The sequence below is a fragment of the Citrobacter sp. C348 genome, from assembly GCF_047467975.1.
GTDB classification, from domain to species: Bacteria; Pseudomonadota; Gammaproteobacteria; order Enterobacterales; family Enterobacteriaceae; genus Citrobacter; species Citrobacter gillenii.
The window spans coordinates 1-114731 of the sequence record NZ_JASJUJ010000013.1 but is presented as its reverse complement, the minus strand read 5'-3'; the positions used below and the strand labels follow the sequence as shown (position 1 = coordinate 114731).

General features: G+C 52.9%; 116 protein-coding genes and 13 pseudogenes (1 of these 129 running past the window's edge). 96 read left to right on the top strand and 33 right to left on the bottom strand.

The genetic code is table 11. From position 1 onward, the window contains the following. The 7 genes and pseudogenes from pcoD to QNN86_RS21020 all read left to right on the top strand — a co-directional run. Positions 1-150, top strand: partial view of a copper resistance inner membrane protein PcoD gene (gene pcoD, locus QNN86_RS21050; RefSeq protein WP_229692861.1) — the 3' portion only. The gene continues 729 nt to the left of window position 1, outside the view; only the last 150 of its 879 coding nucleotides appear in the window; the start codon falls outside the window, past its left edge; it ends in the stop codon at positions 148-150. Between the two features lie 54 nt (positions 151-204). Then, a complete protein-coding gene (pcoR, locus tag QNN86_RS21045) occupies positions 205-885 on the top strand; it encodes a copper response regulator transcription factor PcoR (RefSeq protein ID WP_001188930.1) in 681 nt (226 codons plus the stop codon). After that, the gene (gene pcoS, locus QNN86_RS21040; protein WP_049042647.1) at positions 882-2282 is read left to right on the top strand and encodes a copper resistance membrane spanning protein PcoS; all 1401 of its coding nucleotides are present in this window, start codon (positions 882-884) and stop codon (positions 2280-2282) included. The genes pcoR and pcoS overlap by 4 nt, the downstream gene beginning before the upstream one ends. Positions 2283-2497: 215 nt before the next feature. After that, positions 2498-2932 carry a copper resistance system metallochaperone PcoE gene (gene pcoE / locus QNN86_RS21035; protein ID WP_004388336.1) on the top strand — a complete coding sequence of 145 codons (435 nt, stop codon included), beginning with the start codon at positions 2498-2500 and terminating at the stop codon, positions 2930-2932. 229 nt (positions 2933-3161) lie between these two features. Next, a complete protein-coding gene (tnpA, locus tag QNN86_RS21030) occupies positions 3162-3566 on the top strand; it encodes an IS66-like element accessory protein TnpA (protein ID WP_003031976.1) in 405 nt (134 codons plus the stop codon). After that, positions 3563-3910: an IS66 family insertion sequence element accessory protein TnpB gene (tnpB, locus tag QNN86_RS21025; protein WP_021563201.1), complete on the top strand. Its 348-nt coding sequence runs from the start codon at positions 3563-3565 to the stop codon at positions 3908-3910. Before tnpA ends, tnpB begins: the two co-directional genes overlap by 4 nt. A 48-nt stretch (positions 3911-3958) precedes the next feature. After that, positions 3959-5496: pseudogene (locus QNN86_RS21020) on the top strand (IS66-like element ISKpn24 family transposase). Positions 5497-5655: 159 nt separating this feature from the next. Here the strand turns inward: QNN86_RS21020 and arsC are convergent. From arsC to QNN86_RS20985, 7 genes are all read right to left on the bottom strand, one after another. Beyond that, positions 5656-6081 carry a glutaredoxin-dependent arsenate reductase gene (arsC, locus tag QNN86_RS21015; RefSeq protein ID WP_031591991.1) on the bottom strand — a complete coding sequence of 142 codons (426 nt, stop codon included), beginning with the start codon at positions 6079-6081 and terminating at the stop codon, positions 5656-5658. 12 nt (positions 6082-6093) lie between these two features. Then, positions 6094-7383, bottom strand: coding sequence for an arsenic transporter (locus QNN86_RS21010; protein WP_031591992.1), 1290 nt, complete (start codon positions 7381-7383; stop codon positions 6094-6096). 46 nt (positions 7384-7429) lie between these two features. Beyond that, positions 7430-9181, bottom strand: a complete 1752-nt coding sequence (gene arsA, locus QNN86_RS21005) for an arsenical pump-driving ATPase (protein ID WP_031591994.1) — start codon at positions 9179-9181, stop codon at positions 7430-7432. Positions 9182-9197: 16 nt separating this feature from the next. After that, positions 9198-9560, bottom strand: a complete 363-nt coding sequence (gene arsD, locus QNN86_RS21000; RefSeq protein WP_049015829.1) for an arsenite efflux transporter metallochaperone ArsD — start codon at positions 9558-9560, stop codon at positions 9198-9200. A 47-nt stretch (positions 9561-9607) separates the two neighbouring features. Further along, a complete protein-coding gene (gene arsR, locus QNN86_RS20995) occupies positions 9608-9961 on the bottom strand; it encodes an As(III)-sensing metalloregulatory transcriptional repressor ArsR (protein ID WP_025376942.1) in 354 nt (117 codons plus the stop codon). Positions 9962-10317: 356 nt separating this feature from the next. After that, complete coding sequence (locus QNN86_RS20990) at positions 10318-11868, bottom strand: methyl-accepting chemotaxis protein (protein ID WP_049041500.1); 1551 nt, start codon at positions 11866-11868, stop codon at positions 10318-10320. A 224-nt stretch (positions 11869-12092) separates the two neighbouring features. After that, the gene (locus tag QNN86_RS20985) at positions 12093-13073 is read right to left on the bottom strand and encodes an IS5-like element ISKpn26 family transposase (protein ID WP_000019445.1); all 981 of its coding nucleotides are present in this window, start codon (positions 13071-13073) and stop codon (positions 12093-12095) included. Positions 13074-13874: 801 nt separating this feature from the next. Between QNN86_RS20985 and QNN86_RS20980 the strand changes: the two genes are divergently transcribed. Further along, positions 13875-14615 (top strand): tyrosine-type recombinase/integrase, encoded by a 741-nt coding sequence (locus QNN86_RS20980; protein WP_045282345.1) that lies wholly within the window; start codon positions 13875-13877, stop codon positions 14613-14615. Between the two features lie 322 nt (positions 14616-14937). Here the strand turns inward: QNN86_RS20980 and QNN86_RS20975 are convergent, their stop codons facing one another. Both QNN86_RS20975 and iadA read right to left on the bottom strand, forming a co-directional pair. After that, positions 14938-15927 (bottom strand): RepB family plasmid replication initiator protein, encoded by a 990-nt coding sequence (locus QNN86_RS20975; RefSeq protein ID WP_131619246.1) that lies wholly within the window; start codon positions 15925-15927, stop codon positions 14938-14940. A gap of 592 nt (positions 15928-16519) precedes the next feature. Beyond that, a pseudogene (iadA, locus tag QNN86_RS20970) lies at positions 16520-17517 on the bottom strand (beta-aspartyl-peptidase); the annotation flags it as partial. 500 nt (positions 17518-18017) lie between these two features. On the opposite strand from iadA, the gene QNN86_RS20965 reads away from it, so the two are divergent. After that, complete coding sequence (locus QNN86_RS20965; RefSeq protein ID WP_045282347.1) at positions 18018-18266, top strand: hypothetical protein; 249 nt, start codon at positions 18018-18020, stop codon at positions 18264-18266. Positions 18267-18431: 165 nt separating this feature from the next. After that, positions 18432-18620 (top strand): hypothetical protein, encoded by a 189-nt coding sequence (locus QNN86_RS20960; RefSeq protein WP_045282348.1) that lies wholly within the window; start codon positions 18432-18434, stop codon positions 18618-18620. A 50-nt stretch (positions 18621-18670) separates the two neighbouring features. On the opposite strand, the gene QNN86_RS20955 is transcribed toward QNN86_RS20960, so the two are convergent. Continuing rightward, entirely contained in the window at positions 18671-19606 is a 936-nt protein-coding gene (locus QNN86_RS20955) for a hypothetical protein (protein WP_045282349.1), read from the bottom strand. 633 nt (positions 19607-20239) lie between these two features. Between QNN86_RS20955 and QNN86_RS20950 the strand changes: the two genes are divergently transcribed. The 5 genes from QNN86_RS20950 (at position 20240) to QNN86_RS20930 (ending at position 24460) form a co-directional block, all read left to right on the top strand. After that, positions 20240-20365, top strand: coding sequence for a hypothetical protein (locus QNN86_RS20950; RefSeq protein WP_265183251.1), 126 nt, complete (start codon positions 20240-20242; stop codon positions 20363-20365). A 224-nt stretch (positions 20366-20589) separates the two neighbouring features. Then, positions 20590-21171 (top strand): hypothetical protein, encoded by a 582-nt coding sequence (locus tag QNN86_RS20945; RefSeq protein ID WP_131619247.1) that lies wholly within the window; start codon positions 20590-20592, stop codon positions 21169-21171. Then, entirely contained in the window at positions 21171-21959 is a 789-nt protein-coding gene (locus tag QNN86_RS20940) for a site-specific integrase (RefSeq protein WP_045282350.1), read from the top strand. The genes QNN86_RS20945 and QNN86_RS20940 overlap by 1 nt, the downstream gene beginning before the upstream one ends. Before the next feature lie 321 nt (positions 21960-22280). Next, positions 22281-23486, top strand: a complete 1206-nt coding sequence (locus QNN86_RS20935; RefSeq protein ID WP_049040399.1) for an AAA family ATPase — start codon at positions 22281-22283, stop codon at positions 23484-23486. Beyond that, on the top strand, positions 23486-24460 hold the full coding sequence (locus QNN86_RS20930) for a ParB family protein (protein ID WP_172452830.1): 975 nt from the start codon (positions 23486-23488) through the stop codon (positions 24458-24460). Before QNN86_RS20935 ends, QNN86_RS20930 begins: the two co-directional genes overlap by 1 nt. 81 nt (positions 24461-24541) lie before the next feature. Here QNN86_RS20930 and QNN86_RS20925 read toward each other — a convergent pair. Continuing rightward, a pseudogene (locus tag QNN86_RS20925) lies at positions 24542-24733 on the bottom strand (DUF4113 domain-containing protein); the annotation flags it as partial. On the opposite strand from QNN86_RS20925, the pseudogene QNN86_RS20920 reads away from it, so the two are divergent. Then, positions 24728-24835, top strand: a pseudogene (locus QNN86_RS20920) (ParB family protein); the annotation flags it as partial. The pseudogenes QNN86_RS20925 and QNN86_RS20920 sit on opposite strands and share 6 nt — an antisense overlap. An 81-nt stretch (positions 24836-24916) precedes the next feature. On the opposite strand, the pseudogene QNN86_RS20915 reads toward QNN86_RS20920, so the two are convergent. After that, positions 24917-25570 (bottom strand): annotated as a pseudogene (locus QNN86_RS20915) (DUF4113 domain-containing protein); the annotation flags it as partial. On the opposite strand from QNN86_RS20915, the pseudogene QNN86_RS20910 reads away from it, so the two are divergent. From QNN86_RS20910 to QNN86_RS20860, 11 genes and pseudogenes are all read left to right on the top strand, one after another. After that, positions 25564-25665 (top strand): annotated as a pseudogene (locus tag QNN86_RS20910) (hypothetical protein); the annotation flags it as partial. The pseudogenes QNN86_RS20915 and QNN86_RS20910 overlap by 7 nt on opposite strands. 376 nt (positions 25666-26041) lie before the next feature. Next, positions 26042-26722, top strand: a complete 681-nt coding sequence (locus QNN86_RS20905) for a DNA methylase (RefSeq protein ID WP_049040205.1) — start codon at positions 26042-26044, stop codon at positions 26720-26722. Next, a complete protein-coding gene (locus tag QNN86_RS20900; RefSeq protein WP_049040206.1) occupies positions 26722-26943 on the top strand; it encodes a hypothetical protein in 222 nt (73 codons plus the stop codon). Before QNN86_RS20905 ends, QNN86_RS20900 begins: the two co-directional genes overlap by 1 nt. A gap of 10 nt (positions 26944-26953) precedes the next feature. After that, positions 26954-27373 carry a DUF1380 family protein gene (locus QNN86_RS20895; protein ID WP_049040207.1) on the top strand — a complete coding sequence of 140 codons (420 nt, stop codon included), beginning with the start codon at positions 26954-26956 and terminating at the stop codon, positions 27371-27373. A 55-nt stretch (positions 27374-27428) separates the two neighbouring features. Beyond that, positions 27429-27833, top strand: a complete 405-nt coding sequence (locus QNN86_RS20890) for a DUF1380 family protein (protein ID WP_104652236.1) — start codon at positions 27429-27431, stop codon at positions 27831-27833. Between the two features lie 67 nt (positions 27834-27900). Continuing rightward, entirely contained in the window at positions 27901-28668 is a 768-nt protein-coding gene (locus QNN86_RS20885) for a hypothetical protein (protein WP_196093990.1), read from the top strand. A 415-nt stretch (positions 28669-29083) separates the two neighbouring features. Next, a complete protein-coding gene (locus tag QNN86_RS20880) occupies positions 29084-29512 on the top strand; it encodes an antirestriction protein (RefSeq protein ID WP_196093991.1) in 429 nt (142 codons plus the stop codon). 66 nt (positions 29513-29578) lie between these two features. After that, positions 29579-30001, top strand: a complete 423-nt coding sequence (locus tag QNN86_RS20875) for a DUF1380 family protein (RefSeq protein ID WP_146086848.1) — start codon at positions 29579-29581, stop codon at positions 29999-30001. Between the two features lie 44 nt (positions 30002-30045). Next, positions 30046-30456, top strand: a complete 411-nt coding sequence (locus QNN86_RS20870; RefSeq protein ID WP_104652235.1) for a DUF1380 domain-containing protein — start codon at positions 30046-30048, stop codon at positions 30454-30456. Between the two features lie 19 nt (positions 30457-30475). After that, positions 30476-30661, top strand: coding sequence for a hypothetical protein (locus tag QNN86_RS20865; RefSeq protein ID WP_370552268.1), 186 nt, complete (start codon positions 30476-30478; stop codon positions 30659-30661). Positions 30662-30829: 168 nt separating this feature from the next. Then, positions 30830-31084, top strand: a complete 255-nt coding sequence (locus QNN86_RS20860) for a DNA polymerase III subunit theta (protein ID WP_049040212.1) — start codon at positions 30830-30832, stop codon at positions 31082-31084. 171 nt (positions 31085-31255) lie between these two features. Here QNN86_RS20860 and QNN86_RS20855 read toward each other — a convergent pair whose 3' ends face one another. Continuing rightward, positions 31256-31579, bottom strand: a complete 324-nt coding sequence (locus QNN86_RS20855; protein WP_191219963.1) for a hypothetical protein — start codon at positions 31577-31579, stop codon at positions 31256-31258. A 286-nt stretch (positions 31580-31865) separates the two neighbouring features. On the opposite strand from QNN86_RS20855, the gene QNN86_RS20850 reads away from it, so the two are divergent. The 13 genes from QNN86_RS20850 to QNN86_RS20790 all read left to right on the top strand — a co-directional run bounded on the left by QNN86_RS20850 (position 31866) and on the right by QNN86_RS20790 (position 43501). Next, the gene (locus QNN86_RS20850; RefSeq protein WP_008322854.1) at positions 31866-32093 is read left to right on the top strand and encodes a hypothetical protein; all 228 of its coding nucleotides are present in this window, start codon (positions 31866-31868) and stop codon (positions 32091-32093) included. A gap of 93 nt (positions 32094-32186) precedes the next feature. Continuing rightward, positions 32187-32417, top strand: a complete 231-nt coding sequence (locus tag QNN86_RS20845) for a hypothetical protein (RefSeq protein ID WP_059593821.1) — start codon at positions 32187-32189, stop codon at positions 32415-32417. A gap of 51 nt (positions 32418-32468) precedes the next feature. Beyond that, complete coding sequence (locus QNN86_RS20840) at positions 32469-33851, top strand: DUF3560 domain-containing protein (RefSeq protein ID WP_049040215.1); 1383 nt, start codon at positions 32469-32471, stop codon at positions 33849-33851. A gap of 46 nt (positions 33852-33897) precedes the next feature. Then, on the top strand, positions 33898-34461 hold the full coding sequence (locus tag QNN86_RS20835; RefSeq protein ID WP_049040216.1) for a class I SAM-dependent methyltransferase: 564 nt from the start codon (positions 33898-33900) through the stop codon (positions 34459-34461). 776 nt (positions 34462-35237) lie between these two features. Beyond that, positions 35238-35510, top strand: a complete 273-nt coding sequence (locus QNN86_RS20830; RefSeq protein ID WP_059593826.1) for a hypothetical protein — start codon at positions 35238-35240, stop codon at positions 35508-35510. A 43-nt stretch (positions 35511-35553) separates the two neighbouring features. Then, positions 35554-35919, top strand: coding sequence for a hypothetical protein (locus QNN86_RS20825; protein ID WP_059593828.1), 366 nt, complete (start codon positions 35554-35556; stop codon positions 35917-35919). A gap of 66 nt (positions 35920-35985) precedes the next feature. Continuing rightward, entirely contained in the window at positions 35986-38004 is a 2019-nt protein-coding gene (locus QNN86_RS20820; protein WP_059593830.1) for a ParB/RepB/Spo0J family partition protein, read from the top strand. Between the two features lie 35 nt (positions 38005-38039). Next, on the top strand, positions 38040-38474 hold the full coding sequence (gene psiB / locus QNN86_RS20815; protein ID WP_059593852.1) for a conjugation system SOS inhibitor PsiB: 435 nt from the start codon (positions 38040-38042) through the stop codon (positions 38472-38474). Then, positions 38471-39199, top strand: coding sequence for a plasmid SOS inhibition protein A (locus QNN86_RS20810; RefSeq protein WP_059593832.1), 729 nt, complete (start codon positions 38471-38473; stop codon positions 39197-39199). The genes psiB and QNN86_RS20810 overlap by 4 nt, the downstream gene beginning before the upstream one ends. Further along, on the top strand, positions 39196-39522 hold the full coding sequence (locus QNN86_RS20805; protein ID WP_059593834.1) for a hypothetical protein: 327 nt from the start codon (positions 39196-39198) through the stop codon (positions 39520-39522). The genes QNN86_RS20810 and QNN86_RS20805 overlap by 4 nt, the downstream gene beginning before the upstream one ends. Positions 39523-39822: 300 nt before the next feature. Continuing rightward, positions 39823-41163, top strand: a complete 1341-nt coding sequence (locus QNN86_RS20800) for an ISNCY family transposase (RefSeq protein ID WP_000589001.1) — start codon at positions 39823-39825, stop codon at positions 41161-41163. Between the two features lie 642 nt (positions 41164-41805). Continuing rightward, positions 41806-42378, top strand: a complete 573-nt coding sequence (locus QNN86_RS20795; protein WP_001515348.1) for a cytochrome b/b6 domain-containing protein — start codon at positions 41806-41808, stop codon at positions 42376-42378. A gap of 199 nt (positions 42379-42577) precedes the next feature. Beyond that, positions 42578-43501 carry a cation diffusion facilitator family transporter gene (locus QNN86_RS20790; RefSeq protein WP_000167917.1) on the top strand — a complete coding sequence of 308 codons (924 nt, stop codon included), beginning with the start codon at positions 42578-42580 and terminating at the stop codon, positions 43499-43501. A 121-nt stretch (positions 43502-43622) separates the two neighbouring features. Here the strand turns inward: QNN86_RS20790 and QNN86_RS20785 are convergent. Then, positions 43623-43739, bottom strand: a pseudogene (locus tag QNN86_RS20785) (hypothetical protein); the annotation flags it as partial. Positions 43740-43763: 24 nt separating this feature from the next. Here QNN86_RS20785 and relB point away from each other — a divergent pair. From relB to QNN86_RS20770, 3 genes are all read left to right on the top strand, one after another. Then, entirely contained in the window at positions 43764-44003 is a 240-nt protein-coding gene (relB, locus tag QNN86_RS20780) for a type II toxin-antitoxin system antitoxin RelB (RefSeq protein ID WP_000534858.1), read from the top strand. Next, positions 44003-44290 (top strand): type II toxin-antitoxin system mRNA interferase RelE, encoded by a 288-nt coding sequence (gene relE / locus QNN86_RS20775; RefSeq protein ID WP_000323025.1) that lies wholly within the window; start codon positions 44003-44005, stop codon positions 44288-44290. The genes relB and relE overlap by 1 nt, the downstream gene beginning before the upstream one ends. 71 nt (positions 44291-44361) lie before the next feature. Further along, positions 44362-44520 carry a type I toxin-antitoxin system Hok family toxin gene (locus QNN86_RS20770; protein ID WP_008325141.1) on the top strand — a complete coding sequence of 53 codons (159 nt, stop codon included), beginning with the start codon at positions 44362-44364 and terminating at the stop codon, positions 44518-44520. Between the two features lie 274 nt (positions 44521-44794). Here QNN86_RS20770 and QNN86_RS20765 read toward each other — a convergent pair whose 3' ends face one another. Continuing rightward, positions 44795-45280: a hypothetical protein gene (locus QNN86_RS20765; RefSeq protein WP_008325142.1), complete on the bottom strand. Its 486-nt coding sequence runs from the start codon at positions 45278-45280 to the stop codon at positions 44795-44797. A gap of 647 nt (positions 45281-45927) precedes the next feature. On the opposite strand from QNN86_RS20765, the gene QNN86_RS20760 reads away from it, so the two are divergent. The 3 genes from QNN86_RS20760 (at position 45928) to QNN86_RS20750 (ending at position 47480) form a co-directional block, all read left to right on the top strand. Beyond that, entirely contained in the window at positions 45928-46290 is a 363-nt protein-coding gene (locus QNN86_RS20760; protein WP_104652231.1) for a hypothetical protein, read from the top strand. A gap of 85 nt (positions 46291-46375) precedes the next feature. After that, a complete protein-coding gene (locus QNN86_RS20755) occupies positions 46376-46642 on the top strand; it encodes a hypothetical protein (protein WP_008324972.1) in 267 nt (88 codons plus the stop codon). A 16-nt stretch (positions 46643-46658) separates the two neighbouring features. Continuing rightward, positions 46659-47480 (top strand): DUF932 domain-containing protein, encoded by an 822-nt coding sequence (locus QNN86_RS20750; protein WP_008324970.1) that lies wholly within the window; start codon positions 46659-46661, stop codon positions 47478-47480. A gap of 35 nt (positions 47481-47515) precedes the next feature. Here QNN86_RS20750 and QNN86_RS20745 read toward each other — a convergent pair whose 3' ends face one another. Further along, positions 47516-48046: a lytic transglycosylase domain-containing protein gene (locus QNN86_RS20745; protein ID WP_104652230.1), complete on the bottom strand. Its 531-nt coding sequence runs from the start codon at positions 48044-48046 to the stop codon at positions 47516-47518. Between the two features lie 665 nt (positions 48047-48711). On the opposite strand from QNN86_RS20745, the gene QNN86_RS20740 reads away from it, so the two are divergent. Further along, positions 48712-49104, top strand: a complete 393-nt coding sequence (locus QNN86_RS20740; RefSeq protein WP_008324961.1) for a relaxosome protein TraM — start codon at positions 48712-48714, stop codon at positions 49102-49104. 32 nt (positions 49105-49136) lie between these two features. Here the strand turns inward: QNN86_RS20740 and QNN86_RS20735 are convergent, their stop codons facing one another. Continuing rightward, positions 49137-49778 (bottom strand): Arc family DNA-binding protein, encoded by a 642-nt coding sequence (locus QNN86_RS20735; RefSeq protein WP_286480275.1) that lies wholly within the window; start codon positions 49776-49778, stop codon positions 49137-49139. 196 nt (positions 49779-49974) lie between these two features. Between QNN86_RS20735 and QNN86_RS20730 the strand changes: the two genes are divergently transcribed. The 27 genes from QNN86_RS20730 (at position 49975) to QNN86_RS20600 (ending at position 72445) form a co-directional block, all read left to right on the top strand. After that, positions 49975-50328: a type IV conjugative transfer system pilin TraA gene (locus tag QNN86_RS20730; RefSeq protein WP_104652443.1), complete on the top strand. Its 354-nt coding sequence runs from the start codon at positions 49975-49977 to the stop codon at positions 50326-50328. Between the two features lie 2 nt (positions 50329-50330). Beyond that, entirely contained in the window at positions 50331-50633 is a 303-nt protein-coding gene (traL, locus tag QNN86_RS20725) for a type IV conjugative transfer system protein TraL (RefSeq protein ID WP_008324958.1), read from the top strand. Positions 50634-50638: 5 nt separating this feature from the next. Further along, positions 50639-51223, top strand: coding sequence for a TraE/TraK family type IV conjugative transfer system protein (locus QNN86_RS20720; RefSeq protein WP_008324957.1), 585 nt, complete (start codon positions 50639-50641; stop codon positions 51221-51223). Between the two features lie 11 nt (positions 51224-51234). Continuing rightward, complete coding sequence (traK, locus tag QNN86_RS20715) at positions 51235-51975, top strand: type-F conjugative transfer system secretin TraK (protein ID WP_286480274.1); 741 nt, start codon at positions 51235-51237, stop codon at positions 51973-51975. Beyond that, entirely contained in the window at positions 51972-53369 is a 1398-nt protein-coding gene (gene traB / locus QNN86_RS20710) for an F-type conjugal transfer pilus assembly protein TraB (RefSeq protein WP_159137309.1), read from the top strand. Before traK ends, traB begins: the two co-directional genes overlap by 4 nt. Positions 53370-53377: 8 nt before the next feature. Next, positions 53378-53860, top strand: a complete 483-nt coding sequence (locus tag QNN86_RS20705; protein WP_137366884.1) for a hypothetical protein — start codon at positions 53378-53380, stop codon at positions 53858-53860. Continuing rightward, on the top strand, positions 53857-54261 hold the full coding sequence (locus QNN86_RS20700) for a hypothetical protein (RefSeq protein WP_159137308.1): 405 nt from the start codon (positions 53857-53859) through the stop codon (positions 54259-54261). Before QNN86_RS20705 ends, QNN86_RS20700 begins: the two co-directional genes overlap by 4 nt. Before the next feature lie 60 nt (positions 54262-54321). Further along, the gene (traV, locus tag QNN86_RS20695) at positions 54322-54879 is read left to right on the top strand and encodes a type IV conjugative transfer system lipoprotein TraV (RefSeq protein ID WP_008325086.1); all 558 of its coding nucleotides are present in this window, start codon (positions 54322-54324) and stop codon (positions 54877-54879) included. Further along, positions 54876-57479, top strand: a complete 2604-nt coding sequence (gene traC, locus QNN86_RS20690) for a type IV secretion system protein TraC (protein ID WP_104652358.1) — start codon at positions 54876-54878, stop codon at positions 57477-57479. The genes traV and traC overlap by 4 nt, the downstream gene beginning before the upstream one ends. Then, positions 57476-57892 (top strand): type-F conjugative transfer system protein TrbI, encoded by a 417-nt coding sequence (gene trbI / locus QNN86_RS20685; RefSeq protein WP_008325088.1) that lies wholly within the window; start codon positions 57476-57478, stop codon positions 57890-57892. Before traC ends, trbI begins: the two co-directional genes overlap by 4 nt. Then, positions 57889-58524: a type-F conjugative transfer system protein TraW gene (traW, locus tag QNN86_RS20680; protein ID WP_104652357.1), complete on the top strand. Its 636-nt coding sequence runs from the start codon at positions 57889-57891 to the stop codon at positions 58522-58524. Before trbI ends, traW begins: the two co-directional genes overlap by 4 nt. Next, the gene (locus tag QNN86_RS20675; RefSeq protein ID WP_008325090.1) at positions 58521-58841 is read left to right on the top strand and encodes a hypothetical protein; all 321 of its coding nucleotides are present in this window, start codon (positions 58521-58523) and stop codon (positions 58839-58841) included. Before traW ends, QNN86_RS20675 begins: the two co-directional genes overlap by 4 nt. Next, positions 58832-59461, top strand: a complete 630-nt coding sequence (locus tag QNN86_RS20670) for a hypothetical protein (RefSeq protein WP_159137306.1) — start codon at positions 58832-58834, stop codon at positions 59459-59461. Before QNN86_RS20675 ends, QNN86_RS20670 begins: the two co-directional genes overlap by 10 nt. Positions 59462-59568: 107 nt before the next feature. Next, positions 59569-59790: a hypothetical protein gene (locus tag QNN86_RS20665; protein WP_104652355.1), complete on the top strand. Its 222-nt coding sequence runs from the start codon at positions 59569-59571 to the stop codon at positions 59788-59790. A 55-nt stretch (positions 59791-59845) separates the two neighbouring features. Next, a complete protein-coding gene (locus QNN86_RS20660; RefSeq protein ID WP_008325099.1) occupies positions 59846-60169 on the top strand; it encodes a hypothetical protein in 324 nt (107 codons plus the stop codon). After that, positions 60166-61164: a conjugal transfer pilus assembly protein TraU gene (gene traU, locus QNN86_RS20655; RefSeq protein ID WP_008325100.1), complete on the top strand. Its 999-nt coding sequence runs from the start codon at positions 60166-60168 to the stop codon at positions 61162-61164. The genes QNN86_RS20660 and traU overlap by 4 nt, the downstream gene beginning before the upstream one ends. A gap of 10 nt (positions 61165-61174) precedes the next feature. Beyond that, positions 61175-61795: a type-F conjugative transfer system pilin assembly protein TrbC gene (gene trbC, locus QNN86_RS20650; protein ID WP_286480272.1), complete on the top strand. Its 621-nt coding sequence runs from the start codon at positions 61175-61177 to the stop codon at positions 61793-61795. Next, positions 61792-63648 carry a type-F conjugative transfer system mating-pair stabilization protein TraN gene (traN, locus tag QNN86_RS20645; protein ID WP_286480271.1) on the top strand — a complete coding sequence of 619 codons (1857 nt, stop codon included), beginning with the start codon at positions 61792-61794 and terminating at the stop codon, positions 63646-63648. The genes trbC and traN overlap by 4 nt, the downstream gene beginning before the upstream one ends. Beyond that, positions 63645-64427: a type-F conjugative transfer system pilin assembly protein TraF gene (gene traF, locus QNN86_RS20640; protein ID WP_286480269.1), complete on the top strand. Its 783-nt coding sequence runs from the start codon at positions 63645-63647 to the stop codon at positions 64425-64427. Before traN ends, traF begins: the two co-directional genes overlap by 4 nt. Before the next feature lie 10 nt (positions 64428-64437). After that, entirely contained in the window at positions 64438-64887 is a 450-nt protein-coding gene (locus QNN86_RS20635) for a hypothetical protein (protein ID WP_286480268.1), read from the top strand. After that, positions 64884-65111 (top strand): hypothetical protein, encoded by a 228-nt coding sequence (locus QNN86_RS20630; protein ID WP_008324899.1) that lies wholly within the window; start codon positions 64884-64886, stop codon positions 65109-65111. Before QNN86_RS20635 ends, QNN86_RS20630 begins: the two co-directional genes overlap by 4 nt. Beyond that, positions 65101-65700 (top strand): F-type conjugal transfer protein TrbB, encoded by a 600-nt coding sequence (trbB, locus tag QNN86_RS20625; protein ID WP_286480267.1) that lies wholly within the window; start codon positions 65101-65103, stop codon positions 65698-65700. Before QNN86_RS20630 ends, trbB begins: the two co-directional genes overlap by 11 nt. A 186-nt stretch (positions 65701-65886) precedes the next feature. Continuing rightward, the gene (gene traH, locus QNN86_RS20620) at positions 65887-67251 is read left to right on the top strand and encodes a conjugal transfer pilus assembly protein TraH (RefSeq protein ID WP_286480266.1); all 1365 of its coding nucleotides are present in this window, start codon (positions 65887-65889) and stop codon (positions 67249-67251) included. Beyond that, entirely contained in the window at positions 67251-70493 is a 3243-nt protein-coding gene (gene traG, locus QNN86_RS20615; protein ID WP_414212295.1) for a conjugal transfer mating-pair stabilization protein TraG, read from the top strand. Before traH ends, traG begins: the two co-directional genes overlap by 1 nt. A 1-nt stretch (position 70494) precedes the next feature. Then, a complete protein-coding gene (locus tag QNN86_RS20610; protein ID WP_286480264.1) occupies positions 70495-71184 on the top strand; it encodes a hypothetical protein in 690 nt (229 codons plus the stop codon). 146 nt (positions 71185-71330) lie between these two features. Next, on the top strand, positions 71331-72062 hold the full coding sequence (gene traT / locus QNN86_RS20605) for a conjugal transfer complement resistance protein TraT (protein ID WP_191219937.1): 732 nt from the start codon (positions 71331-71333) through the stop codon (positions 72060-72062). 50 nt (positions 72063-72112) lie between these two features. Then, the gene (locus QNN86_RS20600) at positions 72113-72445 is read left to right on the top strand and encodes a hypothetical protein (RefSeq protein WP_286480263.1); all 333 of its coding nucleotides are present in this window, start codon (positions 72113-72115) and stop codon (positions 72443-72445) included. Between the two features lie 194 nt (positions 72446-72639). Here QNN86_RS20600 and QNN86_RS20595 read toward each other — a convergent pair whose 3' ends face one another. Together QNN86_RS20595 and QNN86_RS20590 are read right to left on the bottom strand one after the other, a co-directional pair. Beyond that, the gene (locus QNN86_RS20595; RefSeq protein ID WP_286480262.1) at positions 72640-72951 is read right to left on the bottom strand and encodes a CcdB family protein; all 312 of its coding nucleotides are present in this window, start codon (positions 72949-72951) and stop codon (positions 72640-72642) included. Continuing rightward, positions 72948-73196 carry a type II toxin-antitoxin system CcdA family antitoxin gene (locus QNN86_RS20590; protein WP_191219935.1) on the bottom strand — a complete coding sequence of 83 codons (249 nt, stop codon included), beginning with the start codon at positions 73194-73196 and terminating at the stop codon, positions 72948-72950. The genes QNN86_RS20595 and QNN86_RS20590 overlap by 4 nt, the downstream gene beginning before the upstream one ends. Positions 73197-73724: 528 nt before the next feature. Between QNN86_RS20590 and QNN86_RS20585 the strand changes: the two genes are divergently transcribed. The 8 genes from QNN86_RS20585 (at position 73725) to QNN86_RS20550 (ending at position 86598) form a co-directional block, all read left to right on the top strand. Then, positions 73725-74033 carry a hypothetical protein gene (locus tag QNN86_RS20585; protein ID WP_286480260.1) on the top strand — a complete coding sequence of 103 codons (309 nt, stop codon included), beginning with the start codon at positions 73725-73727 and terminating at the stop codon, positions 74031-74033. Between the two features lie 118 nt (positions 74034-74151). Continuing rightward, entirely contained in the window at positions 74152-76677 is a 2526-nt protein-coding gene (gene traD, locus QNN86_RS20580) for a type IV conjugative transfer system coupling protein TraD (protein WP_286480286.1), read from the top strand. Beyond that, on the top strand, positions 76674-82169 hold the full coding sequence (gene traI, locus QNN86_RS20575; RefSeq protein ID WP_414212294.1) for a conjugative transfer relaxase/helicase TraI: 5496 nt from the start codon (positions 76674-76676) through the stop codon (positions 82167-82169). Before traD ends, traI begins: the two co-directional genes overlap by 4 nt. A gap of 36 nt (positions 82170-82205) precedes the next feature. Continuing rightward, the gene (locus tag QNN86_RS20570) at positions 82206-83009 is read left to right on the top strand and encodes a DsbA family protein (RefSeq protein ID WP_191219957.1); all 804 of its coding nucleotides are present in this window, start codon (positions 82206-82208) and stop codon (positions 83007-83009) included. Between the two features lie 88 nt (positions 83010-83097). Beyond that, a complete protein-coding gene (locus tag QNN86_RS20565) occupies positions 83098-83421 on the top strand; it encodes a hypothetical protein (protein ID WP_008324877.1) in 324 nt (107 codons plus the stop codon). 32 nt (positions 83422-83453) lie between these two features. Beyond that, complete coding sequence (locus QNN86_RS20560; protein WP_191219959.1) at positions 83454-84002, top strand: DUF2726 domain-containing protein; 549 nt, start codon at positions 83454-83456, stop codon at positions 84000-84002. 625 nt (positions 84003-84627) lie between these two features. Further along, complete coding sequence (gene repA / locus QNN86_RS20555) at positions 84628-85536, top strand: plasmid replication initiator RepA (RefSeq protein WP_286480257.1); 909 nt, start codon at positions 84628-84630, stop codon at positions 85534-85536. An 831-nt stretch (positions 85537-86367) separates the two neighbouring features. Next, positions 86368-86598 carry a DUF2767 family protein gene (locus QNN86_RS20550; RefSeq protein WP_104652438.1) on the top strand — a complete coding sequence of 77 codons (231 nt, stop codon included), beginning with the start codon at positions 86368-86370 and terminating at the stop codon, positions 86596-86598. Positions 86599-86620: 22 nt separating this feature from the next. On the opposite strand, the gene QNN86_RS20545 is transcribed toward QNN86_RS20550, so the two are convergent. Further along, on the bottom strand, positions 86621-87388 hold the full coding sequence (locus QNN86_RS20545; RefSeq protein WP_104652437.1) for a TraX family protein: 768 nt from the start codon (positions 87386-87388) through the stop codon (positions 86621-86623). A 556-nt stretch (positions 87389-87944) separates the two neighbouring features. On the opposite strand from QNN86_RS20545, the pseudogene QNN86_RS20540 reads away from it, so the two are divergent. Beyond that, positions 87945-88386, top strand: a pseudogene (locus tag QNN86_RS20540) (Tn3 family transposase); the annotation flags it as partial. 174 nt (positions 88387-88560) lie between these two features. Here QNN86_RS20540 and QNN86_RS20535 read toward each other — a convergent pair. Together QNN86_RS20535 and QNN86_RS20530 are read right to left on the bottom strand one after the other, a co-directional pair. Next, positions 88561-88881 carry a FlxA-like family protein gene (locus QNN86_RS20535; RefSeq protein ID WP_049040620.1) on the bottom strand — a complete coding sequence of 107 codons (321 nt, stop codon included), beginning with the start codon at positions 88879-88881 and terminating at the stop codon, positions 88561-88563. Between the two features lie 1016 nt (positions 88882-89897). Continuing rightward, positions 89898-90782: pseudogene (locus tag QNN86_RS20530) on the bottom strand (DUF4158 domain-containing protein); the annotation flags it as partial. A gap of 159 nt (positions 90783-90941) precedes the next feature. Here QNN86_RS20530 and QNN86_RS20525 point away from each other — a divergent pair. From QNN86_RS20525 to QNN86_RS20510, 4 genes are all read left to right on the top strand, one after another. Continuing rightward, a complete protein-coding gene (locus tag QNN86_RS20525) occupies positions 90942-91526 on the top strand; it encodes a recombinase family protein (RefSeq protein ID WP_012695450.1) in 585 nt (194 codons plus the stop codon). A 185-nt stretch (positions 91527-91711) separates the two neighbouring features. Then, entirely contained in the window at positions 91712-92269 is a 558-nt protein-coding gene (locus QNN86_RS20520) for an OsmC family protein (protein ID WP_000108589.1), read from the top strand. Positions 92270-92410: 141 nt separating this feature from the next. Further along, positions 92411-92992, top strand: a complete 582-nt coding sequence (locus QNN86_RS20515; RefSeq protein ID WP_000210409.1) for a TetR/AcrR family transcriptional regulator — start codon at positions 92411-92413, stop codon at positions 92990-92992. 4 nt (positions 92993-92996) lie between these two features. Continuing rightward, a complete protein-coding gene (locus QNN86_RS20510) occupies positions 92997-93335 on the top strand; it encodes a carboxymuconolactone decarboxylase family protein (protein WP_000888080.1) in 339 nt (112 codons plus the stop codon). 29 nt (positions 93336-93364) lie between these two features. Here the strand turns inward: QNN86_RS20510 and QNN86_RS20505 are convergent, their stop codons facing one another. Next, positions 93365-93694: a thioredoxin family protein gene (locus QNN86_RS20505; RefSeq protein WP_021242987.1), complete on the bottom strand. Its 330-nt coding sequence runs from the start codon at positions 93692-93694 to the stop codon at positions 93365-93367. A gap of 213 nt (positions 93695-93907) precedes the next feature. Between QNN86_RS20505 and QNN86_RS20500 the strand changes: the two genes are divergently transcribed. The 3 genes from QNN86_RS20500 to QNN86_RS20490 all read left to right on the top strand — a co-directional run bounded on the left by QNN86_RS20500 (position 93908) and on the right by QNN86_RS20490 (position 96620). Beyond that, a complete protein-coding gene (locus QNN86_RS20500; RefSeq protein WP_006687059.1) occupies positions 93908-95014 on the top strand; it encodes an alkene reductase in 1107 nt (368 codons plus the stop codon). 65 nt (positions 95015-95079) lie between these two features. Beyond that, positions 95080-95781: a DsbA family oxidoreductase gene (locus tag QNN86_RS20495; protein WP_001194072.1), complete on the top strand. Its 702-nt coding sequence runs from the start codon at positions 95080-95082 to the stop codon at positions 95779-95781. A 65-nt stretch (positions 95782-95846) separates the two neighbouring features. Then, positions 95847-96620 carry an SDR family NAD(P)-dependent oxidoreductase gene (locus QNN86_RS20490; RefSeq protein ID WP_004729618.1) on the top strand — a complete coding sequence of 258 codons (774 nt, stop codon included), beginning with the start codon at positions 95847-95849 and terminating at the stop codon, positions 96618-96620. Positions 96621-96830: 210 nt separating this feature from the next. Here the strand turns inward: QNN86_RS20490 and QNN86_RS20485 are convergent. Then, a pseudogene (locus QNN86_RS20485) lies at positions 96831-97178 on the bottom strand (EamA family transporter); the annotation flags it as partial. A 240-nt stretch (positions 97179-97418) separates the two neighbouring features. Here QNN86_RS20485 and QNN86_RS20480 point away from each other — a divergent pair. Further along, positions 97419-98171: an alpha/beta hydrolase family protein gene (locus QNN86_RS20480; RefSeq protein ID WP_004729622.1), complete on the top strand. Its 753-nt coding sequence runs from the start codon at positions 97419-97421 to the stop codon at positions 98169-98171. 26 nt (positions 98172-98197) lie between these two features. Continuing rightward, positions 98198-98511: pseudogene (locus tag QNN86_RS20475) on the top strand (Tn3 family transposase); the annotation flags it as partial. A 199-nt stretch (positions 98512-98710) separates the two neighbouring features. Here QNN86_RS20475 and torD read toward each other — a convergent pair. Genes torD through torC form a run of 3 tightly spaced genes read right to left on the bottom strand, consistent with a single transcriptional unit; the run spans position 98711 to position 103030 of the window. Beyond that, positions 98711-99325 carry a molecular chaperone TorD gene (torD, locus tag QNN86_RS20470; protein WP_019076213.1) on the bottom strand — a complete coding sequence of 205 codons (615 nt, stop codon included), beginning with the start codon at positions 99323-99325 and terminating at the stop codon, positions 98711-98713. Then, the gene (torA, locus tag QNN86_RS20465) at positions 99322-101862 is read right to left on the bottom strand and encodes a trimethylamine-N-oxide reductase TorA (RefSeq protein WP_115259204.1); all 2541 of its coding nucleotides are present in this window, start codon (positions 101860-101862) and stop codon (positions 99322-99324) included. Before torA ends, torD begins: the two co-directional genes overlap by 4 nt. Further along, entirely contained in the window at positions 101852-103030 is a 1179-nt protein-coding gene (gene torC / locus QNN86_RS20460) for a pentaheme c-type cytochrome TorC (RefSeq protein WP_016152138.1), read from the bottom strand. Before torC ends, torA begins: the two co-directional genes overlap by 11 nt. Positions 103031-103161: 131 nt before the next feature. Between torC and torR the strand changes: the two genes are divergently transcribed. Further along, a complete protein-coding gene (gene torR, locus QNN86_RS20455) occupies positions 103162-103854 on the top strand; it encodes a two-component system response regulator TorR (RefSeq protein ID WP_016152137.1) in 693 nt (230 codons plus the stop codon). On the opposite strand, the gene torT is transcribed toward torR, so the two are convergent. After that, the gene (gene torT, locus QNN86_RS20450; RefSeq protein WP_115259205.1) at positions 103827-104858 is read right to left on the bottom strand and encodes a TMAO reductase system periplasmic protein TorT; all 1032 of its coding nucleotides are present in this window, start codon (positions 104856-104858) and stop codon (positions 103827-103829) included. The genes torR and torT overlap by 28 nt on opposite strands. A gap of 82 nt (positions 104859-104940) precedes the next feature. Here torT and torS point away from each other — a divergent pair, with 82 nt between their 5' ends. Next, positions 104941-107727 carry a TMAO reductase system sensor histidine kinase/response regulator TorS gene (torS, locus tag QNN86_RS20445; RefSeq protein WP_137399282.1) on the top strand — a complete coding sequence of 929 codons (2787 nt, stop codon included), beginning with the start codon at positions 104941-104943 and terminating at the stop codon, positions 107725-107727. Positions 107728-107968: 241 nt separating this feature from the next. On the opposite strand, the gene QNN86_RS20440 is transcribed toward torS, so the two are convergent. From QNN86_RS20440 to QNN86_RS20430, 3 genes and pseudogenes are all read right to left on the bottom strand, one after another. Continuing rightward, positions 107969-108337: a hypothetical protein gene (locus tag QNN86_RS20440; protein ID WP_032242306.1), complete on the bottom strand. Its 369-nt coding sequence runs from the start codon at positions 108335-108337 to the stop codon at positions 107969-107971. 144 nt (positions 108338-108481) lie between these two features. After that, positions 108482-109684 (bottom strand): annotated as a pseudogene (locus tag QNN86_RS20435) (DUF2254 domain-containing protein); the annotation flags it as partial. 63 nt (positions 109685-109747) lie between these two features. Then, positions 109748-111745: a BCCT family transporter gene (locus tag QNN86_RS20430; RefSeq protein ID WP_008502232.1), complete on the bottom strand. Its 1998-nt coding sequence runs from the start codon at positions 111743-111745 to the stop codon at positions 109748-109750. Positions 111746-112173: 428 nt separating this feature from the next. On the opposite strand from QNN86_RS20430, the gene QNN86_RS20425 reads away from it, so the two are divergent. Continuing rightward, a protein-coding gene (locus tag QNN86_RS20425; protein ID WP_313900446.1) for an IS1-like element IS1B family transposase occupies positions 112174-112886 on the top strand; the annotation gives its coding sequence in 2 pieces (ribosomal slippage) (positions 112174-112423 and positions 112423-112886; 714 coding nt in all). On the opposite strand, the pseudogene QNN86_RS20420 reads toward QNN86_RS20425, so the two are convergent. Continuing rightward, positions 112883-113407: pseudogene (locus QNN86_RS20420) on the bottom strand (Tn3 family transposase); the annotation flags it as partial. The gene QNN86_RS20425 and the pseudogene QNN86_RS20420 sit on opposite strands and share 4 nt — an antisense overlap. Positions 113408-114090: 683 nt before the next feature. On the opposite strand from QNN86_RS20420, the gene QNN86_RS20415 reads away from it, so the two are divergent. Beyond that, positions 114091-114261 (top strand): hypothetical protein, encoded by a 171-nt coding sequence (locus QNN86_RS20415; RefSeq protein WP_158706784.1) that lies wholly within the window; start codon positions 114091-114093, stop codon positions 114259-114261. Here the strand turns inward: QNN86_RS20415 and QNN86_RS20410 are convergent. Then, positions 114255-114731, bottom strand: a 477-nt coding sequence (locus QNN86_RS20410; RefSeq protein WP_414212293.1) for a hypothetical protein, incomplete at its 5' end; no start/stop codon positions are given. The two genes, QNN86_RS20415 and QNN86_RS20410, sit on opposite strands and share 7 nt — an antisense overlap.

Here is a 114731-nt window from a genome sequence, read left to right as displayed (position 1 = left end):
CCCCGGCTTGAAGTTATGGTCAGGGAAGGGAATTATGATCGCAGCGTTGCCCTGATGCGAAACAGCATCCTGACAGAATTCGTTGTTGCGATTATCATTCTGGGCGCCGTAGCGTGGCTCGGAATGCTTGCTCCGTCTCAGGTCAGCTAGGGGACAGCCAAAGCTCATGCGTGAGATTTTTACTTTCATATCAGCGAGTTGACCATGCAGCGTATTTTAATCGTTGAAGACGAACAAAAAACAGGTCGTTACCTGCAGCAGGGACTGGTTGAGGAAGGCTATCAGGCCGATCTCTTTAATAATGGCCGCGATGGTCTCGGGGCCGCGTCGAAGGGACAGTATGATTTGATAATACTGGACGTGATGCTGCCTTTCCTCGACGGGTGGCAAATCATCAGCGCACTGAGGGAGTCCGGGCACGAAGAACCGGTCCTGTTTTTAACCGCAAAGGACAACGTGCGGGACAAAGTGAAAGGACTGGAGCTTGGCGCAGATGACTACCTGATTAAGCCCTTTGATTTTACGGAGCTGGTTGCACGTGTAAGAACCCTACTGCGCCGGGCACGCTCGCAGGCCGCAACAGTCTGCACCATCGCCGATATGACCGTTGATATGGTGCGCCGGACCGTGATCCGTTCGGGGAAGAAGATCCATCTCACCGGTAAAGAATACGTTCTGCTTGAGTTGCTGCTGCAACGCACCGGAGAAGTGTTACCCAGGAGTCTTATCTCGTCCCTGGTCTGGAACATGAATTTTGACAGTGATACGAATGTGATTGATGTCGCCGTGAGACGTCTGAGAAGTAAAATTGATGATGACTTTGAGCCAAAACTGATCCATACCGTTCGCGGTGCCGGATATGTCCTGGAGATCAGAGAAGAGTGAGGTTCAAAATTTCCCTGACCACACGCCTGAGCCTGATTTTTTCTGCGGTGATGCTTACGGTATGGTGGTTATCAAGTTTTATCCTGATTAGCACCCTTAATGGCTATTTCGATAATCAGGACCGCGATTTTCTGACAGGTAAACTTCAGCTCACCGAAGAGTTTCTTAAAACAGAGACGTTCCGGAACAAAACGGATATTAAGTCATTATCAGAAAAAATAAACGATGCGATGGTAGGGCACAATGGTTTATTCATTTCTATAAAAAACATGGAAAATGAAAAAATTGTTGAACTCTATGCCAAAAATTCTGTTGTTCCAGCGGTCCTGCTTAATAAGTCGGGTGATATTCTCGACTATATGATCCAGACGGAAGAAAATAACACCGTGTACCGCAGTATCTCGCGGCGGGTTGCCGTGACGCCGGAACAGGGTAAAAGCAAACATGTCATCATTACGGTTGCCACGGATACTGGGTATCACACCCTGTTGATGGACAAACTCAGTACCTGGCTGTTCTGGTTCAATATCGGTCTGGTCTTTATTTCTGTTTTTCTGGGCTGGCTGACCACACGTATTGGTCTGAAACCGTTACGGGAAATGACCAGTCTGGCTTCCTCCATGACTGTACACAGCCTGGATCAGCGTCTAAATCCCGATCTGGCTCCGCCGGAAATCTCTGAGACCATGCAGGAGTTCAATAATATGTTTGATCGCCTGGAGGGGGCATTCCGGAAACTGTCAGATTTCTCGTCTGACATCGCGCATGAGCTGCGCACACCAGTCAGTAATCTGATGATGCAGACGCAGTTTGCACTGGCTAAGGAAAGGGATGTTTCGCATTACCGCGAAATTTTATTCGCTAACCTGGAAGAACTGAAAAGGTTGTCACGAATGACCAGTGACATGCTTTTTCTGGCACGTTCAGAGCATGGTCTGCTGCGGCTGGATAAACATGATGTGGATCTGGCAGCCGAACTGAATGAATTACGTGAGTTGTTCGAGCCCCTGGCAGACGAAACAGGAAAGACAATCACGGTTGAAGGAGAGGGCGTTGTTGCCGGAGACAGCGATATGCTCCGACGTGCTTTCAGTAACCTGCTTTCCAATGCAATCAAGTATTCTCCCGATAACACCTGTACAGCGATACACCTTGAGCGTGACAGTGACTGTGTGAACGTGATGATTACGAATACGATGTCCGGCCAGGTTCCCGCTAATCTGGAACGTTTGTTTGACCGGTTCTATCGCGCAGACTCATCAAGGTTCTACAACACGGAAGGCGCGGGGCTGGGATTATCAATTACAAGGTCGATCATTCATGCTCACGGCGGCGAGCTGTCAGCAGAACAGCAGGGGCGGGAAATTGTGTTCAGTGTGCGTCTGTTAATGGATTAATACCGTTATTCAGGAGAAACCCGGAAGGTGACAAAAATGTCATCGTTCAGTCACGCGATAAACAGAGGCGGTTTTTTATAATCAGCCATAAATCAGGACAGCGTGATAATTCAATCGCCCGGTTCCTGGCGTGATGATCAACCAGCCCTGAGATCAAATGCTTTCTCTGTTATAAGCATTGATTGTTCGGGTATGAAAACACCGGAGACCCAACCATGAAAAAGATCCTTGTATCCTTTATTGCCATGATGGCTGTCGCTTCATCTGCCTGGGCTGCAGAGACAATGAACATGCATGACCAGGTAAATAATGCCCAGGCGCCTGCCCATCAGATGCAATCATCCGCTGAAAAAAGTGCAGTTCAGGGGGAGAGCATGAAAATGATGGATATGAGCGGTCACGATCAGGCCGCAATGTCCCATGAAATGATGCAAAACGGCAATTCTGCTGCCCATCAGGACATGGCTGAAATGCATAAAAAAATGATGAAATCCAAGCCAGCAGCTTCTAACGAAACAGCAAAATCATTTTCCGAAATGAACGAGCATGAGAAAGCCGCTGTTGTGCATGAGAAGGCGAATAATGGTCAATCTTCCGTTATTCATCAGCAGCAGGCTGAAAAGCATCGCAGCCAGATCACCCAGAATTAACCCGCAGCTCCACTTGTTAGACCCTCATTTGACGCCGAAGTCACTGGCTTACGCTCCCGTCCGGGAGCGTTTTTTTCCCATATATCAAACTTTAACTCTGAAGAGGTGGAAGTATCTGACCAACACTGTCACGTAACGCCAGATAACTGTAAGCGTCGTCTCAGCACCGTCTGGCAGATCCTGAAATTCCTGAGAGGATAATGGACACCAAATATGGTGGACGCTATCCATGAAATCATTAACCGCAGTGCGTAAAAAAAGCCCTAATTATCCCGTTGAGTTCAAAATCAAAATGGTTGAACTCTCGCATCGACCAGAGATCTCCGTAGCGCAACTCGCTCGTGAGCATGGGATCAACGATAATTTGCTGTTCAAGTGGCGCCAGTATTGGCGCGAAGGAAAACTACGTCCTCCTTCAACAACAGAAAACAACGTGCCTGAGCTGCTCCCGATAACACTTGATGCCGAAGATGTTGTCCCTGCAACCTCCCCCCGGTCACAACCTGTAGCTGCTGCGGCACCTGAATCACTCAATATCAGCTGTGAAGTGACGTTCCGGCACGGATCACTCCGTCTGAATGGTGCCATCAGCGAAAATATCCTGAACCTGCTGATACGGGAGCTCAAACGTTGATCCCATTACCATCAGGGACAAAGATCTGGCTGGTCGCTGGCATCACCGATATGAGAAACGGCTTCAACGGCCTGGCGGCAAAGGTGCAGACGATGCTGAAAGACGATCCGATGTCAGGTCACGTTTTTATCTTCCGTGGGCGTAATGGCAGTCAGGTAAAGCTCCTCTGGTCTACCGGCGATGGACTGTGTCTGCTGACCAAACGGCTGGAGCGCGGCCGCTTCGCCTGGCCGTCAGCCCGGGATGGCAAAGTGTTCCTCACACCGGCACAGCTGGCGATGCTCCTTGAAGGTATCGACTGGCGGCAGCCTAAAAGACTGCTTACGTCACTGACTATGTTGTAGGCCTCTTTATCCTGGTCGACGCTGAATGAGCCTGGTAATATACCCGGTATGAACAGCTTACTTCCTGACGATATCGATGAACTGAAACGTCTCCTTGCCGAACAGGAGGCGCTGAACCGTGCCCTTCTGGAAAAGCTGAACGAGCGTGAACGCGAAATAGATCACCTGCAGGCGCAACTGGATAAGCTGCGCCGGATGAACTTCGGCAGCCGCTCCGAAAAAGTCTCCCGCCGTATCGCGAAGATGGAAGCCGACCTTAAGCAGTTGCAGAAAGAAAGCGATACCCTTACCGGCCGGGTGGATGACCCGGCCGTGCAGCGCCCGCTGCGGCAGACCCGTACCCGCAAACCGTTCCCTGAATCACTTCCCCGTGACGAAAAACGGCTGCTGCCGGCAGCGTCATGCTGCCCGGAATGTGGTGGTGCGCTGAGTTACCTGGGTGAAGATGCCGCCGAACAGCTGGAGCTGATGCGCAGCGCCTTCCGGGTTATCCGGACAGTACGTGAAAAGCATGCCTGTACTCAGTGCGATGCCATCGTGCAGGCCCCCGCGCCTTCACGGCCCATCGAGCGGGGTATCGCAGGACCGGGGCTGCTGGCCCGCGTGCTGAGTTCAAAGTATGCAGAGCACACCCCGCTGTACCGCCAGTCTGAAATATACGGCCGCCAGGGTGTGGAGCTGAGCCGCTCACTGCTGTCGGGCTGGGTGGATGCGTGTTGCCGGCTACTGTCACCGCTGGAAGGGGCGCTTCAGGACTATGTGCTGACTGACGGTAAGCTCCATGCTGATGACACGCCTGTCCCGGTGCTGTTGCCAGGTAATAAGAAAACGAAGACCGGGCGGTTGTGGACGTACGTTCGTGACGACCGTAACGCCGGGTCAGAGCTGGCGCCGGCAGTGTGGTTCGCTTACAGCCCGGACAGAAAAGGTATCCACCCGCAGAGCCATCTCGCTGGCTTCAGCGGTGTTCTGCAGGCGGATGCGTACGCCGGGTTCAACGAACTGTACCGCAATGGACAGATAACGGAAGCTGCCTGCTGGGCTCATGCCCGCCGCAAGATCCACGATGTGCACGTTCGCACCCCGTCAGCGCTGACGGAGGAAGCCCTGAAACGGATCGGTGAGTTATATGCCATCGAGGCGGAAATAAGGGGGATGCCGGCGAAGCGACGCCTTGCAGAACGTCAGCAAAAAGCTAAACCGCGGCTGAAATCCCTGGAAAGCTGGCTGCGTGAAAAGGTGAAAACGCTGTCGCGACACTCAGAACTGGCGAAAGCGTTCACGTACGTACTGAACCAGTGGCCGGCGCTGGCTTACTATACTGACGACGGCTGGGCCGAGGCAGATAACAACATAGCTGAGAATGCGCTACGGATGGTCAGCCTGGGCCGCAAAAACTACCTGTTCTTCGGTTCGGATCATGGAGGGAGCGGGGAGCGCTGCTGTACAGCCTGATCGGGACATGCAAACTGAACGGAGTGGAGCCAGAAAGCTACCTTCGCCATGTGCTTGATGTTATAGCTGACTGGCCGATAAACCGGGTCAGCGAACTACTCCCCTGGCGCGTAGCACTGCCAACTGAATAACACATCCCCGTCAATACGGTTCTCGCTGCACGCTTACCCTGTGCAGGCATCATTCCTTTTTGCACGTGACTCATAAAAAGCAGAATAATGTCGCTATGGAAAGCATCATCAAGGGTGGCTGGCAAAGTAAAATATAAAGGGGCAAATGCCCCTTAGGATTTATTTCAGTCGTTTACCTGCATCATCAACGACTTTTTCACCATCTTCTTTGGTGAACGCGTGTTTTTGTGCATCCGGAAGAATATCCAGCACCACTTCTGAAGGACGACACAGCCGGGTCCCCAGTGGCGTCACCACAATCGGGCGGTTAATCAGAATAGGATGCTGTAACATAAAGTCGATTAACTGATCGTCAGTAAAGCGATCTTCCGCCAGCCCTAATGCTTCAAAAGGCTCGACATTCTTACGCAGCAGCGCTCGTACTGTGATCCCCATATCCGCAATAAGTTTAACCAGTTCATCGCGTGATGGTGGTGTCTCAAGATAATGAATAACGGTCGGCTCTGTACCGCTGTTACGGATCATCTCAAGCGTGTTGCGAGAGGTGCCGCAGGCTGGGTTGTGATAAATGGTAATGTTGCTCATATCAGTATCTCATTACAAAGTGAAAGAGAGACGTAGCGCCAGCGCGGCCAGCGTTACAAACAGCACAGGCAGAGTCATGATAATCCCGGTGCGGAAATAGTATCCCCAGGTGATTGTCATGTTCTTCTGTGAAAGTACATGCAGCCAGAGTAGCGTTGCCAGGCTACCAATAGGCGTAATTTTAGGTCCCAGATCGCAACCGATGACATTGGCATAAATCATTGCTTCTTTGATGACACCCGATGCGGTGCTGCCATCGATCGACAATGCGCCAATCAATACAGTAGGCATGTTGTTCATGATGGATGACAGGAATGCTGTCAGGAATCCCGTGCCAAATGTGGCAGCCCAAAGTCCTTTGTCTGCAAATAAATTCAATACGCCAGAGAGGTATTCTGTCAGCCCGGCATTACGCAACCCATAAACAACCAGATACATTCCCAGTGAGAAAATCACAATCTGCCACGGTGCACCACGCAGGACTTTACCGGTGTTAATGGCATGACCTTTTTTAGCCACGAAAAAGAGGATAGCAGCACCCACAGCCGCAATAGCGCTGACAGGAATACCCAGCGGCTCAAGCACAAAAAAACCTACCAGCAGAAGGATTAATACAATCCAGCCAGTTCTGAACGTCGCCGGGTCTTTGATAGCAAGAGCCGGTTCTTTCAGTCGGTTCAGATCATAGGTCGGTGGGATATCTTTGCGGAAAAACAGATGCAGCATCACCAGCGTGGCAATAATGGCGGCAATATCCACAGGCACCATCACGGAGGCATATTCCGTGAATCCCAGATGGAAGAAGTCAGCAGAAACAATATTGACCAGGTTCGACACAATCAGCGGCAGGCTGGCGGTATCGGCAATAAACCCTGCAGCCATTACAAATGCCAGCGTAGCGCTTTTACTGAATCCCAGAGCCAGCAACATGGCAATAACGATCGGCGTCAGGATGAGAGCTGCACCATCATTGGCAAATAGCGCTGCTACCGCAGCACCGAGCAGAACGATATAAGTAAACAGCAGGCGACCCCGGCCATTTCCCCAGCGGGAAACATGCAATGCTGCCCATTCAAAAAAGCCAGACTCATCCAGCAGCAAACTGATGATAATCACGGCAATAAAGGTTGCTGTGGCGTTCCAGACGATATTCCATACCACCAGAATGTCGGTAATGTGTACTACACCAGATATGAGTGCCAGTATTGCGCCAAATATGGCGCTCCAGCCAATCCCTAACCCCTTCGGCTGCCAGATAACCAACACGATGGTCAGGATGAAAATTGCTCCTGCCAGTAACATAAAACCTCCTGACAGGGCAGCATGACTGCCCTGTATATAGTAAAAATTAACCTGCGAGCTGTTTGAGTTTGTCTATACCGGTTGGCTCTGCCGCAAGAACAGGAACCAGTGCAACACGGGTAGCATGCTGGTTCTTTACAGCCTCGATTTGAGGCAGTTCCTGCTGCGAGCGCTGACGAAGCAGCGGTGAACGGGTTTCAGCGATGGAAAGACTGTTATTGATAATCCAGCCCCATGGATGAATCCCGGCACGTTCAAGATCGGCTTGTAAATTTGCAGCCTCAAGAACGGGGGTCGTTTCCGGCAGAGTGACCAGTAATACTTTTGTTCTTTCCGGATCCTGAAGCTGCATCATTGGCGTAGAGAAATGGCCTTTATCTCCCATTTTCTTTGCTATCTCCCGGTGGTATGCCCCGGTAGCATCAAGCAGCAACAATGTATGTCCTGTCGGTGCCGTATCCATGACGACAAACCGTTTACCCGCTTCACGGATCACCCGTGAGAAGGCCTGGAACACAGCAATCTCTTCGGTACACGGAGAGCGTAAATCCTCTTCCAGCAGATGTTTCCCTGCTTCATCCAGGTCACGTCCTTTCGTTTCAAGGACATGCTGGCGATAACGTTCTGTTTCATCATGAGGGTCGATTCTGCTGACCTGCAGGTTATTGAGGCTTCCATTGAGGGTTGTGCTCAGGTGTGCAGCAGGATCTGACGTCGTGAGATGCACATCAAATCCCATTTCGGCCAGTCTGACTGCAATGGCCGCAGCCATGGTTGTTTTACCCACGCCACCTTTACCCATCAGCATAATCAGGCCGTGTTCATTAAGGGCAATCTCATCAACCAGAGCAGACAACGACGATATCGCTGGTTTTTGCAGGGCGGACACTTCAGCAAATGAAGCCGTCTCAGGTTGGGAGGTGAGAAGTCCCCTTAAAGCAGACACACCGACCATATTCACTGGTTGAAGGAATAATGTGTCAGTAGGGAGAGCGTCCAGACCAGCGGGAAGACTTGCCAGCGCCTCCTGCTCCCGGCCCCATATTGCAGCCGCCAGAGTATCGTTGACTGCTTCTGTCTCAGGTAACACGCCGTTGATGACCAGATACTGATTTTTGAGACCTATCGCCGCAAGCTCATCATGAGTACGGGCGACTTCCTGAAGCGTTGATTTTTGCAGTCGAGCCACTAAAACCAGCCTCGTACGATCCGGATCAGACAATGCCTGGACGGCGTGTGAATACTGCTCACGCTGTTTCTCCAGCCCTGCCATCGGGCCAAGACAGGAAGCACCATCAGGATTGCTCTCAATGAAGCTACTCCACGCACCGGGCAACTGGAGAAGACGAATAGTGTGACCGGTTGGCGCGGTATCAAAGATAATATGGTCAAAGCGGGTCAATAATGATGCGTCAGTCAACAGACCGGTAAATTCATCAAAAGCTGCAATTTCGGTGGTACATGCACCAGAGAGCTGTTCGTTAATACTGTTAACGACATCATCCGGCAGAATGCCTTTGATAGGATCAACGATTCTGGCCCGATATTCCTGGGCGGCGGCCTGAGGATCAATTTCCAGCGCTGAAAGACCCGGTACAGAGGCCACCGGCAGAATGGTATTGCCAATAGTCTGGCTGAACACCTGGCCTACGTTTGAAGCCGGATCGGTGCTGACAAGCAAAACCCGCTTGCCTTGTTCCGCCAGGCTGATAGCGGTGGCACAGGAAATAGAGGTTTTACCGACGCCCCCTTTACCGGTAAAAAACAGGTAAGGTGGGATATTCTGTAAGAATTTCATATGTCCTCCTGACATTTCAGCAACAAGAAGTATTACCACCGCAGCAGCTTTTAGATGCTAATCCTACTTTATCCAGCGGTATTCCGAACCAGCGGGCCAGCTCTGCACGTTTCGGATAACGCCCCGCCATCACCATTTCGCCGTCCAGCAACAACAATGGAAGCCCTTCAGCCCCGGATGCCTCAAGGAATGCTTTGGCTTTTTCGTTCTGTACAAAGCTCATGGGTTGCTGTGCCAGGTTATAACGATCAACCTGAATTTCACGCTGTTTTAGCCACTGTACATCCGCAGAAAAATCAACCAGAACCTGATCAATATCTGTACCGCAGACGCCGGTACTGCAACACATAGCCGGGTCAAACACCGTTAACGTTTTCATCATGAACACCTCACATTTGAAAAATCATATATGTTCAGGCAAATTTTTTAGATGCAGACAGCCTTGCCGCTACCAGAGCAGTTAGCTGATGCCAGCTTATGGGCGATAGCCTGTACGTCGTCCTGTTGGCTTAACCAGGCCTGCTCAATAACCTGAGCAGCCCATGAAGGAATATGCGGAGATAAGCGGTAGTGAACCCATTTCCCATTCTTGCGATCCAGCAACAATCCGCTTTCACGTAGCATTGCCAGATGACGGGAGATCTTAGGCTGCGACTGTTCCAGCGCCGTGCAGAGATCGCATACGCATAGTTCACCCATCTCTTTGAGGAGAAGGACGATACCCAGACGGGTTTCATCGGACAGGCTTTTAAAGAGTTGTAGGGGTGAAATTGATGACATCGTGACCTCCTGCGTTGAATGAATAGTGTCGCGCTTCTAAACCAGGAAGTCAAAAACATATATGTTATATCGAATTCGTTTAGTGTTAATTCTTCATTGGTAGATAACAGGAACAACGGAGTCGGAGCAATACGGGCAAAATTTCATCTTTGTTGTGAAAAGAAAAAGTTTAACGATAGGGTACTGATAAGTAAGGCAGCACCATACAATGAACAATAAATCACCTTAGCGTGGGATTTTTTCCGTTTTCCAAGCGGACCCCTATTACCGGGTAGCGGCTACGCCTTACCCGGCCTACAGAAACGTAGGCCCGTGCAAGCGCAGCGCCGCCGGGCATTAAGGGCTACAGGGAGGAATTATGCCGGTTCCGGCAGTCTGAAGCTGGCGATGCTCTGGGTCAGGTGTTTCGCCTGCTCTTCCAGCGAGGCGGCCGCGGCCGCGGACTCCTGCACCAGGGCGGCGTTTTGCTGGGTGACGCCGTCCATCTCGGTTACCGCCTGGCCGACCTGGCCGATGCCACGGCTCTGCTCTTCCGACGCCACCGAGATCTGCTCCATCAGCGCGTTCACCTTATTGACCGAATTGATAATGGCATGGATCACCTCCCCCGAGCGATTCACCAGCTGAGAACCGTTTTTCACGCTGGAGACCGACTGGGCGATCAGGTTTTCGATATCCTTCGCCGCCACGGCGCTCTTCTGCGCCAGGGTACGGACTTCCGTTGCCACCACCGCAAATCCCCGTCCCTGGGTGCCGGCGCGGGCGGCTTCAACCGCGGCGTTCAACGCCAGAATATTGGTCTGGAAGGCGATGCTGTTAATCACGCTGGTAATATCTTCGATACGCTGGGAGTTAGCGGCGATGGTGTTCATGGTCTCGATCACCTCGCGGGTCACGGCCTCCCCCGTGCGGGCGTTATTCACCGCATCCTGCACCAGCTTCCCGGCCTGATACACATTGTCGGTATTATTGGCGACGGTAGCGCTCAGCTGCTCCATGCTGGCGGCGGTTTCCGTCAGGGCTGACGCCTGCTGCTCGGTACGCGAGGCCAGATCGATGTTGCCGGAGGCAATTTCCTGCGAAGCGTAATTGACGGTACGGCAGGCTTCACGCACCTGAGAGATAGTCTCCAGCAGGGCCAGACGCATCTGCTCCATCGAGCCCATAAGCAGATCGATTTCGTTGTTCGAGCCCGCTTTTTGCGGCACCGCTTCCGTCAGCTGACCGGCAGCGATCTGGCTGCAGTGCGCCCGCGCCAGGTTAATCGGGGCAAAGACAAACCGCTTCATCAGTACGCTCACGCCGATAATCACCACCACAAACAGCGCAGCAAAGGCGGCAATAATGGTTAAGCCAGAGGCAAAGTGGGATCGCGCATCGTCATTCAGCTGTTTCGCGTATTTCTGGTGCACGGAGAGCACCTGGTCGAGGACGATTTCGTACTGGCGGTCGAGACGGGAGATCTGCGGGATCAGGGCATCAAATTTTGCCGCGTCATGCGCCGAGGCCGCATCAATCAGCGGTGCCAGTCCCTGATTACGGTAGGCAAGCCAGGCGTCGTCGTAATTTTTCACTAACGGAGCTTCATCCGCCAGACGCGGCGCGGCATTAAAGGCGGCAAACGCGCCATCGGCCTTGGTCAGCGCCAGCTTTACCGAGTCCAGCTTCTCCGCAAGACCGGCGGTATCTCCGCTCTCCGCCTGCTTCATGTACTCCATGACCCGCACGCGCAGGGTACGGCTGTGGTTAATGGGATCGATAATGGATAACACCACCTGGATCTCTTTATTCACGTTATCCAGTGAATCATTGCTTTTAATGGCCAGCCAGACATTGGTTGCGGCACTGGCAACAAAGAAAAACAGCAAAGCGAGCAGAATGGCAAGGGACGACTTTTTCAACGACATAACTACCTCAGATATAAAACGGTCTAAAGTGTTATCGGCATCCGCCCCTTAATATTGAATTAAAGTTATTTATTTAGGGAAGGTGCGAATAAGCAGGTCATTTCTTCCCAAGCTGACTCGCTGATTAAAATTTCGCGGATCTGGGCCGATTTTTTTCCCGCAAACACATCGAATCAGCCTATTTAGGCTATTTTTTCCACCATTTCTGGCGTTATTTCCGGTTTTTACTGAGATCTCTCCCACTGACGTATCATTTGGTCCACCCGAAACAGGTTGGCCAGGGTGAATAACATCGCCAGTTGGTTATCGTTTTTCAGCAGCCCTTTGTATCTGGCTTTCACGAAGCCGAACTGCCGCTTGATGATGCGAAACGGGTGCTCCACCCTGGCACGGATGCTGGCTTTCATGTATTCGATGTTGATGGCCGTTTTGTTCTTGCGCGGATGCTGCTTCAAGGTTTTTACCTTGCCGGGACGCTCGGCGATCAGCCAGTCCACATCCACCTCGGCCAGCTCCTCGCGCTGTGGCGCTCCTTGGTAGCCGGCATCGGCTGAGACAAATTGCTCCTCTCCATGAAGCAGATTACCCAGCTGATTGAGGTCATGCTCGTTGGCCGCGGTGGTGACTAGGCTGTGGGTCAGGCCACTCTTGGCATCGACACCAATGTGGGCCTTCATGCCAAAGTGCCACTGATTGCCTTTCTTGGTCTGATGCATCTCCGGATCGCGTTGCTGCTCTTTGTTCTTGGTAGAGCTGGGGGCCTCAATGATGGTGGCATCCACCAAAGTGCCTTGGGTCATCATGACGCCTGCTTCGGCCAGCCAGCGATTGATGGTCTTGAACAATTGACGTGCCAGTTGATGCTGCTCGAGCAGGTGGCGGAAATTCATGATGGTGGTGCGATCCGGCAGGGCGCTATCCAGGGATAATCGGGCAAACAGGCGCATGGAGGCGATTTCGTACAGGGCATCTTCCATGGCACCGTCGCTCAGGTTGTACCAATGCTGCATGCAGTGAATACGCAGCATGGTCTCCAGCGGATAGGGCCGTCGGCCATTGCCCGCCTTGGGATAAAACGGCTCGATGACAGCGGTCATATTCTGCCATGGCAGAATCTGCTCCATGCGGGAGAGGAAAATCTCTTTTCGGGTCTGACGGCGCTTAGTGCTGAATTCACTATCGGCGAAGGTGAGTTGATGGCTCATGATGTCCCTCTGGGATGCGCTCCGGATGAATATGATGATCTCATATCAGGAACTTGTTCGCACCTTCCCTAGAGCACTACCACTGGAGGGTGCTATTGACTTAATTAATCTGGAAAAAGAAAAATAAATATTTTAGCCTGTAATAGTTGCAATTACCTTTGGTTATTAGTTCGGGAATTAGCGCACATTTCATAGAAATGTGCCATGCTAAAGCAAAAAAAATATAATAACTCTGGATAAAGGTGTAAACAACTCTCAGATTCTTTTTTTCAGATGGTTGTGATGCAATTTTATATCTACCAACTGAATGCACGAAAAATTAAAATATATTTTTTCTTACCTGTTGTACGGCATCTGATTTATTTACTGCAGACTGATACTGAAATTATTATTATCCGTATACAGGATGCCGGCCGTCATCTCAACTGTCAGTAGTCAGCAACTACATTGCGCTGCGTGAAAACTGACAGGGTTACAGGAGAGTTGTAACAGGTCAGAATTCACGTAGCGCATCCTCTTCTTCTCTGCTCCATTCTCATTATGGTCCGATCATGTCTGTCCTGGCATTACCCCATTTCTCCCAAAAAACGTAAAACGGCCATCAGCCCGCGTCATGACTGGCTTCAGCGTGGATCGACGCTGAAAAATGATCCTTTACGCATTTGGTTTTACCCGCAATAATGCGGGATAAGACAATAAAAGGATCCGCGCGCTGCGATTTATTGTCATGGCAGGATCGGCCGGTCAGGTGCAAAATACCTGTATCCATAAACAGTGCGTGCGCTACGTGAAAAATAACTGATGAACAACGTCATTCCCCTGCAGAATTCACCAGAACGCGTTTCGTTGTTGCCGATCGCCCCCGGCGTTGATTTTGCGACCGCCGTGGCATTACGACGCATGGCCACCTCCACCGGCGCCACCCCGACCTACCTGCTGGCGCCGGAAGTCAGTGCCCTCCTCTGGTATATGCCCGACCAGCGGCATCACATGCTGTTCGCCACCATGTGGAACACCGGCATCCGTATCGGAGAAGCCCGGACGCTGACCCCGGAGTCATTTGATCTCGACGGGCTGCGGCCGTTTGTGCGGGTACTGTCTGAAAAAGTACGGGCACGACGCGGACGCCCGCCAAAGGATGAGGTCCGCCTGGTCCCGCTGACCGATATAAGCTATGTCAGGCAGATGGCGAGCTGGATGGTCACCACCCGCCCCCGCCGGCGCGAACCTTTGTGGGCCGTCACCGATGAAACCATGCGTAACTGGCTGAAGCAGGCCGTGAAGCGGGCCGAAGCTGACGGGGTGCATTTTTCAATTCCGGTGACCCCCCATACTTTCCGGCACAGCTACATCATGCACATGCTCTATCATCGCCAGCCCCGGAAAGTGATTCAGGCACTGGCCGGTCACAAGGATCCGCGCTCCATGGAGGTGTATACCCGGGTATTCGCGCTGGATATGGCCGCCACACTGGCCGTGCCGTTCACCGGTGACGGGCATGATGCCGCGCAGATCCTCCGGACACTCCCCCCTCTTACGTGACAACGTCACTCACCACAGTTTATATAAGCTGTGGTGAGTAAACCTTCCCGGAGATAAGCTGTAGTGAGTGAAATAAACTGTAGCAGGCAACATAAGCTATAGTGAGCAGATGCCGGTTTATGGTGGGCACGACGGTTTCGCAGGGCTCCGGCAGTAACAGGAATGCCGTTCTGAAGGGCTTGTGGATCAGGAAGGCAGTGCTTCCGGTATGGGCAGCTCTCATCACTGCTTATATAAGCTGCAGTGAGCAGAACACTCACCAGAGGCAGTAATATAAGCTGTAGTAAGTAAACAGAGATGGATTACTCACTACAGCTTATGTTCAGCGGGATTTGAAGAGTTTTTCCAGGTCATCAAGCGTGATGCCCAGTTTCTCGAGAAGTTTCAGTTTTTCAGCCATCTCCGGACTGACATCACCCGGTGTGGCAGGCAGCTGCGGGTTCTCCGCACTCTCATCATGAGGTGGCTTTAATTTGGGACGGCGGTAGTGAATGCAGAAGAGTTTTGTGCGTCCCCGCTGGATCTCAGTGTAGTCCAGATAGCCAATCTCCCGGAGCTGCTCCATGGCACGCCTCACCGTCTGGTTCTGTGAGAATACAGGGGATTTCAGGTTCAGACGGGCCCGCAGACGCGCCAGTGATATCGGTGCCGGATCCCGCGGCAGACTCTCTATAAAGGTATAAAGAGCCTGAGCTGACTCCCTACGCTTCAGGGCATTGATGGCCTTGAGCTGCAGCAGGACTTTACGGTCAAACTGGTAGAGTTCAAACAGACGTGGATCGGCCTGCAGCTGAACGATATCTTTTTCCGTATCATAGTAAGCCGACTGCACCAGATGCGTGATGTACTCTTTGGTGTGTTTCTCCGTTGTGCGGGAAAACGAGATCACTGTACCCGCAATACGCTTGAGTGAAGGGCTGATACGCTCCCGGAGCTTACGTGATGACTGACTGGAGGGGATCCCGCAGAGTTTGGCGAACTCGACAAACGGCAGCTCAACTTTATCGCCGATAACCTTATGCCGGGCAAAGGAATGGATCACCCCTACCCAGGTCTTGAAGTCATTATCCATGTCCAGGCGGGGGCCGGTGATCTCCACCTTATCAAACCCTTCGGCTCTGGCGAGAGAAAGGCGCGTCAGTTCTTCCGTCGCATCAGTACGGGAAAGCGTATTTTTTTTACTGTTTTTCAGTGATTTGAGCGTGGGAACAAACACCCCAAGCCGCATCAGTGCCACAGGCTGCACTGTATTAGCTGCATTAGGTGTGAGATTTACGACTTCACCGGAGGATTTATCCACCTCTTCAAACAGCTTTTTTATGTCCAGATTGTCCTTGTCCAGAGCGCCTCCGATCGGTGGATAGTTACAGAATAAAATCAGCCACTGTTCTCATGTTATGGCCTGTAAAGAGCCAGACAACTGGCTTCAGTTTATGCACAGCCCTGATGAATTTTCAGGGGATATACTCACTGTAGTTTATATCACTGCCTCATTACAGCATATCCGATACATGATACAGCTTATTCCATACCAGTTACAGCTTATGATTAACCTGCTACAGCTTATGTGATCATGCTCCTGGCTCAATGCTGACGCGGCCTTCAGCGTTGTCGGGATCTTCTTTGGATCTTACAGGGATCGCTTTAAGGATCTTATTACTGGATCGAGTGACTGTATATGTGGATAACATGCTGAGCAGTAAAGCAATTCAGATGATTCATCAGTGATCACTTGCCGTAACTCCAGCGCGTAACTGCTCCCTTCCGCTTCTGTGTTATTGCGCTTCCTCGCCGGTTCGCGGGCTTACACCCGGTCACCGGACTGCGGCGAGCACTGATGTATTCATTATAGAAGTCATAAGCGTTAAGTGAGCGCCGTATTGACGGCTGATAACCGATTACCCTTACTCGAAGGTACCCTTCACGCAGGCTTTACCGTCAACCACCATCTGTTTGCCGTGAGTATAAACCTGCTCAATACATAATTCTGGTGTCATAACCAGCAGATCGGCATCCTTACCGGGAGCAATTTCACCTTTAGTGGTAAGGTTAAGAAAGGCAGCCACACTGGTCGTCAGCGGACGCAGTGCGTCGGTCAGGGTAAAATCGTAATCGTTGATTAGCGATTGCACGGTTTCAAGCAAGCTCTCAAAGCCCCCACGCCAATGCCAGTGAGTTTTCCGGTATCATCAAACAACGGCTGGCTACCAATACCATCAGAACTGACCGTTATCCGGGCAAGCGGTATACCTGCTTTGACTGCGCGGACCATGCCCTCAGCCGGTGCAACCGGATTGGGAATACTGCTGGTGATGTCGATGGTACCGCCTTTGAGAGCAAAGGCCAGAGCTTCTTCGAACAGCGCCTCATTGCGGTTTACGTGGGTGGGAAGCAGTTTACTCATCGGCACATCACTATTTTCGAGAATGTCGTAAAGTGGTTTGAGCCCCTTTTTACTGTCGCCCATATGGAATACGCTGACCCCCTGTTTGCCGCCCAGCAGGCCACCCACACGGGATTCAGTTGCCATGTTTGCCAGTTGATAATCGCCAGGAGCGGTAGAGCGGGGGTCAGATACGGCACATTTTACGCCAATGACGCAATCGATCAGCGCCACATCTTTTTCTACAGAACCGGTGATCGTCGGTGAAGGAACATGTTAAGCGCCGGTTAACATCCAAGCGGTGATCCCTTCTTCATTTAGCGCCCGGGTTTTCGCCAGCAGTGATTCCGGATGACGGGTTACGGAGTCGGTGCCGAGCAAACCAATGACGGTCGTGACCCCGGCTTCGGTCAGTCTGCTTAGTCTGACTTCTGGCGTGCGGGTCGTGGGGCCCGCTTCGCTACCGCCGCCAATCAGGTGAACATGCTGATTGATAAAGCCAGGACACAGGATCCGTCCATGGTTAGGAATCTCAATCACATGTTGATCGCTTCCTGACCATGAACATCGCGCCCGGGTGAGAACCATTCTGTCATCCGCGCTGACCGGATGGGCTGTTTTCATTTGTTTTGTTTCTTTTTCATTCAAAATCCTCGTTTTCGGGCGCACTTACTCTACCGCCTGTCCCAGAAGCCATCGTTTACGGTCAATGTTATGCAGTCTTTCTGCCACTAATTCCGACGCGTGCCTGCCAGCCTGAGCGCCGGCAAATCGCAATCGGTTACCATCTCAGGGTGCTGCATCCTTGTATTGTCTGGTTCAGTGCTGATATTGAACATGAATCCGGGACGCTGGAGGCAGCACTGCGATACGCCTATACGTCAGTAAGAGCGCTTGAGCCTGATTTCGGCGCTATGATGAGTATCGACTGCAACGGAGAATCTGTGTCCGCGAAGGCCATTGTTAAAGTCGAGTTCCTGCTCAGTACGGTAAGCAATTCCATCACATGGAGATAAACAATGAACCATCCTGAAATTCACGTCAAAGGCTGGATTGATGTGGGCAATCGTGAGTGTGTGGTGCAACGGCTTCTTCCCCCGGGGTCTCCCGCCGGCGTCTGTATTGTTGTTCTGAATAAAACCAAACCGACCACCAGGATCGCAGGCTGGGACGGCGAAAAATGGTACTTCATGCCCAGCCATGACTATGGTGGCTATGCAGATGATTATGATCCCTGTGTACGTGAACTTAAACGGGGCCGCAGCTGACTCAGGAGGTGATTTCGTGCAACTGCGTTGTGGCCAGACTGCACGTCATCCCGGGATCAACATTCAGCCAGAGCGGGTTAAGGGGTTTTACACGAAAGGGTATGGTGCGAAAACGGCGTCGTGACGGCAGGATCTGGAGGTCATTAACTCCGTTAGGATAACGCAATGAAGAAAACACGTCAGGACGTCGGGGCCCGCTGGCTGGCCAGTCGGGTACCGGAGCAGCGCACCGTTGAAGAAGCGCTGAAATTCTCGGATGAATGCTGGGCAGAGGGACTGCGGCTTGCCGCCAGCCGGGCAAATCACTATCAGCATATTATGGATGTGGTTCGCTGGTCACTGACTGACAGGTAAAAAAAGCTCCCGGAAGAGAGCTTTGTGGCAGGGCGGTCAGCAGCGGAGGGTTACAGGTGGCTCTCGATGCTGCTGATCAGTTCTGAAACCACCTTTTTGAGCGGAACCGGGTTTTCATCTTCCGGGATGCCATTGGAGTACAGGTGCAGCTCGCAGACCCCCTCCCGGAACACGAATCCCATATCCCATTCACCACTGTCGGAGATCATCACCTTCCGGTAAGGCTGATCCGGGATGAACAGACGCTTTTCCAGGGCAGGAAAGGCGAACCCGGACTTCGGTGAGCGGACACCGTCCCTGAGGCGGAGATGAACTTTCCAGGCTTCAGCCGCGTAGTCCTGCGGACTGTAGACGGTCACGATGACTTTTTCGCCAGACTCGCTGATCGCGGTGTCCGGTAACACCGGCGGACGTTTCATTTCGGCGCGGATCTGGTTGATGTGCCGGTAGAAACGTTCGCTGGTCTCCTCAAGTTTGAAGGGGTTGAATATCGTATCGTGTGCTTCAAGGATGGTCGCACCGTCACGGCGGGCAAGTTCAGCAAACATCGTGAACGTCAGGGACAATCCACGGGGAATTCTCACCATTCCGGCGCAGACCTGGTCAGCGCGCATCCGCAAGTAAGGCGCATTGTTGAGCAGGAGTGTGCGCAGCTGCTCCTCGCTGTCGATCCCCAGGAGCTTCAGAAACACGTGGTTGGTGCGGGTGATGTGAAAGTTGCTGTAACGATCATCGAGGATGTCAGCCTTGATGTAATCAGCAATTTCGGCATCGAAGGTACTCACCAGCGGGCTGTGCAGCTCAAAGTTACGGACATGGTCGCTGAAATATTTCTCAATGAACTCGCGTATCAGTGTGGCCTTCGGCTTTCCGTAGTAGGTTGCCAAGTCGGTGATCGTCTCATCCAGAGACTTCCTGATGCCCCTGATCGTGTAAACTGTGGTTTCTTCGTCTTCCTGTGGCATATCTGCCAGTACATTATTCATATGATATTCCTAGAGGGTTTGAGTTGCCAGTTATGCACTACGCTACATGGTGCAGAAAAACGATATCACTCAGCACATGAAGTATCAATGTAAAGTAATCGTCTTCAAATAAAAATATTGCATTCAGTCTGATGACGGTAAGTCTGCTGGTTATCACTGTGACCCGGTTTCTGTGAGTTCCGGATCCTCCGGAAACGCACCGCCGCGCAACGGCCCACCAACACAGCATGTAGTGTCATTCTCAGCTGATGATGGGGTATATGTTGTATTCCGCACCCTGATCGTGACCTGCTGCCCAGCGGCAGATATTGCCGCTTTGCTTATTCACTGACCGTGGTACACTTCCGGAAAGTTGTTATACGACAGAAAGTCGGATCTTCCGGAAACGGCTCTCCGGTAATTTAACAGCGTGGCTATATGCTTGATTATTATCAGACTGCAAATGATAACAGCAGGGAAAAATCATCCGCGTGACAGACTCAGGGTTGTACTTAGACGATTATGCTGCACGTCATAATTACGTTGTGTGACTATTAGATAGTGCTTTAAAAAAATTGCTGCAAAACAAATTCGACAAATGACTTTCCCTAAAATTTCGGCATTAACCTCTAATGACATGGCCAGGAGGGCCAGATGCCGAAAGAAGTGCTACAAGCTGTGTTACTGAAAGTCATTCTGCAATTATTGGAAGTCGTTCTGCAGTTTATAAAAGCATCTGCAAGGACTCAGGTGCTGAAAACGTTAATGGCACATGGATAGTAAGAAAACCATCTTCTGGAGAGATGGTTTTACACCGTAAATCTGGTTCTGCAGGGCGAAAGGATCACTGCAGACAGCGGTCTCAATAAAGGAAAAAACATGGCGGACTGGTTTATAGCAACAGAGGGAGTGAAGGTGGTCAAGGACAGTGCCAGTCTGTGGCCGCAGATCATCACGGGGTTTTCATCTGCAGGTGCTGCATTCGGTGGTGTGTGGTACGGCCAGTGGAGAATAACTCAACGAGAGAAGGAAGCCGCAGCAGCAAAAAGCTAGCCAGTGAACGTCTCTTTATCGCCACAGAGCTGGTCTTTATTCTGGAGAGGTTTGCGCAGCGGTGTGCTGGCTCCGCTGAAGAGTCTGATTGCTCAGAAAAATATGATCAAGATGGTTATGTCAGGATTGAACACCCTATACCAGAAATTGATTACAGCTCTGTGACCGGGGACTGGCGGGCTCTTCCTTCGGACCTGATGTACCGGCTCAGCGAGCTGCCTGTTGTCAGACAAGAGGCTGTCAGCTCTATCGATGCAGCCTTCTATGAAAACACACCTTTTGATGGTACATCAGGGTTTTCTGCGCTCAATCAGCAGGCTTCCCGTCTGGGATTAAAAGCCATTCGTCTGTCCCGTAGCCTGCGTAATCTGTGTGAGATGCCCGAAGATCGGCTCTCAGATAAACCATGGTCTGCTTGGCGTATCCTCTGGCGTGTTCGGGGGAGTTGTATTCAGAAACAGATGCGTAATCACCGGAGGAGTATGAAATTATATGCTTCACTTCAGCTACTGACTGCTGAGAGAGATAACTGATGGATAAGCATCAACTTCCGGCCCTTTCAGGATCTCACTATGCGGTGCCAGCCTCACTCCCCATGGCGATTGACTACCCTGCAGCGCTGGCCCTTCGGCAGATGGCACTGGTACAGGATGAATTACCGAAATACCTGCTGGCGCCAGAAGTGAGCGCCCTGCTCCACTATGTGCCCGATCTGCACCGCAAGATGCTGCTGGCAACGCTCTGGAACACCGGCGCACGGATTAACGAAGCGCTGGCCCTGACAAGGGGAGATTTTTCTCTCGTGTCCCCTTATCCGTTTGTGCAGCTGGCCACGCTCAAGCAACGTGCGGAGAAAGCGGCGAGAACGGCCGGGAGAGCCCCCGCCGGCAGTCAGGCTCATCGTCTGGTGCCGCTGTCAGATAAACAGTACGTCAGCCAGCTGGAGATGATGGTGGCCACCCTGAAAATCCCGCTCGAGCGTCGCAATAAACGTACCGGCAGAATGGAGAAAGCACGTATCTGGGAAATTACCGACCGCACAGTGCGGACCTGGCTGAATGAAGCGGTAGATGCCGCGGCAGCCGATGGCGTGAAGTTTTCTGTACCGGTGACGCCACATACTTTCCGGCATTCCTATGCCATGCATATGCTGTACAACGGTATTCCGCTGAAGGTGCTGCAGAGTCTGATGGGACACAAGAGCATCAGCTCGACGGAGGTGTATACGAAAGTGTTCGCGCTCGATGTGGCCGCACGCCACAGGGTTCAGTTCCAGATGCCGGAAGCAGATGCTGTGGCCATGCTGAAAGGAAACATTTAGATATTAAAGCGGGTGACGGTCACTTTGGAGTGGCCACTTAATGGTATTTCCGTACAGTCTGAATGGTATCCTGCGGGTATACCCCAATGTGACAGGCTGACGCGCCCGTCGGGTTTGCCCTACCCTTCGCCTGCTCAGATACAAGCTCTGAACAGACTCACGGTTTGCACTGTGGGTCAACAAAATGATTGTGGATGTAGTGCCCTCTTCTCCATTTAATCTTAGGTGTCTCCTGTGAGAGCAAAATCAAAATATTATGATTTATTTCTTGCAACATGATTCTTTTTGTTCAAAATGATAAAAAACGTCATGAGGTGATAAATGGAAAATATTGAGCAGTTACGGAAAATCGCCACACGTGCAGGTAAACTTCTGACATCCTTGAGCGAAAGTATCCGCCAGCAAAAAGAGGAATTGAAGCTTACCGAGTTCTATCAGGAATACAGCAAAGCCGCCCTATATAAGCTGCCTAAGCTCAGCAAAGGGAGTGTTGAGTATGCTGTGGCCGAAATGGAAGCCAGTGGCTACATTTTTAAAAAGAAACCTTCCGGCAATACGATGAAGTACGCGATGACGATTCAGAACGTCATCGATCTGTATTTCCATCGTAAAGTACCCAAGTACAGAGATCGCTTCGATAAAGCCTTCACTATATTTGTATGTAACCTTAAAGGTGGCGGTTCCAAGACAGTTTCTACCGCTTCATTATCCCATGCTTTTCGGGCTCATCCTCAGCTTCTGTTCGAAGACCTGCGTATTCTGGCCATCGATTTCGATCCGCAGGCATCTCTGACAATGTTCCTGAGCCATGAGAATTCAGTGGGCCTGGTTGAAAATACGGCTGCTCAGGCCATGCTCCAGAACGTGTCTCGTGAAGAATTACTATCCGATTTCATCGTGCCGTCAATTATCCCGGGCGTTGATGTTATTCCCGCTTCCATTGACGATGCATTCCTTGCTGAAGGCTGGAAGGGATTGTGTGAGGAACATCTGCCAGGGCAAAATATTCATGCAGTGCTTAAAGAGAACATTATCGACAAGCTCCGGTATGACTACGACTTTATCTTTCTTGATAGTGGTCCTCACCTCGATGCGTTCCTGAAAAACTGCATCGGAGCGGCAGACCTGATGTTGACCCCTCTTCCACCGGCAACGGTTGATTTTCATTCTTCCCTGAAGTTTGTAGCCAGCCTTCCTGCGCTTATTGATTCGATCGAACAGGATGGACACACCTGTAATCTCATCGGAAATGTCGGTTTTATGTCCAAAATCCTGAACAAGCCTGATCACAAAATTTGCCATAGTCAGGCCAAAGAGGTATTCGGTGCCGATATGCTCGACATGGTTCTGCCGAGGCTGGATGGCTTCGAGCGCTGCGGGGAGACTTTTGACACAGTTATTTCCGCAAATCCAGCAACTTATGATGGAAGCACCGAGGCGCTTAAAAGCGCAAAATCAGCAGCGGAAGACTTTGCGAAGGCCGTATTTGATCGCATTGAGTTCATTCGTACTAACGGAGGCATGTGATGTCGAATGAGAAAAGAAAAACCATTGGCAGACAGTTAAATACCCAGGCGTCAATGGTCGAGATGACTGACACCCAAAGAAGTCAGGTATTTACCCTAAAAACCGGCAGGAAGATAACGTTCAAGTTTGTTCGGGTACCTGCATCGGACGTTGAAAGTAAGACATTCGTAAACCAGGAAACCAACGGAAGAGATCAACTTGCTCTGACCAGGGAGTCCCTGAAATCTATTATCCAGACGATTAAGTTTCAGCAGTTCTTCCCCTGTATTGGTATTCAGCAAGGTGAAAGGATTGAGATACTGGATGGTTCAAGACGGCGAGCCTCTGCGATTTATATCCGTACAGGCCTTGATGTAATGGTTACCGATGAACTTTTATCAGCTGATGAAGCTCGCCAGCTGGCTAAAGATATCCAGACAGCTAAAGAGCATAACCTTCGGGAGATCGGCTTAAGATTGATGGCTCTTAAAGAGTCTGGATTCAATCAAAAGGAAATTGCTGAACTGGAGGGGTTATCCCAGGCTAAGGTCACCAGGGCACTGCAGGCGGCAGCAGTACCGCAAGAATTGATTTCTCTGTTCCCGGTTCAGTCTGAGTTGTCGTTTAGTGACTATAAAATTTTGTTAGAGGTTAATGAAAAACTCAGTGAAAAGGGCTTAATGCCTGAAGGGCTCATTCAGTCTGTCTCAGATCAGCTTGATGTAATTTTGAGTGACTACGAGCGACCAGAAGACGAACAGAAAGCCAGTATACTGAAATTGATATCTCACGCCTCTCAGGCATTGATAGCTCCACCTCCTAAGGAAAAGTCAGTAATTTCCGCACTCTGGACCTTTGAAGAAAAGGACAAGTTCGCGCGCAAGCGTGTGAAAGGGCGTACGCTGACATATGAGTTTAGCCGTATGTCAAAAGTGGTTCAGGATGAACTGGACAAAGCTATCAACGAGGTCCTTGATAGAAATTTGAGTCGATAATTTCGCCACGGCGATTTCACATCTAACTTATTATAATTAAGTTATTTATGTTGAGAATTTCAAGGTGAAATCGCCACGATTTCAAGTCAATTTCGCTGCAGGAGTATCTGTCCAGCGCGTCATATAAGCTGGCGAAAGTAGTTCCCTTTTCATCTGTCACTCGGGGACAATCCCCCGACCAGCGAACCATACTTTCCCCTTGCCAGAATGGTTAATACCATCCAGGACTTGCATCAGCTGCTCGTTCCGTTCTCGCGGCTGTACTGTGTGAAAGTGCGTACGCTGACTTATGAGTTTAGTCGTATGTTAAAAGTGGTTCAGGATGAACTGGACAAAGCTATCAACGAGGTCCTTGATAGAAATTTGAGTCAATAATTTCGCCACGGCAATTTCACCTCTAACTTATTGTAATTAAGATATTTATGTTGAGAATTTCAAGGTGAAATCGCCACAATTTCAAGTCAATTTCGCTGCAGGAATATCTGCCCAGCGTGTCGTATAAGCTGGCGAAAGTAGTTCCCTTTTCATCTGCCTCTCGGGGGCAATCCCCCGACCGGCGAACCATACTTTCCCAAGTCCTGAATGGTTAATACTATCCAGGACTTTCATCAGCTGCTCGCTCCGTTCCCGTGGCTGTTCTTCATCAAACAAATTCAGCTGCGATAGCCCGGTTGGTGTGAAATCGTTCAGCATGCAGCCTGCCTTTGCATAGCGGTGGCCATTCACCCAGCTCCTGTCCAGGGCTCTGACGGCAGCGGCAATGATGTCCCGTGTATCCTGCGTGGGGATGAGCAGCTTTTCACTGGCCAGATTACCGTAGTAGGGCTCATTTACGGCAAACGGTGATGTTTTCACAAATACGGCAATATGCCTGCAGAACTGCCGTTCGCCGCGCAGCTTTTCGGCGTCCCGTTCAGCGTGCTGACAGACTGCCTGCCGCATCGCTTCATACGTCGTGACTCACTCCCCAAATGACCGGCTGCAGACAATTTGCTGTTTGGGCGGCGGTGCTTCCTCCAGTGAAATACAGCTTTCTCCGTTGAGTTCCCGGACCGTTCTCTCCAGAACCAGATTGAAATTTTTCCTGATGAAAGTCGGATTCGCGCGGGCTGAAGTTCCTCGATGCGTGGATCGTGACCGGCTCAACGGATGCGCCGGTGCTGCGCGACGAATGGGCCAATGACTGGCGGGATATCACTCGCTGACGGAATGCCGGGCAGGGCGACTGCCCGGTACTTCAGGCAGGAAAAAGGATGTCGCGCTGCTCCGCATTCATGCCGCGCAATGCGCGGGGATATCCACTGCCCGGAGCTAGTGTGCCGCGCCCGGACGGACACGGGACGGGCAGCTTTTCCGCTCCTGTCCGGCGTCGCTGTGATTTTACGCCATCCACTCGCATTTTAAGGAGCGCCCTTCAAGCCGCTTTCGCGGCATAAGCTCGCCGACGATGGGGACTGTCGGCTCGTTATTCCACGGTCAGCTTGACCCGTTACCGGTCGCGGCGTACAGGCTCCGGGCAGCAGGGAACGGACATCGTACCGACGTCCTCCTGGGTGCCCCCTGTAACCACGAGGTGTCCCTATGTCCCGTTTTATCCTGGGTAACTGCGTCAATATTATGGCCTCCTTTCCGGATCGCGCCGTTGATTTCATCCTTACCGATCCCCCGTATCTGGTCGGGTTCCGTGACCGTTCCGGCCGCAGTATTGCCGGTGACAAAACCGACGAATGGCTGCAACCCGCCTGCAATGAGATGTACCGCATCCTCAAAAAAGACGCGCTGATGGTGAGCTTCTACGGCTGGACCCGCGTCGATCGTTTCATGGCGGCGTGGAAAAGTGCCGGGTTCAGCGTGGTCGGGCATCTGGTTTTCACCAAAACCTACTCGTCGAAATCGGCCTATGTCGGCTACCGCCATGAATGCGCCTATATCCTGGCGAAAGGCCGTCCGGCGCTGCCGCCGGACCCGTTACCGGATGTGCTGGGCTGGAAATACAGCGGCAACCGCCACCACCCGACCGAAAAACCTGTTACCAGCCTGCAACCGTTGATCGAGAGCTTCACACACCCGAACGCCATTGTTCTCGATCCGTTTGCCGGTTCCGGCTCCACCTGTGTGGCCGCCGTCCAGGCAGGGCGCCGTTATATCGGGATTGAGCTGATGGAGCAGTACCACAAAGCCGGGATTGAGCGCCTGTCAGCCGTCCAGCGCGCCATGCAGCGCCCGGCCGCCAACGACGTCTTTTATCCGGAGGCCGCGTAATGAACTATGCCGGACACGAAAAACTCCGCGCAGACGTGGCGGAACTGGCCAACAACATGAGTGACCTGCGGGACGCGCTGAACGGCATGGAGCACCGTTATCGCTTTGATTCCGACGTGCTGACCGAACGCCTGGCCCGTCAGACGCTTTTCCGCATCAATGCCCTGTTTATGGCGGCGTACAACGAAATGCTTGAGCTGGATACCTGCTTTAAGGACTAAGGAGAAAAACATGTACGGAACCTGTGAAACCCTCTGCCAGTTGCTGAGTGAGCAGTATCCCGCAGAAACCCCGCTGAACCTGATTGTCTGGTCCCCGGCGGATATTGAAGCGCTGGCCGACGGGATGGAGTATGCCGTTTCTGAACAGGACACAAGGGAGGTGCTGGCGCGTCTGGACGCCATACCGGAAGAACAACGGCTTGAGTCGGGTGTGTCTGCCAGTGCGGTGATGGAATTGATTGATCAGGTGAAACAGGCCGTTCCGGCGGTGATGGTGCCGGCTGACCTGCTTGAAACCCTGCTGACGACCGCCGAACAGGCGTTGTGGCACAGGGAATGGACCGCCCGGGATGACAACCACCCGGTGCCGGACAGCGTTGCCCGCCGCCTGGCTGATACGGCGAAAGTGCGCGCCTTACTGAAAAACTGAATTCCCACGCCGCCCCGGCGGCGTGGACTGAATCTGCTCAGAGGAACATAAGATCATGATGTATGGCACCCGTAAGGAACTGAATAAAAAACTGAAACATATGTTTGGCAACGACGAACACATTGCCCTGCTGGTCTGGACGAAGCAGGACGTGATGGCCCAGGTGGAAAACATGACGGAAAGCGAGGCCGCTGCGATTTTGCAGGAAATCGGCAGCGTGACCGGTCATACCGAAGAGGGCATTTCATTTCGCACGGTCCGGGAGATGTATGCCGGATTACGGGCCGACATCCCGACCATCATCGTGCCCGCCGACCTGCTGGCCCGCCTGACTGACGTCGCGGGGCTGGCGCTGGACGCAGAGAATGCACAGACCCGGCTCCTTATCAGCCGTCATTACCCGTCTATGGCTGATGTACAGGCCGATATCACGTGGCTCAGGCAGCTCCTGGCTGCCTGATATGACTGACCGCCCCGCCCGTTCTGACGGGGCGATACTTCCCGTACAGCATACAGAGAGAATAACCATGAATAACGATACCCTGAACGCCCTCATTCTGCGCCACGGTGAAAATCTGCTGCGCCGGTCCGGCTGGCATGAAACTGTGGGTGTGGTACAGATGGCTCCGCAAGACGTACCCGGCTGGCTGTCCGTCTGCGGTGTGCTCAGTGCAGACGAGATCCTGACGCTGACAACTCGTCTGTGCCAGACCCAAAACGCCGGACTGGCGCACCTGCTGACGGCCAGCGCGCAACGGCTGGCTGGCACGCCCGCCCGGCTGCATCTGTACCCGACTCAGACTTATCCCTGGCCCGAAGCCCTGCCTGATTTTACATGTATCAGTCTGCCCTATGCGCAGGAATGGCTGACAAAAGCCGAATGCGACGACCTGCTGGCCTTCCTGAAAGATTTCACTGACCGGGTATGCGAAATCGTTCGTCAGGACGCGAAGCGCATCGCGGCAGCACTGGTGCCATCTGACGCACCACGGCTGATGGAAAAACGTTTCGGAGACTGGCGACTGGTTGCGGACGAATACGAACATGACAACTGGCTGGACAGTGAGGACGGGGAACGGCTGGATCAGGTGCTGGACGGCATACTGGTCCGGGATGCGCGGTTTTGTCCGGTCCTGCTCACCCTGGTGAATGAGTCCCGGGAAGAAATCGAAGCGGCCGGGGTGATGACCGATCTCCTGCGTTTCCCCGGGGAACCGGTTCGTCGCTGGTTTGACCGCCGCGTGTTGCGGGACGTCCTGAACGAGGTCCGCAACACAGATCCGATCGGGGATTAAAGAGGGAAGGGGGAAACCCCTTCTTTTTATCTGCCGGTGACTCAATAGCTGAAAAGGATGTCGCCGGCTCCGCTTTTATGGCGGCCCCGTCCCTGCGTGACGTGGCCTGGTGGTTTTCCACCCTGTCAGTCCGGTGTCGTGTGCGGGCTGTGCCGTGCATCCATCGTAGTCGGGCTGTCGGGGATACAAGGGTCCGCTGGCGCCGCTGCTGTCACCCGGTCCTTCCTTCACGTCAGCCGTTATCTTCCGGTCGTTCGACCGCTCAGGTTTCACGGTCTCACCCTCCAGCTCCCGTCTGCCGTGCGCGTCAGGCTGCGGCTTCCCTTGCGCCCTTGTATCCCCGACCGATCGCCCGACTGGTCTGGATGCACGGCACCGCCCGGTGTCGCGGAATATGTGATTACGGAGGTTTACCATGCAGTTAGCTACACGTCAGCACACCCTTAACGTCGAAGAACCCGACCGCCTTTCTTTCCTGCCGTACATGTTCGGCACCGATTTTATGCTGGCTGAATTACAGGTGTATGCCCTGGCAAAACAGTGGATGCCGGAATACAACGGTGGTTTCTGGCATTTCATCCGTCTGCCGGACGGCGGCGGCTACATGATGCCCGACTGCGGTCGGATTCACATGATCAACGGTGAAAACTGGTTTGATCGTACCGTCAGCGCCGACGCCGCCGGTATTATTCTGACCTCGCTCGCCATTACCCGCCGTTGCTGGACGCATCACGATTGCGGCAACGCTGCACTCACACACCTGTATATGCTGCGTGATACCCAGCTCTGGAATCACATCGTTTTTCACCCTGAATGCAACGCCATTTACGCCGCGCTTGACTGATTAACCGACGGGGCGGCGATGCCGCCCCGCTGTATCCGCCATTCATCAATTAAAGAGAAACATGCCATGTACGGAACTGTCAGTGAAATCTGTATTGCCTTGCTGAAACAGCATGAAAACAACAAAAAAATTGCCGTCATTACCTGGACGCCGGAGGACGTGCGGGAAGCGGGCGCGGAGTACAGCCCCACGGACGACGATGTGTCTTATGTGCTCCGCGTCATCGGTAAAGCAGGCAGTGCCGGAGTGTGGCGGTACGGGTTAGGACTGGAATTTGTCGCCGATGAACTCAGCAAAATCTCCGCTGCGCGGGCATCGCGCCAGATTGCTGTACCCGAAGATGCGCTGCGTGTCCTGTTGCCCCTGATGGAAGCCGGAATGAACATTCCGCGTTATCAGAGGGCGGACACGGCTGCCGAGGAATGCGCCGCGCTGGATATGCTCAAAACCCTGATGGCAGTGCCGTTTACGCCGCGTCCCGCTGAATAACAGACGGGGCGGCGATGCCGCCCCTTTTTTAAAAGGATAAAACTATGTACGCACCCGTGAAAGAAATCATGACCGATCTCCTGAAATATAACCTGTCATCTGATGAAGCATTGCTGGTTTTGTGTATTACGCGGGAGGATATCCGCATGCTGACTACTGAGTGGAATTTGTCCGATGAGGATATTACCTGCGTCATGCAGCGACTGGATGCGACGTATGATCAGGGGGCCGATGTGAGCATGGTTCGTGGCATCACTGAAGAACTGATGGACGAGCGCCGCGCCATACGTGATGTCAGCGTTCCTGCCTGTGCGCTGCAAAAAATAATGTTACTGGCAGGCAGTGAAATGAAGCGACTGTATGCCGTGGCAGAGGATGGGGGCGGGGATGCAGACGCCTTCCTGGCTGAAGAAATGGACGCCATGCGCCAGTTACAGACCGCGATTGACGCATAAGAAGGAGTATCCCGTGAATATGAAACCGGAAACCCGCGAAATTCTTCGCCAGTACAAAGCACTGATTAATGCCCGCCGCCGTGATGCAGGCCAGCGCGAACTGACAACCGCGCAGGTCATGGATGAAATCTGCGAGTACATGACCTGTCAGTGTGCCGTGTACATCGGCGGTCATTTCATCTTACAGGGAGGAAAGGGCAGGTAAGCATGATGGCAGGCGGTTATGCCGCCTGTCAGCCCGCGCGAAAAACCATGCAGGCTGCCGCCTGCGGGAGGAAGGACCTGCGCCGCGCTTCGCGCCGCTCCCCGTCCTTTTCCCTTCTACCTATTTTGACGTACACTTCAGACAGATTTCATTTTTGACGGAAAAGTCATGCCTGGAACCTGCGCTGCTGCGAAATTAAATCAAGAACAGGAGCGGAGAGAAGCCACCCTTGCTGCACTGTATGTCGCATGGAGAGAACGTCTCAGTATGTCAGTTGACGCTGAAGCCGTAGCCGGAGAACTGCCTGAACATTTGAGAGCGTATTTCATGGAGCGGCTGCAGCATTATCGCCAGCTCAGTGCGCAGCTTCCGGACAAAAATAACCCGGAATATGCCAGAAAAGAGGATGAGGTTAGAAAATAGCGGCGTTCCTGTAGTATTTAAGCAGTCGCTGGCCGGTTTTTTCTCATGCAGGGTGACATTTTTTTCTGGCCAGTGTGTGAGTTTTTTCCTGCCGGTGATAATACGCTGCCTGTTCCTGTTCCTGTTCCTGTTCCTGTTCCTGTTCCTGTTCCTGTTCCTGTTCCTGCTCATTCAGTTGCAGATAATCTCTGACAGTTTTTTCTGACTACGGGCGACTTCCCTGACGGGAACCGGGGCTGTCATGCTTCGCACCGAGCCAGCTGCGCTGTCTCTGCCCGGCCCTTCGGGCAGCGGGTTTCCATCCCAGGCTGTCGCAACGTCAACGGCAGGCTTGCTGCGACCGTTCCGGTCACGCCGCCCCTGGCGCGCCGTTTCCTGCGCTTTTCGCACCCCGGCGGTAAGGCTGCCGGGCTGTAAGGCGCAACGCCGTTTCGCGTGTCGCGCCCCGACGTTGCGGCGGGCCCCTGCTCTCATCCACTTCTGGTGCCTTTTCACCGTTTAAGCCCCTCTTGCCTGGGCTGATAGAGCCACAACCTGTCGCATTAGCTGTCCAGGGTGTAATGAACAGCCCACAAAACTTTTTGCATGAAGCCGCAAAAACTTTTGCGTTCTGCCCTGGACAGATGCGTCAGGCCGTGGCGTCTATGCCCCTGCGGCGAAGGTTCTCAAACGGGTGAAGTTAAATACCAGAGGGAACAGCGCAGCAGGTTCCCGCAAACGTCAACACCGCGGCTCCCGAAACTCAACGGGTGATGTTCTTTAAAAACCAGGAGGAAGAAAAATGCAGGCTCAGGCGATGCGTGTTTACCAGATTGCGTTCAGCGGACGCGATGCTCAGGGCGTTTTACCAATGTTTACCCGTATCCGCGCCATGACCGGAAAGCGGGCTGTCAGGGCATTTATCGAACGTTATCAACCCGTCAGCGGCTGGTTTTTGGGCGACCCCGAAGACATTACCAACAAAGTGCAGAAGGAGGCAGAAGACACAGGCAGCAACCCGCAGAGATGAAAAAAGCAGGGTAAACCCTGCTTTCTCCACGCTGTAAAAACCGTTCGAGCGGTTTTTACGGCTTTATTAACTACCATAAGGAGTTAACTTTATATGATCGTTTCTATTGTTTCACCTTCCGCAAAGGCTGTAAAGCCCCGCCGTCAGACGCGCATCATTCGCGCCGACCTTGCCGTATCAGAGATTAACCCCGCGTTAAAGGCATTCGGGCGACATATCGCCAGACGTCTCCGCAAGGGGCGCGGGGTGCATATTCCCGCGATGACAAATACCGCCTATGGGCAGGTACTCCGCACTCTTGAACTGAAACGCGCATTTAACTGATGAGGTGAGCCGCCCCGCGAGGGGCGGCAACCACCGGAAGGAGAAAAAAATATGATACAATCCACCGCACTGGCACTGACTGCCGGCATCACCCCGCCGCCCGCGTCTGAAGACAGCCCCGCGCAGTCGTACCGGGCGACCTATTCCCCGGATGACAACAAATTGCGGCTGTATGCCGCGCTGCGTCTTGATGATGAAACGTATCAGAAAATCCATGCCGTGGGTTTTCGCTGGGCACCGAAACAGGCGCTGTTTGTCGCGCCAGCCTGGACGCCAGCCCGTGAGGACGTGCTTCTGTCTCTTGCCGGAGATATTGAAGACGATGACAACACCCTTTTCGACCGTCAGGAACAACGCGCCGACCGTTTCAGCGGCTACAGCGAAAAACGCGCCGGGGAGTCAGAGCAGACGCTCGCGCAGGTGGACGCGCTGGCGTCGGTTATCCCGTCCGGACAGCCGATCCTGATTGGCCATCACAGCGAGCGCCGCGCGCGACGGGATGCGCAGCGTATTGAAAACGGCATGAAACGCGCCGTGATGCTCTTTGAACGTGCGGAATACTGGGAGGATCGGGCGCACGCCTCCCTGCGTCTGGCGAAATACAAAGAACGCCCGGATGTGCGCTACCGCCGTATCAGAAAGATTGAGGCGGACAAGCGCAAGGCGGAGCGGAATATTGCCCAGGCGCAGAAATATCTGACGATGTGGCGGGCGCAGACGCTGGATCTGAAAATGGCGCGGCTTATCAGTAATTACGATCATATTTATACCTGTTTCACGCTGGAAAAATACCCGCGACCCGCAGATAAAAGCCAGTACGAAGGCCAGATGTCCCTGCATTCGGCGCTTGAGAATGAGATTATTACCTTTGAACAGGCCCGCGATATTGCCGCCCCTTATCATGAACGCACGATCCGCCATCAGAAGCGCTGGCTGAATCATTACCAGAACCGCCTGGCCTATGAACGCGCCATGCTGGATGAAAGCGGCGGCGTGGTCACCCGTACCCGGGAGTTTGAGCCGGGAGGGCAGGTTCAGAGCCGGGGCGAGTGGCTGACCATCATCCGCATCAATAAAAGTAATGGCGCGGTCAGTTCAGTTGTCACCCCGTATTACAGCTTTATGCGCTGCAACGGGACCATGACACTGACCCCCGACCGCATCACGGACTATAAAGCCCCGTCTGCGGAAGAAGCCCTCGCCGCAAAGCAGGCCGCGAAACGCCCGCCGATCGTCAATTATCCGGGGGAGGGTTTCCGCGAAATGACCAAAGCCGAATGGTCGAAAACCCCGGCTGATTATAAGTCGGTCCGGGGTGTCGCTGAAAATGATGAGCATGGCGCGTACCGCTTCCGCCGCATCATGACCAGCGGTTACACGCTCGATAATGTGTACATCACCGACATGAAAACCGTGGAAATCCCGCAAAAATAACCGACAGACTCCCCGGCATTGCGCCGGGGAGGTAAGGGCCATTCATATGCATAGTGAACTCAGGGACCGTATTCAGGCGATGCGGGCCAGACTTGACGGACGCACCCCAGTGGCCGAAATCCGGGCCAGCTCGCAGCTTTTCGTCACTCCCGACCCGGTCTGTCGTCAGATGGCTGACCTGGCGGAGATTACCGATTCTGACCGTATTCTGGAGCCGGAGGCCGGAACAGGGGCCATTTTACGGGCCATCCGGGAGGTGGCCCCGCTGGTACGGTGTGACGCCGTGGAGCTTAACGCCGCGTTAGCTGCTCATCTGCGGGCGGCGTTTCCGGGCGTTAACGTCCGGTGCGGGGATTTTCTGGATTACCAGCCGGGAAGCCTCTGGAACAAAATCCTGATGAATCCGCCGTTTCAGCATGCGCAGGATATCCGCCACATACAGCACGCCTTAACGCAGCTTGAATCCGGCGGGATACTGACGGCGGTCTGTCTGAACGGGCCACGCCAGCAGAAAATACTCCGCCCCCTGGCTGATGTATGGGAGCCGCTGCCGCGTGGCACATTCACGTATACCGATGTTTCAACCGTCCTGCTCAGAATTCAGAACTGACGGGGGCAGTGAGCCGGGCGGGGGAGGATGCCCCCGTCTGGCCGCGCCGTAAAAGGCCGCGCGCCTGTGGCGCAGAAGGGCATTGCGCTGACGCGCAATTCCCTTCATTTGCGTCATAACCACTCTCAGAACTTGCTTCCAGCTGATGGGCTGTCTTGTTGCCCTTCGATAATCCCTTTTCCGGATACCAGGACTGTCACTTTTCCTCCTGATATACGACCTGATGGCGCTTATTCTGCTGCAACACATCCTGCAGTCTGGTTGCTGTTCCGTGTTTTTTAAAATCTCAACTCCCCGGGCGATGGCCCCCTTCGGCTCCCGGCCAGCGCTGCTGTCCGGTCGTCGAGCCCCACTCCGCCAGGGCAGCTGCTGCGCACCCGCCAGTCTCCGCCGAATCCCTTCGGGGTTCGGGCTTCGCTAGGGTCTGATGGCGAAGGTCAACCCCTGGCTTGCTGCGACTGTTCCGGCCGCGCCGCCTCCACCGCGCCGGCGGGCCGTCGCTTTAAGGCCGCCACGCCGTACCGCCGTGTCGGGTGTGTGCATCCTGTTCATCCGGTGAGGCCATCGCCCCGTGTGTCCTCACGCGGAGGGCTGGTCGTAGCACCGCCGGGTCGTCATCCAAAGGGTGAAGTGAACGCCGCCAAAACTTTTTGCGAAGGACCGCAAAAACTGTTGTCTGCGCCCTTTTCCTGCCGCCCCGCCGTCGCTCCTTTGCCCTTTGCCGCGAGAGAACTCACCAGGGAGATGGAAAACCATCACCACAGGAGAAAACCAGGATGCACACACGAAACGTCAACGTCAGAACCGCCGCTCAAGAATCTTCCAGGAAGATGAGTGAAGGGCAAAACCCTGTTTCCGTCGCGCGGGAGTGGGTGGCTCAGGCCACTGCGCTGAAAGCAGGTGTCACTGTCACCGTGTCCGCTGTGAGCCGCTACGGCGATGTTCAGGTGGAAATCCGTACCCACGGAACGCTTAACTGGCGTGCCTGGTCGTTTGAGCCCGATTTTCTTTTTGAACTGAAACGCAATCTGCAATACGTGCAGATGTAACCGGAGGCCGGACGTCCGGCCTTAACCCAGAGAAGGAGGAGCCATGCAGAACCTTAACACCCGCCAGACGACCAGAACGGTCGGGCAGAGCACCGACATCGTGAAGCTGCTGCGCATTCAGGCCAGCGACACCCACGTGGTCGAGTTTGACAACGTGGACACCCGTTTTAATGACTGCAACAACTGGCAGGTGATGGCAGGGGGCAAACGTGTCCTCTTCAGTAACCGCATGTATGAGCGTTTTTCAGATGTGAAATCGGGGATCGTGGCAACGATTAACGTGTGTGAAAACAGCGCAGGCGTAGCGGATGCAGCAATGCTGGCAGGGGCAAAAGTCATGATGCAGGTACTCGACGGCTATCCGTCCTTTGCGGCACTGGCTGCACACCCGAAACGCATCACTGACTGAAAGAGTGCCGTGGCCGGAGCGCAATCCGGACACGGCTAACCATCACTTAAACAAAGGAGCAAAATAATGGTCGCCACCAATACTACGGCAAAAAAAACCACCAAATCCACCCGCACGACAAAATCTGCGGAAAAAAATACGCAATCCACTGAGCAGAAGCTCGTCCGGTTACTTGCGGACACCCCGGTGCAAATCTTCCCGTACTCCCGCCTGTCGCGTACTGAACTCAACACGCGCATCATTCCGCATACTGACACGGAAGTGGAAGAGATGGCTGACAGTATTCAGGCAATGGGTATCCTCCAGAACCTGATCGGCACGGCGTTGCCGGACGGGACGATCGGCATCGTTGGCGGGGAAGGTCGTCGCAGGGGGACAGGCATTCTGGTGCAGCGCGGGGTACTCGCTACCGACACCCCGTTTATTCCGGTGAAAGTTCTGCCTGTGGAAATGGCGGTGGCTGCCTCGATGATCGAAAACGGCAGACGTAAAAACATGCATCCCGCCGAGCAGATTATCGGCTTCCGTACGCTGGAGCAGGAGGGGAAAACGGCCTCGCAGATCGGTGCTCTGCTGGGGTATCACCCGCGCCACGTCCAGCGCTGCCTGAAACTGGCGAACCTTGCGCCGTCCCTGCTGGATTCTCTGGCGCGGGATGAAATGACCCTTGAGCAATGTGAAGCGCTGACCCTCGCTGACACTCACGAGCGTCAGGAGCAGGTCTGGAAAGAGGCTGTTGAAAAATGGCACGATCCTGCTGTACAGACCCTGCGCAAAATGGTGACCGATGACAAGATGGCCATCAGTCACCCGATGTTTGCGTATGTGGGTGAGGAAGCCTATACCGCTGCTGGCGGTACACTGACCGCCGATCTGTTCAGCGACAGGGACAGTACCTTTGCAGATGCTTCACTGGTGAAATCCCTGCTGGCTGGCAAGCTCACCGTGCTCGCCGCCCGTCTGAAGCAGGAGCAGGGCTGGGGCTGGGCTGAGTTTCGTATGACGGAACTCAGCGGTCATGGCGAAGATAAAGAACTGTACCGCTTTGCCATGCCAGCGGCTGTGCTGACTGATGATGAACAACGCCGTATCGACGAGCTGGAAAAGGCCATCGAGGACTGTGCGACTTACGACGATCAGTACGAATTTCAGCAGCAGATTGATGATATCTGGATCGAGGCTAAATACCGCGAGGCCACACCGGAATTTCGGGCGGCGCATGGGGTATGGGTGTCATGGGATAACGGCGATTTTCAGGTTCAGCCAGGTATCCGCAGGCTGACTGACGAAGATCGCGCACAGGAGGCTCAGGAACGGGAGGCGCAACAGGCACAGGATAACAATGTCATCACCTACACCACGCCGGAAACACCTGCCGATGCCTGTCCGGCAACGCTGGTTAAAGCTATGTCCGCTGAACGGACTCTGGCAGTACAGGCTGAACTGGCGGGACGTCCTGATGTATCGGTGGCATTGCTGACATGGACACTGTGTCTCGGGCTGTTCGAACGCAGCTATGGTCAACGTGATGAACCCCTCAAAGCGTCCGTCTCCAGTAATCAGTATCTGCTTGCCTCACTGGCCCCGTCCGGAGATGAGGGTAAAGCCCTGCTGTCACTGAAGGCACAGCGTGAAGCCTTTCAGGCCACGCTGCCGGAAAGCTGGCATCTGGATTTTACCTGGTTGCTGTCATGGTCTGCGGAACAGGTGTGTGCCCTGCTGGGATTCTGCGCGGCACACGGGATCAACGGTATTCAGGAACGCCTGTATCACCGTACAGAACGGAGTGAACTGGACGGGCTGGAAGCGGCACTGGACTTTGATCTGCGCAAATGGTGGCAGCCGGATGCGACAAACTTCTTCGGTAAACTCAAAATTGCGCAGATTGGCACCGCTTATGAGGCGGCGGGGCTGCCCGACCGGGCACGGGAGGTGGTAAAACTCAAACGGCGTGATGCGGCTGTCGCTGCCGCAGATGAACTGAATGCCCAGGGCTGGCTGCCGGACTGGATGGTCCGGACTCAGTCCGCTGAACAGGATGAGACTGACTGCGCTGAAACCGACCTGACTGACCACGCTGCTTAATCCGGAGGCCGCCGCCTTTGGGCGGCGGGAATAACATGACCATGATTTATGACCTGAACAAAATTAACCGCCTGACCGCCTCCGACATGGAGTCCGTCCGCCAACAGGGTGAAGATGCCCGTCGTGGACTCAGTGATGCCGTGCTGGCTCTGCTGCCCGTGCCGCAGAACTGGTGCATCTGCGCCGAATACCGAACGGAGTTTGGCGGTCTGTTCCCCGTCCAGTGCCGCCTCAGCGCGGACGGCAGCGATGAGTACCATCTGTGCGTGTGCAGTCCGGGTGATATTTCCCCGTACTGGCTTCTTGTATTACTGTCTGCCGGAGGTCTGGTTGTTCGCACGCTCTGGCAGGGAGAGCAATTTGATCCCGTTCGCATCGGTACGCTGGTCAGCCAGGTCGCCGGAATGCGCCGCTTCGGCTGTTCCGCCCGCACGGTCGTCAGTCTGCTGAATGAGGAGGTGATGGCATGATCCCGTCAACACACGCTCTTGTGACCCTGAAGCCTGCCCGCCAGGCGGCACTGCAGGCCATTATCAGTGTGGAAACCGCCCGCGAACGGGGGGCGCGTCTGCCCTCTCTGCCACATGTGCGCACTTTTTTGCGCGTGCTGACCGGCAGCAGTCGGATTAACACGGCGGTGGCACAGCGTATTCCTGGCCTGAACTGGGAGCCGAAGAACCGCCTGTGCAGTCTCAAACAGGTTGAGGAAGCACTGGATCGACTGATTGCCAGCAAAGGGGAGCATTGCCCGCTGCCGATCTCCACGGATGTACAGGCCGAACTGTTCCCGGAGGTGATGCATACCCGGACAGATCGCCGGATGCAGCGCGAGAAAATTGCTTTCACCCGCAAAATGCGCCAGGAAGACCGGGCGCTTGAGCATCGCTGGCTGTTACGCCAGAACCTGCTGGGGCAGGCGGTGACCGAACTGAATTTTCAGTCACCGGAAACCATCAATATCTGGTACCGGCGCTGGGCAGACGAGTTTGACGCGCGGGAACTTGAGTCTGCATTCTGGTGCTGGCAGACGCGGTTCACGTCGCTGAAAGAGCTGGACTGGCTGCGTTACAGCAATGCCCCCCTGTACGAAGTGATGTATGAAATTACCTTCATTGTGAAGGATACCCCGGATGAAATGCGCCGGGCAGAACGCTGGCAGGTTCCCAACAAGCTGACAGCCCGGAGCGGGCTATGAAGTGGCGCTATTCACTCCGCTGGAAGATGCCGCGTACCCCGTGCCCGGGTCCGCAGGAGCTGGTCTCAGAAGTGGTGGATGCCGGGCAGCAGGCTCCTGAATCGGTGATGTCGCGCTGGATTGCGGGGGCCGGGTATGCAGTGTGCGTGGATTTTCTGGATGAGAGGCAGGTCAGGCGCTGGAGTGATGAACGGAAAGCCGCTGCCCGCAGGCGAAATCTGGAACGCCGGGTAAACCGGATTGCGCCGCTGTTTGCGGAGGAACTTATCTCGCGGGAACTGACGGAACGCCCGGACTATTTTCGCGGAAAAACAGTCCGGTAATCGCCGGATACCTGGTCAGCAGGAGGCGGTGTAAGGTATAATGGCACTGGCGCTTGAGGCTTTTTGCCTCATGACGTGAAGGTGGTTTGTTGCCATGTTGTGAGGCAGAAAGAAGAAAGCCCCGTAGGAAGTTAATGTTATTAACCAACCACACGAGGCGATCTGCTTGACTAGACACCAACAGAATAGCCTCTTAGTTGCCGCAAGGCAAGGAGAAGAAGGCCTGTGTTAACACCAAGCTGTAATGTCCCCTTTGAACCATTCTAAAATGTCCCCAGACAATTCTCTGGGGGATTTTTCATGATCAAAGAGACTGTTACGATGAGTCATAAGGAACTCGACCGACTTCACATTATTCAGGAGTCACTTAATCGCCATATTACTCAGGAACAAGCTGCGGCACGCATTGGCATTTCTATTCGGCAGGTTAAACGTCTGGTGCAACGGTATAGAAATGAAGGGCCTTCTGGTCTAGTTTCCCGCCGACGTGGAAAGCGTCCCAATAATTCCTTTTCTACCGAATTCAGAGCAACAGTAATTTCACTCCTCAAAGGCCGCTACGCTGATTTTGGACCTACGCTTGCGTGCGAAAAATTGCGCGAGATACACGGCTTGTGTTTATCCATTGAAACTCTCAGGAAGTGGATGGTAGAGGAGGGCATATGGCGCGAACGTCGTCGTAAGTTTGCCCGAATTTATCAGCGCCGGATGCGGCGCCCATCCTACGGTGAACTCATCCAGATTGATGGCTCGCCTCATGACTGGTTTGAAGGTCGGGGCCCCAAATGCACACTGATAGTCTTTATCGATGATGCTACCAGCGCTCTGATGGCGCTACGATTCGCTCCTGCAGAAACAACCCGGGCTTACATGGAAACCCTCCGGGGTTACCTTAATGATCATGGCGTACCACTGGCTCTCTATTCTGACAGACACAGTATATTCAGAGTAAATAACCCGGAGCGGGAAGGAGAGTTGACTCAGTTCACACGTGCGATAAAGACACTGGGCATCGAGCCAATCCATGCCAACAGCCCGCAGGCAAAAGGGCGGGTAGAGCGTGCCAATCAGACACTGCAGGACAGGCTGGTCAAAGAAATGCGGCTTCAGGGTATCAGTGATATTGAAACAGCAAACGCATGGTTGCCGACCTTTATTGAAGCCTATAACAACCGGTTTGCTACGCCGCCTCGTATTGCTGATAACGCCCATCTTGATGTACACCATTCTGAAGAGGAACTGGGTTATATCTTCAGCCTCCAGGCGAAGCGCGTTCTCTCCAAAAATCTCACTTTCCAGTACAAAAGCAGTGCGTTTCAGATTCGCAGTGAAGGCCGGGGATATCGACTTCGGCATTCGGTTGTCACGGTATGCGAAAGCTTTAACGGTGAAATTAAGGTTCTGTATGATGGGAAAGCGTTGGGATGGGAAAAATATGTTGATGGCCCGGAGCCTATACCACTGGATGATGAAAAAAGTGTCCATGAACGTGTGGATAATGCCCGTTTTGATTTACGCTCAAAATTCTACGTAAAACCTAAAGCTGACCATCCTTGGCTCACGCGCCGCACGCAAAGTAATCAGCAAGTGAAGCCCCCTAAATTACCCAGAAAGAAGGCTGATCCCGATAAAATGGACTGAAACCAGGCGTTATTCAGTTGAGTGCATATCCAGTCATAGGATAGATTCTTACGTAGCGTTTCTGGCGTGCATTTTCGGGTGGTTTGTTACTGTTTTTAACGGGGACACGTCAGAAACGCGCTCAGGCCGTCTGAGCGGTACGCGTAATGCGGCGTTATGGTAAATAGCCTATGCTAATGTCCGCTAAGAGCGAGAAGCGGACATTGCAGACTGCCCAGTAGAAAAAGTGCTATCAGAATTATCTAAAGGAAGATCGTATTTACCATGTCTCATTCTAACTGTTTAATAAATTACAAAAATTAAAATTTCCATTTAATATCATCGCGTTAAGCAAGAGAATTAAACCTCTCATTTAATTTATGATTCTTATTTAATTCATGAGTTGGTGTAAAAATAGGTTGCCGCACTATAGAAAGACACATATTTAAACCCAGCAGGAAATCATATTTGAAAGTAATGTGTTTAAGGGGCTGCGTAACAAGAACAGCAAGTAAACACATAGTAATAACAGTTACCATTCCCATTTCGCAAGTGGCCATATCAGAGGTGAACTAATGCCTGCTGCAATTTTAAGAATTAAGGTTATCCTAATAATTCTTTTGTATGATTAAGATCATCGATAAATTTACTAAGGACTCATTAATGAAATTGCGACTCTGGAATCTATTACCCCATGATTACGCTCCTTTTTTTCGTATTCTTCACATCATTGTGGCATTTCTAATATTATCACAAATTATTAACTCTAATCTGACAGAGACCGAAGCAATTGGTGAACATAGTCTTGAAGGAGTTATAACCTGGATGCACATTATTTCAGGGTTAGGACTGATTATTTGTGGTTTTATTATGTTAAGTTGGATGCTTACTCAAAGAGGTTTTACTTATTATTTTTCATGGGTAGGGCTTGACTTTAGTGGTATTAAGCAAGATATAAAAACGTTGACTAGTTTCCGACTGCCCGATGCACATTCGGGAGGTATTGCCAGTACAATCCAAGGATTTGGAGTTCTAGCATTGCTAATTGTAGCACTTTCAGGTGGCCTATGGTTCTTGTTGAATACCATGCAGTCAAATCTGGCTGAAACAGTAATCCACTGGCATAAGTTCTTTACTACTTTCATTGAGGTCTATTTTTATGCACATGGTGCAATGGGAGTTTTGCATATTTTAATTGAAAAATATAAAAGCCGCTCAGTTAACCTAAGTGACTAATCTGTTGTGAGATAATATTACTTCAAGTTGAAGAAAACCCTAAAAATAAAATTTAGTTTACTAGAAGATGAAACAGCACTTGCAGAGACTTTTTAATTAAATTTAATAAAAACGAAAAAATATTCATGGCGAAATGATTGTTTAATTATCTATCATGGATAGAAATGTGAGTTAGTCGTCCTATTTTAGGAAGTTAATAATGACTAAAACAAAAGGGTTACCTCGTCCGCTGACGCACTACGCTTGGCTTTCCATTGCCACGGCTATTGCCACTATCGGACTCAAAGGTGTGGCGTGGAAAATGACCGGTTCGGTCGGTCTGCTATCTGATGCCATCGAATCCGTAGTTAACCTCGCAGGAGCCCTAATGGCGCTCTGGATGCTGACCTTGGCTGCGCTTCCGGCCGATGAGAACCATGCATATGGGCACGGCAAAGCCGAATATTTCTCGAGTGCTTTCGAAGGATTTCTGATCCTATTGGCGGCAGCCAGTATCGCCTATACCGCAGTTGAGCGGATGTTAACTCCACAGCCGCTTGAGGAGATTGGTCTCGGATTACTGGTTTCAACAGTCGCATCAATCCTTAATTTTGTGACGGCTCGCATTTTGTTAAGGGCTGGCAGGCAGCACAACTCTATCACTCTTGAGGCAGATGCTCATCACCTGCTGACCGATGTCTGGACGTCGGTCGGTGTCATTTTTGGTGTCGGACTGGTTTATCTGACCGGCTGGTTTTGGGTCGATCCGATCGTTGCATTGCTGGTCGCAGCCAACATCGTTTGGACTGGTTATCAGCTTATGAGTCGTTCAGCTGCAGGTCTGATGGACGTATCGCTACCCACGGAAGAACTCAAAAAAATCGAGTCACTGCTGGCAGGATATCGTGAACAGGGGCTTGATTTCCATGCACTACGTACACGCCAGGCTGGCGGGCGGGCGTTTATGACAATGCACATCCTAGTTCCTGGGCGATGGACTGTTCAATATGGGCACGACTGGGCCGAGCGTATAGAGAATGATATCCGCACCGCACTGCCTTTTATCCATATCACCACTCATGTGGAACCGTTGGAAGATCCCGCGTCAATGAACGACCAAACGCTCGACATTTCTGATCACTAAACTAACCACATGTCGCTGGTCGGGCAGGGTAACAAACCTCGCTCTACAAAAATTTCAGGTATTCTCTATAATTCTGAGGGTACTTGATGTGACCTGCGCCCAATTGTTGGGCACGCAATATTTTTAAAAAGTCCGCTTCTGGCACAAAGCGGACAGTGATCACCGTTCTTACGACTACTTTCTGACTTACTTCGTGACTTGCCCTAAGCATGTTGTAGTGCGATACTTGTAATGACATTTGTAATTACAAGGGGTGTAAGACATGGGTAGCATTAACCTACGTATTGACGATGAACTTAAAGCGCGTTCTTACGCCGCGCTTGAAAAAATGGGCGTAACTCCTTCTGAAGCGCTTCGTCTCATGCTCGAGTATATCGCTGACAATGAACGCTTGCCGTTCAAACAGACACTCCTGAGTGATGAAGATGCTGAACTTGTGGAGATAGTGAAAGAACGACTTCGTAATCCTAAGCCAGTACGTGTGACGCTGGATGAACTCTGATGGCGTATTTTCTGGATTTTGACGAGCGGGCACTAAAGGAATGGCGAAAGCTGGGCTCGACGGTACGTGAACAGTTGAAAAAGAAGCTGGTTGAAGTACTTGAGTCACCCCGGATTGAAGCAAACAAGCTCCGTGGTATGCCTGATTGTTACAAGATTAAGCTCCGGTCTTCAGGCTATCGCCTTGTATACCAGGTTATAGACGAGAAAGTTGTCGTTTTCGTGATTTCTGTTGGGAAAAGAGAACGCTCGGAAGTATATAGCGAGGCGGTCAAACGCATTCTCTGAACCAAAGCATGACATCTCTGTTTCGCACCGATGGTGACACTTCTGCTTTGCGTTGACAGGAGAAGAAGGCCATGAAACTGCCGCGAAACACCCTGCTCTGGTGTGTATTGATAGTGTGTCTCACACTGCTGATATTCACTTACCTGACCCGGAAATCGCTCTGCGAAATTCGCTACAGGGACACGAACAGGGAGGTGGCGGCTTTTATGGCTTACGAATCCGCTAAGTAGCTAACCCCGGCGGGGGAATCCCCCGCCATTCAGGAACTGATGATGTCTGACATGCCTGAAGCGCCTTTATGAAGGGGTTGCCGGTTCGCTGGCAGCCCCTTTTTCCACTTCTGGTGCGACCGCACGCATGAACAACCAGAAAGGAAGGTTCCCTCCAGGGGAACGGGGCAGGGCGGCAGCGCCTCCGGCGCGCCCGCTCTCTTCCCTTCATGTATTACCTCTGTATTACATATTAATGCTACTGTACGCATCCATTAGCATTAATATGGGAAGGTTATTTTTCCCTGTTCCGTGCTGAACGGATGCCTGCCTGATAATTCTTTTTCACACTTTCAATATCACTGAGCGTTGAAGCCTGGCAGGAATGTGCAGCAAGACGGTAGCGGGCGGCAATTTCATCAAGGATGGCAGGGGTGTTGTCTCTGCTGCGATGCTGGCGACCTTTCTGGCCAAAAATGCTGACGATGATGTCCTGACTGCCCGAACGTCCGAAAAGACGCATGCAAAGACGCTTTACAATCAGTGGAGTTAAATCCAGATCGATGTCGTCTGCGATTTCAAAAATAAAACTCAGCATCCGGTACGTTTTATAGCGTTTAACTGCTGCGCTGAGACGTGCAGCCCTCTGAGGGAATTCCCATGATTCATCGGAATAACGCTGCAGCTCTGCCTGGTAATCTCTGGCCAGATGTTCGAGGGTGTACTTAAAGTTGCGGTAAAAATAAGCGCGGGACTGTTCAGTCTGAGATTCTTCAGCCATTTATGGACCGTAGATTAATGCTAGTGTATGCGTACATTAGCATTAATAATTAAAGTCTTCAAACCTCCCTCGCCTCGCCGGAGATCTGAATGCGGAAGTGATGGCACTGCTCTCTCATGGCCTGAAACAGAAAAACGGGCAGGGCGATGGCCCCCTTCGGCTCCCGGCCAGCGCTGCTGTCCGGTCGTCGAGCCCCACTCCGCCAGGGCAGCTGCTGCGCACCCGCCAGGGCAGCTGCTGCGCACCCGCCAGTCTCCGCCGAATCCCTTCGGGGTTCGGGCTTCGCTAGGGTCTGATGGCGAAGGTCAACCCCTGGCTTGCTGCGACCGTGCCGGTCGCGCCGCCCTGACCGCGACGGTGTGACTGTCGCTTTAAGGCCGCCACGCCGTTCCGACGTGTCGGGTGTGTGCACCCTGTTCCCCCGGTGAGGCCATCGTCCCGTGTGTCCTCACGCGGAGGGCTGGTCGTAGCACCGTCGGGTCGTCATCCAAGGGGTGAAATGCACTCCGCCAAAACTTTTTGCGAGTATCCGCAAAAACTTTTGTCTGCGCCCCTTTCCTTCCTCCCTTCGCCGTTGCTCCTTTGCCCTTTGCCGCGAGAGAACTCACCAGGGAGATGGACAACCATCACCACAGGAGAAAACCAGGATGCACACACGAAACGTCAACGTCAAAACCGCCGCTCAAGAATCTTCCAGGAAGATGGGGGGCGAACTACCTCCGCTGAGAGGTCTGGCACTGCGCATTCAGTGGGGTAAAGCGCACGTGATGCGTGTTATCGACGCCGTGAAAGCGAAAAACGAGGCGCTGGATGTTGTTTTTGAGGCGATGCTTGAAGGCTACGGCGATTTTGCCAGTGGTAAGCATACCCCTCCGCATATGTTTTCAGACGTTCCGGAGCTGGTAAGTGCGTGGCATAGCGGATGGGCACAGGCCGCTGGCGTCGAGGAAACGTCGAATTGTGCCTGCTGCCAGAGCGGCAGCGGTGAACCCTGCCCGTATCACGATTAACGAACGGGCAGTGACTGCTGCCCCATGAACTGTCCCCGCGTCATTTTCGCAGGGAATAACCCGGACAACCCGAGGAGTACACCCTATGAACGTTAACACCCCTACCGGAACATGTGATTCAGACCTCACTCCGTCCCAGTTCACGGATCTGTTTTGCTGGGTCCTGGCTGCATCGGAAGGGGAGCCACAACCAGGTATTTTTACACCGCCAGCGAATGCCTCTGAGCTGACGTTAATTGATTACGAATGCCCGGATTATATCTCTGTCTGGGTAGTCGACGGGTGTCCGGTAGCAGCTGCAGCGCCGCTGGATAATTTCCATCGCGTTATTTCTTCATCTCTCACTAAATAATCAGGAGTAAATAATTATGGTCAGTTTCGCAAGCCGCTATCGTATGCCAACATCAATCCGTAAAGACCGCCCGCTGACGAATGACGAATTACAGCGCATTGTTCCGAGTGCGTTCTCTGAGGAAAAGCACGATTCTCGTTCAGAGCGTTATACGTATATTCCAACGATTGTCATTCTTGACCGATTACGTGATGAAGGTTTTCAGCCATATTATGCAACCCAGTCCCGTACGCGTGACCAGGATAAACGCGACTTTACAAAGCATATGCTCCGCCTGCGTCGTCATGACCAGATTAACGGAAAGGAAGTACCGGAAATTATTCTGCTGAATAGCCATGATGGTTCAAGTAGCTATAAAATGATCCCCGGTATGTTCCGTCAGGTTTGTAGTAATGGCCTGGTTGCATGGAAGGATTTTGGCGAAATTCGCGTGCCACACAAAGGAGATATTGTCGGGCAGGTTATCGAAGGTGCTTACACGGTGCTGGAAACATTTGACGCGGTCGATGAAAATATTGACCTGATGAAAAGCATTCAGCTTACTTTGCCTGAGCAGCGCCTTTTTGGCGCAACAGCCCTGGAACTTAAGTATGACGGAAAACCGGCACCAATAACGCCGGAGCAAATTATTAACCCCCGCCGTGTTCTCGATAAAGGGCAGGATTTATGGACAACATTTAACGTGGTGCAGGAAAATGTGATCCGTGGGGGGATTCGTGGCAGAACGCCAAAAGGGAAGATGACCAGAACGCGGGAAGTCTCCGGAATAGATGGTGACATCAAATTAAATCAGGTTCTCTGGAAAATGGCCGAAGAGTTTGCAAAACTCAAAGCCTGAGAAAAAGCCGCTCCTATGAGCGGTTTTTTATTTTATTAATTTTTGTTGATAACGATTTTTTCGGTTTTCCTCGCTGCTGACACTGAGGGGGGCTCTGATGATTGTTCCAGTATTGTTTTTCTGGCGAGCAGAATACGGTAGATGTTTTTTATTTCTGTAGCGTAGGCACGTCGTTTTTTTATCATCACATCACGTGGCCCTGTATTATACATTCCAACGCTGTCCCAGTTTTTCCCGTAGGACTGGAAGTTGTGCGCCAGAACCCACGCACCCGAGTAAACGCATATGCATGGATCTTTTAATAGTCGATCGCGGGTAATATTAAACTTTTTAAGTTTACTGTAATGATAACTGTTCACCTGCATCCCGCAGACATCTTCTGATCCATCGTTGTTTGATCCATTTACCGCAGACGCTTTAAGACGACTCTCTTTAATTGAAATTGCCATAAGCAGCAGCGGATCTATTTGATAGTCTCTCCCCGCCTGGTCAAAACACATCTGCGGTGCGGCGAATATCGATAGTGAGAACATCATCAACAGGATGGGGAATTTCGTTATTTTCATTTTATGGACCTTATGTCGATCATAAACCGGTATACGCTGCGCAATAAAAAATACTCCGCCAGATCATTTGAATCAAGATAATTCCCTACAAACGCGCGGAAGCGCTCTGAATCATGCATTCAGCCACGCTCTCAAATACCAGTTACAACCCGGGCACACTTATTTACTTGCCGCTCTTTGCTAACCCTTTAAAACATCACACCCCACGCAAGATTTCATCTTGCAGTTTTTCTCTTTGAATTCAGTGAAATAACTTATGCCATTATGCGGAAAGTTGGAATATGTGGGAAAAAGGTGTGTGGATTACCACACCTTGCAGTGCCTGATTACCACACCTTGCAGTGCCTGATTGCCACACCTTGCAGTGCCTGATTAGGCACTGTAAAGTGTGGGGATTGTGTGTATCCTGATAATAGAGTAGGTTAGTGATATGCAGTGCCTAATCCACACACCTGATGGTGCCTGATGCATACACATCACAGTGCCTAATCCACACACCTGATGGTGCCGGATGCACACACATCACAGTGCCGGATTAACACACACATTTAAATCAGAACAGTCTTTATATGAACGCATTCTTCAGGTTGAGGGTGAATTTACTCACATGAAAAATGGTCGACAGTGCCGTATCCGGCACTGCATGAAAAAATCAGGGAAATATTATGCCGCGCAAGAACATATACTTCAAAGATAAAATCGACAGGGAAATACAGGATATACTGGATATTGAACTTCAGAAGGGCGCAACCACCTCTGAAATGAACTATTCTTCAATAGTCAATGAACTTGTCCGGCTTGGTCTTATGGTTTATAAATCCAAAGAAGAGGGGTCAACCTTCGACCTTGATGGATTCCGCCGCGACCTGATAAAGAAAGTATCAGGCTCGCGGGAAGGTATTATGATTCTGACTGCACTGGTCTCTGAAATCTATGTTAACCTCAAGGGGCAACAGGCGGGAGTTTCACTTGATGACCTGATAAACAATAACATCAGCGCCATTAATATTGCTGAAGACGCAGCAGAGAAACAGCACTTCATTATCGATGATAAATAGCACGAGAGGCCGGACGACCCGGCCTCCGTCGATCACTGCGCGCCATCCTTATCCCACGGAAGCGCGCTTTTTTCTGCCTCATTAATTTTTTCTTTTAAGTAACTCTCAAATTCCATGCACAGCACTTTCAGGGCTTGAGCATCCTCATTCTGTTCAAGTACCCGCCCTGTAAAATATTTCAGTGTACTCATCAACCTCGTCAGCATTTCATCATTCAGACTGCGCCTGTGAACCCTGGCCATTGTGCGAATCTCTTCGGCAAGATTCCCCGGAATACGCATGCTATATCCTGTTGTCTTACCCGGAAGTAATATTCGCTCACCCTCACGCCACACCCAAAGATGCTCCGCAGGGGGACTATCCCTTTTATTTACCTCCCCGCAACGTGTATCCACATCAAGCAGGTTATACAGCCAGTCTTCAAACTTCACCGCCAGAGAAATCAGTCTCTCACCTTCCGCCGTTTTAATAACAGGAATATCCGGCTGATAATTCAGAGACAATAACAGGCGTGCAATAATTTCGTCATTAACACTTCTCTTTCCTGCTCTGGCACACACTCTCAGCTCCATCAGTAAATTATCCGGCGCCCGCAGTCGCCACTCAACAGCCTCACCCGGGCGGAACTTACGCGGCCTTCCCCGGCCACCCCACATTTTCTCTTTTACTTTCATTGCTATAGATCTCGCATTCAACACTCCAACAACCTGAATGACCAAGCCTACTCACTTATATATTCAGAAAAATCCTAAATATTTTAGATAATGTGACATGTGTCACAGTTTTTTTTTTTTAGAGTCATGGGACAATATCGCGTGCGTAAACAAGCACTTACGTACACTCATTTTGTTTACATCCGGAGAAACAAGCATGTCCACAAACGGTAATGCCCTTAATGTCATGAAGGGATGGGCGGTAGCGTCTTTATTTCGTAAAGCTCGCGAAAACCGACAGTTAAAAAAATTTATTAAAAACGGAGGGTTGATTTTAATTTCACTTATGGTCGCACACCCGGCTCTGGCCAGCGGAACTGATTTACTTGCATCACAAAACACAACCGTTAACTCAACCTTCGGTTCTGGCTCTTCCATTGTAAAATGGTTTTATATTGCCGAAATTATCATGGGCCTGTTTATTTACATCAAAGTACGCTCACCGATGGTCTTTGTCGGTATTGTTATGTGTATCATTTTCACCCGCGTCGCTTTCAGTATTGCGAGCTGACCATGAACGGGGAAGAGGATAAATACTACTTCCCGGAAACACTCAATCAGCAGGAACGCTATTTCGGTCTCCCTCTCGATGAACTGTTAATTGTCGCACCTTTAATTATCCTGGGTGTGCTGAACAATATGTCACTGGAGCTTTCTGTTATCGCGGGCCTGCTGTGGGCAACCATCAGATATCTGAAAAAAGGTCAGGGGTCATTCTGGCTGCTGAATTTCTGCTACTGGCATCTTCCCTCTTTTTTATTCAGGGTGACCTTCAGGCAGATACCTGATTCAAGTTTCCGGCACTGGAGAGCGTAATTACTATGAAGCTTAAAATTAAAGGTGAACGCGATAAACAACTCAGTTATGCGTTTATTGCGCTGGCCTCATTGCTTCTGCTGAGTGGGGTGGGAAATGTGCTGACCGGCTCTCTGGCGTGGCATTTTGCCACCACACAGAAAACCGTCACCACGCCCATGTCTTTTAATCAACCCTTCACCTCAGATGCTTCCGGCGCAGATGCCACCGGTATGACCATGTTCGCCTCTGCCTTTATATACTGGCGACTGAATGTCAGCCCGGAGAACGTCGACAATAACCAGAAAATGCTGCTCGGTTTCGTCCCCTCCGTCGAACGGGATGAACTGAAAAAAGCGCTCGATATTGAAGCTGAACGCATCAAAAAAGGGGGGATAACCACCCGCTTTGATACGAAAGAAATCCGTGTCATGGATGCGCCTGGTGTGGTCGAATTCAGCGGTACGCTGAAATCCTCCACAACAAACGGCGCCATCACCATTCCGCTTAAAGACCTGGAAAAAACATACCGACTGAAAATCCGTTACATCGACGGGCTGGTCACACTTCACCAGTTCGAAGAACTCCAGCCGGTCACCACCACAAACTGACAGGACTGCCCATGAAAAACGCAATTTCACCGGCAGCTGCTGCTGTGTTACTGGCAACGGGACTTTTTACCAGCGGCCTTCTGGCCGCTTCCGCTCCCGCCGCCATTCCGTTTGAGAACGACGCCGCCTTTAATGTCACGCTCAGCAACACCAACCCGACCAAAGTTGTTGTTAACGGAGAACTTATCACCAGCATCAGCGGCCCATCCGGTGCCTATGACCAGAGCCAGACCGATGACGGCGCCCTTATTCTGTCGCCACTTGTCGCTCAGAATTTTACTGTCTTTATCCAGACTGACCACGGGTCTTCCCTGAGCCTTAACGTCCGTCCTCAACCCGGAAACGGGAAAACGCTGCGCTTTACCCCGATGTCACCGCCACTGCGCAGGAATGACGATGCAAAAGCCTGGGAAGAGGGACAGAGCTACGAAAAAACGCTGGTCTCTCTGTCCCGTGCCATCGTTAACGGCCAGGTGCCTGATGACTATCAGGAATACCCGGTCAGCCGCATGACGGCATACCACCCGGGCGCAACCGTTCGTCTGACGCCGGAACGTCAGTTCGTGGGCAACCATCTGCGCATTGTGCGTTTTCGGATGAGCAATCCCGGCAATATCACACAGAGTCTGCGAGAGCGTGATTTCTGGCAGAAAGGGGTTCGCGCCGTCATGCTCTCACAGCATCAGCTTTATGCGGGCGGAGAAGGATATGCCTGGATTGTGTTTTCAGATGACGGAGAACCACGTTCATGAGTCTGAATGAAAACCTGAAAACCCGCCGCAAACAGATCGCCATCCTGGCGGCAGTAATTGCCTCCGGGGCCGCAATGGCCGGTGGCGTTGCCTGGTACGGGCATTATCAGGAACAGCAGAAAGCACCTCCGCCAGCTGCTGTGCCGAATATGACCGGCGTGGTGACTGCCACGTTTAATGAACAGGTGAACGATGCTGCACTGGCACAACAGCAGGCTAAAACTTCAGCGCTGGAGCAGAATTTCGCCACACTGTCACAACAGTTTGAACAGAACAAACTCGACACGAACGAGAAAATAGCCCGGAAGGACGCTGAAATTCAGCGCCTGACTGAGCAACTTAACCAAAGACCTGCCGGCAGTAACCCGCAGACACCACCTGCAGACCAGAACGGAACACCACTCCCGGGTCCCGTTGCCGCCGGCCAGTCCCGCCCCGCAGAATACTCCGTCACCCCGACAGGAGCACCACCCGCCAGTGGTGCAGTCAATATGGGGCAGGGCGCAGCTTTCTATCCGGGGGGCTCCGGGCAACGTATGACCGGGGGCCTTACCACCTCAAAATTTACCTACGAGAACCTTAAAAAGAAAACCACGAAACTGCCGTGGATACCTTCGGGGTCGTTCTCTGACGCCATTATGATTGAAGGTGCAGACGCCAACGCCAGCGTCACCGGTCAGCAGAATACCCGCCCCGTGACTATCCGGTTGCTGGGGAATATCCAGATGCCCAATAACAAGGAATACAGTGCTGATGGCTGTTTCGTTGTGGGGGAAATCTGGGGGGATATTTCCAGTGAGCGCGGTGAGGTCAGAACCCGGTCTATCAGTTGCGTGCTGAAGAACGGCAAACATATCGATATGGAGTTTGACGGACACGTCAGCTACCAGGGCAAAGGGGGCATCAGAGGGAAGCCGGTTATGCGTAACGGTATGATTGTCGGTTATGCCGGTGCCGCCGGGTTGCTCTCCGGTTTTGGTGAGGGGATTAAATCGGCCGCCACGCCATCGGTCGGCCTCGGGGCCACTGCCGATATCGGTGCCGGTGATGTGTTTAAACAGGGGCTGGGTGGCGGTGCGAGTAAAGCCGCTGACACCCTGAGCCAGTACTGGATAAAACGTGCTGAACAGTATCATCCGATTATTGATATCGGGGCCGGGAACCGCGTCACTGTGGTGTTCCAGAAAGGCTTCCGTCTTGAAACGCTGGAAGATGCTGAGGACGCGAAGGCGAAAGAAGAGCTGCAGAAAGCCGGTAACGCCGCACAGGGTTCTGTGACTCCGCAGCCTGTCAACCAGACCGCCACGCACAGCACCACATCGGTGGGCAACATCAACCCGGATGACGTTCTGCGCCAGGCCAGCCAGCTGCGGCTCGGTGACACAATAAACTGAGGTGGAAGATGGATACAAACCGAAGACTGCTGAACGATATTCGGGTGGACCTGCATATGTGGCAGGCTAACCATTATCCCCCACATCAACAGTGGGTTTACACCTTTTCATTGATATTCGCTTTTGCGAACGGCGGGGTATGGATGTATCTGGACATCACCTGGTGGCTTCAGTGTACAGCCAGCTTTGGGGGAATAATCTTATTTCTGTGCTTATTCAAGCGGCTTTTCGACAGTAAACCCCGGACATGGCCTGATGCTCTGGACAGGAAACTGGCCCGGTATAAACCGCTTGACCCTGTGGCATGGCGGGAGTTACAGGCCTCGGTTGTGGAGAACCGGGTACTTACACGTGAAGCTGTGGAACGCTGGTATGAAAAGGAAAAAGCAACTCAGGTGGAAAGGCTGTCTGGTAAATCATCCGTAACGGGTCGCTTTCAGTTCCTTCATAACCATCCCGACAGCAACCCCGGCAAGGAGAGGAACCAGTGACGTTAAATTCCGAATCCTCCTGCATCATGAAATGTGCTTCTGACCTTCGCCATGTGTTCATTCCTTTTATGGTCTACAGCACTGAACTGACTGTCTGGGCGGTACTGATACGTAAAGGGGTGGTGACGTATGAGTGGAGTAGCTGGCGTGTTGGTCTGCTTGTTGCGCTGTTCCTTCTTTTCTGTACAGCAGCCGTTACTTTCGGGGAACGAATCGAAGGGATTATTTTCACATCCCTGGGGGTTATAGCGCCCTGGCTGATACTGCTTTGCCGTTCTTTGATTTGGGCGTTTATTGATATGAGCATGGCGCGTATGAATGTCGACCTCTTTCTGGCTGGCACTATTTTAAGCGCAGTGGCCCAGGCTGTTTTTATATTAGTCCTGCACCAGAAAAATTAAATCAACCTTATCCGCCCCCATTCCTTACTGGTTCTGCCATAAATTAACCGGAGTTATCCCATGAAAAAACTGATGGGCGCTGCACTGCTGTGCAGCGCGCTGACCGGCTGTGCCGGCATGAATTCTGATTTCGACTGCAATAAAACTGCAACTGACCAGTGCCTGACGACCGGCGAGGCCAACAAACTCGCCGCTCAGGGCAAAAGCCTGGACGAACTTAACGCCGGTAAAACCGCAAAAAAGCCTGCGGGTGAAACCCTGCCGGCACTGCGTAACGTGGCACCTGTCGTGAATGCGTCACGTCCTGTATCAGTCGCAGCAACCGGAACCCCGGCTACTCCGCTCATCGCGCCACGTCCGCTGGCCACGGCACCGGCAGGCACCATGCTGGCGGGCGTGATACCTCGCGTGAGTCCGCGTCCCGTTGTTCCGGTCACCCCTGTTAATACGGCCGGACGCGTACAGGTCCAGCGTATCCCGGATGCGACCCAGCGTCTGTGGATTGCACCGTGGGTGGATACGGACGACAACTTCCATCAGCCTTCTGTGGTTGAGTTTGTGAAAAACAAATCCCACTGGGACGAAAGCTTCCGTGTTATCGGGGAGGGCGGGGAATGAGCAGTGTCCTGGACAGCCTGATGGGGCTGATTGAGAGCGGGCGGCGTAAGGACGGTGCCGCGACCGCGCGTGCCAACCTTGAACAGACCTGGGATTATCCCTCCCTGGTGGCCAGTCTGCCTTATCGCTATTACGATGAAAAAAATGAGCTTTTCATCAATACCGGTACTGCAGGATTTGTTCTGGAACTGGCGCCGTTGCCTGGCGCCAATGAGCAGGTGATGGCCGCGCTGGATGACATGTTGCGTAAAAAACTCCCGCGTAAAACACCGGTCACCGTTGTTCTGACTGCCAGTAAATGTGTGGGCGAGCGTATTGCGCGGGGTGTCAGTACCGATATGTGGAAAGGTCAGATGGCCGATCATCTGAATAAAATTACCCGTGCGTTCTGGGAGCGTTCGGCACTTCACGGACTGGCCAATGAGCGTGAGTACCCGCTCTATCTGCGAAACTACCGTATCTTTATCGTCTACGGTAAAGCGGTGAAACGGTTCTCCCAGCAGGTGATGGATGACCTGGTTCAGATACGCAACACCATTCGCGTTTCCCTGGGGGCGGCGCGGATAGATTCCGTTAACACCGATGTGAATGCCTTCCTGTCGGTCATGCGTGAGCTGATGAACTACCGTCATGAGCAGGTCATGATGTCGCCGGGTGATTATAACGAAGATGAGCTGCTCAACCGTCAGGTGGTCGATCCTGCCATTGACCTGAGTGTTCACCCGTCACATATCCGTATCGAATTACCGGAAAAAATCGAAACAGACGGGACACGACTTCCGGCTTCAGCCTGCCGGATTGTGAATATGCAACTGAGCAAAAATCCCCGCCGGTTCGCACTCTGGCAGGGAGCCGATAACCTGCAGAATCTCCGCTTTCCTGATCTCGGTATTCCGTGCCCGTTTATGATCACCTGGACCACTGAACTGGAGGAGCAGACCAGAAGCCAGAGTGAGGCCTTTCGCAAGGATACGGACCTGTCCAAAAAGGCCAGCTCAGCCTACGGGGCGCTTTTCCCCGGGACCAAAAAAGCGGCAGACGAATGGCGTAGAACCCGTGAACAACTGTCGACCAACGAAATCGCCCTCTGCCGGACCTACTTTAACCTGACGCTGTTCACGCCCGACAATAATACGGAGGCGCAGAAGTGTGAGCTGGCCGCCATTAACGTCTTCCGTAAGAACGAGCTGGAGATGGTTACGGTGCAGTACCAGCAGATGCGTAACTGGCTGGCCGGCTTCCCGTTCGTGATGCAGGAAGGGATGTGGGAAGATCTCAAAATGACGGGGGCCACCCTGCGGGGGAAATCCTGGAACGCCGTGAGCCTGATGCCTGTGGTGGCTGAGCGCCAGTTGTCGCATGTGGGCATGCCGTTGCCGACCTACCGCAACCAGGTGGCTTTCTTTGATATGTTCGGGGAAGAAAACGGCAGCACCAACTTTAACATCGCTGTCACGGGAACCTCGGGGGCCGGTAAGTCATTCCTGACGCAGGGTGTTCTCCGTGATGTCCTGAATGCAGGCGGTTTTGCCTGGGTCATCGATATGGGTGACAGTTACAAGAACTACTGTCACCAGGCTGGCGGGGTTTATCTCGACGGTTCGAAGCTTCGCTTTAACCCGTTTGCTAACGTGAAAGACATCAGGCACTCCGCTGAAGGTATTGTGCGTCTGCTGACGGTACTGGCGAGTCCGACCGAGCCGCTGGATGTTGTGTGTGAAGCGATTCTGCAGAAAGCGGTGATGGATGCGTGGGAGAAAAAAGGCTGTCAGGCGCGTATTGATGACGTTTTCAGTTTCCTGACCAGCGCTGATGTTAATCAGCGCTTTGCCGAAAAACCGACCATCACGGCGCGTCTGGCTGAACTGGCCATGCTGCTGGAAACCTACTGCACCTGGGGACCGGATGGCGAATACTTCAATGCGGACAACCCGACGCTGGATGGTGACACACGTTTTGCCGTTCTGGAGCTGCTGAGTCTGGAGAACAAACCGAAACTGCTCTCGTCCATTCTGTTTTCGCTCATCCTGGCGATTCAGGAAAAGATGTATCACAGCCCGCGTGACCTCAAAAAAGTCTGCATCATCGACGAGGCCTGGCGACTGCTCGGTGGCTCCAATCCACATGCAGCCCGCTTTATTGAAACCGGCTACCGTACTGTGCGCCGTCACCGTGGGGCGTTCATCACCATCACGCAGGGCATCAGGGACTTCAGCGCCAGTAAAGAAGCGGAAGCGGCCTGGAACAACAGTTCGACCAAAATCACCCTCCTGCAGGATGCGAAAGCCTTCAAACAGTACCTCTCCGACAATCCGGACCAGTTCTCGGACATGGAAAAAGAAGTTATCCGGGGTTTCCAGCCTGCACTGCAGACCGGTTACAGCTCGCTGCTTATCAGCGCCGGGGAGTACAGCTCGTTTCATCGCCTGTTTGTCGATCCTGTTACCCGCGCCATGTTCAGTTCCCGTGGGGAGGACTTCGCTTATATGCAGAACGCACAGAAAGCCGGTGCCACGGCAGATGAGGCCGCATATCTGCTGGCCGAGAAGAAGTTCGGTGACGAACTTCGTGAACTTGAAGAATGGGTAAAAGCCGCATGAGTGAACAGAATGAACAACCGTATGAGGCCGCCACTGTCCGCGCAGGTATAAAGCCGCGGGACTGGCTGAAAGCCCGGAGCGTGAAAATAGCCGCCTGTGTGCTGATTTCACAGTTGGTCATGACCGGAATAACGTGGGTATATATGAAATCCACGTCCCCGGACGTGGTGGTCTTCGACATGAAAGGCACCATCGACCTCTTTATGCAGCAGTCGGCACAGCTGCAGCTCGATGAAGGAAAAGCGAAAGTACTGACGGCCCGTTTCAACACGGCAATGTCTGACAGCCTGGCGGCGTGGCAAACCTCGCACAACGCCATCATTCTGGTGAAACCTGCGGTGGTCAGTCCGTTGCCGGATATCACACCCGATATTCGCCGCGACATTGCCCGGCGCACGCAGGAGGGGCAGTGAAGAAACGTCAGCCACTGATGGCATTACTGTTGCTGGCACTGTCAGCCGGCAGTGGTGCCAGAGATCTCGGTACCTGGGGGAACGTCTTTGAACCCGCAGAGCAGGACATGCTGGACTTTATTCAGACCCGACTGAAGGGGATGGAGCAAAGCGGGGAACTCGACCGGTTGCGGGAAGAAGCTACGGCGCGGGTGAAAAAAAATGCCGTTCGCCCGGCCCCGGTTGAGGGGCTGAGCCGGGCCGTGAAATACCGCAGCTTCCCCTGGGACCCGACATTTACCGTGAAAGAAACCATTACGGATATGCAGGGGAAAGTGATTGCCCGTAAAGGTGACACGATCAACCCGCTTGATAAGGTGCCCTTCGCCCAGGTGCTCTATTTCATCGATGGTGATGACCAGGCACAGGTGGAGTGGACCCGAAAGGAAATCGCCGGACAGACGAACAGCAAAGTTATCCTGGTGAACGGCAATATAAAGGAAACCAGTGATGCGCTTGATGAACGTATCTACTTCGACCAGGCAGGTATCCTGACCCGCAAGTTTGGCTTCTCACACATCCCCGCTCGGATATCCCGCGACGGTCGCATGCTGAACGTTGAGGAGATCCCCGTAAAAGGAGCAAAGAAATGACAGCCACAACGTTAGGTGATCTGTTCCCGGAAATGCGTCATGCGGTACCGGGACGGGAAAGAAAAAGCCATCCCACTCCAGAATCGCCGGGGAAACCCGCCCGTCATGTTACCCGTCAGGGAACGGCGGACCGGCTCAAAATGCTGTATCCCGAGATTGAATCCTGGAACCCTGTGCTGGTTACCCAGGCCTGGTTTAACTGGCTCAGGGAAAATCAGATGGCGCTGGTCGAACCGCAGGCGCGTGACGAACGCTTCCCGGACTATCTGGTCGGTCTGATAGTCAGGCATATGCAGGAGACGGAAGCATGGATTTAACGTCGTTCGGCTGCCTTTTATGGGCCCTGCTGGTCGGGCTGCACTGTCTGGCGTCGGGCGCACCGGGAAAAAGGATGCACAGGTATTCCGGTCAATGCGAAGACAGCGGGGCACTGCCCCCGCAGGAGGAAGATGAACAGCCGTCCCCCTTTACGCAGGTAACCGTCAGTGTGGATGCACAGCCGGGCATGTTAACGCGCGATCTGGTGTATTGCCTGGCGCGCGCGGCCGGCGCGTTGCGGACAAACGGACTGCCTGTGAGCACCGACGGATGCCACTATCACGGGGATTATGGTTACACCGGGGTCGCCGTCCCTCAGTATTCAGTGCACTGGCGTGTTCATGCCCGCCTGTGCACTGACCAGCAGGCTTTTTTTCCTGATAAGGACGGTCCGTCACTTCCGCCCTGGCTGGAAATGGCGGGGCGGTTGTCGCAGGGGAGTCTGGCCCGCCATATTTATGTGATCCTCCAGGGGACACCCCGCACCTCCTGCGACACACTGGCCTGGTTTCTGACTGAGGCGGCAGACGCGATTGCGGCGGGCGCGTCAGAGGGCAGCAATTTTGATGAGCACCGCTGTGGTTACGCGTTCCTGGTTATCCGGCCTGCCTCGTTCTGATGTTTCAACCGCCCAGGCACTCAGGCTCTCCGGTGCTCACTGCGTGGCGCTTCGCCTCAGCCGGGCTCCCCTCCCGGTATCTCTTAAAACCCTGACAAGGTAATGCCATGAAAAAAGACCCTGAAGGTGAAAAGGGCCGGAATGTTGCCATCTCGTCATTACGCCACGATGAAGGTTCAGCCAGACAGCTGGATGAGATCCTCAATGAAAATCCGCTCTACAAACCTTCTGCCGTAATGCGCGGCGGCATTCTTGCCCTGTATGAAATGACCCGGGAACAACGGCTGGCCATCATCATGAAAGCGGCCAGCAACGCCCGGAACCACTGATTTTTCCCCACGCCCGCCATCATCCCGGTGGCCCGGGCATATCCGGAGATACCCCATGACCCATTCAACAGCGGTCGGACCGGTGGCGGTGACCCGTGACCGTAACGGCTTCTGGACTCACCCTCGCTATTTTAAGCCTGCTGGCGATGAAGCCTCCCGGGCTGATTTCAATAACTGGCTGCGCCGGAACAATCTGGTCTGCGCACTTTGCTGGCTGGAGAACGACGCCCCTCCCCATGTCACTGACGCCTGGGAGCATGGCGCCTGCGACATCAGTGAGTGGCAGCCCTCCATGCCTGCCGGCGAGGGCTGGTTTACCGGCTCCATTCACGACACGGAAGACGGACCCGTCTGTGTCTGGCTGCGGGAGGCACCATGAAACGCGGTGTCTGGTTTGCCGCGCTGATTCTGGCGCTGACGGTATGGACGCCGGGGCAGGTATCTGCAGCCAGCAGTAATGCCGGGGAGGGGCGGTGGGTAAACCCCATCTCGGATGTCTGCTGGAAGTGCCTGTTCCCGATGTCGGTCGGGAGTATCAAACTGGCGTCCGGACCGCAGCCGGATACCAGCAACCCCTCCATTCCTATTCAGATGTGTTCATACGGTGTGCTGTACCGGATAGGGCTGGCAATTGGCTACTGGGAGCCCACAGCCATGACGGATGTGACCCGCGAGCCCGGGGTGATGGTCAACATGGGGGGATTTAAGATAGACCTCGGGCGGACGGGAACCGGCACCGCCGGTCAGAGCGATCGACCCGCTGCCGGCGCGTTCTACCATGTTCACTGGTATAAATACCCGCTGATTTCGTGGCTGAGCATCATGACCAGCACCGGTTGTTTTCAGGGGGGCGACATGGATATTGCCTACATGTCTGAAGTCGACCCGCTCTGGAATGACAGTACGCTGTCCATGATGATTAACCCGGAGGCCGCACTGTTTGGCAACCTGATTGCGCAGGCGGCCTGTGCGGCCGATGCGGTGGCCAGTACCGCTGGCGTACCGTTATCTCCCCTGTTCTGGTGTGCCGGCAGCCAGGGAAGCATGTATCCCTTTACGGGGTATACCAGCGGGGAGTTTTCGCCGCTGGAATCCTCACTGCTGGTCAGTGAGAGAATGGCCTTCAAGCTGCACCGGGAAGGTCTGGTGATGAATACGGTGGGGGCTGATTATGCCGTGTGTTATCAGTATCCCTCACCCATCGTGCCGAAAGAACGCTGGCGTTACCAGATGGTGAACATGTATCCCGAAACCAACAGCTGCCACGCTTTTGGTGCGAGTACCCAGACCTGGGGGACACCGCACAACGCGCCCCATTCAAAGAAAAATTTCGGTTATCTGCTCTGGCGCAAACGCAACTGCGTCTATACATGAGGTTCCTCCCATGAACAAGACTCTGTACCGGGTACTGCTTGCCAGTGCCCTGATGGCCTGTACGTCGCTGGTTTCAGCCAGTGAGCAGGCAGGTGTGTCCCCCCGGGATATGACGTGGATGAAACAGCAACAGCAGGCGATGGACGCGTTTAAACAGAATCTTCAGGGCCAGACCCTGTCTCTGCCGCCGGAACAACAGGCGCTGATAAACCGGATGCAGGGGGATGTGGCCCGACAGCAGGGAGAACGCCCGGGGGGCGAAAAAAAAATGTTCCCTGCCATCTACTTTGTCAGCCTGGGGCTGCCCCGGGAAGGTCTGTTACCGATGCTCCGGGACGCAAACCGTTACGGTATTCCCGCCACGCTCCGTGGACTGGTAAATAACGACCTGCGACAGACCGCCAGCGCGATGTTTGAACTGTCCAAAGAGGATAAAAACATTGGTGTTCAGATTGACCCGACGCTGTATTCCGAATTCCACATTACGACCATACCGGCTCTGGTGGTGACCTGCCCTGGCCATTTTGATGTGATTCGCGGCAGCCTTCCGCTGAAACAGGCTCTGGAAAGAGTGGCTGAAAACGGGGACTGTGCAGCAACAGCCAGACAACTGTTGAAGGAGGGAGAATGAAATCTCGTCTTGTCGGGGCGCTAATCCTGTTGCCCTCACTGGTGCTGGCAGATGCAACCAGTGATGCCTTTAATGCCGGAGCGGAATTTGGAAAAGGGAATAAGGGACAGGGGACCAGTAGCCTGAAAAATCCGGACGCGGTCACGGGCGATATTCCTGGTTATACCTCAAACCCGCCGGAAAGTGGTTATTACGGCGGCGTGAAAGGCGGTGACGGCGGGCTGGCAGAAAAAGGGCAAAACGCCCTGCAGGACAGCCAGGCCGGCCAGGCGATTATCGACTCCGGGATCAAAAACCCGCTACCGGCGATTGATCCTGAAGCCCCTTTTATTACGGCAGGCAAAAGTGCGGAGTCGAATGCGGGCAATATGATCAACGGGACAGGAAACCCGCAGCAGTGTCAGGAAACCACGGTCTCGAAATCCGTGTTCGACAAGTACACCTGTGAGCGGGATGTGTGGGTGGAACAGAGCTGTAACCGGACGGCAAAAATTGTGATTGAGGGGGACACATCCTGGGAAACTCAGACGCTGGAATACGAGCTGAGCCAGCTGCCCATGCAGGAAATAAACGGACGCAATATCGTCACCATCGTTCCGCAGGTTGGGGGCGAAATTATTCAGGCCACCTATTCATGGCAAAACCAGCATGGTAATAAGCCCCGGTTTTTTATGGATGTTTCCATTCTGGGGGCTGAAATTCCCTGGCACAATAAAGGTAACTTTCAGAATGTCAGCTTCAGCCCCGTACCGGCGACGCTGACCGCCGGTGTGCCCTTTACGTCGTCCCACCCCCATAAGCTCAGGGACGGCTCGGGCACGCAGTCATTTAAAACGCACGTACCGATGAGCATCAGGCTGGTTCTGAGGGTCAAAAAAAACAGCAGTGTGGCCAAAGTAGTGTGGACTGATTCGTGCGGCAATATGTCCGGCAGGGGAGCGACAGTCCCGGTTTCCAGCGTCTGCTCCGTTGCAGGCGGGTACCGCCCGGTCACGATTGATGGTGTCGTCCAGCAGGTCTGGAGCGACTGCTGGGAATACACAGACCAGTATCTGGTTCAGTCAGGATCAAAGGGCACCTGCGAGCCTCTGATGAAGAACCCGGCCTGCACGGTGACCGGCACACAGTGCCTGACGCAGAACGGCGCTTACTGTGAACACGAAAAAGTGAACTATGAATGTCAGCGGACGTTCACGTCTGGTGGCGTGATTTGCGGGGGGGAGTACTTCTGCAAAACGGGGGACTGCAGTGATACCGGCGGGGCCGGGGACAGCGGGTTTGATACGGCGGTGTCAAAACTGGCCGGGCTGGCATCAGCGGCGGATGACGTGAAAAACACCCAGAATGGTATGGATGTCCGCGCGTTCACCGGTCAGGCCACGAGCTGCCGGAAAGCGGTCGCAGGCTTCTCAAACTGCTGCAAGGATTCAGGCTGGGGGCAGGATTCGGGACTGGCGGCCTGCAACAGTGATGAGATGGCACTGGCGAAGGCGAAAGCGAAAAAAATCACCGTCAGTGTGGGAGAACGCTGTGACCGTTCGGTGCTGGGCGTCTGCCTTCAGAAAAGTAAGGTGTACTGCGTGTTCCAGGGAAAACTGGCGCGGATTATCCAGGAACAGGGGCGTCGTGACCAGCTACACGTAGGCTTTGGCAGTGGTAAAAATCCGGACTGCCGGGGGATCTCTGTCAGTGAGCTGCAGGGTATCAATTTCGACTTGATCAATTTCTCAGACTTCTATGAGGACCTGATGAACAACCAGAAAATCCCGGATACCGGGACGCAGGTCAAACTCATCAAGGACCGCATTGCCGCGCAGGTCAATCAGCAGAAAAGTCAGGGAGGCCAGAAATGAAGCCGTGTTTTTATGCGCTGGCGTTACTGGTCGTCAGTCTGTCCGCCACGGCTGAGGACATTGTGACGCCGGCTGACCCGTTTACCGGCTGGTTCTGGTACAACGAGCCGAAAACGCCGCCTGAGAAACCAAAAAAGACATCACCACCGCCCCCGCAGGCGGTTCCCGACCTCAGTAAACTGTCGGCGCAGGAGCAGGCTAAGGTCCTCCGGGGGTACACGATGGAGGCGCTGAACCGCGCCATCCTTTACCCCACTCGGGAGAATACTGCGACGTTCCTGCGCTGGCAGAAATTCTGGACGGACAGGGGGTCGATGTTCAGTCAGTCATTTGCGGCGGCGCAACTCAGCCACCCGGACCTGGATTACAACCTGGAATATCCACACTACAACAGCATGGCCCCGTTCGTGCAGACCCGTGACCAGCAGGCCCGGCAGAATGCAGTGGAACAGATAGCGCAGCGTTACGGCCTTTTCTACTTCTATCGCGGCAGTGACCCGATTGATATCCAGATGGCCGGCGTGGTGGCTGACTTTGCCAAAACCAACGGCATATCGCTGATCCCCGTTTCGGTGGACGGCCAGGTTGCCGCATCGTTGCCACAAAGCCGGCCTGATTCGGGACAGTCCCGCACCATGAGTATCACGCATTTCCCGGCACTGTTTCTGGTTGACCCGAAAGGTAAGACCTTCCGCGCGCTGTCTTACGGCTTCATGACACAGGATGAACTTTCCAAGCGATTCCTGAATGTGTCCACCGGTTTTAAACCCCAGTCTTAAGGATACTCCTGTGAATAAATTTGCCTTTGCGCGTGCCTCCCGGGCACTGCGCCGTGCCGTTTTCTTTTCCCTGGTGACGGCCCCCTCCCTGATGCTGTTTGTCCTGTTCATCATGCTGTCCTTCAACGAGTCGATTGCCGGTCGTTTTCTTTCAGAGGCGAGAACGCTTGTTGCGGATGCCCCGGAAGGAAAAGTGAATCTGCCCGCGTGTCAGGTTGTGCCGCTGCCTCCCGGGGAAAACGGGGCAGAAACGGTGAGACAGATAAATCCCCCCCCTCCGGTCATCTGCACCCGGGCGACTGTCCATGTGGATGCAATGGGCTGGCAGAAAGAGACGGACAGCGCCATTCGTTCCCTGTATCTGACGTCCGCCCTGCTGGGGCTGGTCATCTGGCTGCTCTTCAACGGGTTCCCTGGTGTTTCCATTCCCCATAACGTTTTCAGGAAAATGAAATCATGAAATCATGTGTTGTAAGGCTGGTTCCTCTTTTCTGGTGGGGCATGGTGGCGAAGTGCCTCAGTGAGTTAATTTCGGTGTCCGTGACGTTCACCCAGGGCCTGCTGCTGTGGGCCGGGTATCTGATGTGGGCAGTGGCGGCTGTTTTGCTGGCCATCACCGCCGTGCACGAATGCCGGCTGAAATGGCTCGCCAGACGAGCCCGGGAGGTGACGCATGGCCGGTAAATTCGCTGTTAGTCTGCTTCTTATGTTTCCTCTGCTGGCCGGCGCAGGTGTCCGTGATGAGCTGGCCGCGCTGGATGCCGCAAAAACGAACGTTCCGGCCGGGGTATCTGCCAGACCGCAATCCGCCGTATCACCACAAAGCCTGATGGCGTTACCCGATGGTCGTCAGGCAAATATGAAGGACTATGCGGTGGTGTTGTTTATGCAGGCTCACTGCCAGTACAGCGCAAAATTTGACCCACTGGTTAAAGGCTGGGCCGATCAGCATCAGATAAAAATCTATCCGTATACGCTCGATGGAGGCGGTGATACATCGTTTCCCACACCGCTGATCCCACGTAAGACCGATCCGGCGTCTCCGATAGCCGATGAAATTATCACTTTCTTTGGCAACGGTTTGCCGATTGCCACACCAACGGCGTTCATGGTGAACGTCAATACGCTCAAAGCCTACCCGCTGACCCAGGGGGTGATGGATATTCCCGCCCTTGAAAGCCGTATGGCCAGTCTCATTCAGGCTGACCTGGACAATGTTGACCCGAAAATGCTGCCCCCCATGCCGGCAAGCAGCCAGGTTACCCCTCAGTAAACCAACCGGACTACAAAATGACCTCACATTCGTATGCGTTATCGCGTACCGGGCGCGTCTGGCTTTTATCCAGCGTGACGTTGCCTGTGTCCGCAACATGCTCTGGCTTCCTTGTCGGCAGGCTGGCGGAGACGTTTTTAACAACGGAGCTGAAGCTACAGAAGCCCGGACCAAAGGAGAATGCTAATGATTAAGCCACTGGCGGTCGCCGCCGGCATTTTTTTCACCGGTCTGTCCGTGTCCCCGGCACAGGCCGACGTCAATGGCGACCTGAACGGATTTTTCGGCAGTCTGGGTTACAGCGGTAACGTCTCCCAGGCGCAGGCCTGGCAGGGACAGGCGGCCGGTTACTTTTCAGGTGGGTCAGTCTACCTGCGTAACCCGGTGAAAAATGTCCAGCTTATCTCGATGCAGCTCCCGTCCCTGAACGCCGGCTGTGGCGGCATTGATTCCTATCTGGGGGCCTTCAGTATGATCAGCGGCGAGGAAATCCAGCGCTTTGCCAAACAGATTATGAGTAACGCCCTCGGATATGCCTTTGACCTGGCACTGCAGACAATGGTGCCCGAGCTGAAGCAGGCCAAAGACTTCCTGCAGAAACTGGCCAGCGATGTGAACTCGATGAACATGAGTTCGTGTCAGGCGGCACAGGGCATCATCGGCGGGCTGTGGCCGGTGACGCAGGTATCCCAGCAAAAAATCTGTCAGGACATCGCCGGAGAAAACCACTTATTTGCTGACTGGGCTGCGTCGCGTCAGGGGTGTACTGTCGGGAAACAGGGCGACAATGTAACCAGCAAAGCCAGTGATGCTGAGAAAGACCAGGTACTGAAAAACAAAAATCTCATTTGGGATTCACTCAGTAAAAATGGGTTACTGGGTGGTGACAGGGCGCTGAAGGAGTTGGTTATGAGTACGGTCGGCTCCATCATTTTTAACAAGGACGGCGACGTCACTATCCTGACCCCGCTGGTAGATAACCGTGACCTTATCAAGGTGTTGATGCGCGGCGGGACGGCAAAGGTGTATGGATGCGATGAAGCCTCACTGTGCCTGGGGCCGGTGGTTGCTAATCTCAGTATCTCCGAGTCACATGCCCTTGTCACACTGGTCAAGAACCTGATGCTGTCCATGCAGAACAAGCTGGTTGATGACCGGCCGCTGACCGACCAGGAAAAAGGGTTTGTGAATACCACGTCGGTTCCGGTACTGAAATACCTGACCAATGCGCAAAGCATGGGAATGAGTGCCACCTATCTGTTGCAGGTGTCCGATTTCATCGCGCAGGACCTGATGATTCAGTATCTCCAGGAGCTGGTTAAACAGGCCAGCATGTCACTGGCCGGAAAGAACTTTCCGGAAGAAGCTGCTGCGAAGCTGCGTGACAATGTCATTCATGCCCAGGGGCTACTGGCTGATATGAAACTGCAGTCAGCCGCAGATCAGAATGCGCTGGATGGTATTGATCGCAATATGCAGTACCTGCAACAGCAGGTCTCCACCATCGTTTCGGGCTCATACCAGAGCAATTACCATTGGGGGGTGCACTGATGCTTGAGATTTACACCATATACGGCGGGGGAATGTGGAAAACAGCGCTGGATGCGATTGTCACCCTCATTGGCTCCAGTACCTTCAGTACACTTCTGCGTATGGCCAGCACCTTTGGGGTGCTGGCCGCCCTTGTCCTGTTTATCAAACAGCACAACCCGATGGTGTTTGTGCACTGGCTGGCTGTATTTATGATTATCAGCACGGTGCTGCTGGTACCCAAACGCTCTGTGCAGGTTATCGATATCTCTGACCCGGGCGCGGTCTGGAAAACCGATAATGTGCCGGTCGGGCTTGCCGGGATTGCCTCGCTGTCGACCAGTATCGGCTACAGGATGAGTTCGCTGTACGACTCCCTGATGGCCAGACCTGACTCGGTGACTTACAGCCGGACGGGGATGCTGTTTGGCTCGCAGATTGTGGCCGAAACCAGTGATTTCACCACGCAGAATCCTGAACTGGCACAGATGCTGCCGGATTATGTGGAAAACTGTGTGATAGGAGACATTCTGCTTAACGGCAAATATTCGATCAACGAATTGCTGAATTCCACTGACCCTCTGACGCTCATCACCAGCAACCCGAGTCCGTTACGCGGTATTTTTAAAATGACGTCCTCTTCACGGCAGTTTCTGACCTGCCAGCAGGCGGCAACGGAAATCAAAACCCTGGCCAATATTGAAGCGAACCTGGGGAGCGCCACCTTCACCTGGCTGACACAGAAGATATTTGGCAACAAGGTCAACGGGGCGACCCTGCTCGCGAATGCCATGGGAGACAGTTATGGTTACTTCTATGCCGGGGGGATGAGTGCGGCGCAAATCATGAAGAACAACATCACCAACACGGCAGTGCGCCAGGGGATAAAAGGATTTGCGGCACGGTCCTCGGATACAGCCAACCTGCTGAATCTTGCAACAGAAAACGCGGCGACCAAACAGCGTCTCAGTTGGGCATCCGGGACGGAACTGGCCACAAGGACGCTGCCGTTTGCGCAGTCACTGTTGATGCTGATCCTGGTGTGTCTGTTCCCGCTGATGATAGCGCTGGCAGCAACCAGCCACAGTCTCTTCGGCCTGACCACACTGAAGATCTATGTGGGTGGGTTCATCTATTTCCAGATGTGGCCCATCATGTTTGCGATCCTCAACTACGCCTCGAACTACTGGCTGCAGTCAAAGACCGGCGGGACACTTCTGGTCCTGGCCAACCGGGATATTGTGGCACTCCAGCATTCGGATGTGGCGAATCTGGCCGGTTATCTGTCGCTCTCAATACCGGTACTGTCGTATTACCTGACCCGGGGGGCCGCAGTCATAGGTTCCCAGGTGGCGGGCGGAATGCTCAGCTCGGCGGCGTTCACGGCAGCCGGCGTGTCATCAACCACGGCAGACGGGAACTGGTCGTTTAACAACATGTCGATGGACAATGTTAACCAGAACAAGATGGATACCAACCTGGTGCAACGTCAGGGCCAGCAGACCTGGCAGGCTGATAATGGTTCCTCGCAGACGATGACTGCCGGTGGTCACACGGTGATAGATGGTTCAGGGGCGATGTCAAACCTGCCGGTGAATATGCGGCTCAGCCAGCTGGCCAGCAGCGGGTTCCAGGAGTCCGCGCGGCAGTCGCAGGTTCAGGCGCAGACCGCGCTGGATGGCTATAACCACAGTGTCACCAGTGGCTGGTCACAGCTTTCGCAGGTGTCAAACCAGACCGGTACCAGCGACAGTCTGACGCAGGGCAGTGAGAACAGCCAGGTGGCTAACGCCACGCGTGGTGCCAGCATGATGATGTCGGCAGCGGAAAGCTACGCGAAAGCAAATAACATTTCCACCCAGGAAGCCTATAACAAGCTGATGGATATAAGTAATCAGGGTTCTGTATCTGCAGGTATTAAAGGTACTGCAGGGGGCGGCGTTAATTTAGGTGTCGTTAAATTAGGTGCTGAAGGAAGTGTTTCAGGCGACATAAGACATTCAACTGGCAGTTCTAGAGGGATTCAGAACTCAGACTCTCATTCACAAGATACGCGGCATGACCAGAACAGCCAGACTGTTAACGATTTCAGGCAGGGGATGGACATGGTTACCAGTAGCCGTGTGACGGACGGTTCAAGCCATGCGCAGAATGCGGCGACCAGTAATGTTCAGCAGTTTGCTGCCACGCTGAATGATGCGCAAAGCCAGTATCATCAGTACACAACCAGCTCCACCAACAGCAACGAATTCAGCCGGATGGCGACGCTGGCGCAAAACCAGAGTGCCAGTCTCGATACTAACTACACCCAGGAGTTTGTGGACTGGGCTGCGAATAAGTACGGTGATAAGGCTCAGGGCATTCTGACAAGTGCCCCAAGTGCGCGCGAAGCAGCGATGGAGTTCGTTAATGAACGTCTCAAACCTGAAATTATGGGGGATTACCATCAGGGGCGGTCTGACCTTCAAAGCGGGGCAGAGCATCCTGCCTTCAGTGGAGCCCATATCGTTCACACGCCATCGATGAGTAACGGTGATTCCGGAGGCCAGGTGACTGCAGGCGGACAGTACTCTCCGGCTAACACGCAGACCGCAGGACAGGGTCATGAAAGCCCGGGGGGCGGCTATGATGTGCAGCGCGATCGGGTGTATCCGTCAGAAATTCAGAGCAGTCAGGAGTATGAACAGTCTGGCTCGCGAATTTCACCCCGGAATTATACCGGGCAACCTGAACAACATTATGACCGGGAAGAGGGCAATAATCGCGGCTTTTCTGGTACTTCAGCCCCGTATTCTGGTTTGGGGTCAGATGTAACAGAAGCCCCGTATCAGGCTCAGGGTCATGCCAGTGAAAATGGCTCGTCAGGTGACATTCCTTCGCGGGGGGGCACTGTTATCAGAGGGGAGAATGTTACCGGAAATGATATGCAGAACGTTTACAGAGAGAATGAGATGAGATTACACGGTCAGTCCGGGCAGGGTTTTGGAGCGCAAAATGATTTACAGCGGCAGGTTGCGGGACAACGATCTGAAATTGAACGAAATATGAATAAATCTGCTGGCGAAATTGACAAAAAACAATCTACTGTTCAGGCATCCAGTGATATTCTGAAGGGAGAGAGCTTAATTGGTCAAAGTAGATTTAAACTTGGTCGTACTGAGGCTGAAATCGACCAATCAAGTAAATTAAACCCGTTTAATGATCTCCAACCTGATGAGTTACAGAAAAAAGTAGTTGAATTAAGGAAAAGAACAGGAGTGTAGGGTGAACAAAAAAATAAGTGCTTACTGTTGTTTCATACCAATCTGCATTTATGCGACTTATTCATTAAGCGAGCAACTGCTTTATGATGTGCAGTTCATGGCCAAAAGTATGGTCTTATCAATAATTCCCAGCTCGATATATTTGATATGCTTTTGGAAGTTACTAAGCGGTAATAAAGGTAGTGGCTTAAAAATCACCCTGCTTAGTAACATCCTGCTTACTCTGTTACTTACATCCTTAGTTTGTTTCGTGGGAAGCGATGCAGAAAGTGTACTAATAGCTGGGATTGTCGTTCATTCGCTCATAGCTTTCGGCTATGCGGGTGTAGTCCTTCGTCCAACCAGCAGATATAAGAATAATATCATTCTAAGGGATGAAGAGACTGGCAGGTTATATGTCAGCAGAGGTGGAATGGTTCAACCACTTGCTGATAATGACACCCAATACATACTCACGGAAGACATGAAAATAGTTAACTTTTCAGGTGGTGAAACGAGCTTTCAAAATAATGGTTTTAGCATTCCTCTAAATAGTTCCTCGAATGATGCTTTCGATCATGGGTTAGTTGTAAACCCTGCCTCGGGTATGCCAATGGCTGGAGGTATCTCAGGTTTGGATATACACGGGAACAGTTGGGGAACAAACTTCAATGAACCTTCAAATACGTATGACCCTAATCGTGGTTACTAAGTGAAATGGGAGTGATTGACTACCTTTCCCACGTTTAGTTACGGACTCCAATTATTTAAAACCTAAAATATTCATCTAATCTGCCGATAACAGTCCTGTTAGCGCTCCGCCGTTAGCAGGACATTTTTTTATGCAAAGGAAAATACATGAAATTAAAACAATATGCCGTTGTAACTTTAATTGCCTCCACCCTGGCACTGTCTGGTTGTGGCGCCATGTCCACCGCGGTGAAAAAGCGTAATCTCGAGGTTAAAACGCAGATGAGCGAAACCATCTGGCTGGAGCCTTCATCTGAAAAAACAGTTTACCTCCAGGTCCGCAATACCTCTGACAAAGACATGTCCGGCCTTCAGTCTCAAATAACCAACGAACTGGCAGCAAAAGGTTATCGTGTCACTAGTTCACCTGATGGTGCTTATTTCTGGATTCAGGCAAACGTACTGAAAGCTGAAAAGATGGACCTGCGTGAAGCACAGGGATTCCTGAAAACCGGTTATGAAGGGGCGGCAATGGGCGCTGCTCTGGGGGCTGGCATCACTGCCTACAATTCCAGCTCAGCAGGTGCGACCCTGGGTGTCGGGCTGGCCACTGGCCTGATTGGTATGGCCGCAGATGCGATGGTGGAAGATGTTAACTATACAATGGTGACTGATCTGCAAATCTCCGAACGCAGCAAAGCCAAAGTTACGACGGATAATATTGCTGCTCTGAAGCAGGGAACCTCCGGTATTAAGTTGCAGACGAGCACAGAAGAGGGAAACAGGGCAAAATATCAGACCCGCGTGGTATCCAACGCCAACAAAGTTAACCTCAAATTTGAAGAAGCAAAACCCGCTCTGGAAGCGCAGCTGGCCAAATCAATCGCCGGCATTATGTAAGGACCGTGGACGGTAAAATTCCGCCCTTATATTTAAGAGAAGGACTTAAAATGAAAAAAGCTGGAATTGTAGGTTTGTCATTAGTTGTAGCTTTACTCGCAGGGTGTTCATCATCTAAATCATCGCAGGAAGAGCCGGAAATGACCGCAGCACGACAATGCTCTGATCAGGTGCTAACTGCATCAAAAAATAAAACAGGCACAACGAAATTAACGTCTCTTATTAAAGATGAAGCGACTATTGTTCGGGTAGGTGATTCTTCTCAGGAAACTCACCTTATTAAAGGATTTCCTTACGTTGAATCCACCGCTCTTGATAATGGCACGCCTGGTTCAACCTGGCGTAGCTGCATGCAGGTGAAAGGCTTCAATGTTGGTCGGTAAAGCTGTTGTAACAACAACGAGTTAGATCCTCCACCAGAATCTACCGCCCTGACGATGAAATCCCTCATCTCAGGACGGTAATATTTCACCCATTCACATATGTAGTCTAGATAAGCTGAATCATCTTTGAAGAGGCAAAACCCGTTCTGGAAGCGCAGCTGGCCAAATCCATTGCCGGCATTATGTAACCCCTTTCAACTTCCCGTTGTCAGGAAATCTACCGCGCTGACGATGAGGTCTCTCATCTCAGGGCGGTTACTGTGAATATCCTCCTCATCCAGCTCATGAAGATAAACCGTCTGAATCAGCTGTGTCATCAGAATGTATCGCTCATCATCGATGTTAACAACGGGATTGATTTTGCTCATCCCGGGTAATGACTGACGCCACCGGACAAAAGGAATAATGACCCGGGTGTTGAGATCGATAAGTTGATCGGACTGAGCGATGACGAAATACGGGTATTCCGGATTATCCGGCCTTCTGAATACTGTTCCCTGATTCATTTAAACACTCTCAGTCCTGTACTGCTGCGGGGAATACTATGTTCAGCGGTGAACTGATTCATGGCATCAATAGCTGATTTATTCTCCTGTCGCCATCTGGCCTGACGTTCAGCACGGACCACGTGTTCAAGCGCAGAGTTAAGGGCAGCGGAAAGATTGATGTTAAGCATCTTCGCTTCGTCCACCAGGGCGGCATCCAGCGAAATGTTGGTGCTTCTTTTGCGCGACCGCATAGTCGTATTCATTGTTAAATCCTTTGCGCATCTTGTATGCGCATAAATATAGCGCATTTATGCTCCTGAGCGTAAGTGCCCGTGGTTATCCCTGTGATACTTCGCTTCCTCACATGACTGCACAGGTGCAGTCATGTTTGCGGCGAGCGCTGAATTATTAACAACCAAAGGTCAATCATCATGAACTCATACAACTCCCGGACTGCCTTGTCCGTTCTGTCTTACGTCTTAATCACAATTGTCTCGACAATCCTGCTCATGGAAATGTACGGCCCTGACATTATTAAGTATCAGTTGTCACACTCAATGTTCTTCTCATATCTGAATGCGTTGAAATACAGTGGGTTTCCTCAATGGGATGTACTTCTCCCACTGACGACTTTCCTGCTCTGCCTTACTGGTGGTTTGTTCTGCACCTGGTTCTGCGGATTTCTTCTTAAAGGCGGTGACGCAGTCTTATATGCGCTGCGGTGTCTTACTTCCGGTGCCCTTAAATCTCTGAGAACCCGGTTATCTGCCTGACAGATGAGGAATAACACAATGAAACCCTGTGTGAATGAGGGCTGTTCAGAAGAACTCTGGTCACTCATCCAGTTAGAAAGCGAGCTGGTCAGAGCAAAGGCTTTTCTGAGCGTCTTTGGCTCACTCCCCGAATATCACCGCATGGCGACCGTAGCCTACTGGGCTGGCTATGTGTTCACTTTCCGGGGCATGGAAGCCTGTGAACGACATACTGCGGGTTATGTTGATGTGGCCGCATCGGTCCGGTTTCTGGCCATGCTGGTCAATGAAAAAGACTGGCGGGCCGGATGCCTGCAGGCGGAGTATGAGCTGAGCCCGCCCGAATAACCCGGATATTTCCCTTCAGATCCTCTGTCGCTGTGACGGCGACAGCCTGTTTCCCCCCTTTTACCACACACTACGTCATCACTTCACCGGTGATGCGATGACTGCCGGACAAAAATCTATGAGCTTCGCAGGTAAAAATCTCACGCAGGGTGGGCAGATGACTGCCTACCGGTGGCGCATGTTCTTTCAGGTTAACAACTGGATAGGATTCTGGATCTTTATCCTTTTTGCGGTACTGGCCTCGGCCATCTTCTTCTGGCGTATACCCCAGGAGACCTTTGATAACGGTTCATTGTGGTGGTTTGCCAGCATTAACAGCAGTTTTATCGACCTCATGCCGGCAACGGGCACGCCGAAAATCTATGACGTCCATTACTGGTATGCCCCCACACAGACGCACATGGTTCTGAAAATGACGCTGCCGCAGATTTACGCCGATGCGTATATGAAAGCAATGGGCGATCAGGTGTTCAGTGAACTGCAGTGGGCAGTGCTGGCCAGTGGTACGTTCAGCCTGAGTGTGTTCGTGGCCATCGCCTGGTACATTGCCGGCATCGGGCGCAGGGAGAGCGAAGACCAGTACATTTCGGGTATGCAGCTGACAGAAAAACCAGCCGAGGTGAACCGGCTGCTGCGTAAAAACGGCGAGCTGTCCGACTTGCGCGTGGGCGAACTGCATATGGTCAGGATGGCTGAAGTGATGAACTTCCTGATCCACGGCACCATTGGTGTGGGCAAGTCGACACTGATCCGCTGGCTGCTGGACTTCATCCGGAAACGCGGTGACCGCGCCATTATCTATGACTCAGGCTGCACGTTTACCGAGACACACTATAACCCCGACACCGATTTTATTCTCAATGCCCACGATGAACGTTGTGCCAACTGGCATATGTGGGGGGAATGTGTGGATGCGGTGGATTATGACAACCTGTCAGCGAGTCTGATCCCCGTGGAAGGGGAGTCTGACCCCTTCTGGGTGTCCAGTTCGCGTACCATCTTTGCTGATCTCGCCATACGAATGTCTGCCGATCCGGACCGCAGCATTGAGAAGTTCCTTAAAACGTTGCTGTCACTCAGTATGAAAAGTCTGCGTGATTATCTGGCCAACACGCCGTCGGCCAACCTGGTCGAGGAAAAAATTGAGAAAACGGCCATCTCGATCCGCTCCGTGGTGACCAACTACGCCAAAGCACTGCGTTACCTGCAGGGACTGGATGACGGGACGAAGCCTCCGTTTACCATCCGGGAATGGATGACCCAGGAGCGCTATGACAACAGCTGGCTGTTTATTTCCACGCAGGCCCGGCACCGCAAAAGCGTCCGTCCCCTGATCTCCCTCTGGTTATCGCTGTCCACCCTGTATCTGCAGAGTATGGGGGAGAACAGTGACCGGCGGGTGTGGTTTATCTGTGACGAAATTCCCAGCCTGCAGCGTATCCCCGAGCTGGCCGAAACGATTGCAGAAGCCCGTAAATTCGGGGGCTGTTTTGTGCTGGGCATGCAGAACACGGCGCAGATGATCCATGTTTATGGTCGGGAACTGGCCAGAAGTATCTTTGACCTGATGAACACCCGCATGTATGGGCGTTCCCCGAGTGCGGAGATGGCCAAAGTGGTTGAGGATGAGCTGGGGCATCAGCGTAAACGAAAAATCCGCGAACAAAACAGTTACGGTCTGGACCAGGTTCGTGACGGGGTGTCGCTGGGCAAGGATGAGGTTAACGATCCGATTGTCGATTATGACCAGGTCATGCGTCTGCCGAACCTGAGCTTTTATGTTCGTTTGCCCGGTGAATACCCGGTTGTCCGCCTGAAGCTGAAATACCGGAAGGTGAAGAAGCATCACCCCGGCCTGATGGCGCGGAATATCCGCGATGTGCTGAGTCCGGAACTCGAGAAGGTGATTCAGGAAAATGAGCGTGCAGCCTCTGCTGCAGGGCTGACCTTCCCGACCGGGGACGAAGTGCTGGAAGGCGCAGGCTCTGGCACAGCAGCTGCCACTGCCACAGCGGGGACGGCTCCGCAGCCCGGGGTCGTGGAGGTGAAAAAGACCATACTGCCTGAACCTGTCCGGGCTCCGGAGTCAGATCGCCAGACGTCATCGGTCATCACCCCGCCAGTTGTTAGCAAAAGTGCAGTGAAGCCCTCTTACTCAGCAGAAAAGGATCATGCAGATATTCCCGTACCAGCCCCGGGCACTTTACCTGCATCCACCACTGTGGCAACGGTTTCACCGGAACCCTCTGTTCCGGCACCTGACGGACAGCATGTTGCATTACCGGCAGCACTGCGTGCACTCCGCCATCGCCATCCTGAGCCCGAACCGCCAACCACATCCGGCCTGAGTATGTTGCACAGGGCCCGCCAGCGCCCTGCTGTTACAGGTGCAGGTCCGCAGGAAGACGGGGGGGCAGGCGGTGAGTCCATGAACCTGGATATGCAGGTGACCGTCCGGCCAGACGGGGAACTGACCGTGACGACGGCCGGAAAACCGGTGTCACCGGACAGGCCGGATGAGGAACACCGGACGAACCGCCTGCTGGCCCGGGACGAAGAAAACATTCTCCGTCATCGCGATGCAGACGACCCGGGGTACGACGAGAACGATCACCATTACTACGACAGAGAGCCTGAACTATGATGTCAGTGGCCCCCATTGCGTCGGCAGCGGATGCTGCCGGCTATTACAGCAATTCCGATAACTATTATTTTCTCGGCAACCTGCAGAGCCTCTGGATGGGCGAAGGCGCGGATGCGCTGGGTCTGGACGGACAGGTCTGGGGCGCTGACCTGACGGCAGTGCTGGAAGGCCGTCTGCCGGACGGGTCACGTCTCGGTAAAGAGATTAATGGCAACCATGTTCATCGTCCCGGTCATGACCTGACCTTCTCGGCCCCCAAAAGTGTCTCCATCCTGGCACTCATCGGAGGGGATAAGGCAATGCTGGAAGCCCATAACCATGCTGTCCGTATTGCGGCAGGGTATGTGGAGAAACTGATTTCGGCCCGGGATACGAAAGACGGCGTCACCTCCATCGTGCACACCGGTAAAATGGTGGCCGCGGCCTTCACCCACGACACCTCGCGAAACCTTGATCCCCAGCTGCACACCCACCTTCTGGTGGCCAATATGACAGAGCAGGACGGGAAGTGGAAAGCGCTGGCCACCGACTACATCCACAATGCCGGTTTTATCGAAACGGTGATGAAAATGCAGGTCACGCTCGGAAAAATCTACCGCAGCGCACTGCGTGAGCGCGTGGAGGCGCTGGGCCATGAGGTGGAGGAAGTGGGCAAGCATGGCATGTGGGAGATAAAGGGCGTGCCGGAAGCGGTCCGGGAAGAGTTTTCATCGCGCGGCCGGGAGATTCAGGGGGCTATCGGCGCAGAAGCCACATTGCGCAGCCGCGATGTGGCGGCAAAAGACACCCGACGGGCGAAGGTTGATCCGTCCCGCCTGCGCCTGATGGAGCGGTGGCTCGGTCAGATGAAGGATAAAGGCTACGATTTAAAGGCCTATCAGGAAAGCGTGGTACCGCGCGAGGATACGATGCGGGACGGACGCCGGGAGCCGGAGCCGTCAGCGCCGGAGGTACCGGGAAGCGGGGCACCTGAACTACCTGAACATTCTGCCAAAGGGGAAGAGAAAACCGGTGTTCCTGCTGAACACAGCCAGGGATCTGCAGGCTCCCCGTCCCGGCAGCCTGATGCGCAGCAGACTCACAGTAGCCCGGTACAGGCGGCACCGGACGTCCCGTCCGTTCAGCGGTCAAAAGCCATGCCGTCCAGACAGGTGCCGGAACTGGCGCCGGAAGTGAAGGACGCCGTGAAAATGGCCATCTCGCAGCTGAGCGACAGCCGGACCCGCTTCACCTTCGGGGAGCTGATGCTGACGACCGCCGAACTGAGTGAACAGTTGCCGGACATGAATGTCATTCGCCAGGCCATCGACGCGTCCCTGAAGGACGGTATGCTTGTGCCGCTGGACAGCGAGAAAGGCGTGTTCACTTCCCGCATCCACCTGCTGGACGAACTCTCCATTCAGGCGCTGAGCCAGGACCACCTGAAATCCACGCAGGTGGTCAGCTTTACCCGACCACAGCAGTATGCGCCGCCGGCGCTGGCGGTCGTGGAGACTGACCCGCTGGTCCTGATGAATGCCCCGTCCGGCGTGGCTGGTATCCGGGATCTGACCACACAGCTGACCGGTATCTCCATGGCCAGCGGTCGCGACGTCCGGGTGCTGGCCAGTTCTGCCGAACGCGCCATTTCGCTGGCCAAATCCGATGACCTCCGGGAGCGGATCATCAGCCGGCAGCATGTGCTGAGCGGTGAATTCCAGCTGAAACCGCAGAGCACGCTGATTATTGAAGGGGCTGAACGTCTGGGGCTGAAGGAAACGCTGGTTCTGCTGGGCGAGGCCCGGGCGCAGGATGCGCAGCTGGTCTTTCTCGACAGCGCCGGTCGTCAGGCGAATGGCAACGCCATGTCGGTGCTGGAGTCTGCCGGCGTGACGCGCTCCCGCCGCACCGAACCGGCACCGGGGCTGGAGGCTGACGTGGTGAGTATTGCCAACAAACGTGACCGCTATGAGGCGCTGGCCACCCGATTCGCGGACCTGAGCGGCGGGGATGAAAACGTCACCGCCGTGGTGGTTGGTAAACGTGAACAGGCCCACCTCACCGGCCTGATACGGGATGCGCTGCAGAATGCCGGGCAGCTGGAGCGCAACGGCATCAGCATTGAGACCCGTTCCCCGGTGTGGCTCGACAGTAAGACCCGGCGTATGCCGGGCTCGTACCGTCCGGGCATGGTGCTCGAGAACCGCAGCGACGCGAAAGAACGCCATTCATTTGTTATCGACCGTGTCCATGAGGACACGCGCATACTGTCCCTGATTGACGGTGACGGCGTCCTGACCCGGATGAAAATCAGCGATGTCACCGCCGACTGGCGTCTCTTTAACCGTGAGACGCTGAACGTCGCCAGTGGGGAGCGGCTGATAGCCGTTGCCGGCGACCGGGAGCATGGGCTTAAGGCAAAAGACCGCCTCGGGGTCACTGGCATCAGTGAGAAGGGTATCCAGGTCACGCGCGGTACCGACACACTGACTCTCCCGAAAGACCGGCCCCTGTATGTCACGCATGCCTACGTCAGCGCCCCGGGGGGGCGTGATAACGACCGGGGCGTGGTCCTGGCAGCGCTCAACAGCCGGGATATTTCATCGCAGACCATGAACTCACTGGCACAGAGCGGGCATCGCGCGGAGGTGTTTACCGCCGAAGTGCAGGACCGGGCTGAAGCCCGCCTGCAGCGAATGAAGACTAACGTCTCCCCCGTGCAACTGGTGCGCAGCCTCAGTGGAAAAGAGGATGTGAGTGAGGCGGTCGGAAGCCTGCACGACGGCGTGCGGACCGATGCCAGCCTGGCCGTCTGGCGTGCGGTGAATGACCAGCGCAGCGTGGCGTTCAGCGAACTGGCGCTCACGGAGGCTGCAGGGAAATACCATCCTGACATTGAGCAGACAGAGCATGAAATTGCCGCAATGGTAAAGGCCGGGGAACTGCTGCGTGTGTCGGTCCGGGGGGAGCCACTGTTGATTGCCCGCTCAACGTGGGAGATGGAAAAAGCCATTCTGCGCACGGTGGATGAGGGTAAAAACACCCAGCTTCCGCTACTGGATCAGGTTCCCGATGTGGTGCTGAACGGGCTGACAGAGGGGCAGAAACAGTCCACCACCCTGGTGCTCGGTACCACGGACCAGTTTATCGGGATTCAGGGTTATGCCGGGGTGGGGAAAACCACGCAGATGAAGGCGGTGGTCGCGGCACTCGATACGCTGCCGTCAGATGTACGACCGCAGCTGACGGGACTTGCCCCGACACATCAGGCGGTGAAAGAGATGAGCGACGTTGGCGTCCGGGCGCAGACCATTAAATCCTTTATTGTGGAGTATGAACAGGCCACTGCAGGCGGTGAAAAACCTGACTACCGGGGCCAGGTGTTTCTCATCGATGAGTCCTCGATGGTGGGTAACCAGGACACGGCCGCCCTGTTTCAGGCCATTGCTGCCGGGGAGGGCCGCGCAGTCTCGATGGGGGATATTGACCAGTTTGAGTCAGTCGATTCCGGGGCACCGTTTAAGCTGATGCAGGAGCGCAGCCCGATGGATGTGGCCATCATGAAGCAAATCGTGCGTCAGAAGGATGTTCACCTGCGGGGGGCGGTGCATGACATTATCGATAACCGTATCGATGCGGCCCTGAATCGTATAGAAGCGCAGCCCGCTGACCGTGTGGCACGTGAGGCTGGCGTGCCGGTCCCGGCCAGTGCATTTCAGGAAACGGCCACGCCGGTGGGCGATATTGTGGCGGACTGGACAGGCCGGACCGTGGATGCGCGGGCGCGGACCCTTATCATCACGCAGCTGAACGCTGACCGCCGGGCGGTGAATGCCGGCATTCATGACACGCTGACCGCGCGGGGCGAGCTGGGGGGGCTGGCGGTCAGGGTGCCGGTGCTGGAGAAAATCACCCACACCCGCCATGAATTCAACCAGACGCAGGCCTGGCAGGCGGGAATGGTGGTGAAACGTGGCGACCGCTATCAGGATGTGCTGGCTGTAGACCGGCACGGCAGCACGGTCACCGTCCGTGATGAAGAGGGCAATATCGGGCTGTATTCACCGAAGGAGCTTATCACCGGCGATGTACAGTTGTTTCAGCGCGAGGAGAGGGAAGTCCGGGCCGGTGACCTGCTGAAATTTACGCTCACGGACCGCGAGCAGGGACAGACCGGTAACCAGCGTTATACCGTGGAGTCTGTCAGCGAATCAGGGGATATCCGCCTGACGTCAGAAAAAGGCCGCATCATCATTAACCCGAAGGCGGTCCGTGCTCAGCAGCATATCGACTATGGCTGGGCGGTGACGGGCTACGGCGCACAGGGGGCGAGCACGGATTACGTTATTTCACTGGAGGGTACGGACGCCGGGCGTAAGATGCTGGCCACTCGTCGGGCCTTCTATATTTCCGCATCGCGTGTGAAGGAGCATGTGCAGATTTATACCGACGGGAAAGCGGACTGGGTCCGGGCGGTGAAAGCCCCGGAACGTGATATCAAAACGGCCCATGATGCGCTGGCCCCGGAGACGCAGCGTAAACAGGCGAAAGCCATCTGGTCAATGGGGCAGCCCGTCAGTAAGACCGCCATCGGGCGGGCCTGGCTGCGGCATCAGGGAATGCAGGAGACGTCGCTGACGGCGAAAATTATCCCGGCGACGCGACGCTTCCCGGAGCCCGCACTGGCCCTGCCTGTTTACGACAACAACGGTAAAGGTGCCGGTCTGGCACTGGTCTCACTGGTTGCCAGCCCGGAGGGGAGACTGACGCAGGGTGACACCCGGATGGTGATGAGTGAGCGGGGGCGCGGGGCGCTGCTGCAGCGAAGCCGGTCGGGTCACACCCGTGTGGTCGGTGAACTGGCCGCCGCGCTCGACGCTGTCCGTACTCATCCGCAGGACGGTGTGGTGTGGCAGACCGGGGATGAATCCGTGGCGGCTCAGTTGCTCAAAATCAGTGGTGGCGAGCGTCGGGAGGTCGAAGAAAGCAGAGTGCAAATCATCAGCCAGAGAGACAGCGAAATTGCCCTGCCCGGGACGGACAATTTACGGAATGAAGAGAGCCCCCCGGTGGACATCAGTACGGTAAAAGAACAGGAAGCAGAGCGTCGTCACGCAGAAGAAAATCTGGCCATCAGCGCAGCAAAAGCAGGCAGCGAAACAGCGGAACAGATACCTGGCAGGATTGTTTTCCCCGCCGAAGAGGAATTGAATGTCAGAGCCTCTTTTAACGATATGCAGGGGCAACAGGGTGAGCCTGAACCGGACCAGAATACACTCAGAAGGATTGCGGGCGGAGAGGGAAACTCTGACAGTGATTTCGCAAGAATACGACGTACCGATAAGGAGCACGATGCGGGACGCGTTGCTGAGGTTTCCGGTGTCTCCCGTCAGGTGACTGAACTTGCCCGTAATGAGCGGGATATAGCACGGCAGACAGACACGCAGGAACGTGGCCGGATGCCGGAACACGAAGAACAGACCCTCAGCCGTACCATCCAGAAAGAACGTTAATCCAGCCTCTACCACAATGAAATCAGGCATATGCAAATGAAAAGCACAAGCAGAACAGTTTTAGCCTCACTAATAGTTACAACATTCATTATTTCTGGTCCGACAGCACGCGCAGCAACCCCTCAGCCGGTGTTCACACCGGCGCAGGAGGCCAGAATTGGCGAAGTGGCCGCAGACTACCTCGTCGCCCATCCGGAGGTACTGGTTAACGTCAGCCAGAAACTGCAGGAACAGCAGCAGGAAAGGCAGATGCAGGCCATGACGGCGGCTGTCGCTGAGCATCAGGGGGCATTGCTGGATGATAAAGGCACCCCGTCGTATGGTCCCGCTGATGCGCAGGTGACGGTCGTCGAATTCTTCGATTACCAGTGTATCTACTGTGCCCGACTGGCTCCGGTGCTCCAGAAAGTCATGGCGGCCAACCCGGACGTGCGTTTTGTGTTCAAGGCACTCCCGATATTTGAGACGCGCTGGCCGGAATCCGGGCGTGCAGCGAAAACCGGGCTGCAGATATGGTTGCAGAAAGGGGCTGAGGCCTGGCTTCACTATCACAACACACTGTATGCCACCGGCCATAACGAGGGCCGGCTGACGGATGACGATATCCGTGCGGCGGCAACCGCCGTGAATTTCGACGCCGGGCAGGCGGCTGATGTACAGGGCACGCTGGACGGAATTCAGACGCTGGCGCAGCAACTGGGCTTCAGCGGGACGCCTGCCCTGGTGGTACTTCCTTCTGCCGGGGCCCGTGCCGGCAGGGTGACCGTCATCCCCGGACTTACCCGCGCAGATACCCTGCAGAGGGCAATTAATACCGCCGCGGGTAATCCGAAACCGTAATCATCAGGCGCGGCCAGCCGGCCGCATGACACAGGCCAGGGACCGTGTCGCCCGGGGGCACAACGTTCCGGTCAGATAAGGAAAGAGCATGTCAGAAGACAACCGAGACAGTCAGAAAGAAAACGAAGAAGCCTGCACAATTTTAAAAAGAGCGCTAAGAAACCTGGTGGGGCAGGGCATTATCCGTTCACGTGATGACCTTATCCGCATTCTTTCGGAGGAAAACTTTGAAATCACAGACGTTACAGCGCAAAGCATTACGCTGTGTGCGCCTGACGAACCTGAAAACCGGGTCACGCTGGACGGCTGGCTGTTCTCCGCCGGGTTCTCCCTGAGCGTCCCTGCTGACCACCCGGAGCTGTGGACCGTGTCCGGGAATACCACATCCGCCGGCGAAGGAGAGCACCCGTGAATACAACCATTCTGTGGTTTATCCTCCCGCTGATGGTCATGCTGGCGCTATTTTTCCGCGTGTTAAAAGCGAACAGCCCTCAGTCTCCGTTCATCAGAACATTAAGGGAGGCGGGCATCCGGCCGGGAGAAACAGAGCATCTCATCGCCGGCGGCGTATTCCTGGCGCGTCAGGCACACCTGATGACGGACCGGGAAGTGAATTTTATTCAGGGACTGTTCCGCACTGTGGACATGAATCGCTGGTATCTGTGTCCTCAGGTGCGGGTGGCCGATATTGTGCAGATAGCCCCCCGCATCAGGGCTCGCAGCCGGGCGTGGTGGAAACTGTTCAGCCTGGTGTCCCGCTGGCACTGTGATGTGGTCATCGTGGACCGGCTGACATTCCGGATTGTGGCCGCGCTGGAGCTGGATGATGCCTCGCACCTGAAAAAAAGCCGTCGCCGGCGCGATATCCTGCTGAATGAGGTCATGCGCCAGGCCGGTATTCCGCTGCTGAGAAGCCGTGACAGTCAGGCGCTGCAGACAATGACCGCTGAATTTCTTGCCTTACAGAGTACCGGCGACTGCCCGCGCAGCTGAGTTAGTGACCGCCCCGGTCACGTACCAGTAATGAGACTGACAGCCTTTTCCCGCCAGAAATCGCTGTCAGGTGGCCCCGGTGCGTTCCTGCCCGAGCCGGCCTTTGCGCCCTGGCGCTTCCTCAGTCAGACCAGAGGTCTGACCTTGCGGCGAGCGCTGCGATGTTTTCTCTTTCCCGTCTGTCCCTTTTCTTTGCTGTCGATCCTGCGGTATCCCACCATGATCCGGGATCATTTCGTATGGCAAATTCAGGTGTGAGAAGGTAGAATGTCAGCGTCTTCAGGTGTCTTGTGGTGGGGCAGTCTGTTGATTCAGTTTAGTTTTGTGACCTGAACCAAATTATTTTGGACGGCTTTGTGGTGAGGCTGGAAGGTGGCAGAACGTTATTCGGAAGAAATGCGGACTTCCGGAAGCAGGAACATGGACGGGAGCGTGTCCGGAAAGACGCTCAGGAGCAGGTGACGGGGAGTTCCCGGAGCCTGAATGCACAAACCCCCCGAAATCTGCTACGAACTTGGCGGAACGTCAGATATCAGGGGGTCCAAAAGCAGGCGCGTTGCCTGTGAAGGATTATAACGCATGCACCATAGAAAACAACACCCGGCCGCCATAAGAACAGGCCGGCGTGAATGAAATACTGATCCCCCGCGCCGACAGGCGTGCCCGTGGCCTTCATTCCACGGCCTGTAAATGCCCGGCCCCGGTCTATATCCGGCCGTCGCACTACAAACCTTTAAGCCGGGAGCACGGTCGTGCCCTGCGTAACCTGATGAGCCGGGATAAAACCACCGGTCAGTGGGTGGTGCGCCGCCGGGTTTCTGCCGATCCCGTCTTTGTGTTCCTGCGTAATACTGCCGGCCGTCGGCGGGCATTCCGTCCGGAGCGCCGGCAACTGCTGGATGCGCTGTTCATCCTTTTCATCAACAAAGTCGATCTGGCCACCAGTGTGGTGACCATCAATGTCTCTGCCCTGGCGGCCGCGCTCAGCCCGCGGGATGCGGATGACCACATCATTGCGGAGCAGGCTGTGACAACGTCACGCGTTTCGCGCCTGATCCACGAGCTGGAGCGCTTTGGGGTGGTCGAATGCCCGCCGGCGGAATGGGACTGCGTGAACGGCTGCCGTTTTCCGAAACACGTCATTATCACTGACGCAGGCTGGCAGCTGACCGGGGTGAACATGGACAGGCTGCGCGCGGAGCAGGAGATGCGTCTTCAGGCCATCGACGATGGCCAGCTGAAGCCCGGCGAAACCCTGTCCCTGAAAGCCGCCCGTCGCCGCTGGTACGAACGCTGCCGGCATCAGACCCTTCTCAGCCGCCGGACCCGGGCCATCGAAGGTAAAATGCGTCAGAAACTGTCTGACCTGCCTTTTGATGAACGCAAGCGCCAGGTGTCAGAGCAGCTCTGGTGCAGTCTGAAGGGCCGGACGCAGCACCTGACGCCCCGCCAGTTTGAGAAAATGGTCTGGTCACAGCTGTACCAGCTGGAACTGGTCGACCTGGCCATTCCGGGCGCTTCCCCGCCGCACTGACCCCTTTTCTGGTTTATCCGCCTGACGGCGGAGGCCTTCTCACGTCCCGACATTATCCCTGCCTGTTTTCTGAACACCAGCCCCGTGAATGTATCCCTTTTCCTGCAACAGCCTGCGTGATTTCCCGTAGGGGATGCCATACCGGCCCGTTTATCCACATATATCCGCAAACAGGGAAAAAGGATTACCTGCAACTGACATTCAGATACCTGCAAAATATTCAGGGTTTCACCCTTTACTTATATTCACAAAAGATACCTCCTGTTCACTGCATAACTTCTGTGGATAACGGGGAAAATCGATAATGCCTTCGCATGCAGCGGCCCCAGGCCGCGCGCTCAGAAAAAAGACAAAGGTACCTCCCGTCGCCTGGCGACGGGCCCCGGTGGCGCAGAAACCCACCCCGGAGCACACCCCTTACCCTGCCAGACCGACGCTGCCCCGGCCCGAAGGGCCGGAACACCCTCGCTTCTGAAGGGATGTTGTAACTAGAATTCAGTGTCGCGGTGGGTGGTGCCGCTTGCAGTTTTTAGTACACGCCCGTAAGCGGGCCTCACGGCCCACAAACGCGGAGATACGCCCCGACTGCGGCCATGCCTTGTCGTGACCACTCCGACGGCGCAAACCGGCTACAGAGTGGCTTTTAGTGGGTTTGGCTTTGCAGGGAAGGTGGTGGGCAAGGCAGAAACTATCAATCCGTAACGGCTGCGCCGGTCACGACGCCTCCCACCGACTGCTCTCAGTGTGACTCCTGCTGGCGTCTCCATGCCGCTACGCGGCATAATGAGCATGCGCCGTAATTTTGAACAGATTCGCAGTGGAGAAAACAGGATGGACTATTCAGAAGCGTTCCTGCGCCAGCATGAAGAAATGTGCCAGGTCGTGGGCAGCATCGTTTTTTCACTTGTGGAGGCAGGACACGATTCCACCAGTGGAAATATCGTCACTGTGCTGCGAAATGAGATTGCCGAAACCGGCAAATGGGCGCCGGACCAGGTGCTTTATCTGCAACTGGCCATTGATTTGCTGGAGCAGGGACGCAGAATTCCGGGGCCACGCTGACGCCCCGTAAACGGTGGCTCTCTCACCAGAGTTGCATCAGGATGAGCAGAACCAGCAGATGGCCGGCATAGGCGATGTAGAAAAAATGCCGGGGCATAAAGCGCGGGCAGCCCTCCGGGCACAGCTGAATGCTCAGGTAAATGGCCATAATGGGGAAAACCAGTGTGGGGAGGGTGGCGAACAGCAGCGTGTCTGCCGGCAGACTCAGCAGGTGTGATACCCCGTTCAGACAGCACAGTGACAGCCCGGACACGATAACCCCCGTGCGCTGCACGGCAGACGTCTGCCCGCCCGTTGCTATGACCATGCCGGTGGCCAGAACCATACCCGCCAGGCCATAACTGGCCGGGCTCAGCGGCCAGACCAGGACGACCAGCAGCAGTACGCCAGCCATCAGCCCTTTTTTTCCGTACCTGTACTGTAGGGCAAGCAGTTGCGTGACACCTGCGAACACGAAAAGAATGTTCAGTGCCCACCACGGATGGTGATGCGCAAAAGCCAGGCTGAATACAGGCTGGGTTATGACGGCCCATCTCCACAGACGGTTTGCCCTCACCTGGAGCCGTTCCGGTGTGCGCTGCACGTTCATCGCCCAGATAAGCGTGAACAGGGGGAAGGCCATCCGGCCAGCCGCATACAAAAGCAGGTTGCCGGGCGTCAGGAACAGGGTGTTGATGTGGTCGGCCAGCATGGCGATCAGTGCCAGCACTTTGACCATATCCAGGGCAGCAGGACTGATCTGCCCTGGTGTCTGAAGGGGTCGAAGAAGGCTGGGAACCGTGTGACTCATTCGGTGTATTCTCCTGACGGCACGCCATCAGCAGCCAGTCCTGAACATGATGCCAGAAAGCCCTGCCTGTCTGTGACGTCACGCGAACCTTTAATTTTTCCAGAATTATGCGTGCCGCAAACTCTGATTTATCCCGCAGCACACGCATGGCGCCTACCACATCCTTATTCTGAACACAAAGACTTAAAATATGAAAATCGTTCATAACCCTTCCCTCCTGACCCTTTAATTATCGGCACAGGAAGGAATAAATTTAGAGTAAATTCAATTTATTCAGTATGTTACCATGAATATCAATGGTCAGTTGTCGTATCAATATTATGTCCATGGCAAATCCCCGCCACCGTTACTGAGGGTATATTCTTCTTGGAGTCAGTTTGGATATCGAAAATTATTGTACGTTAAGGTCGTTTTTTGTACTACCAGGCTGCGGTAAGGGAGATTGACCACGTAGACAGGCAGCTGTGAGCGAAGAGCGGAAGTGAGAATTTGTCATGATTACCCTGATGCGGGACTAACATTGGCCTCTGATAATCAATGGAGAGCAGGTCAGGGTGACCAGTTCCATCTGAAAGAGATCGAAATTCACTGGCGTGAAGTGCTGCGCCTGGCAACCTCGATAAAGCAGGGAACCGTGACGAGCCAGCTACCCCAAGCAAAACGGACTTGCCAAAGCACTGAGGAAAATTGGCCGTATTGAACGAACGCTGTATATGCTCGACAGGTTCCGCGATCCGGCACTTCGTCGGCGGGTCCAGGCGGGACTGAATAAAGGAGAAGCCCGTAACGCGCTGGCGCGCGCGGTATTCCTTCTCCGTCTGGGTGAAATCAAGGATCGTAAACCGGAAAATCAGAGCTACCGCGCCAGCGGACTGACGCTGCTGACGGCAGCTATCTCGTTGTGGAATACCGTCTATATGGAAAGAGCGGTCGATGCCCTGAAGCGTAAAGGGATGAAGATCAACGAGCAACTGCTATCGCATTTGTCCCCGCTAGGCTAGGAACATGTTAAGTGAGAGAACCTCTACAAGTAAGGTTATTAATTGAATGATTTAAAGGGTCCGGCGCCACGGTCATCTCGGTGACGTCTGTCCGGAGACCTTTGAATAGGCCTCGTCACGAGGCCAAAATTATTCAACGGTTGTGAGGGTTGTCCACACCGGAATACCTATTCATACATAAACATCAATAGTATTTTCGAGGTTCTTATCTTCCCTTTTACCTGACTGAGTCTGCGTTTCCTTGTCCTGCTTCTCAGCCTGCTGTTTTAGTAACTGTTGTAATTGAGCAGACAAACTTTGAATTTGCTTTTGTATGATAGCCACCATCTCTTTCTTCTGATCTGTTGTCATACCATCTTCTGACGACACCTTACCAAGTTTTTCTGTAAGTGACTGTATCTTCTTTAAAATTTGTGATATCTGAGATGATTCACTATTAGCTGAACTGTTAGAACTTTTTATACTTGTATTAGTTTGTATTGATATAGACATAGAACCTCCATGGTAAATATATAGGTGTATCGGCATATACGCAGATATACTTTAGAATTCTTATGATTTATTTTTTCATTTTTTTCAGGCTGTTATATAGACTGGCTTGTTGCGGTTCAGTTTAACGTATTACCAGACATGATTTTGAACGCGCTGGACAGCGTGGTGAGTGAATATCTTTTGGCTGAAGGCCGGAAAGTACATACTCTTTTTGTGTTTACACAATTTGTAGTTACGATAATCCATCCTCACGGCTGTTCCCTGGGCACGGTCATACCTAACCTATTTAGATTAAGTATTAAAAGATCAATTTCTTACAGTACTTTTAAGGGACAACTTCAAATCTCTGAATATATCATTATCAGTATTTCAGTTAATAATACCTTCAAATAAAAAAAACGGCCCGGTGACATCCCCTGGACCGCTTCAATACACTGTCTGATGTTATATATTCACCAGTTCGCAAATATCATACCAGTTTAAGGTTTAGATAGCTATGTTGCGTTATCATTACGCAATGTAACATAAGTGTTTCGGGTGCTGCTAATCGTTATTCTTTGGGACTAAATACTACGCTATACTGGGCAGGGAAATACAAGAGTTATCGGGGAAATTGCTGGGTAATTGATGAAAAAGAAGACCATTCCTCACGGGGGAAGAATGGTCGAATATTTGTGTCCTGGTTCTGTGTACGTCAGGGTTCCAGTAGGATAGCGTCTATTATCATGAACAAAACGACAAATAAGGGGGTTAATTTGCCTCATTTTTGTTAAGTAATTGTCTATATGAATTTTTACTCTGTTTCTATCCGTAAAATGGTCAGTGACAGACATCAGACAATCATATCCTTTTATATCACTGACGTTACAGACTGGACTTGATATCATCTAAATCTTTCGGATTGCTACGATAGGAAAATGCAAGCACATTTGAGAATGATACTGGTTTGGTAAACCACCGCTTGGAATCCGATATGAAGGCATCCAGCCAGGAGTTGACGCCCTCGACACGGCTTGCAGATCAATAACTTCATCAGTCAGGGTGGCTCTGGTTTCCGATATAATACAAACCAGCGAGGCATAACGGCGAACATCCGTGAATTTTGCCAGGTCCCGGCTACTCATTTTCCTGCCTTCGCGTGCGAGTTTCAGGAGCCGGTTCTGATGCACGGAAAGCGTAATACCGTCAGGCAGTGCCAGCGACTCTATCGCATTTAACCTGTCGATATGTTGCAGGACATTTTTGCCGTTTATTTTTCCCGGAGGCTGAAGCAACCAGGCCAGTCGTGAAGGTTGTTCACCCTCAGATACCAGCAGGCGGTCCAGTGCCGCTTTTTGCCCCGGTTCAAGCTGCTCGGTCAGCGCAGAAAAAACCGCTCTGTCAGCAAGCGTTGTTGCTTCAGCAAGGGTTCGTTCGATCACCTCAACAGAGGGGAAAATAATCTTATTACTGTGGAGCCAGGAGAGCATTTCTTCCGCAAGTAAAAAACCTCTGTCTGTCCGCATGGCGTGGGGATAAAGGTGGCGAATACAGTTTTTTTGCAGCGCCCGGCTGAAGGGAGATAATTCAAGGTAGCGGTAGAGTTCAGCCAGATGTTCCCAGCGGGTGACCTCTCTTGATGCATACTCTGCCCACAGATCAGGCTGAAGTTTCAAATGAGCCGCAAGCCGGGAAACAACCCCGTAGTGAGGGGACTCATTATTGTCGGGTGGAAATCCTGGTCCTCGCAAATAACAAAGTAAAACAGCAAAACCCAGGCGGTTAGCTGGCCTGCGATGTTTATTAATAAGCGCGAGGTCATGTTCGTTCAAAAAGCACATGCGCGTCAGAAGAACGTCATCATCCGGCACAACCAACAAGCGTTCTTTTTCTTCACTACTGAGTATTTGTCTCCGTGGCATAAATGCCTCCCCTGCATATAGTTCATTTAAGTTATCACTTTGCACTGACCGAAATCGGTCGGTTTCGTACACCACTTACAGCACATGTCCGAAACTTAGTGAAATTAATTTCGGACACACGTTATAATTCGGACATCCATTTCGTACGGAAAGTTTCCCATGTCACGTGTTTTTGCCTACTGCAGGGTCTCAACTCTGGAACAGACCACAGAAAACCAGCGTCGTGAAATTGAAGCGGCGGGTTTTGCCATCAGATCCCAACGACTTATTGAGGAGCATATCAGTGGCTCGGTTGCTGCCAGCGAACGCCCCGGATTTATCCGGTTGCTAGATCGCATGGAAAATGGGGATGTACTGATTGTCACCAAACTTGACCGTCTGGGTCGTAATGCGATGGATATCCGAAAAACAGTAGAGCAACTGGCGGCTTTAGATATTCGCGTTCATTGTCTCGCACTCGGAGGCGTTGACTTGACCAGTCCGGCCGGAAAAATGACTATGCAGGTAATTTCTGCTGTAGCGGAGTTTGAGCGGGATTTGCTGCTTGAGCGAACGTATTCAGGTATTGCGAGGGCAAAAGCGGCTGGAAAACGCTTCGGTCGCCCCCCCATCCTGAGCGAGGAACAAAAGCAAACAGTGACAGAGCGCCTAAATGCTGGCATCAGTATCAGTGCTATTGCCCGGGAATTTAATACCACCCGCCAGACTATCCTTCGGGTAAAGGCTGGATTGCTGCAAGAGTGAGCGGCTGGGAAGATTATAAAAAAAATCAAATGGTTATTATGAAATAAAACAGCCTGCTGGGTTCTTTTCCCCCTATTTTTTATAAAAGAGTAGACAAAAGAGGTTCGCGATATTAATCTACCAACTAGATGGTTGGTGCTGATTACACCAGCTATACCTTTTATCAAGAAATTACAGGAGCCATTATGTCTACTACCGTTAAACCTTCTGCAGACGCAGCTGCGATCCACAATACCCGTGAAGCAGTTCGCAGCCAGCCTGGCCTGGGTAACCTGACTTTCCAGATGAAAGCCCGTTCCAGCGGCGGATTAACCGTTCGCACAGAGACCGGCGCCACAATCCAGAACGGCGTTATCGATACCAGCCGTGTGGGGAAATTTTCTAATATCGGTGATGAACCCGCAGGTTTACTCGGCACCGATACCGGCATGAGCCCGACTGAATACATCATGCAGGCGCTGGCTGGCTGTTATACCGCCACCCTTACCATGATGGCTGCTGAAAAAGGGATCGACCTGGACGGTATCGAGCTGGATCTTAATTTCGATATCAACCTCAACGGCTTCCTTGGGCTGGACAGCAACGTGCGTAAAGGTGCGAAATCTATTCGCGTCGATGTTCACCTTACGAGCAAGACCGCCAGTCGCGAGGAGTTAGAAGCGCTGGTCAGCGAAATGCAAAAGAATTCGCCAATCCACGATACTCTGGCTAATCCGGTTGAAATGATTACACGCCTGGCGTGATGTCAGAGATGTAATGCTGCCATTCAGAATGCAGGATGGCAGTGACGTTCAGCTCTGCACGATACTGAGTCAGTGATACAACTTGCTACGGAAAAATAGCAACAATATAATCTATCAACTAGTAGATTATATGGAGTAATTATGACAACCATGACACGGGAACGGCTGCTCAGCGAAGCAGAACACCTGATGCGCGAAAAAGGGTATTCAGCATTCAGCTATGCTGATTTATCAAAAATAGTGGGTATCACCAAGGCCAGTATTCATCACCATTTCCCGACCAAAGATATTCTGGGTGAGCAGGTGGTAATACAGGCGTTCTCTGATACACAACGCGTATTTGAGCAGATAGAGGCGACTGAGAAAAGCGCGGAGAGAAGAATTGCGGCTTACATCGATATCTTCGCGCAAAGCCATAAAGCTTCGCTACTGCCACTGTGTTGTGCGTTGTCAGCAGAGACCGCCAATCTGCCTCAGGCAATTACTGTACAGACATCACTTTATTTCGATATGCAAATCGAGTGGCTCACAAAAGTCGTCAGGGCGGGCATGGAGTCAGGTGAGTTTTCATCCCATGCCGAACCATCAGATATTGCTTTGATGATCATTAATGTCTGTGAAGGCTCAAGCGTAGTGGCGCATGCAACGGCCAGACCCGAAGTCTTCGCCAACAGCCTTAAGTATATAAAACTGCTTCTTAATACCCCTCATTCAGGAGAATGACACTATGCTGGACTGGAACAACTATCGCTCAGAGTTAATGCAACGTTTAGGCGAGTTGGGCAAACTGACCCCCGAGACCATGAAAGGCGTGGTTGCCCTGGGCAACGCAGGTAACAAAACTGACCTTTTGGGCGCAAAAGTGCGTGAACTCATTGCCCTGGCGTGCGCAGTCACAACCCGCTGCGACGGCTGTATTGCTTTTCACGCCGACGCCGCTGTGAAAGCCGGTGCAACCGACGCTGAAATTGCTGAAGCGCTGGGCGTGGCGATTAACCTCAACGCTGGCGCGGCGGTCATTTATTCAGCCCGCACTCTGGATGCCGTCGGTCAGGCACGCGGTTAAGCATTAATAAATTCCACGTTAAAAGGGCATTACTGCCCTTTTTTTATGTCCGCAATAGCCTGAGCATATACCGATGCAGGTTTCACACCCGGTATGCGTTTAACTAATTGCCCTTCATGAAATATCAGCACAGACGGCAGCCCCCAGATCTCGTATTTGGTTGTCAGCACCGGCGCCTGATCTACATTGACTTTCCCCACCTGAATATCTCTATCGAGCCGGTCTGCAAACTGACTGAACATTTCTTCGCTGGCCTGACAGGGCGGACACCAGGGTGCAGAGAAACGTACCACCGATATTCCGTTGTACTGCTCTATCTGGCGGAAATTATCTTCGTTATAAGCTGTTAATGTACGCATGGTGATGACCTCGCAAAATGAGTGACAATTCAGAAATGGCTGCGTTATGACAAAAAAATACAACACAGCCATTGACCTACCTACTAGATGGTTGGTATATTGCCACCCATCAGATGTTTATGCAACTCCAGTGCGCGACGTCCAGTCGATGATACTGCCGGGCTGTGCAAATCCCTGCCGGGATACTCCTTTTTGTTTTTTGTGAGGTATACGATGAGTAAGCTTTTCACCCCCTACAATCTGTCTGGCCTGGCGTTAAAAAACCGTGTAGTCATGGCACCGATGACCCGCACCCGCACCATGAATGACGTGCCGGATGAGGTCGTGGCTTTGTACTATGCACAGCGTGCTTCTGCTGGCCTGCTCATCACCGAAGGGATGCCGGTTTCAGAAGAAGGCCGGGGTTACCTTTATACCCCTGGTATCTACAACGACGAACACGTCCAGGGCTGGCGTAAGGTGACACAAGCGGTTCACGCCAAAGGTGGCCGTATTTTCGCGCAGCTCTGGCACGTCGGCCGTATGTCTCACGTCTCTCTTCAGCCAGGCCACATAGCGCCGGTTTCAGCGGGCACCGTTCAGGCGGTCAATACCACCGTTTTTGCGCTGACCGAATCCGGAGAACCGGGCCCGGTTGTACCAAGCCAGCCACGCGCGCTGGAAACGCATGAAGTTAAACGCATCACTGCAGACTTCGTGCACTCCGCACGCCTGGCGATGGAAGCCGGCTTTGACGGCGTGGAAATCATGGCGGCAAACGGATTCATCTTTGACCAGTTCCTCAGTAGCGAACTGAACACCCGCACCGACGAATACGGCGGCTCGGTGGAAAATCGTCAGCGTTTCCTGCTGGAGACCATTGACGCCGTGGCGGAAGCCGTGGGTAACAGCCACGTTGCCGTGCGCCTGTCACCGTTCGGCCGCATTTATGACCTCGCGCCGTATGAAGGTGAAGAGCAAACCTGGTCAGCCATCACCGACGCGCTCGGTCAGCGGGAACTGGCCTACGTACACCTTTACTATCAGCCGGTGTACACCAAAGCGCCACTTCCGGAAGGCTTCCGCCGCCGTTTTCGCAACACGTTTAAAGGCACCATCATCGCTGCCGGCGGTTTTACCCGTGATATCGCAGAGCAGGCTCTGGAAGATGATGAGCTGGATCTGGTGGCATTTGGTGTGCCCTACATCGCTAACCCGGATCTGGTTGAAAGAATGCAAAACGGCTGGCCACTGGCAGAAAGTGACCGCGCCACCTACTACGGCGTCAGTGGTTCCCCGGAAAAAGGCTATACCGATTACCCGGTCTGGCAGGCGCAATAAATCCCATACGGTCGCGGTTCTCTGATAAGTGAGATCCGACCGCCCAACGTCTTTGAGGAATCATTATGCAAACGCTGAAACCCACCCTTACCATCGATATCTGGTCAGATTTGGTCTGCCCGTGGTGCTGGATTGCTAAAAAAAGATTTGAACAGGGTCTGAATCGCTTTGAATTTCGCGACCAGGTGGTGATCCGCCATCACAGCTACCGTCTGGCCGGTGGTACTCCCGCGATGCCTTTTAAGGATGCCATCGTTAAAAAGCTGGGCAGTCAGCATTCAGCGGAGCTGATGATGAATCAGGTGGGCACCGCCGGTAAATCTGAAGGTCTGATCTACAACTTCGACGGCATGATGTTTGGTGATACAGAAGATGCACACACCCTGCTGGTTGCCGCGCGTAAGGCCGGAATTGCGGACGCGGTGGAAGAACGTTTTTATCATGGCAGTATCACCGAAGGTCGCTCTCTCTTTGACCGTCAGCAGCTCGTTGCCATGGCCGTAGAAGCCGGTATGCCGAAAGCTGACGCTGAAGCCGCCCTGGAAAATGACGATTTTCGCGCCACCGTTTCCGACGATGAAGCCCACGCACAGTCTATTGGCCTCAGCGGCGTTCCGGTTTTTGTGATGAACGAAAAATATGCCATCAGCGGGGCTCAGGCAGCAGATAACTTTTTGAATGCCCTGCGTCAGGTCTGGGATGAACAGCAAACCGAATTTTCAGCCACTGCGGGTCAGACCTGCGGAACGGATGGCTGCAGTATTTAATCCGTCAACCGCCGGCAGTTTCACGCTGCCGGCAACGTCTTACCCACCAGTAATGGAGTCAGAAAATGAACACTTTTTTCAAAGGTAAAAAACTGCTCGTCGTCGGCGGTACCAGCGGCATGGGCCTGGCCGTGGCACGCATGGTACTGGAAGCGGGCGGCAGTGTCGTGCTGACCGGGAATAAAAAAGACAAAGCCGAAGCGGTGCAAAAAGAACTGAGCCCTCTGGGACCGGTTGCGGTCATCGCGGCGAACCTGATGACCGAAGAAGGTATGGAAACTATCCGTCAGGAAATTAATGCTCACCATCGCGATATCAGCCTGATGGTGAATGCCGCCGGTATCTTCATGCCCAAAGGATTTACCGAGCACAGCTTTGCCGATTATGACATGTATCTTTCGCTGAACCGAGCCACGTTCTTTATTACACAGGATGTCGTGAAGAACATGCTCGCCGCGAAGCTCGAAGGGTCTATCGTCAACGTCGGTTCGATTGGTGCTCAGGCTGCACTGGGTGACTCGCCGGCCTCGGCCTATTCAATGGCAAAAGCGGGTCTGCATGCCCTGACGCGTAATCTGGCGATTGAGCTGGCCAGCGCGGGTATTCGTGTCAACGCGGTGTCTCCCGGGATTGTTCATACGCCGATATACGAAGGCTTCATGGACAAAGCGGATATCGCAGATGCTATGAAGTCGCTGAACGATTTCCACCCGCTGGGACGCGTCGGAACTGCCGAAGATGTGGCAAACACTATTCTCTTCCTGTTGTCTGACAAAACCTCATGGGTGACGGGCGCTATCTGGGATGTCGATGCGGGCATCATGGCGGTCAGACGATAACCCCGTGACGCTGGCATAAGCCGCCCCTTAAGGGCGGCATTTTTTTGTCGCCAGACATGTCATCAGCAGGCTTCACTAAGAATATTCACGACCTGTTCATCCGTGCCTTTTGTGTTCCCGGCACAGGGTGTTATGCCGGGTTCTGACGACATCCTGACAGGACAAAACGGCCAGAGAGAAAGGAGTTATACACGATGAGGAGCCGGTAACGGAGAGTGATTCCCCTTTAAATAATCCGTGGATCACCATCGCAAACTGTACGGCACCAAAAAGTAACAGCGCACCTGCCCCGGTATCGAGATGGATATAGGCGACAGAGAAGAGCACTGCGTACACCATGAGGTAAAATTCGCTCAGCGGACGCCACAGCGATAATGTAGTTTTTGCGTGATAAAACAAGAAAGGTGACAGGACGAGTGCACCACTGGCCAGCCTGAGGCTGCTGAATGAAAGGGGATCAATGTGGCCTCCCTGCAGGGCCAGACGGCACAGAATAGAGTTTGCAGCAAACGCCAGCATTGCCAGGGATATTTTAAGAATGAGCGCGCAATTGGCCATTCAGTGAGACCTCATAAAATTCTTGTAAACTACCATCTAGTTGGTAGCATAGCGTAAGTGATCACCGAACAGGAAGCAATAATCAGCTTTCAAACTGGAAGGTGAGGACAGGCATTCGGAATGAATTCTGTTTCACATCCCCAGTAGAGGAAGGAAAACGCGTAATGCCAGATGCAGAGCAGAAGATTATTTTTCCCTGCGATCAAACATATGAAATCAGTTTAAGACCTGGAATATCCTATGAAAAAACTAAAATTTACGTTCAAAAATGCGGCTGGTGAAGAACTGGCCGGATTGCTTGAACTTCCTGAAAATCCTAAAGCGTTTGCGCTGTTAGCTCATTGTTTTACGTGTGGCAAAGACCTCAAAGGCGCGGCGCGTATTGCGCGGAAACTGACAGAGAATGCTATCGCCGTTCTCCGGTTTGATTTTACTGGTCTGGGAAACAGCGAAGGGGATTTTTCCAACACCAACTTCTCATCCAATATTTCGGACCTGCTTTGCGCGGTAGATTATCTCCGCCGACAGTACGAAGCGCCTTCTTTGCTCATCGGCCATAGCCTGGGGGGATCGGCCATTCTGTCTATTGCCGGCGAAGTTCCTGAGGCAAAGGCCGTTGTCACCATAGGATCACCCGGAGAACTGACACACGTAAAACGTCTTTTTAAGGATGATGTTGAAAACATTAACCAGCATGGAGCCTATCCCGTTGAGCTGGCCGGGCGGGTATTTACCTTAAAGAAACAGATGCTGGACAATATTCAGGAACACAAAATCGCTCATAAGGTGTTCGCCATGAACAAGCCTCTGCTTATTTTTCATGCGACTGAAGATGATACTGTGTTAATTGAGCAGGCCGAAAAAATATTCAAAGCAGCAAAGCATCCCAAGAGTTTCATTTCGTTGGGTAAGGCGGATCACCTTCTGACTCATGCTCAGGATGCTGAATACGTTGCCGATATCATTATATCGTGGAGCGAATGTTACCTATAAACAGAGTAAATGCGTTCAAACTCGTAGCGCAGAGGGCGATTTTCTGCAGAGATCGGACGCTGTTTATGCTGGACTGATTTTGCGATAAAGGCTTAGGCCGATGCATACAGGCGGGGCTGAATAAGGGTGAGGCCCTTGGGCGAGCATCCTTCATGCACCGGCTGAATGAAATCAGGGATCTGGGGGTGGGAGGATCAGCGTTACCACGCCACCGGCGCTGACACTACATACGGCGGCGATAACACTCTGGAATACGGTTTATATAGAAAGAACCATTGAGCCGCTTAAGCAAAAAGGAGTCCCTGTTAATGAACTGCTGGTCTCTCATCCTTCTCCACTGCTGTACAAAATATAGTCTTAGCGTGGGATAATTTCCGTTTTCCAAGCGGACCCCGTAAACGTAGCAATATACCGGAGGCAACAGATTCATTGCCTCCGGATGTCCCACTCTCAGTTACTCATTACGCCCTTTCATTTTCGTTAAAATGGCAAGCATTAGAGCGAATGTATTCCCGTTTTTCTGTGGCTTAGGCCATCACTCAGTTCTGAATATCCAGCCTGACCAGTGCCAGCAACAGCTGACTCAGCGCGCCATAGAAACCAAAGTCATCATAGCGGCGGCATTTGGCGGTGAATTCCGGTAACCAGCGTAACAGCCCCGCCAGCGTTTCTCTGCGCAGCGCATCAATACGCTGGCGGCTAAGCCCGGACTCTCCCAGAGAAAAATGCAGATGACTCAGCAGTTCGATAAAAATTGCCAGATGATCGGCTGACTCGCTAAACGTTTCGCTTACCTGCATGCCAGCATCGGCTAACAATCGTTTAATGACCCCGTAATTCGGCCCTCCTTCAAGATGGGCCGACGCATAGGGTAACGCCGCGTGTTTTTCCGTCATCAGAAAAAGGCTACAAAAATCAGCCGCCAGTTCGAGGGTTGCGTCCTCACGCACCTGAAGCGCAGCAATTTTCTCCTCCAGCTGAAGGACTTCCGCTTCAAGCGACGGTTCACCTTTTAGCACCGCGAACCACTCAGCCATTTCGCTGGACTGCAAAAGTGCCAGGCTGTCATCGTCACGTTCCCGGGAAAACAACTGCGCCAGCCAGGCGTAAACGCAGGCCATCTGTTCTGTTGTCAGGGAAGAGTGTTTTATCATGACGATACCTTCTCCGCCGGAACATATTCGCACTGCGCCACCATTTTTATCGGGCCGCTGAACGCCGTCACGTTATCCACCTTGCCGGTATATTTCTCAATTTCCACCAGCGTGGTATGAGCGCTGGTCGCCTGTGCCAGTTGAGACGTGCCGATATCGATTGTTAATACGTTCGGATTGCCGTATTTACACAGCGCCCCAGTTTCTCCGCCGTTATCAGGGTCGTACCAGGCACCTTCATGAATACGCGCCACGCCTGGCGAGTAGAGATCGGAGACAACCGCCCCGGCCAGTACTTGTCCACGTGCGTTAAAGACACGGACAATATCACCGTTGCGAATCCCCCTGACGCTGGCATCCTGAGGGTTGATAAACACCGGCTCTTTACCGCTTACCGCATAATGCTTACGCAGCGCTTCAGATTCACAAAGCTGCGAGTGCAGACGGAAATCAGGGTGAACAGATTGCAGATGCAGTGGCCAACGCTGCGACCCGGGTCCACCATGTGAGCGTTCGATTTTCTCAAACCACATCGGATGCCCCTGGCAGTCGTCATACTGCATACCGGCAATGGTTTTCGAGAAAATTTCGATCAATCCGCTCGGCGTGCCCAGCGGCTCAAGATCGGGGTCGTCGCGGAATGCCTGATGACGTACAAACATCTGCGGATGTTCGAATTCAACGTACTCTTGCTGATTCCAGAAAACGTCAAAAGCGGGGAGATGAACGCCGCGCCCTTTCCCCTGCTGGCTTCCTTCCTGCCAGATCCGTTTCAGCCAACCCATCTCATCCAGCCCTTCGGTAAAGGCTTCTTCACGATTAAAGCGGCGGCAGAGATCGCGGAAAATATCGAAATCATTACGTGCTTCAAATTGCGGCTGCACCAACTGTTTCATGGCGATAATGCCGCGGTTGGAGTGGTTGCCATACTGGTCAAGATCGTTACGCTCAAACTGGGTCGTCGCGGGCAATACGATGTCAGCGAATCGACAGGTCGAGGTCCACTGATTATCGATGGCGATAACGGTTTCCAGCTTACGCCAGCCCTCAATAATACGATTGATCTGCTGGTGACGATGGAAAGGGTTGGTCCCAGCAAAAACGCACATCTTCAACGGCGGCAACTTAACGGTTTTGCCGTTCCAGTTAATTTGTTTACCCGGCTCAAGAATCGCATCGATAAAACGCGCGATCGGGATGGTGCTGCTGTACCCCTTATAATCAGTGCTGTCATGCACAGGAGGTACGGTGGTGGAGCCAGAAAAACCGCTCAGGATAATCCCTTTGCGGCTTGGCGTGCCCGCGCCGTTGTAGTGCCAGCCAAAGCCGAAGCCACCGCCGGGTAAGCCGATTTGTCCAAGCATTGAGGCCAGCACCACGATCATCCACGCCCACTGTTCCCCGTGCTGCATACGCTGGACGCACCAGCCGGCAATAATCTGCGTTCTTCCGCCCGCCATTTGCCGCGCCAGTTCACGAATCGTATCGGCATCAATCCCGCATATTTTTTGCGCCCACTGGGCATCTTTAGGCTGTCCGTCACTTTCCCCCAGCAGATATGGCAGAAACTGCTCAAACCCAACGCAGTAGTTATCGAGAAAATGCTTATCGTAGAGCTTCTCGGTATAAAGTGTGTGCGCCAGCGCCAGCTGTAGCGGCACATCGGCCTGCGGATTCACAGCGACGTGTTTAACCTTGTCGCGGCCCAGGTAGTCGTGCGTCGAGGTGATGACCGGATCAACGCTGATAACCGAGATCTCGCCGCGCGCCACTTTTTCTTTCAGTTGTTCGTAGTATTCATAAACATCATGATCCGGGCACCACCAGTTCGCCTGCTGGTTTTTAATCAGGTCGGAACCCCACAGCACAATCGTTTTGCTGTTTTTCAGCACCAGCGGCCATGAGGTCTGCTGTTCATATACCTCCATTGACCCGACCACGCGCGGCAGAATCAACTGGGCTGCACCAGTGGAATAGTCGCCCCCGGTACTTACGCTGTTGCCGTGCAGCGCAATGGCGCGCGCCAGCATCCCCGAGGCGTTATGGAACATGCCGGTTGATTGCCAACCGCTGGCCGTCAGCAGCGCGCTCGGGCCATAGGTCTTCTGAATTCGCTCCAGCTCCTGATAGAAGAAGTCCAGCGCTTCATCCCACGAAACGCGCACAAAGCGGTTATCTCCACGCTGCGTGGTATCGCTCTGATGGCGTTTACGCAACCAGTCGACGCGGACCATTGGATAGCGAATACGCGCCCCACCATGCACGTGATCCGGCAGTCCGGCGATCATTTTTGACGGGTACTTGTCACGCTCAAACGGTTTGGCTTCAATAAAACGCCCATCAACCACGGTGGCGCGGATTGCCCCCCAGTGAGATCCGGTCAGGATCCCCTCTTTGACGCCAGTTCCCTGCACCTCTGCGGCGTTGGCGCTGCGCGGTGTGAGCAGCGAAGGTCCTAACATACCAGCGACGGTCAAGCCGCCCAACTGCAGTAGAAAACGACGGCGAGATGCCTGAAAGAGATCGTTATTTTTCATTGCTTTCTCCCTTATCGCCATGCGGCTTGTCCGTGGTGTCAGAGGCATTCATCTGCAGATATTTCAGTAAGGTACGTTCTTCACGTTTATCCAGACTGGTAAATCCAATCATGCCGTTCAACGTGCCAATCCAGCCGTTGGCGTCAAAGTGTTCTTTCTCAGGTGCGCCGTGGCACTGGTTACAGGTTCCGTTATAGAGCGAGTCGGCATAAGCCCAGATTGGCTTAATGTCGTTAACCATATCGCCCTTCTGCATCCAGGCGGTGGCCTGCAGCTTGCTCCACTGCGTATTCGTTTCCGCGACGGTCGTTTGCTCCAGGGTTTTCACGTGCTGCTGAATGTCGCCACGAATGGAGGCCACAAAAATGCGTTTACCCGGCAATTGCGCCAGCACGCGCTGACGCCCGTTACTCTCTGTCCAGCCCACAATCTCAATTTGCAGCCAGTCGCCGTCACGCTTTAACACTTTTACTTCAGAAGCAGGCAGCAGTGAGCCCGCAGGTTCTTTATCCCCTTTGGCGGCATAAATAGGTTTGATGTCCAGGGAATAGAGCGTATCGCCATCGTCGTTTGCGTTGGCGCGTAACTGGTCAAACTGCTTGCGGAAACCGCTGCTCATATCGGGAAGCTGATGCGCAATACCTTTATGGCAGTCAATACAGGATTGATTGTCCTTGGCCGCAATCTTCATCTGACGCGCAGCTTCAGGGTGCTGTTTCGCGTGATCCATCGCATCATAGTTATGACAGGAACGACAGGTCGCGGAGTTGTTCTCTTTCATTCGCGCCCATTCGCGCTCCGCCAGCTCGGCACGTTTGGCTTCGAATTTCTCAGGAGTATCAATAGAGTGGGCAACAAAGGTCTGGTAAATATCGTTGCTGGCCTCCAGCTTACGTTTCACCATGCCAGGGATATCGGATGGAATGTGGCAATCATGACACTCTGCGCGCACCCCGGAGGCATTCTGAAAATGCGCAGACTGTTTATATTCTTCATAAACCGGCTGCATGCTGTGGCAGCTCACGCAAAATTCGGTTGAACTGGTTAATTTAATGCCAACGTGCGGTAAGACGATCAGCGCGATACCGACCACCATCCCGATGACGACCAGCGCCAACACTGACCAACGTGCGCTCGGTCTGAGCAGCGCCCTCCATAGTTTCCGCATAATAGCCCCTGTAAATATATTGTTTAGTTACAGAGGATCTTATTTCGCAAATGTGAACGGCAACACTGGTCAGGATGAATGGCTTGCGGCACAATGTGAACAGATATGAACAGAAAGAGACAACAACCAGGATGTCGCATCACATTGTCATTGTTGAGGATGAACCCGTTACCCAGGCACGATTACAGGCTTATTTTGAACAGGAAGGTTATCACGTCTCGGTCACAGCCAGCGGAGCCGGCCTGCGTGAAATCATGTCACAACACTCTGTCGATCTTATTCTGTTAGATATCAATCTCCCGGATGAAAATGGCTTAATGCTGACCCGCGCCCTGCGTGAACGCTCAACGGTGGGGATCATCCTGGTAACGGGTCGTAGTGACCAAATTGACCGTATCGTTGGCCTGGAAATGGGGGCTGATGATTATGTCACCAAGCCGCTGGAGCTACGTGAACTGGTGGTGAGAGTGAAAAATTTACTCTGGCGTATCGACCTTGCCCGCGAGGCGCGACCGGAGGCCAAAGACAACTGCTATCAGTTTGCCGGGTATTGTTTGAACGTCTCCCGTCATACTCTGGAACTGGGCGACGAGGCAATCAAACTCACCCGCGCCGAGTATGAAATGCTGGTCGCGTTTGTCACCAATCCGGGGGAAATTCTCAGTCGCGAACGTTTACTGCGCATGCTTTCGGCACGACGGGTAGACAATCCGGACTTACGCACCGTGGACGTACTGATCCGCCGTTTACGCCACAAGCTGCGGGCTGATTTACTGGTGACACAGCACGGGGAAGGCTATTTTTTAGCGGCCGACGTGTACTGATACAGATAAACAGGACGGAATCCGCCGGGTGACAACGAGCACTTTACATGCTGGCTGTCGGCATTTTTCGGGGTGAGCACCAGGATCGGGGGACTGATATTTTCCGGCACCGGTTGTCCTTGTAATACTCTGATAGCCTGCTGAATCGCCAGTTCACCTTGCCAGACCATTTGATCGCTGGCAGCCATAATGATTCTTTCGCGTTTAAGCCCGCGATACACCTGATGCGACAGATAAAAAGAGACGACAGTTAACGGCGCGCCCTGATTGCGCTTCTCCCCCATCGCCGCTTCAGCAGCAATTGCCGTACCGGCCACCACGTCGACATCCGGGTGACGCTCAAGCATCTCCTGCAGCAGGTTACGCTGTATTTCAATATCATTATCGCCCAACGCCACATCCACGATGCGCACCTGACTGCCAGCAATCGCCTGACGGAATCCGGCCACCATCTCACGACTGCCCCCGGCGTCATCAGGTCCTGGCAATAATAAGACCTTTAGCGGTTTGCCCGCGCTCCACTTAACCAAATAGCGGCCAGGCTGATAACCCATCTGGAACCACGGAACCCCAACCCGGGCTTTTACCGTTGCGTCATGGATAACATTCACCACCTCGATAACCGGCAGCGTGCCAACCTGCGCCTGCAAATCCGGAAAAGTCGTCGTGCTGCTGCCCAACAAAATGGCATCCGCGCCCCATTGCTGGCATTGAGCGATTTGTGATTTTTGCGTGTCGAACTGGCGATACCCTCCCGCCTCGAGCACCTTCAGGCTTACGCCGTATTTTTTCGCCGCCTCCAGCATGCCGTAATTCACGGAAAGCCAGTAGGAATCCTTCAGGCTGGGATACAGCGCGCACAGTTTCCAGACTTTGTTTGCAGTAACGTCCGTTAGCGGCTCCGGCACTGCCTGCTGAGTATCCTGCCAGCGCAGCAGTGCGGACCCGGTCGCGTGACCTAAGCCGGGAAAAAGTGTGATAAGCAGGAAAACCAATACGCGCATGATAGCCTCAACATTGATAAGGCTTTATCCTAGTTGCTTTCCTCTTTTGGACTCAACCTTTTTAATCTGTGGCGACCCGACAGTGAATTTATCTCTGACCAAACGACTGTGGATAGGCTTCGGGCTGATGGCGGCACTGACCCTCATTAGTACGCTGGTTGGCTGGTATAACCTGCGTTTTGTCAGCCAGGTTGAGCAGGCCAATACCCAGGCGCTGATCCCGACCATGGACATGGCGCGCCAGCTCAGCGAAGCCAGCGCCTGGGAACTGTTTTCCGCGCAGAATCTGACCACCGCAGATAATGAAAATATGTGGCTGGCTCAGGGGCGTATGTTAACCGCCCAAAGCCTGAAAATAACCGCTTTACTGAAAACCCTGCGCGAGCAGGGCTTTGACACGTCGGCCATTGAACAACAGGAAAAAGAGATCGCCCAGTCGTTAAGCCATCAGGGGGAGTTGGTTGGCGAACGTCTGAAACTGCGCGATCGGCAGCAACAGCTCAGCCAACATATTGTTGAGGCTACCGCCGACGTTGCCGAAATGGCGCGCGGTCAGGCCAGTAATGCCGCCACCTCGGCGGGCGCTACGCAGGCAAGCATTTATGATTTGATTGAGAGCCATCAGGGACAGGCGGCAGAACACGCTCTCGACAGGCTTATCGATATCGATCTGGAATATTATAACCAGATGAATGAACTGCGCCTGAGCGCGCTACGCGTGCAGCAAATGGTGATGAATCTGGGGAATAACCAGGCGCAGAATAACCTTGCAGCGCTGGAAACCCAGCTTAATGCCGCCGTCAGAGTGCTTCACCGCCGACAAATACGCATTGAAGATCCGCTGGTACGCACTCAGGTTGCCGGCGCTGTAAATTCGATAAGCCGTTATGTCGATCTGCTGGCCCTGTATCGTCAGGATAATGACATCACCACCCGCTTACAGATCTTATCGCAGAACAATATCGAGCAATTTACCCGTTTCAGTAGCGAAGTCAGTCAGTTGGTAGAAATCATTGGCCAACGCAATCAGACCGGGCTGGCGCATCTCAAACAGGCCAGCCAGCGCGGGCAAACGCTGCTGCTGCTGTTAGGTGCGGTGTCATTGTGCTTGTTAATTCTCATTCTTTGGCGCGTAGTTTACCGCTCGGTCACGCGCCCGTTGGCGCAGCAAACCCAGGCGTTACAGCGTCTGCTTGAAGGTGATATTGACTCCCCATTTCCGGAAACCGCGGGCGTTCGCGAACTGGATACCATCGGGCGGTTAATGGACGCCTTTCGCGGCAGCGTTCACGCCCTTAATAGCCATCGCGAACATCTGGCCGCTCAGGTAAAAGCTCGCACCGCCGAACTGCGTTCTATGGTGTCTGAACACCGGCAGGCGCGGGCAGAAGCCGAAAAAGCCAACCAGGCAAAATCGGCGTTTCTTGCCGCCATGAGCCATGAAATACGCACCCCGCTGTATGGGATCCTCGGCACTGCGCAGTTGCTCTCAGACAATCCCGCTCTGGCGCAGCATCAGGAGAATCTGCGCGCAATCACCGACTCTGGCGAGTCTCTGCTGACCATCCTCAACGATATCCTGGACTATTCCGCCATCGAAGCGGGCGGAAAAAATGTGGCGATCGGCGATGAACCTTTTGAGCCCAGACCCTTGCTGGAAAGTACGCTTCAGCTCATGCATGGTCGCGTTGTGGGTCGCCCGGTCGTGCTGGTTACGGATTTTGCCGACGATGTCCCCGACTCCCTACGCGGCGATCCGCGCCGCATTCGGCAAATCATAACTAACCTATTAAACAACGCGCTGCGCTTTACCGATCGCGGACACATCACCCTGCGTAGCCGATGTAAAGATCAGGACTGGTATATTGAGGTTGAGGACACGGGATGCGGGATTGACCCTGTCCATCAGCGCGATATTTTTCAGCCGTTTGTTCAGGTTAGCGGTAAACGTGGGGGGACCGGGCTTGGACTCACTATCAGTGCCAGCCTTGCGCAGGCGATGCAGGGAGAACTGAGCGTCACCAGTACGCCGGGAGTCGGAAGCTGCTTTCGTCTGCGTCTGCCATTACGGGCTGGCGCGATGCCGGTAGCTAAATCCGTTCCACGTGCCATATCGTTACAGGGTTTACGCTTACTGCTAATCGAGGATACCCCCCTCACGCAGCGCATCAGTACAGAAATGCTCACCCTCAATGGCGCCCAGGTCACCGCTGCCGACAGTGCGGCTGCGGCGCTCACCATACTGCAGCAAGACGCCCAGTATAATGCCGCGCTGGTTGATTTTGATCTTCCGGATATCGACGGCATCACGCTGGCGCAACAGTTAACCCACGAGTTTCCGACGTTAAAGCTAATAGGCTTTAGCGCACACGTCATCGACGAAACGCTAAGCCAAAGAACCAGCACCCTGTTTCTCGGCGTTATTCAAAAACCGGTTCCCCGGGATGAACTTAGTCGGCTCATTACCCATTATCTCCACGGTAACGCCCCTCTCCCGGTTGCATTAGAAAATGACAACCAACGGTTAGATACCCAGCAATTAGCCGGGGATATCCAGCTAATGGGATGGCAAAAGGTGCACGAATGGTTAGCGCTCTTTAAGCAACACACCCTTCCTGTATTAGATGAGATTGACGCAGCGCGCGCAGCATGTGAGTACGAGAAGATAAAACGTCTGGCACATCAGCTAAAAAGCAGCTGCGCCAGCATGGGGATGCGTTCTGCCAGCAGGATGTGCGCAGCGCTTGAACAGCAGCCGCTAGCTGATTTTTCACTCAGAGAGGAAGTACAACTAAGTCTTACAGAAGTGGAAATGTGGTTGGCAAAAGAAAATTTGTCGCGATTAGCCGAAGCTGAACATCAGAAGTGACGTTGAACGGGTCCGCTTGGAAAAAGGAAATTATCCTACGTTAAGCGTTTTAAGCTAACGGGTGATTTCGTTCCATTGAGCGCGAACCCCTGACTGTAAGGGATGTACGAAATGATCCGGCTGTCCGTTAATGGTTTTGCTTACTTTCGGACATGTTGTCTACATGCTGTACGTAATCGTTCGGTTTCGGACGTTTAAGTCACATGCACGTTAACTGTCGGTATTCATCGCCTCACTAGTACTACTCTGCTAGTTCATCATGTTCTTCGAGAGCATATTCAAAATCGGCAACAAGCAAGAAATTTTCTATCCTATAAGCCTGATTTAACTTAATTCGTTGGTATCTTTCGTTCAATAATCGCCATGCTGTTTTCCGTAGTACCATCGGTACGGATTCATCTTTTAAAGTACGCATGAGCACAGAACAGGTTGTCAGAAAAGCAGCGTCCTTACGTTTTCGGTAATACGCATCAGTCGAACAAACCGCAATGATCTCGATTGATTCAGGGTGATGACAGATAGCATTAACCGTAGTTTGTTCATGTATCTGTGCCTTGAGTTCAGCCTGAATTTTTGATTGATGATACATAGCCTTGAGATAGCTAAACATGATTTCCCCATCGAACAGTAAGTCGTGTCAATTCCTAGAGTTAACACATTTCTGATCATGACTCACACGTTACGTTCAGTCGGTAGCCATCTGTGCAAAAAATGCGCTTAGCGTAGGATAATTTCCTTTTTCCAAGCGGACCCCTATATGACCAGTACGAGTTGCATGCTCTAATGTTTCAGATGCCAGTATATGTGCGGCTTCAGCAAACATCCCAGGCCAACCCTTACTCAGCATAGACAGTCCTTTAAGGACTCTTATCTGAATCTCCCTCATACTCGCACCATCACGTGCAACAGGTAAGAAAAAGTCTTCCAGTAGGTCTTTGATCTGAAGTGGCGCAACATGTACTGAAGGATATATCACTTCAGTTTCATCTATTTTATTCTGCGCGTAAGCGGAGAGTATTCGAACACCTCTGCCAATGACATCAATCGCAGTACCGGGATCGTTTACTGCGGGCGAAAGGGCCCTGCAGGCTATTTCGGCCATGACGCTGAGACAGAATCGGGGATCCTGAGCAAATGAACGCACATCCGAGACAATGATCGTTTCAAGTAAATCGGTACAGATTGATGACTCCTGACCAGAACTCAGGTACAAAACTGGCATCGATGGATGTATGAAACTGCCTGGCTGCGCCACAAGATATACATGACGAGGATCATTGCTCAGCAGACTGCCGAGCTTGACCATGTCAATATATTCAACATAGCCAATTTTCTCCGGATATACGGCAACAGTTCCTTTTGGTTGTTCATTGTTCTCAAGCCATGGATATCCGCCAAGACATGGACTTTTTGCTCTCGCAATAAATGTCTCGATCGCCGCCTGTTCTACTTTTGCTGTTGTCTCACCTACCCTGCCCAGAGAGGTCAAATGCTGTATCCAGCGAAGCAATGTGATGATTATTAAGGCAATGACAACCAGTGTTACAATGAATAAAATGACTCTACCCCTTTCTCCGTAGGCTCCCATATTGAGGGCAATAATCCCTACCAGGCTGAAGAGAAAAGAACCGATAAAAGTGGCCAGTACATTTTGTGTGGTTACGTCTTCTACAACTAAACGCGTGGCTCTGGGCGTCACATTAGTAGTGGCTGAACCGTAAGCGGTGACCATGATACTCAGTGAAAATGTGGTCACCGCCAGCATACTCGATGCCAGTATGTTCAGAATATTATCAACTGCTTCCGCACCAACCTTCACTGATACTGACTCTGGGATCATTGATCTAAAAAGAATAGATAAAAGGGCCGTTATTATTGCTACCATTGCAAATAACGTTGCCCTGAACCATAGCTTTTTAAGTGTCTGCCTGAGAATCCATTGCCAGCGTAAAATCATTCAGCATATCCTTGTATTAAGTTCGGGAAAATAAATGCCGCCCGGCAGGACGGCATTTTTGTATTAACGAACGAGGTGCAGGAAGTGCAGGTGTTTTTCGTACTGGTCCAGTATGTCATTAATCAGCTGTTCCTGATTCCAGCCCATCACATCATAGTTTTGACCGCCTTCTTTCAGATAGACCTCAGCGCGATAATATCGATGTTGCTCAACCTGCTGCTCGTCATTGTCCATTGCAGCCATGGCGAAAGCCGGTGAGTTATAGCCACGAAGTCTCACTTCATAAATAAAGTTCAGCTCATTGCCCAAATCGACTTCAAGCCGAATTCGTTCGTCATCAGTATCACTTATATGGCTTATCGTTCCCTGTTTATTCAGTTCTTCCTGAACCAGCGTCATGGCGGGCTGGATAACGTCGCCCATAAAGCGTTTCACAAGAGAGCGCTTTGGCAGATAAGCGATATTGCGCAAGCGTCTCTGCCATGGAATCGGGTTACGCGCTGCAGTCGGAGCAATAGTCGCCATGCTCAGGCTTTCACGCTTGGTCAAATCCCGACGCAGGGCTTTTAATAATCCGTATATGGATATCAGTAAAATCACTGAGAAAGGTAATGCGCTCGCTATTGTCACGGTTTGCAGCGCGCTCAGTCCCCCCGCAATCAGCAGTGCGATTGCCACAATCCCTATGAGCGAGGCCCAGAAAATTCGCTGCCATACAGGCGTGTTAGCGACGCCACCCGATGCCAGCGTATCAACAACCATTGCCCCGGAGTCAGCCGAGGTGACAAAGAAGACAATGACCATCGCCATTGCAATAAATGACAGCACGGAAGAAAACGGGAAATGCTCCAGGAAATTAAACAGGGCCAGCGCGACATCCTGCTGAACGGTATTGGCGAGATCAGCCGCCCCCTGGTGCATAATGAGATAGATTGCGCTGTTACCAAACACCGTCATCCACATGAGCGTGAAGCCGGCGGGAACAAACAGCACGCCGGTGACAAACTCGCGAATGGTTCGACCGCGCGAGACTCTTGCGATGAACATCCCCACAAACGGCGACCATGAAAGCCACCATCCCCAGTACAGTAATGTCCAGCCCCCCAGCCAGTTGCTCGACTTAGGTTCATACGCATAAAGGTTAAAAGTTTTACTCACCAGTTCAGAAAGATAACCGCCCGTATTTTCCACAAATGACTTCAGCAGAAGCACGGTTGGTCCCAGACACAGGACCAGCGCCAGCAGCAGCACTGCCAGGCCCAGGTTGAGCTCAGACAGTATACGTATTCCCTTGTCCAGGCCGGACACCACCGAAATCGTCGCTAAACCAGTGATGACAACGATTAGAATCACCTGCACCGTTTCATTAATAGGCACCCCGAAAAGATGATTCAAACCAGCATTCACCTGCAAAACACCGTACCCCAGCGATGTCGCAACGCCAAAGACGGTGCCAATAACGGCGAAAATATCAACCGCATGGCCTACAGGTCCGTATATGCGCTCGCCAATAATGGGATAAAGTGCGGAACGCAGCGTTAAAGGCAGACCGTGACGGTAACTGAAAAAGGCCAGGATCAGTGCCACAATGGCATAGATTGCCCATGCGTGCAGGCCCCAGTGGAAGAACGTCAGGCGCATTGCTTCCTTCGCTGCCGCAACGGTCTCTGGAGTGCCGACAGGAGGTGAAAGATAATGCATCACAGGTTCAGCAACGCCAAAGAACATCAGGCCGATCCCCATCCCTGCCGAGAAAAGCATCGCAAACCAGGAGTGATAGCTAAAATCAGGCTGCGCATGGTCCGGACCCAGTTTGATATCACCGTAGCGTGAGAGTCCCAGGAACGAGACACTCAGTAGAATCAGGGCCACTGCAAGGATGTAGAACCAGCTGGCATTCGTGAAGATTTGTTGCTGAAGTAGTTTAAAATTTTTGTCGGCGACATCCGGGAATACAGCGGCAAAGGCGACAAGAAGGAAAATTAACAAAGCAGATGTAAAGAATACCGCTTTGTTAATCTGGCTTTTAGACTTCTTTTGGATTGTATCATTTTCACTCATAATCATTTATTCCATTAATTAAAATCCGCACTGTATAGAGGGTACTACATCTCAAAGATTAGCAAACTTCAACTTACGATGCGGCGTCAATCGGAATGCAGAGTGCAAGAGTGGCCATACAGATATCCTGTTGATAGTCTGCCAGCCGTCTTCTGGAGCATTTGATTTGCATAAATTGCATCAGATCTGGGGATTCACTTTGATTAGAGCAATATTGAGAATGACTTACTAACGTCTGATGTTGCGTAAAGCGGGCTTTAAGGATGGTCGCAATGTCAGAGGTAAGGACAGACGTTCAGGATGCAAATAATCAGTGCCGGTTCGTCGCTGATTTTCCTTCAGGCTGACTTGTCCAAAACGAGTAACAATCGCCGGTGATGCTGCCAACTTACTGATTTAGTGTATGATGGTGTTTTTGAGGTGCTCCAGTGGCTTCTGTTTCTATCAGCTGTCCCTCCTGTTCAGCTACTGACGGGGTGGTGCGTAACGGCAAAAGCACTGCCGGACATCAGCGCTATCTCTGCTCTCACTGCCGTAAAACATGGCAACTGCAGTTCACTTACACCGCTTCTCAACCCGGTACGCACCAGAAAATCATTGATATGGCCATGAATGGCGTTGGATGCCGGGCAACCGCCCGCATTATGGGCGTTGGCCTCAACACGATTTTCCGCCATTTAAAAAACTCAGGCCGCAGTCGGTAACCTCGCGCATACAGCCGGGCAGTGACGTCATCGTCTGCGCGGAAATGGACGAACAGTGGGGATACGTCGGGGCTAAATCGCGCCAGCGCTGGCTGTTTTACGCGTATGACAGGCTCCGGAAGACGGTTGTTGCGCACGTATTCGGTGAACGCACTATGGCGACGCTGGGGCGTCTTATGAGCCTGCTGTCACCCTTTGACGTGGTGATATGGATGACGGATGGCTGGCCGCTGTATGAATCCCGCCTGAAGGGAAAGCTGCACGTAATCAGCAAGCGATATACGCAGCGAATTGAGCGGCATAACCTGAATCTGAGACAGCACCTGGCACGGCTGGGACGGAAGTCGCTGTCGTTCTCAAAATCGGTGGAGCTGCATGACAAAGTCATCGGGCATTATCTGGGGTCCGTTTGGAAAACGGAAAATATCCTACGTTAAGCCTGTTTTTTGTACAAACTACTATCCATTGAGCGTAATGAGCGGTATTTACCCTGTCCCAGCTTGAGATTTGTTCGCCAGACGTAATCCCCACTCAGATTTATGTGCTCCCATCCCAACGGGGACAGATGAGCAATAAGCTGTTCATTTACCTGAATCCCTTTTCGCTTCAGAGCATCAAGGGCTCTTTCTATATATATCGTATTCCACAGTGAGATCGCCGCAGTCAGCAATGTCAGCCCACTGGCCCGGTAGCTCTGGTTTTCCAGTCCACGGTCTCTGATTTCCCCCAGTCGGTGCATAAAGACTGCTCGAACAAGGGCATTGCGGGCCTCACCTTTATTCAACCCTGCCTGTACTCGTCGACGTAGGGAAGGATCCCGGAACCAGTCCAGCATAAACAATGACCTTTCGATGCGGCCAATCTCCCTCAGAGCCTTTGCCAGACCATTCTGTTTCGGATAGCTGGCCAGCTTTTTCATCATCAGTGATGCTGTTACCGTTCCCTGCTTTATAGGGGTCAGTTTGGAGATCGGAAATTTTTGTACGCTAAGCACATTATTTAACCAATTCGGATACGTAAGTGATTGATTTATCGTCAGTGGCTATCGCTTTTAGGTTGTCGCTCTTGCTGTATCGCATTTAGGTTATCCGATTAAGACAAAATCCCCTGAAAACGCTGTATAGCGCGGGAGTACACCCTATTGCTACAGGTAAGCCTGTTCAAAAAACAGGCTTACCGTACAATAATTCTCTATATCCAAACTGACCCCATATAGTAAAGGTTATGCAGCCAGCATATCGACAACCCACCGGCAGATATTTCTGGAAGATCCGGGCAACTCTAATCTCAGCCAGCAAAACGCTAAGCACCACAGTCCATGCGCCAGAGGTACAATCACCGGCAGGATATTTCCACGAGCCGATTAACATATGATGGGGGTATCAGCGATCCAGCCGCAGGGGGGCGGGGTGCATTCTCCCGGCGATATACAGCTTAGAATAAGCAGTTAGAGTATAGGGTCTCTTTAGTCGGCTATTTCCGTAAAGTCAGGAACAGCAAGGGATAGCGAGGAGATCGAGGACATTTAGTATATAGGTGAGCATCTGAATAGTGGTTGACACTATGAGCAATGCGTATAGAATTATTTTATGCAGTAGCACCTACTGAACGTATAAACGTTTACGCATAAGGAGGACTGAGATGACAACATTTAAAGATATGACACCAATGCAGCGCATCGCAGCTCTGCGTAAAACAGGTGTAATTCTATTCCCAAAACTCTCTAAAGACGAAAAGAGAGCGGTGCTGTATGTCGAAAACGAACCAGCAGTATCAGCACAGAGAAATGAATATAAGTTAGCCGTCTACTGATCGGTTGGTGGGAGTAAAACCTCGTCAACCGGTACACTCATCTTAGTAACTTCACCTTTCTGCCCAAAATTAAAAGTCACATCACCTTTCATGCTTGTCATGTACCGTTCAACAATGTCCGGGGCTGGCTCACACACAGAAAGAATATCGCGACCCATAACCAGCCCTAACATCGCACTGTACGTGATAGACGCTGGGATCATGAAACCTTTAAGTGATGCGCAATGAATATCACGTTGTACAAACTGTAGCTCAACCTCAGTGGCAAGTAATTTCCCAGAAAAAAGCCCGCCAAATATCCCGTTGCTGGAAACAGCAATAACAAACTTTTCAGGGGAATATTTGGACTTATGATAAATATCTTCCCAAGACCAGCCACCATACCCATCCTTTTGTGCTGAGGTATCAGGCCAAGACTCAGCTCTACTAAAATGCTGCACAGTACACACTTCAAAGCGAAGAGAGGGAAG

Coding starts and splice junctions, on each gene's coding strand:
- pcoR (WP_001188930.1), top strand. CDS start 205: ATGCAGCGTATTTTAATCGTTGAAGACGAACAAAAAACAGGTCGTTAC.
- pcoE (WP_004388336.1), top strand. CDS start 2,498: ATGAAAAAGATCCTTGTATCCTTTATTGCCATGATGGCTGTCGCTTCA.
- tnpA (WP_003031976.1), top strand. CDS start 3,162: ATGAAATCATTAACCGCAGTGCGTAAAAAAAGCCCTAATTATCCCGTT.
- arsC (WP_031591991.1), bottom strand. CDS start 6,081: ATGAGCAACATTACCATTTATCACAACCCAGCCTGCGGCACCTCTCGC.
- QNN86_RS21010 (WP_031591992.1), bottom strand. CDS start 7,383: ATGTTACTGGCAGGAGCAATTTTCATCCTGACCATCGTGTTGGTTATC.
- arsA (WP_031591994.1), bottom strand. CDS start 9,181: ATGAAATTCTTACAGAATATCCCACCTTACCTGTTTTTTACCGGTAAA.
- arsD (WP_049015829.1), bottom strand. CDS start 9,560: ATGAAAACGTTAACGGTGTTTGACCCGGCTATGTGTTGCAGTACCGGC.
- arsR (WP_025376942.1), bottom strand. CDS start 9,961: ATGTCATCAATTTCACCCCTACAACTCTTTAAAAGCCTGTCCGATGAA.
- QNN86_RS20990 (WP_049041500.1), bottom strand. CDS start 11,868: ATGTCGTTGAAAAAGTCGTCCCTTGCCATTCTGCTCGCTTTGCTGTTT.
- QNN86_RS20985 (WP_000019445.1), bottom strand. CDS start 13,073: ATGAGCCATCAACTCACCTTCGCCGATAGTGAATTCAGCACTAAGCGC.
- QNN86_RS20980 (WP_045282345.1), top strand. CDS start 13,875: ATGAACAACGTCATTCCCCTGCAGAATTCACCAGAACGCGTTTCGTTG.
- QNN86_RS20965 (WP_045282347.1), top strand. CDS start 18,018: ATGAACCATCCTGAAATTCACGTCAAAGGCTGGATTGATGTGGGCAAT.
- QNN86_RS20960 (WP_045282348.1), top strand. CDS start 18,432: ATGAAGAAAACACGTCAGGACGTCGGGGCCCGCTGGCTGGCCAGTCGG.
- QNN86_RS20955 (WP_045282349.1), bottom strand. CDS start 19,606: ATGAATAATGTACTGGCAGATATGCCACAGGAAGACGAAGAAACCACA.
- QNN86_RS20950 (WP_265183251.1), top strand. CDS start 20,240: ATGCCGAAAGAAGTGCTACAAGCTGTGTTACTGAAAGTCATTCTGCAA.
- QNN86_RS20940 (WP_045282350.1), top strand. CDS start 21,171: ATGGATAAGCATCAACTTCCGGCCCTTTCAGGATCTCACTATGCGGTG.
- QNN86_RS20935 (WP_049040399.1), top strand. CDS start 22,281: ATGGAAAATATTGAGCAGTTACGGAAAATCGCCACACGTGCAGGTAAA.
- QNN86_RS20930 (WP_172452830.1), top strand. CDS start 23,486: ATGTCGAATGAGAAAAGAAAAACCATTGGCAGACAGTTAAATACCCAG.
- QNN86_RS20905 (WP_049040205.1), top strand. CDS start 26,042: ATGTCCCGTTTTATCCTGGGTAACTGCGTCAATATTATGGCCTCCTTT.
- QNN86_RS20900 (WP_049040206.1), top strand. CDS start 26,722: ATGAACTATGCCGGACACGAAAAACTCCGCGCAGACGTGGCGGAACTG.
- QNN86_RS20895 (WP_049040207.1), top strand. CDS start 26,954: ATGTACGGAACCTGTGAAACCCTCTGCCAGTTGCTGAGTGAGCAGTAT.
- QNN86_RS20890 (WP_104652236.1), top strand. CDS start 27,429: ATGATGTATGGCACCCGTAAGGAACTGAATAAAAAACTGAAACATATG.
- QNN86_RS20885 (WP_196093990.1), top strand. CDS start 27,901: ATGAATAACGATACCCTGAACGCCCTCATTCTGCGCCACGGTGAAAAT.
- QNN86_RS20880 (WP_196093991.1), top strand. CDS start 29,084: ATGCAGTTAGCTACACGTCAGCACACCCTTAACGTCGAAGAACCCGAC.
- QNN86_RS20875 (WP_146086848.1), top strand. CDS start 29,579: ATGTACGGAACTGTCAGTGAAATCTGTATTGCCTTGCTGAAACAGCAT.
- QNN86_RS20870 (WP_104652235.1), top strand. CDS start 30,046: ATGTACGCACCCGTGAAAGAAATCATGACCGATCTCCTGAAATATAAC.
- QNN86_RS20865 (WP_370552268.1), top strand. CDS start 30,476: ATGAAACCGGAAACCCGCGAAATTCTTCGCCAGTACAAAGCACTGATT.
- QNN86_RS20860 (WP_049040212.1), top strand. CDS start 30,830: ATGCCTGGAACCTGCGCTGCTGCGAAATTAAATCAAGAACAGGAGCGG.
- QNN86_RS20850 (WP_008322854.1), top strand. CDS start 31,866: ATGCAGGCTCAGGCGATGCGTGTTTACCAGATTGCGTTCAGCGGACGC.
- QNN86_RS20845 (WP_059593821.1), top strand. CDS start 32,187: ATGATCGTTTCTATTGTTTCACCTTCCGCAAAGGCTGTAAAGCCCCGC.
- QNN86_RS20840 (WP_049040215.1), top strand. CDS start 32,469: ATGATACAATCCACCGCACTGGCACTGACTGCCGGCATCACCCCGCCG.
- QNN86_RS20835 (WP_049040216.1), top strand. CDS start 33,898: ATGCATAGTGAACTCAGGGACCGTATTCAGGCGATGCGGGCCAGACTT.
- QNN86_RS20830 (WP_059593826.1), top strand. CDS start 35,238: ATGCACACACGAAACGTCAACGTCAGAACCGCCGCTCAAGAATCTTCC.
- QNN86_RS20825 (WP_059593828.1), top strand. CDS start 35,554: ATGCAGAACCTTAACACCCGCCAGACGACCAGAACGGTCGGGCAGAGC.
- QNN86_RS20820 (WP_059593830.1), top strand. CDS start 35,986: ATGGTCGCCACCAATACTACGGCAAAAAAAACCACCAAATCCACCCGC.
- psiB (WP_059593852.1), top strand. CDS start 38,040: ATGACCATGATTTATGACCTGAACAAAATTAACCGCCTGACCGCCTCC.
- QNN86_RS20810 (WP_059593832.1), top strand. CDS start 38,471: ATGATCCCGTCAACACACGCTCTTGTGACCCTGAAGCCTGCCCGCCAG.
- QNN86_RS20805 (WP_059593834.1), top strand. CDS start 39,196: ATGAAGTGGCGCTATTCACTCCGCTGGAAGATGCCGCGTACCCCGTGC.
- QNN86_RS20800 (WP_000589001.1), top strand. CDS start 39,823: ATGATCAAAGAGACTGTTACGATGAGTCATAAGGAACTCGACCGACTT.
- QNN86_RS20795 (WP_001515348.1), top strand. CDS start 41,806: ATGAAATTGCGACTCTGGAATCTATTACCCCATGATTACGCTCCTTTT.
- QNN86_RS20790 (WP_000167917.1), top strand. CDS start 42,578: ATGACTAAAACAAAAGGGTTACCTCGTCCGCTGACGCACTACGCTTGG.
- relB (WP_000534858.1), top strand. CDS start 43,764: ATGGGTAGCATTAACCTACGTATTGACGATGAACTTAAAGCGCGTTCT.
- relE (WP_000323025.1), top strand. CDS start 44,003: ATGGCGTATTTTCTGGATTTTGACGAGCGGGCACTAAAGGAATGGCGA.
- QNN86_RS20770 (WP_008325141.1), top strand. CDS start 44,362: ATGAAACTGCCGCGAAACACCCTGCTCTGGTGTGTATTGATAGTGTGT.
- QNN86_RS20765 (WP_008325142.1), bottom strand. CDS start 45,280: ATGGCTGAAGAATCTCAGACTGAACAGTCCCGCGCTTATTTTTACCGC.
- QNN86_RS20760 (WP_104652231.1), top strand. CDS start 45,928: ATGCACACACGAAACGTCAACGTCAAAACCGCCGCTCAAGAATCTTCC.
- QNN86_RS20755 (WP_008324972.1), top strand. CDS start 46,376: ATGAACGTTAACACCCCTACCGGAACATGTGATTCAGACCTCACTCCG.
- QNN86_RS20750 (WP_008324970.1), top strand. CDS start 46,659: ATGGTCAGTTTCGCAAGCCGCTATCGTATGCCAACATCAATCCGTAAA.
- QNN86_RS20745 (WP_104652230.1), bottom strand. CDS start 48,046: ATGAAAATAACGAAATTCCCCATCCTGTTGATGATGTTCTCACTATCG.
- QNN86_RS20740 (WP_008324961.1), top strand. CDS start 48,712: ATGCCGCGCAAGAACATATACTTCAAAGATAAAATCGACAGGGAAATA.
- QNN86_RS20735 (WP_286480275.1), bottom strand. CDS start 49,778: ATGAAAGTAAAAGAGAAAATGTGGGGTGGCCGGGGAAGGCCGCGTAAG.
- QNN86_RS20730 (WP_104652443.1), top strand. CDS start 49,975: ATGTCCACAAACGGTAATGCCCTTAATGTCATGAAGGGATGGGCGGTA.
- traL (WP_008324958.1), top strand. CDS start 50,331: ATGAACGGGGAAGAGGATAAATACTACTTCCCGGAAACACTCAATCAG.
- QNN86_RS20720 (WP_008324957.1), top strand. CDS start 50,639: ATGAAGCTTAAAATTAAAGGTGAACGCGATAAACAACTCAGTTATGCG.
- traK (WP_286480274.1), top strand. CDS start 51,235: ATGAAAAACGCAATTTCACCGGCAGCTGCTGCTGTGTTACTGGCAACG.
- traB (WP_159137309.1), top strand. CDS start 51,972: ATGAGTCTGAATGAAAACCTGAAAACCCGCCGCAAACAGATCGCCATC.
- QNN86_RS20705 (WP_137366884.1), top strand. CDS start 53,378: ATGGATACAAACCGAAGACTGCTGAACGATATTCGGGTGGACCTGCAT.
- traV (WP_008325086.1), top strand. CDS start 54,322: ATGAAAAAACTGATGGGCGCTGCACTGCTGTGCAGCGCGCTGACCGGC.
- traC (WP_104652358.1), top strand. CDS start 54,876: ATGAGCAGTGTCCTGGACAGCCTGATGGGGCTGATTGAGAGCGGGCGG.
- trbI (WP_008325088.1), top strand. CDS start 57,476: ATGAGTGAACAGAATGAACAACCGTATGAGGCCGCCACTGTCCGCGCA.
- QNN86_RS20675 (WP_008325090.1), top strand. CDS start 58,521: ATGACAGCCACAACGTTAGGTGATCTGTTCCCGGAAATGCGTCATGCG.
- QNN86_RS20670 (WP_159137306.1), top strand. CDS start 58,832: ATGGATTTAACGTCGTTCGGCTGCCTTTTATGGGCCCTGCTGGTCGGG.
- QNN86_RS20665 (WP_104652355.1), top strand. CDS start 59,569: ATGAAAAAAGACCCTGAAGGTGAAAAGGGCCGGAATGTTGCCATCTCG.
- QNN86_RS20660 (WP_008325099.1), top strand. CDS start 59,846: ATGACCCATTCAACAGCGGTCGGACCGGTGGCGGTGACCCGTGACCGT.
- traU (WP_008325100.1), top strand. CDS start 60,166: ATGAAACGCGGTGTCTGGTTTGCCGCGCTGATTCTGGCGCTGACGGTA.
- trbC (WP_286480272.1), top strand. CDS start 61,175: ATGAACAAGACTCTGTACCGGGTACTGCTTGCCAGTGCCCTGATGGCC.
- traN (WP_286480271.1), top strand. CDS start 61,792: ATGAAATCTCGTCTTGTCGGGGCGCTAATCCTGTTGCCCTCACTGGTG.
- traF (WP_286480269.1), top strand. CDS start 63,645: ATGAAGCCGTGTTTTTATGCGCTGGCGTTACTGGTCGTCAGTCTGTCC.
- QNN86_RS20630 (WP_008324899.1), top strand. CDS start 64,884: ATGAAATCATGTGTTGTAAGGCTGGTTCCTCTTTTCTGGTGGGGCATG.
- trbB (WP_286480267.1), top strand. CDS start 65,101: ATGGCCGGTAAATTCGCTGTTAGTCTGCTTCTTATGTTTCCTCTGCTG.
- traH (WP_286480266.1), top strand. CDS start 65,887: ATGATTAAGCCACTGGCGGTCGCCGCCGGCATTTTTTTCACCGGTCTG.
- traG (WP_414212295.1), top strand. CDS start 67,251: ATGCTTGAGATTTACACCATATACGGCGGGGGAATGTGGAAAACAGCG.
- traT (WP_191219937.1), top strand. CDS start 71,331: ATGAAATTAAAACAATATGCCGTTGTAACTTTAATTGCCTCCACCCTG.
- QNN86_RS20600 (WP_286480263.1), top strand. CDS start 72,113: ATGAAAAAAGCTGGAATTGTAGGTTTGTCATTAGTTGTAGCTTTACTC.
- QNN86_RS20595 (WP_286480262.1), bottom strand. CDS start 72,951: ATGAATCAGGGAACAGTATTCAGAAGGCCGGATAATCCGGAATACCCG.
- QNN86_RS20590 (WP_191219935.1), bottom strand. CDS start 73,196: ATGAATACGACTATGCGGTCGCGCAAAAGAAGCACCAACATTTCGCTG.
- QNN86_RS20585 (WP_286480260.1), top strand. CDS start 73,725: ATGAAACCCTGTGTGAATGAGGGCTGTTCAGAAGAACTCTGGTCACTC.
- traD (WP_286480286.1), top strand. CDS start 74,152: ATGAGCTTCGCAGGTAAAAATCTCACGCAGGGTGGGCAGATGACTGCC.
- traI (WP_414212294.1), top strand. CDS start 76,674: ATGATGTCAGTGGCCCCCATTGCGTCGGCAGCGGATGCTGCCGGCTAT.
- QNN86_RS20570 (WP_191219957.1), top strand. CDS start 82,206: ATGAAAAGCACAAGCAGAACAGTTTTAGCCTCACTAATAGTTACAACA.
- QNN86_RS20565 (WP_008324877.1), top strand. CDS start 83,098: ATGTCAGAAGACAACCGAGACAGTCAGAAAGAAAACGAAGAAGCCTGC.
- QNN86_RS20560 (WP_191219959.1), top strand. CDS start 83,454: ATGGTCATGCTGGCGCTATTTTTCCGCGTGTTAAAAGCGAACAGCCCT.
- QNN86_RS20550 (WP_104652438.1), top strand. CDS start 86,368: ATGGACTATTCAGAAGCGTTCCTGCGCCAGCATGAAGAAATGTGCCAG.
- QNN86_RS20545 (WP_104652437.1), bottom strand. CDS start 87,388: ATGAGTCACACGGTTCCCAGCCTTCTTCGACCCCTTCAGACACCAGGG.
- QNN86_RS20535 (WP_049040620.1), bottom strand. CDS start 88,881: ATGTCTATATCAATACAAACTAATACAAGTATAAAAAGTTCTAACAGT.
- QNN86_RS20525 (WP_012695450.1), top strand. CDS start 90,942: ATGTCACGTGTTTTTGCCTACTGCAGGGTCTCAACTCTGGAACAGACC.
- QNN86_RS20520 (WP_000108589.1), top strand. CDS start 91,712: ATGTCTACTACCGTTAAACCTTCTGCAGACGCAGCTGCGATCCACAAT.
- QNN86_RS20515 (WP_000210409.1), top strand. CDS start 92,411: ATGACAACCATGACACGGGAACGGCTGCTCAGCGAAGCAGAACACCTG.
- QNN86_RS20510 (WP_000888080.1), top strand. CDS start 92,997: ATGCTGGACTGGAACAACTATCGCTCAGAGTTAATGCAACGTTTAGGC.
- QNN86_RS20505 (WP_021242987.1), bottom strand. CDS start 93,694: ATGCGTACATTAACAGCTTATAACGAAGATAATTTCCGCCAGATAGAG.
- QNN86_RS20500 (WP_006687059.1), top strand. CDS start 93,908: ATGAGTAAGCTTTTCACCCCCTACAATCTGTCTGGCCTGGCGTTAAAA.
- QNN86_RS20495 (WP_001194072.1), top strand. CDS start 95,080: ATGCAAACGCTGAAACCCACCCTTACCATCGATATCTGGTCAGATTTG.
- QNN86_RS20490 (WP_004729618.1), top strand. CDS start 95,847: ATGAACACTTTTTTCAAAGGTAAAAAACTGCTCGTCGTCGGCGGTACC.
- QNN86_RS20480 (WP_004729622.1), top strand. CDS start 97,419: ATGAAAAAACTAAAATTTACGTTCAAAAATGCGGCTGGTGAAGAACTG.
- torD (WP_019076213.1), bottom strand. CDS start 99,325: ATGATAAAACACTCTTCCCTGACAACAGAACAGATGGCCTGCGTTTAC.
- torA (WP_115259204.1), bottom strand. CDS start 101,862: ATGAAAAATAACGATCTCTTTCAGGCATCTCGCCGTCGTTTTCTACTG.
- torC (WP_016152138.1), bottom strand. CDS start 103,030: ATGCGGAAACTATGGAGGGCGCTGCTCAGACCGAGCGCACGTTGGTCA.
- torR (WP_016152137.1), top strand. CDS start 103,162: ATGTCGCATCACATTGTCATTGTTGAGGATGAACCCGTTACCCAGGCA.
- torT (WP_115259205.1), bottom strand. CDS start 104,858: ATGCGCGTATTGGTTTTCCTGCTTATCACACTTTTTCCCGGCTTAGGT.
- QNN86_RS20440 (WP_032242306.1), bottom strand. CDS start 108,337: ATGTTTAGCTATCTCAAGGCTATGTATCATCAATCAAAAATTCAGGCT.
- QNN86_RS20430 (WP_008502232.1), bottom strand. CDS start 111,745: ATGAGTGAAAATGATACAATCCAAAAGAAGTCTAAAAGCCAGATTAAC.
- QNN86_RS20415 (WP_158706784.1), top strand. CDS start 114,091: ATGACAACATTTAAAGATATGACACCAATGCAGCGCATCGCAGCTCTG.